Source organism: Marinobacter sp. C7 (assembly GCF_022343555.1).
Classification (GTDB): Bacteria; Pseudomonadota; Gammaproteobacteria; order Pseudomonadales; family Oleiphilaceae; genus Marinobacter.
Genome location: NZ_JAKQZH010000001.1, coordinates 1,149,091 through 1,264,433, shown reverse-complemented (window position 1 = coordinate 1,264,433; position 115,343 = coordinate 1,149,091). Strand labels below are relative to the sequence as shown.

99 protein-coding genes and 4 tRNA genes (2 of these 103 only partly in view) are annotated in these 115,343 nt (G+C 59.8%); 32 read left to right on the top strand and 71 right to left on the bottom strand.

Going from position 1 to position 115,343, the window contains the following annotated elements; translation table 11 throughout:
- Together MD273_RS05810 and MD273_RS05805 are read left to right on the top strand one after the other, a co-directional pair.
- Positions 1-754, top strand: partial view of a 3-deoxy-7-phosphoheptulonate synthase gene (locus tag MD273_RS05810; protein ID WP_239036811.1) — the 3' portion only. Its footprint begins 374 nt before the window's first position; only the last 754 of its 1,128 coding nucleotides appear in the window; its start codon lies off the left edge, out of view; its stop codon occupies positions 752-754.
- Positions 751-1,581 (top strand): glycerophosphodiester phosphodiesterase, encoded by an 831-nt coding sequence (locus MD273_RS05805; RefSeq protein WP_239036810.1) that lies wholly within the window; start codon positions 751-753, stop codon positions 1,579-1,581. Before MD273_RS05810 ends, MD273_RS05805 begins: the two co-directional genes overlap by 4 nt.
- A gap of 49 nt (positions 1,582-1,630) precedes the next feature.
- On the opposite strand, the gene sthA is transcribed toward MD273_RS05805, so the two are convergent.
- From sthA to MD273_RS05755, 10 genes are all read right to left on the bottom strand, one after another.
- On the bottom strand, positions 1,631-3,022 hold the full coding sequence (sthA, locus tag MD273_RS05800; protein WP_239036809.1) for a Si-specific NAD(P)(+) transhydrogenase: 1,392 nt from the start codon (positions 3,020-3,022) through the stop codon (positions 1,631-1,633).
- Positions 3,023-3,062: 40 nt separating this feature from the next.
- On the bottom strand, positions 3,063-3,311 hold the full coding sequence (gene nqrM, locus MD273_RS05795; RefSeq protein WP_239036808.1) for a (Na+)-NQR maturation NqrM: 249 nt from the start codon (positions 3,309-3,311) through the stop codon (positions 3,063-3,065).
- A 12-nt stretch (positions 3,312-3,323) separates the two neighbouring features.
- Positions 3,324-4,373 carry an FAD:protein FMN transferase gene (locus tag MD273_RS05790; RefSeq protein ID WP_239036807.1) on the bottom strand — a complete coding sequence of 350 codons (1,050 nt, stop codon included), beginning with the start codon at positions 4,371-4,373 and terminating at the stop codon, positions 3,324-3,326.
- A gap of 9 nt (positions 4,374-4,382) precedes the next feature.
- Positions 4,383-5,609 carry an NADH:ubiquinone reductase (Na(+)-transporting) subunit F gene (gene nqrF, locus MD273_RS05785; protein ID WP_239036806.1) on the bottom strand — a complete coding sequence of 409 codons (1,227 nt, stop codon included), beginning with the start codon at positions 5,607-5,609 and terminating at the stop codon, positions 4,383-4,385.
- A 37-nt stretch (positions 5,610-5,646) separates the two neighbouring features.
- Positions 5,647-6,255: an NADH:ubiquinone reductase (Na(+)-transporting) subunit E gene (gene nqrE, locus MD273_RS05780; RefSeq protein ID WP_239036805.1), complete on the bottom strand. Its 609-nt coding sequence runs from the start codon at positions 6,253-6,255 to the stop codon at positions 5,647-5,649.
- Entirely contained in the window at positions 6,255-6,920 is a 666-nt protein-coding gene (locus MD273_RS05775; protein WP_239036804.1) for an NADH:ubiquinone reductase (Na(+)-transporting) subunit D, read from the bottom strand. The genes nqrE and MD273_RS05775 overlap by 1 nt, the downstream gene beginning before the upstream one ends.
- Positions 6,921-6,922: 2 nt before the next feature.
- Positions 6,923-7,726, bottom strand: coding sequence for a Na(+)-translocating NADH-quinone reductase subunit C (locus MD273_RS05770; protein WP_239036803.1), 804 nt, complete (start codon positions 7,724-7,726; stop codon positions 6,923-6,925).
- Positions 7,719-8,927, bottom strand: coding sequence for an NADH:ubiquinone reductase (Na(+)-transporting) subunit B (locus MD273_RS05765; RefSeq protein WP_239036802.1), 1,209 nt, complete (start codon positions 8,925-8,927; stop codon positions 7,719-7,721). Before MD273_RS05765 ends, MD273_RS05770 begins: the two co-directional genes overlap by 8 nt.
- A 4-nt stretch (positions 8,928-8,931) precedes the next feature.
- Positions 8,932-10,278, bottom strand: a complete 1,347-nt coding sequence (locus tag MD273_RS05760; protein ID WP_239036801.1) for a Na(+)-translocating NADH-quinone reductase subunit A — start codon at positions 10,276-10,278, stop codon at positions 8,932-8,934.
- 322 nt (positions 10,279-10,600) lie between these two features.
- The gene (locus MD273_RS05755) at positions 10,601-12,070 is read right to left on the bottom strand and encodes a glyceraldehyde-3-phosphate dehydrogenase (RefSeq protein WP_239036800.1); all 1,470 of its coding nucleotides are present in this window, start codon (positions 12,068-12,070) and stop codon (positions 10,601-10,603) included.
- 214 nt (positions 12,071-12,284) lie between these two features.
- Between MD273_RS05755 and mfd the strand changes: the two genes are divergently transcribed.
- Both mfd and MD273_RS05745 read left to right on the top strand, forming a co-directional pair.
- Positions 12,285-15,806 (top strand): transcription-repair coupling factor, encoded by a 3,522-nt coding sequence (gene mfd, locus MD273_RS05750; RefSeq protein WP_239036799.1) that lies wholly within the window; start codon positions 12,285-12,287, stop codon positions 15,804-15,806.
- Positions 15,748-16,596: a CsiV family protein gene (locus MD273_RS05745; protein ID WP_239036798.1), complete on the top strand. Its 849-nt coding sequence runs from the start codon at positions 15,748-15,750 to the stop codon at positions 16,594-16,596. Before mfd ends, MD273_RS05745 begins: the two co-directional genes overlap by 59 nt.
- On the opposite strand, the gene MD273_RS05740 is transcribed toward MD273_RS05745, so the two are convergent.
- From MD273_RS05740 to MD273_RS05725, 4 genes are all read right to left on the bottom strand, one after another.
- Complete coding sequence (locus tag MD273_RS05740) at positions 16,571-17,359, bottom strand: S-methyl-5'-thioinosine phosphorylase (protein WP_239036797.1); 789 nt, start codon at positions 17,357-17,359, stop codon at positions 16,571-16,573. The two genes, MD273_RS05745 and MD273_RS05740, sit on opposite strands and share 26 nt — an antisense overlap.
- On the bottom strand, positions 17,356-18,555 hold the full coding sequence (locus MD273_RS05735; RefSeq protein ID WP_239036796.1) for a mechanosensitive ion channel family protein: 1,200 nt from the start codon (positions 18,553-18,555) through the stop codon (positions 17,356-17,358). Before MD273_RS05735 ends, MD273_RS05740 begins: the two co-directional genes overlap by 4 nt.
- A 23-nt stretch (positions 18,556-18,578) precedes the next feature.
- Positions 18,579-19,079 (bottom strand): L,D-transpeptidase, encoded by a 501-nt coding sequence (locus MD273_RS05730; protein ID WP_251068098.1) that lies wholly within the window; start codon positions 19,077-19,079, stop codon positions 18,579-18,581.
- Positions 19,080-19,140: 61 nt separating this feature from the next.
- A complete protein-coding gene (locus tag MD273_RS05725; protein WP_239036795.1) occupies positions 19,141-19,818 on the bottom strand; it encodes a TetR/AcrR family transcriptional regulator in 678 nt (225 codons plus the stop codon).
- A gap of 120 nt (positions 19,819-19,938) precedes the next feature.
- Here MD273_RS05725 and MD273_RS05720 point away from each other — a divergent pair, with 120 nt between their 5' ends.
- Complete coding sequence (locus MD273_RS05720) at positions 19,939-20,550, top strand: riboflavin synthase subunit alpha (protein WP_239036794.1); 612 nt, start codon at positions 19,939-19,941, stop codon at positions 20,548-20,550.
- On the opposite strand, the gene MD273_RS05715 is transcribed toward MD273_RS05720, so the two are convergent.
- From MD273_RS05715 to MD273_RS05700, 4 genes are all read right to left on the bottom strand, one after another.
- Positions 20,532-21,671 carry a class I SAM-dependent methyltransferase gene (locus MD273_RS05715; protein ID WP_239036793.1) on the bottom strand — a complete coding sequence of 380 codons (1,140 nt, stop codon included), beginning with the start codon at positions 21,669-21,671 and terminating at the stop codon, positions 20,532-20,534. The two genes, MD273_RS05720 and MD273_RS05715, sit on opposite strands and share 19 nt — an antisense overlap.
- 131 nt (positions 21,672-21,802) lie before the next feature.
- Positions 21,803-22,849, bottom strand: a complete 1,047-nt coding sequence (locus tag MD273_RS05710; RefSeq protein WP_239036792.1) for a class I SAM-dependent methyltransferase — start codon at positions 22,847-22,849, stop codon at positions 21,803-21,805.
- A gap of 7 nt (positions 22,850-22,856) precedes the next feature.
- Positions 22,857-23,537: a carbonate dehydratase gene (can, locus tag MD273_RS05705; RefSeq protein WP_239036791.1), complete on the bottom strand. Its 681-nt coding sequence runs from the start codon at positions 23,535-23,537 to the stop codon at positions 22,857-22,859.
- Positions 23,538-23,603: 66 nt separating this feature from the next.
- Positions 23,604-28,490 carry an NAD-glutamate dehydrogenase gene (locus MD273_RS05700; protein ID WP_239036790.1) on the bottom strand — a complete coding sequence of 1,629 codons (4,887 nt, stop codon included), beginning with the start codon at positions 28,488-28,490 and terminating at the stop codon, positions 23,604-23,606.
- Positions 28,491-28,650: 160 nt separating this feature from the next.
- Here MD273_RS05700 and MD273_RS05695 point away from each other — a divergent pair, with 160 nt between their 5' ends.
- The 6 genes from MD273_RS05695 to MD273_RS05670 are packed head-to-tail and all read left to right on the top strand — an operon-like array spanning position 28,651 to position 35,594.
- Entirely contained in the window at positions 28,651-29,613 is a 963-nt protein-coding gene (locus MD273_RS05695; protein ID WP_239036789.1) for an AAA family ATPase, read from the top strand.
- A 31-nt stretch (positions 29,614-29,644) separates the two neighbouring features.
- Complete coding sequence (locus MD273_RS05690) at positions 29,645-30,592, top strand: DUF58 domain-containing protein (RefSeq protein ID WP_239036788.1); 948 nt, start codon at positions 29,645-29,647, stop codon at positions 30,590-30,592.
- Positions 30,589-31,059: a DUF4381 domain-containing protein gene (locus MD273_RS05685; RefSeq protein WP_239036787.1), complete on the top strand. Its 471-nt coding sequence runs from the start codon at positions 30,589-30,591 to the stop codon at positions 31,057-31,059. The genes MD273_RS05690 and MD273_RS05685 overlap by 4 nt, the downstream gene beginning before the upstream one ends.
- Complete coding sequence (locus tag MD273_RS05680) at positions 31,053-32,078, top strand: vWA domain-containing protein (protein ID WP_239036786.1); 1,026 nt, start codon at positions 31,053-31,055, stop codon at positions 32,076-32,078. Before MD273_RS05685 ends, MD273_RS05680 begins: the two co-directional genes overlap by 7 nt.
- On the top strand, positions 32,071-33,861 hold the full coding sequence (locus tag MD273_RS05675) for a VWA domain-containing protein (RefSeq protein ID WP_239036785.1): 1,791 nt from the start codon (positions 32,071-32,073) through the stop codon (positions 33,859-33,861). Before MD273_RS05680 ends, MD273_RS05675 begins: the two co-directional genes overlap by 8 nt.
- Complete coding sequence (locus tag MD273_RS05670; protein WP_239036784.1) at positions 33,855-35,594, top strand: BatD family protein; 1,740 nt, start codon at positions 33,855-33,857, stop codon at positions 35,592-35,594. The genes MD273_RS05675 and MD273_RS05670 overlap by 7 nt, the downstream gene beginning before the upstream one ends.
- 19 nt (positions 35,595-35,613) lie before the next feature.
- On the opposite strand, the gene ccmI is transcribed toward MD273_RS05670, so the two are convergent.
- The 12 genes from ccmI to MD273_RS05605 form a co-directional block, all read right to left on the bottom strand.
- Positions 35,614-36,879 carry a c-type cytochrome biogenesis protein CcmI gene (ccmI, locus tag MD273_RS05665; RefSeq protein WP_239036783.1) on the bottom strand — a complete coding sequence of 422 codons (1,266 nt, stop codon included), beginning with the start codon at positions 36,877-36,879 and terminating at the stop codon, positions 35,614-35,616.
- Between the two features lie 51 nt (positions 36,880-36,930).
- Complete coding sequence (locus MD273_RS05660) at positions 36,931-37,410, bottom strand: cytochrome c-type biogenesis protein (protein ID WP_239036782.1); 480 nt, start codon at positions 37,408-37,410, stop codon at positions 36,931-36,933.
- Positions 37,410-37,946 carry a DsbE family thiol:disulfide interchange protein gene (locus MD273_RS05655; protein ID WP_239036781.1) on the bottom strand — a complete coding sequence of 179 codons (537 nt, stop codon included), beginning with the start codon at positions 37,944-37,946 and terminating at the stop codon, positions 37,410-37,412. The genes MD273_RS05660 and MD273_RS05655 overlap by 1 nt, the downstream gene beginning before the upstream one ends.
- Positions 37,943-39,946, bottom strand: coding sequence for a heme lyase CcmF/NrfE family subunit (locus MD273_RS05650; RefSeq protein WP_239036780.1), 2,004 nt, complete (start codon positions 39,944-39,946; stop codon positions 37,943-37,945). Before MD273_RS05650 ends, MD273_RS05655 begins: the two co-directional genes overlap by 4 nt.
- 31 nt (positions 39,947-39,977) lie before the next feature.
- Positions 39,978-40,448: a cytochrome c maturation protein CcmE gene (ccmE, locus tag MD273_RS05645; RefSeq protein ID WP_239036779.1), complete on the bottom strand. Its 471-nt coding sequence runs from the start codon at positions 40,446-40,448 to the stop codon at positions 39,978-39,980.
- A 14-nt stretch (positions 40,449-40,462) separates the two neighbouring features.
- Positions 40,463-40,696, bottom strand: coding sequence for a heme exporter protein CcmD (ccmD, locus tag MD273_RS05640; protein WP_239036778.1), 234 nt, complete (start codon positions 40,694-40,696; stop codon positions 40,463-40,465).
- Positions 40,697-40,699: 3 nt separating this feature from the next.
- On the bottom strand, positions 40,700-41,443 hold the full coding sequence (ccmC, locus tag MD273_RS05635; protein ID WP_239036777.1) for a heme ABC transporter permease CcmC: 744 nt from the start codon (positions 41,441-41,443) through the stop codon (positions 40,700-40,702).
- 21 nt (positions 41,444-41,464) lie between these two features.
- Positions 41,465-42,187 (bottom strand): heme exporter protein CcmB, encoded by a 723-nt coding sequence (ccmB, locus tag MD273_RS05630; RefSeq protein ID WP_239036776.1) that lies wholly within the window; start codon positions 42,185-42,187, stop codon positions 41,465-41,467.
- Positions 42,177-42,815 carry a cytochrome c biogenesis heme-transporting ATPase CcmA gene (gene ccmA / locus MD273_RS05625; protein ID WP_239036775.1) on the bottom strand — a complete coding sequence of 213 codons (639 nt, stop codon included), beginning with the start codon at positions 42,813-42,815 and terminating at the stop codon, positions 42,177-42,179. Before ccmA ends, ccmB begins: the two co-directional genes overlap by 11 nt.
- Positions 42,816-42,991: 176 nt before the next feature.
- Complete coding sequence (locus tag MD273_RS19055) at positions 42,992-44,101, bottom strand: ATP-binding protein (protein ID WP_285229115.1); 1,110 nt, start codon at positions 44,099-44,101, stop codon at positions 42,992-42,994.
- On the bottom strand, positions 44,098-46,380 hold the full coding sequence (locus MD273_RS05610; RefSeq protein WP_239036774.1) for an ATPase, T2SS/T4P/T4SS family: 2,283 nt from the start codon (positions 46,378-46,380) through the stop codon (positions 44,098-44,100). Before MD273_RS05610 ends, MD273_RS19055 begins: the two co-directional genes overlap by 4 nt.
- A gap of 34 nt (positions 46,381-46,414) precedes the next feature.
- Positions 46,415-47,221: a MinD/ParA family ATP-binding protein gene (locus tag MD273_RS05605; RefSeq protein ID WP_239036773.1), complete on the bottom strand. Its 807-nt coding sequence runs from the start codon at positions 47,219-47,221 to the stop codon at positions 46,415-46,417.
- 167 nt (positions 47,222-47,388) lie between these two features.
- Between MD273_RS05605 and upp the strand changes: the two genes are divergently transcribed.
- Positions 47,389-48,027 carry a uracil phosphoribosyltransferase gene (gene upp, locus MD273_RS05600; protein ID WP_239036772.1) on the top strand — a complete coding sequence of 213 codons (639 nt, stop codon included), beginning with the start codon at positions 47,389-47,391 and terminating at the stop codon, positions 48,025-48,027.
- A 2-nt stretch (positions 48,028-48,029) separates the two neighbouring features.
- Positions 48,030-49,286 carry a uracil-xanthine permease family protein gene (locus MD273_RS05595; RefSeq protein ID WP_239036771.1) on the top strand — a complete coding sequence of 419 codons (1,257 nt, stop codon included), beginning with the start codon at positions 48,030-48,032 and terminating at the stop codon, positions 49,284-49,286.
- Positions 49,287-49,337: 51 nt separating this feature from the next.
- On the opposite strand, the gene MD273_RS05590 is transcribed toward MD273_RS05595, so the two are convergent.
- From MD273_RS05590 to MD273_RS05570, 5 genes are all read right to left on the bottom strand, one after another.
- Positions 49,338-49,685 carry an Hpt domain-containing protein gene (locus MD273_RS05590; RefSeq protein ID WP_239036770.1) on the bottom strand — a complete coding sequence of 116 codons (348 nt, stop codon included), beginning with the start codon at positions 49,683-49,685 and terminating at the stop codon, positions 49,338-49,340.
- The gene (locus MD273_RS05585) at positions 49,675-51,417 is read right to left on the bottom strand and encodes a PP2C family protein-serine/threonine phosphatase (RefSeq protein ID WP_239036769.1); all 1,743 of its coding nucleotides are present in this window, start codon (positions 51,415-51,417) and stop codon (positions 49,675-49,677) included. The genes MD273_RS05590 and MD273_RS05585 overlap by 11 nt, the downstream gene beginning before the upstream one ends.
- A complete protein-coding gene (locus MD273_RS05580) occupies positions 51,414-51,719 on the bottom strand; it encodes an STAS domain-containing protein (RefSeq protein WP_239036768.1) in 306 nt (101 codons plus the stop codon). Before MD273_RS05580 ends, MD273_RS05585 begins: the two co-directional genes overlap by 4 nt.
- Before the next feature lie 123 nt (positions 51,720-51,842).
- Positions 51,843-53,294 carry a sigma-54 dependent transcriptional regulator gene (locus MD273_RS05575; protein ID WP_239036767.1) on the bottom strand — a complete coding sequence of 484 codons (1,452 nt, stop codon included), beginning with the start codon at positions 53,292-53,294 and terminating at the stop codon, positions 51,843-51,845.
- A gap of 336 nt (positions 53,295-53,630) precedes the next feature.
- Positions 53,631-54,989, bottom strand: a complete 1,359-nt coding sequence (locus MD273_RS05570) for a DUF1329 domain-containing protein (RefSeq protein ID WP_239036766.1) — start codon at positions 54,987-54,989, stop codon at positions 53,631-53,633.
- Positions 54,990-55,184: 195 nt separating this feature from the next.
- On the opposite strand from MD273_RS05570, the gene MD273_RS05565 reads away from it, so the two are divergent.
- Complete coding sequence (locus MD273_RS05565) at positions 55,185-55,697, top strand: DUF6586 family protein (protein WP_239036765.1); 513 nt, start codon at positions 55,185-55,187, stop codon at positions 55,695-55,697.
- A gap of 49 nt (positions 55,698-55,746) precedes the next feature.
- On the top strand, positions 55,747-56,007 hold the full coding sequence (locus MD273_RS05560) for a hypothetical protein (protein WP_239036764.1): 261 nt from the start codon (positions 55,747-55,749) through the stop codon (positions 56,005-56,007).
- Positions 56,008-56,041: 34 nt separating this feature from the next.
- On the opposite strand, the gene MD273_RS05555 is transcribed toward MD273_RS05560, so the two are convergent.
- Both MD273_RS05555 and lexA read right to left on the bottom strand, forming a co-directional pair.
- Positions 56,042-56,533: a cell division inhibitor SulA gene (locus MD273_RS05555; RefSeq protein WP_239036763.1), complete on the bottom strand. Its 492-nt coding sequence runs from the start codon at positions 56,531-56,533 to the stop codon at positions 56,042-56,044.
- Between the two features lie 46 nt (positions 56,534-56,579).
- Positions 56,580-57,188, bottom strand: a complete 609-nt coding sequence (gene lexA / locus MD273_RS05550; protein ID WP_239036762.1) for a transcriptional repressor LexA — start codon at positions 57,186-57,188, stop codon at positions 56,580-56,582.
- 197 nt (positions 57,189-57,385) lie between these two features.
- Here lexA and MD273_RS05545 point away from each other — a divergent pair, with 197 nt between their 5' ends.
- From MD273_RS05545 to MD273_RS05535, 3 genes are read left to right on the top strand one after another with little or no spacing between them, the layout of a single operon-like run.
- A complete protein-coding gene (locus MD273_RS05545) occupies positions 57,386-58,387 on the top strand; it encodes an amidoligase family protein (RefSeq protein ID WP_239036761.1) in 1,002 nt (333 codons plus the stop codon).
- Positions 58,380-59,129 carry a gamma-glutamyl-gamma-aminobutyrate hydrolase family protein gene (locus MD273_RS05540; protein ID WP_239036760.1) on the top strand — a complete coding sequence of 250 codons (750 nt, stop codon included), beginning with the start codon at positions 58,380-58,382 and terminating at the stop codon, positions 59,127-59,129. Before MD273_RS05545 ends, MD273_RS05540 begins: the two co-directional genes overlap by 8 nt.
- A gap of 15 nt (positions 59,130-59,144) precedes the next feature.
- Positions 59,145-59,828: an SIMPL domain-containing protein gene (locus MD273_RS05535; RefSeq protein ID WP_239036759.1), complete on the top strand. Its 684-nt coding sequence runs from the start codon at positions 59,145-59,147 to the stop codon at positions 59,826-59,828.
- Between the two features lie 7 nt (positions 59,829-59,835).
- Here MD273_RS05535 and MD273_RS05530 read toward each other — a convergent pair whose 3' ends face one another.
- Both MD273_RS05530 and MD273_RS05525 read right to left on the bottom strand, forming a co-directional pair.
- Positions 59,836-63,582, bottom strand: a complete 3,747-nt coding sequence (locus tag MD273_RS05530) for a translocation/assembly module TamB domain-containing protein (RefSeq protein ID WP_239036758.1) — start codon at positions 63,580-63,582, stop codon at positions 59,836-59,838.
- Positions 63,579-65,315: an autotransporter assembly complex protein TamA gene (locus MD273_RS05525; protein ID WP_502846046.1), complete on the bottom strand. Its 1,737-nt coding sequence runs from the start codon at positions 65,313-65,315 to the stop codon at positions 63,579-63,581. The genes MD273_RS05530 and MD273_RS05525 overlap by 4 nt, the downstream gene beginning before the upstream one ends.
- Before the next feature lie 180 nt (positions 65,316-65,495).
- On the opposite strand from MD273_RS05525, the gene MD273_RS05520 reads away from it, so the two are divergent.
- Both MD273_RS05520 and MD273_RS05515 read left to right on the top strand, forming a co-directional pair.
- Entirely contained in the window at positions 65,496-66,503 is a 1,008-nt protein-coding gene (locus tag MD273_RS05520) for a hypothetical protein (RefSeq protein ID WP_239036757.1), read from the top strand.
- Between the two features lie 39 nt (positions 66,504-66,542).
- Complete coding sequence (locus MD273_RS05515; protein ID WP_239036756.1) at positions 66,543-68,015, top strand: amidase; 1,473 nt, start codon at positions 66,543-66,545, stop codon at positions 68,013-68,015.
- Here MD273_RS05515 and nhaD read toward each other — a convergent pair.
- The 4 genes from nhaD to MD273_RS05495 all read right to left on the bottom strand — a co-directional run bounded on the left by nhaD (position 68,007) and on the right by MD273_RS05495 (position 75,065).
- Positions 68,007-69,398, bottom strand: coding sequence for a sodium:proton antiporter NhaD (gene nhaD / locus MD273_RS05510; RefSeq protein ID WP_239036755.1), 1,392 nt, complete (start codon positions 69,396-69,398; stop codon positions 68,007-68,009). The two genes, MD273_RS05515 and nhaD, sit on opposite strands and share 9 nt — an antisense overlap.
- A gap of 289 nt (positions 69,399-69,687) precedes the next feature.
- Complete coding sequence (locus MD273_RS05505) at positions 69,688-73,167, bottom strand: putative bifunctional diguanylate cyclase/phosphodiesterase (protein WP_239036754.1); 3,480 nt, start codon at positions 73,165-73,167, stop codon at positions 69,688-69,690.
- Between the two features lie 267 nt (positions 73,168-73,434).
- Positions 73,435-73,511: transfer RNA gene (locus MD273_RS05500), tRNA-Met, on the bottom strand.
- A gap of 228 nt (positions 73,512-73,739) precedes the next feature.
- Complete coding sequence (locus tag MD273_RS05495; protein WP_239036753.1) at positions 73,740-75,065, bottom strand: acetyl-CoA C-acetyltransferase; 1,326 nt, start codon at positions 75,063-75,065, stop codon at positions 73,740-73,742.
- 320 nt (positions 75,066-75,385) lie between these two features.
- Here MD273_RS05495 and MD273_RS05490 point away from each other — a divergent pair, with 320 nt between their 5' ends.
- Positions 75,386-76,792 (top strand): 3-oxoacyl-ACP reductase, encoded by a 1,407-nt coding sequence (locus tag MD273_RS05490; RefSeq protein WP_239036752.1) that lies wholly within the window; start codon positions 75,386-75,388, stop codon positions 76,790-76,792.
- Between the two features lie 257 nt (positions 76,793-77,049).
- Here the strand turns inward: MD273_RS05490 and MD273_RS05485 are convergent.
- The 6 genes from MD273_RS05485 to MD273_RS05460 form a co-directional block, all read right to left on the bottom strand.
- A tRNA-Val gene (locus MD273_RS05485) sits at positions 77,050-77,125 on the bottom strand.
- An 8-nt stretch (positions 77,126-77,133) separates the two neighbouring features.
- Positions 77,134-77,210, bottom strand: a tRNA-Asp gene (locus MD273_RS05480).
- A 76-nt stretch (positions 77,211-77,286) separates the two neighbouring features.
- Positions 77,287-77,362: transfer RNA gene (locus MD273_RS05475), tRNA-Val, on the bottom strand.
- Positions 77,363-77,528: 166 nt separating this feature from the next.
- Positions 77,529-77,771, bottom strand: coding sequence for a hypothetical protein (locus MD273_RS05470; RefSeq protein WP_239036751.1), 243 nt, complete (start codon positions 77,769-77,771; stop codon positions 77,529-77,531).
- Between the two features lie 102 nt (positions 77,772-77,873).
- On the bottom strand, positions 77,874-78,716 hold the full coding sequence (locus MD273_RS05465; protein ID WP_239036750.1) for a DUF2846 domain-containing protein: 843 nt from the start codon (positions 78,714-78,716) through the stop codon (positions 77,874-77,876).
- Between the two features lie 139 nt (positions 78,717-78,855).
- A complete protein-coding gene (locus tag MD273_RS05460) occupies positions 78,856-79,824 on the bottom strand; it encodes a coiled-coil domain-containing protein (protein WP_239036749.1) in 969 nt (322 codons plus the stop codon).
- Between the two features lie 312 nt (positions 79,825-80,136).
- Here MD273_RS05460 and purE point away from each other — a divergent pair, with 312 nt between their 5' ends.
- The 5 genes from purE (at position 80,137) to MD273_RS05435 (ending at position 85,547) form a co-directional block, all read left to right on the top strand.
- On the top strand, positions 80,137-80,628 hold the full coding sequence (purE, locus tag MD273_RS05455) for a 5-(carboxyamino)imidazole ribonucleotide mutase (protein WP_239036748.1): 492 nt from the start codon (positions 80,137-80,139) through the stop codon (positions 80,626-80,628).
- Positions 80,629-81,018: 390 nt separating this feature from the next.
- On the top strand, positions 81,019-82,137 hold the full coding sequence (locus MD273_RS05450) for a 5-(carboxyamino)imidazole ribonucleotide synthase (RefSeq protein WP_239036747.1): 1,119 nt from the start codon (positions 81,019-81,021) through the stop codon (positions 82,135-82,137).
- Positions 82,138-82,208: 71 nt separating this feature from the next.
- Positions 82,209-82,787 carry a superoxide dismutase [Fe] gene (gene sodB / locus MD273_RS05445; RefSeq protein ID WP_239036746.1) on the top strand — a complete coding sequence of 193 codons (579 nt, stop codon included), beginning with the start codon at positions 82,209-82,211 and terminating at the stop codon, positions 82,785-82,787.
- A gap of 188 nt (positions 82,788-82,975) precedes the next feature.
- Positions 82,976-83,563 (top strand): LemA family protein, encoded by a 588-nt coding sequence (locus tag MD273_RS05440; protein ID WP_239036745.1) that lies wholly within the window; start codon positions 82,976-82,978, stop codon positions 83,561-83,563.
- 10 nt (positions 83,564-83,573) lie between these two features.
- Complete coding sequence (locus tag MD273_RS05435) at positions 83,574-85,547, top strand: M48 family metallopeptidase (RefSeq protein WP_239036744.1); 1,974 nt, start codon at positions 83,574-83,576, stop codon at positions 85,545-85,547.
- A gap of 275 nt (positions 85,548-85,822) precedes the next feature.
- On the opposite strand, the gene gspD is transcribed toward MD273_RS05435, so the two are convergent.
- The 6 genes from gspD to MD273_RS05405 all read right to left on the bottom strand — a co-directional run bounded on the left by gspD (position 85,823) and on the right by MD273_RS05405 (position 92,374).
- Positions 85,823-87,778: a type II secretion system secretin GspD gene (gspD, locus tag MD273_RS05430; protein WP_239036743.1), complete on the bottom strand. Its 1,956-nt coding sequence runs from the start codon at positions 87,776-87,778 to the stop codon at positions 85,823-85,825.
- Positions 87,779-87,810: 32 nt separating this feature from the next.
- Positions 87,811-88,662, bottom strand: coding sequence for a type II secretion system protein N (locus tag MD273_RS05425; protein WP_239036742.1), 852 nt, complete (start codon positions 88,660-88,662; stop codon positions 87,811-87,813).
- Position 88,663: 1 nt separating this feature from the next.
- Complete coding sequence (gene gspN / locus MD273_RS05420; protein WP_239036741.1) at positions 88,664-89,455, bottom strand: type II secretion system protein N; 792 nt, start codon at positions 89,453-89,455, stop codon at positions 88,664-88,666.
- Positions 89,456-89,622: 167 nt separating this feature from the next.
- The gene (gene groL / locus MD273_RS05415) at positions 89,623-91,275 is read right to left on the bottom strand and encodes a chaperonin GroEL (protein ID WP_239036740.1); all 1,653 of its coding nucleotides are present in this window, start codon (positions 91,273-91,275) and stop codon (positions 89,623-89,625) included.
- Between the two features lie 75 nt (positions 91,276-91,350).
- Positions 91,351-91,638 carry a co-chaperone GroES gene (gene groES / locus MD273_RS05410; protein ID WP_011785505.1) on the bottom strand — a complete coding sequence of 96 codons (288 nt, stop codon included), beginning with the start codon at positions 91,636-91,638 and terminating at the stop codon, positions 91,351-91,353.
- A gap of 196 nt (positions 91,639-91,834) precedes the next feature.
- Complete coding sequence (locus MD273_RS05405) at positions 91,835-92,374, bottom strand: FxsA family protein (RefSeq protein ID WP_239036739.1); 540 nt, start codon at positions 92,372-92,374, stop codon at positions 91,835-91,837.
- A 243-nt stretch (positions 92,375-92,617) separates the two neighbouring features.
- Between MD273_RS05405 and MD273_RS05400 the strand changes: the two genes are divergently transcribed.
- Positions 92,618-93,379 carry an SDR family oxidoreductase gene (locus tag MD273_RS05400; RefSeq protein ID WP_239036738.1) on the top strand — a complete coding sequence of 254 codons (762 nt, stop codon included), beginning with the start codon at positions 92,618-92,620 and terminating at the stop codon, positions 93,377-93,379.
- Positions 93,380-93,588: 209 nt separating this feature from the next.
- Positions 93,589-93,897, top strand: coding sequence for an MGMT family protein (locus MD273_RS05395; RefSeq protein ID WP_239036737.1), 309 nt, complete (start codon positions 93,589-93,591; stop codon positions 93,895-93,897).
- A gap of 225 nt (positions 93,898-94,122) precedes the next feature.
- Here MD273_RS05395 and MD273_RS05390 read toward each other — a convergent pair whose 3' ends face one another.
- Entirely contained in the window at positions 94,123-95,493 is a 1,371-nt protein-coding gene (locus MD273_RS05390) for an AmpG family muropeptide MFS transporter (RefSeq protein ID WP_502846045.1), read from the bottom strand.
- Between the two features lie 42 nt (positions 95,494-95,535).
- On the bottom strand, positions 95,536-96,018 hold the full coding sequence (locus MD273_RS05385) for a YajQ family cyclic di-GMP-binding protein (RefSeq protein ID WP_239036735.1): 483 nt from the start codon (positions 96,016-96,018) through the stop codon (positions 95,536-95,538).
- A gap of 343 nt (positions 96,019-96,361) precedes the next feature.
- Here MD273_RS05385 and MD273_RS05380 point away from each other — a divergent pair, with 343 nt between their 5' ends.
- Complete coding sequence (locus tag MD273_RS05380) at positions 96,362-97,333, top strand: response regulator (RefSeq protein WP_239036734.1); 972 nt, start codon at positions 96,362-96,364, stop codon at positions 97,331-97,333.
- 485 nt (positions 97,334-97,818) lie between these two features.
- Positions 97,819-98,841 carry an AraC family transcriptional regulator gene (locus tag MD273_RS05375; protein WP_239036733.1) on the top strand — a complete coding sequence of 341 codons (1,023 nt, stop codon included), beginning with the start codon at positions 97,819-97,821 and terminating at the stop codon, positions 98,839-98,841.
- Between the two features lie 240 nt (positions 98,842-99,081).
- Here the strand turns inward: MD273_RS05375 and MD273_RS05370 are convergent, their stop codons facing one another.
- The 3 genes from MD273_RS05370 to MD273_RS05360 form a co-directional block, all read right to left on the bottom strand.
- The gene (locus tag MD273_RS05370; RefSeq protein ID WP_239036732.1) at positions 99,082-100,293 is read right to left on the bottom strand and encodes an argininosuccinate synthase; all 1,212 of its coding nucleotides are present in this window, start codon (positions 100,291-100,293) and stop codon (positions 99,082-99,084) included.
- Positions 100,294-100,539: 246 nt separating this feature from the next.
- Positions 100,540-101,988 carry an exodeoxyribonuclease I gene (gene sbcB, locus MD273_RS05365; protein WP_239036731.1) on the bottom strand — a complete coding sequence of 483 codons (1,449 nt, stop codon included), beginning with the start codon at positions 101,986-101,988 and terminating at the stop codon, positions 100,540-100,542.
- A gap of 228 nt (positions 101,989-102,216) precedes the next feature.
- A complete protein-coding gene (locus MD273_RS05360; protein ID WP_239036730.1) occupies positions 102,217-103,128 on the bottom strand; it encodes a hypothetical protein in 912 nt (303 codons plus the stop codon).
- A gap of 457 nt (positions 103,129-103,585) precedes the next feature.
- Here MD273_RS05360 and MD273_RS05355 point away from each other — a divergent pair, with 457 nt between their 5' ends.
- A complete protein-coding gene (locus MD273_RS05355; protein ID WP_239036729.1) occupies positions 103,586-103,882 on the top strand; it encodes a transposase in 297 nt (98 codons plus the stop codon).
- Positions 103,883-103,906: 24 nt separating this feature from the next.
- The gene (locus MD273_RS05350) at positions 103,907-104,239 is read left to right on the top strand and encodes a hypothetical protein (RefSeq protein ID WP_239036728.1); all 333 of its coding nucleotides are present in this window, start codon (positions 103,907-103,909) and stop codon (positions 104,237-104,239) included.
- Positions 104,240-104,356: 117 nt separating this feature from the next.
- Here MD273_RS05350 and MD273_RS05345 read toward each other — a convergent pair whose 3' ends face one another.
- From MD273_RS05345 to MD273_RS05295, 11 genes are all read right to left on the bottom strand, one after another.
- Entirely contained in the window at positions 104,357-104,725 is a 369-nt protein-coding gene (locus MD273_RS05345) for a histone-like nucleoid-structuring protein, MvaT/MvaU family (protein ID WP_239036727.1), read from the bottom strand.
- 166 nt (positions 104,726-104,891) lie between these two features.
- Positions 104,892-106,154, bottom strand: a complete 1,263-nt coding sequence (tviB, locus tag MD273_RS05340) for a Vi polysaccharide biosynthesis UDP-N-acetylglucosamine C-6 dehydrogenase TviB (RefSeq protein WP_239036726.1) — start codon at positions 106,152-106,154, stop codon at positions 104,892-104,894.
- Between the two features lie 155 nt (positions 106,155-106,309).
- Positions 106,310-107,374, bottom strand: coding sequence for a pseudaminic acid synthase (pseI, locus tag MD273_RS05335; protein ID WP_239036725.1), 1,065 nt, complete (start codon positions 107,372-107,374; stop codon positions 106,310-106,312).
- Positions 107,367-107,891, bottom strand: coding sequence for a UDP-4-amino-4,6-dideoxy-N-acetyl-beta-L-altrosamine N-acetyltransferase (pseH, locus tag MD273_RS05330; RefSeq protein WP_353050294.1), 525 nt, complete (start codon positions 107,889-107,891; stop codon positions 107,367-107,369). Before pseH ends, pseI begins: the two co-directional genes overlap by 8 nt.
- On the bottom strand, positions 107,888-108,997 hold the full coding sequence (gene pseG / locus MD273_RS05325; RefSeq protein WP_239036724.1) for a UDP-2,4-diacetamido-2,4,6-trideoxy-beta-L-altropyranose hydrolase: 1,110 nt from the start codon (positions 108,995-108,997) through the stop codon (positions 107,888-107,890). The genes pseH and pseG overlap by 4 nt, the downstream gene beginning before the upstream one ends.
- The gene (locus MD273_RS05320; RefSeq protein ID WP_239036723.1) at positions 108,988-109,788 is read right to left on the bottom strand and encodes an SDR family NAD(P)-dependent oxidoreductase; all 801 of its coding nucleotides are present in this window, start codon (positions 109,786-109,788) and stop codon (positions 108,988-108,990) included. The genes pseG and MD273_RS05320 overlap by 10 nt, the downstream gene beginning before the upstream one ends.
- Complete coding sequence (locus MD273_RS05315; protein WP_239036722.1) at positions 109,781-111,412, bottom strand: aldo/keto reductase; 1,632 nt, start codon at positions 111,410-111,412, stop codon at positions 109,781-109,783. The genes MD273_RS05320 and MD273_RS05315 overlap by 8 nt, the downstream gene beginning before the upstream one ends.
- Positions 111,409-112,566 (bottom strand): UDP-4-amino-4,6-dideoxy-N-acetyl-beta-L-altrosamine transaminase, encoded by a 1,158-nt coding sequence (gene pseC, locus MD273_RS05310; RefSeq protein ID WP_239036721.1) that lies wholly within the window; start codon positions 112,564-112,566, stop codon positions 111,409-111,411. Before pseC ends, MD273_RS05315 begins: the two co-directional genes overlap by 4 nt.
- Before the next feature lie 2 nt (positions 112,567-112,568).
- Positions 112,569-113,567 carry a UDP-N-acetylglucosamine 4,6-dehydratase (inverting) gene (gene pseB / locus MD273_RS05305; RefSeq protein WP_239036720.1) on the bottom strand — a complete coding sequence of 333 codons (999 nt, stop codon included), beginning with the start codon at positions 113,565-113,567 and terminating at the stop codon, positions 112,569-112,571.
- A 168-nt stretch (positions 113,568-113,735) separates the two neighbouring features.
- Positions 113,736-115,145: a mannose-1-phosphate guanylyltransferase/mannose-6-phosphate isomerase gene (locus tag MD273_RS05300; protein ID WP_239036719.1), complete on the bottom strand. Its 1,410-nt coding sequence runs from the start codon at positions 115,143-115,145 to the stop codon at positions 113,736-113,738.
- A gap of 70 nt (positions 115,146-115,215) precedes the next feature.
- Positions 115,216-115,343, bottom strand: the 3' end of a protein-coding gene (locus MD273_RS05295) for an MBL fold metallo-hydrolase RNA specificity domain-containing protein (protein ID WP_239036718.1). 1,408 nt of this gene lie beyond the right edge of the window; only the last 128 of its 1,536 coding nucleotides appear in the window; the start codon falls outside the window, past its right edge; its stop codon occupies positions 115,216-115,218.

Here is a 115,343-nt window from a genome sequence, read left to right as displayed (position 1 = left end):
CGAGGAGCATGGCGAGGTCTGCACCCGCATGGGCGCCTACAAGCCGCGGACCAACCCCTATTCCTTCCAGGGCCATGGCAAGGGCTGTCTGCCCTGGGTGTTCGAGAAGGCGGGCAAGCATGGCATCAAGGTGATCGCCATGGAGATTACCCACGAGAGCCACATCGAGGAAATCGATACCTGCCTTGAGAAACTGGGGCGCCCCACCGGCGTGATGCTTCAGGTGGGCACCCGGAATACCCAGAACTTCGAGCTGCTCAAAGCGATTGGCCGGCAGAGTACCTATCCTGTACTGCTCAAACGCGGTTTTGGTATCACCCTGAACGAATCGCTGAACGCCGCCGAATACCTGGCGAGCGAAGGGAACTCCAACGTGATTTTCTGCCTTCGCGGCATGAAAACCGAAGCGGGCAATCCACACCGTAACATGGTGGATTTTGCCCACGTTCCGGCCGTCAAGCGTCTGACCCGCATGCCAGTGTGTGTCGACCCTTCCCACTCGGTTGGCAGCCGCGATGCGTCACCCGATGGCATTCTGGATGTCATGCATGCTACTGCCCAGGGCGTCATTGCCGGCGCCAACATGGTGCTGGTGGACTTCCACCCGAAACCGGAAAAAGCACTGGTGGATGGGCCTCAGGCCTTGCTGATGAACGAACTTCCGGCCTATCTTGAAGATATCCGCCTCTGCCACGAAACCTGGAAGAAGCGGCAGGACATTTACCAGCGTCTGAGGGATTCAGCAGCAGAATGATCGTCTACGGACATCGGGGAGCCAAGGGCGAGGCCCCGGAGAATACCCTGCCCGGGTTCATTCACGCCTATCGCCATGGCATACGGCATTTCGAGCTGGATGTGGTTCTGTCAAAGGACGGCATCCCGGTGCTCGTCCATGACCTGACAGTGGACCGCACGACCGGCGCCAAGGGCGGAGTCTGTAACTACACAGCTGCCGAACTGGCTGATATGGATGCCCGCCGCAACACCAGCTCCTGGCCGAGGAAGGTGGGTATTCCCACTCTGGAACAACTGCTGGACGAATTCGACGACCTCGAGCACCTTCAGCTTGAGGTCAAGAAGGACGCCCGCCAGCGTCTGAACATCCTGTGCAACCGGCTCACCGAAGTCATCCAACGGCGGGACCTTTACCAGAGAGCCGCCGTTACCTCCAGCGATCCCTGGTTCCTGCGGGAAATCCGCCGTCGTGACAAGAACATCCGCACCGGGCTGGTGGCAGAGCGGAAATTTCCCCGGCCGCTGAACATTGCCACCCGACTGGGTTGCGAGTATTTCTGTGCGAACTGGAAAATCCTGAGCAGGGACATGGTCGACCTGGCCCACCGTCGGGGTATGCATGTATCCACCTGGACCGTGAACCGTATCCACGACATGTTGCAGCTTGAGGAATTGGGCGTGGACAGCATTATCACCGATTACCCGACGAGTACCCGGATGTTTTTCGATAATCGGGCTCGGGCGTTGTTGCAATTGCCGGCGCGGGAGGCCGTGCGCGGGGAAGCGGAGATGAAAATGGGGTCAGATCAAGGCTTTCATCTGAGCCCCGGGGAAGGTCCGGCCTGAAGCTGGGGTCAGATGAAAGCCTTCATCTGACCCCATGTTCACGCCAATCTCAGAAAATCCGGTTCAACCCATTCAACGCCGCCACCCGGTAGGCCTCGGCCATGGTCGGGTAGTTGAAGGTGGTGTTGATGAAGTAGTTCAGGGAGTTGGCCTCCCCTTCCTGATTCATGATCGCCTGGCCGATGTGGACGATCTCGGCGGCCTGGTCCCCAAAGCAGTGGATACCCAGGATCTGGCGGGTCTCCCGGTGGAACAGGATCTTCAGCATACCCACCGCTTCGCCGGTGATCTGGGCGCGGGCAAGGTCCTTGAAGAAAGCCTGCCCCACTTCATACGGCACCTTGGCTTCGGTCAGTTCCCGCTCGGTCTTGCCGACAGAACTGATCTCCGGAATGGTATAGATGCCGGTCGGCACGTCCGACACAAACCGGAAATACTCATCCTTGACGATATCCGAGGACGCGGAACGGCCCTGGTCGTAGGCTGCGCTGGCCAGGCTGGGCCAGCCGATCACGTCACCCACTGCGTAGATGTTTTCCACTTCGGTCCGGTAATGCTCGTCTACCGCGAGCTGACCACGGCCATTCGGTACCAGATCGATGTTCTCGAGGCTCAGGCTATCCGTGTTGCCGGTACGGCCGTTACACCACAGGAAGGCATCGGCGCGAATCTTCTTGCCGGACTGCAGTGACAGCACCACACCGTGATCGTCGCCCACCACGGACTCGTATTGCTCGTTGTGACGCACCAGAACACCATTGTTGCGCAGGTGGTAGCTCAGAGCATCGGAGATCTCGTCATCCAGGAACGACAACAACCGGCTGCCCGGGTTGATCAGGTCAACCTTCACGCCCAGACCGGCGAAGATGGAAGCATACTCGGAGCCGATGACGCCCGCACCATAGATGATCAGGGTGCGCGGCGTATGGGAGAGATTCAGGATGGTGTCGGAGTTATAGACCCGGTGGTGGCGAAAATCCACATCGGGCGGCAGGTACGGGCGTGACCCGGTGGCAATGATGGCCTGCTTGAAATGCAGGGTCTCGACCGATTTGTTGCCACGGACCTCGATGCGGTTCCGGTCCAGAAATGCTGCCCGGCCGTTGATCAGGTCCACCCGGTTGCGGGAATAGAACTGGGTCCGCAGTTTGACCTGTTTGCCAATCACCTTCTGCGCATTCTGCAGAACCCTCGGGAAGGAGAACCAGCGCGGTTCACCGATATCACGGAACATCTGGTTGGTGTTGAACGTGATGATCTGCTTGACCGAGTGACGCAGCGCCTTGGACGGGATGGTGCCCCAGTGGGTGCAGTTCCCGCCGACCGTCGGCTTGTCTTCGATGATCGCGACACGCTTGCCGTGTTTGGTCGCATTCATCGCCGCGCCTTCGCCGGACGGACCAGCGCCGATAACGACGACGTCGTAATGATGTTCTGCCATGCGCGCAGTGACTCCTTATCTACGTCGTGAAAATTTTTATTTAGTGACGATCAGCGCTGCTGGCGTCGTAGGCCAGATCTTCAGCGCCCTTGGCTTCGCTCTCCAGCCGCTCGTTCTCTTCCTTGCACTTCTGGGTATTGCCGCCACAGATATCGCAGGAAGAGCTGATACCCAGAGCGCCGATGCCGCCGCAGGTACCGCTGATCGGCTTACGGCCGAACATGACGCCGATGGACATTGCCGCCACCAGCAGGATCACGATGAACAAAACTAGAAGAAAGGTACCCATGTTGCCCTCCCTTTACTGGATCACGTAGGAGGAAAAGGCCGGCGTCTGATGCGTTTCAAAGCCGTTTTCCGTCCTGATAATGAAATAGGCGGGGATATTTTCCCGCGTTGCCAGCGCGTGAGCGCGCTCAAAGCCCATCACGTTGAATCCGGTCGCCAGTGCATCGGCGGTCATACAGTCCTCGGCCAATACCGTTACCGAGGCCAGATTGTGGGTGATGGGTTTTCCGGTTTCAGGATCAATTGTATGGGAATAGCGCCGTCCTTCCGATTCGTAATAGTTACGATAATCTCCGGAAGTCGCCATCGCCCTGTTCTCAAGCGCCACCACGCGGTTGACCTGCCGTCCTTCCGATACCGGCTGCTCGATAGCCAGACGCCAGGCATCGCCGCCGGGTTTGCGCCCCTGCACGCGGACTTCGCCGCCGATTTCTACAAGGTAAGCGTTCACCCCCTCACTGTCGAGGTAGCGGGCGACCACATCGACTCCGTAGCCTTTCGCAATGGCCGACAGATCAATGTATTGCGGCTGTGCCGCCCGCAGGGACGGCGGCTGGTTGCGAAGCTCAAGCTTTTCATATCCTGTCTCGGACAAGACCCGCGCCAGCTCTTGCTCTTCCGGAGCCTTCTCCGGTCGGGCCCGGGGTCCGAATCCCCAGAGATTGACCACTGGGCCCACGGTAACATCAAAGGCGCCACCCGTGAGTTCGGATACCTCTATAGCCTTGGCTAGAACCTCGTGGAGGGGCCCGGATATTCCGGTCCACTCACTCTGGTCCGGCATGCGGTTCAGCTGCGACAGCTCCGAATCCTCCCGCCAGGTCGACATCGCGGCATCGACCTTTTCCAGCTCCGCCTCAATGCCCTTGGCCAGATTCTCCAGACGTTGCTGGTCATCGGTCAATACGACATTGATGTGGTAGCTGGTCCCAAACACGCCACCGGAGATTTCCCAGACTTTTTCCTCGGCCTCAAACGAACAACCCGCCAGAGCGGCCAGGGCCAGCGCCAAAAAGGCGCTGACCACGGCCACCCTGACGGGTCGTAACATGCAGGATGTCATCTGAGTTGATTAACCCCCGAAGTCATCCAGCATGATGTTTTCGTCCTCAACACCAAGATCTTTCAGCATCTTGATGACCGAGGCATTCATGATGGGGGGTCCACACATGTAGTACTCACAATCCTCCGGAGCCGGGTGGTCCTTCAGGTAGTTTTCGTACAACACGTTGTGGATGAAGCCCGTCGGGCCTTCCCAGTTATCTTCCGGAAGTGCATCGGACAACGCCACGTGCCACTCGAAGTTGTCGTTCTCTTCCTGCAGCATGTCGAAGTCTTCCACGTAGAACATCTCGCGGACACTCCGGGCACCGTACCAGAAGCTGATCTTGCGCTTGGAGTTCAGGCGTTTGAGCTGGTCGAAGATGTGAGAACGCATCGGCGCCATGCCGGCACCCCCGCCGATGAACACCATCTCGGCGTCGGTCTTCTTGGCGAAGAACTCACCGAACGGTCCCATAACGGTGACCTTGTCACCCGGCTTCAGGTTGAACACGTAGCTGGACATGATGCCCGGCGGATGATCGGTACCCGGAGGCGGGGTGGCGATACGGATGTTGAACTTGAGGACACCCTTCTCTTCCGGATAGTTGGCCATGGAGTAGGCCCGGATGGTGTCTTCCTTGTTCACGGCCTTGTAACGCCAGATGTCGTGCTTGTCCCAGTCCTCGTGGAACTCTTCCTCAATATCGAAATCCTTGAAGTCGATTTCGTACGGAGGACACTCGAGCTGCACGTAACCGCCGGCCCGGAAGTCCACTTCCTCGCCTTCCGGCAGCTTCAGGACCAGTTCCTTGATGAAGGTGGCAACGTTGTGGTTGGAGACAACCTCACACTCCCACTTCTTCACGCCGAAGAACTCTTCGGGAACCTCGATCTTCATGTCCTGCTTCACCGGAACCTGACAGGACAGGCGCCAGCCTTCCTTCTCTTCCCGGTTGGTGAAGTGGGTCTTTTCCGTGGGCAGCATGGCGCCGCCGCCGTCCAGAACCTTGCACTTGCACTGGGCGCAGGTACCGCCGCCACCGCAGGCGGACGACAGGTAAATGCCGCTGTTCGCCAGTGTACCCAGCAGCTTGCCGCCGGCACTGGTCTTGAGCGTATGCTCAGGATCGTCGTTGATTTCGATGGTCACGTCACCGGTGCTTACCAGCTTGGAGCGGGCCGCGAGGATAACCGCGACCAGCGCCAGAACGATAACGGTGAACATGACCACGCCAAGAAGAATTTCTGTATTCATGGTCTCGCCTTTTCGTTAAACCGAATCACCGGGTGAGTTACAGGGAGATGCCGGAGAAGGACATGAAGCCCAGGGACATCAGACCAACGGTAATGAAGGTGATGCCCAGGCCACGCAGGCCTTCCGGTACGTCGCTGTACTTGAGTTTCTCACGGATACCCGCCAGTGCGATGATGGCCAGGGCCCAGCCGAGGCCAGCGCCGAAGCCGTACACCAGACTCTCACCGAAGGTGTAGTCACGCTCAACCATGAACAGTGACGCACCCAGGATGGCGCAGTTAACCGTGATCAACGGCAGGAACACACCCAGTGCGGCGTAAAGAGCCGGGATGTACTTGTCCAGTACCATCTCCATGATCTGTACGATCGCCGCGATAACACCGATGTATGTCAGCAGGCCCAGGAAGCTCAGGTCCACGTTGGGCAGACCGGCCCAGTCCAGGGCGCCTTCACGCAGGATGGTGTTATAGAGCAGGTTGTTAACCGGCACGGTGACGGTCAGTACCACAACAACGGCGATACCCAGACCGGTCGCTGCCTCGATCTTCTTGGAGATCGCCAGGAAGGTGCACATCCCCAGGAAGAAGGCCAGCGCCATGTTCTCAACGAAAATGGCCTTAACCAGAAGGCTGATATAGTGTTCCATCAGAAGGCCTCCTTGGCTTTGTGACGAGACATCTTGTAGTCAGGCTCTTCAACCTGCTCCGGCTTCCAGGCCCGCAGACCCCAGATCGCCAGACCGATGATGAAGAACGCGCTCGGCGGCAGCAGCAGAAGGCCGTTCGGCACGTACCAGCCACCTTCGTTCACGACCGGCAGCAGGCCAACACCGAACAGCGAACCGGCGCCCAGCAGTTCCCGGAAGAAAGCCACGAACAGCAGCATCACCGAGTAACCCAGGCCATTACCGATACCGTCCAGGAAGCTCAGCAGCGGCGGGTTGTTCATGGCAAAGCCTTCCGCGCGGCCCATAACGATACAGTTGGTGATGATCAGGCCAACGAATACCGACAGCTGCTTGGAAATCTCGTAGGCGTAGGCCTTCAGAATCTGGTCCACCACGATTACCAGGGAGGCAATGATGGTCATCTGTACGATGATCCGGATGCTGCCGGGAATCTGGGTACGGACCAGGGAAACCGCCAGGTTGGAGAAAGCGGTAACCGCGATAACCGCCAGACACATGACGATAGTCACGCTCATGCTGGTGGTTACCGCCAGCGCCGAACAAATACCGAGGATCTGCAGGGCGATGGGGTTATTACTGAAGATCGGTTCGAAGAGAACCTGTTTGGCTGATGAACCGGCCATGATCAGACCTCCCCTTCACGAAGTTTTTTCAGGAACGGAGCGAACCCGCGCTCACCCATCCAGTAGTTGACCAGCTGCTGAACACCGCGACTGGTGAGCGTTGCGCCCGACAGTGCGTCAACCTTATGCTCCTTGTCACGGGCATCAGCATTCACACCACCCTTGACCAGCTGGATCTGGGGCTCGCTGGGGCTGTCGGCATACACTTCCTTGCCGACCCACTGCTGTTTCCAGCGCGGGTTGTCCACTTCACCACCCAGACCCGGTGTCTCCGCGTGGGAGTAAAAGCCGAGACCTTCGATGGTGTTCAAGTCTCCCTCCAGGGAGATGAAACCATAAAGGGTGGACCACAGGCCATAGCCATGAATCGGTAGAACCACACGAACCAGCTCACCGTTCTCGCTCAGGGTATAGACCTTGGCGACGTTCGGACGGCGCTTGATACCGGCCTTGTCTTCGGACGACGGGATGTTGGTGGACATCTGGGGATCAGAGGCCGCCTTGTACATGTCGTACTTCATGGGGTCCTGCACGCCAACGGCGGAAGGCTCCACGAATTCGCCGCTATCCAGGTCAACCAGTCGCACGTCGAAACGCTCGAACTTTTCTTCGATCTCCTGGGCACTGGTGCCGGGCTCCAGCATGCCCGCGGCCGAGAGGATGTTGGTCTTGATATCCAGGTTCTGGTTCTGGATCTGCGCCGGCCGGAGCATGACGGCTGCGGTGGAAACCACAACCGAGAATACAATACTCAGCACCAGCGCAACCATCAGGGTTCTGGAGACAGTATCTTTAGCTTTAGCCACGAGCAAGCCTCCGTTTGATGTTGGCCTGAACCACGTAGTGGTCCATCAGCGGTGCGAACAGGTTGGCGAACAGGATCGCCAGCATGATGCCTTCGGGGAACGCCGGGTTGACCACGCGGATCAGCACAGTCATGACGCCCACCAGAATACCGAAGCACCAGCGACCGGTGTTGGTCATGGCGGCGGATACCGGATCGGTGGCCATGAACATCATGCCGAAGGCGAAACCACCCATGACCAGGTGCCAGTGAGCCGGCACACCGAACATCGGGTTGGTATCGGAACCGACCAGGTTCAGCAGCAGGGACATGCCGATCATGCCGATCAGCACACCACCGACGATGCGGTAAGAGGCGATCTTCATCACCAGCAAAATGAGCCCGCCGATGAGGATGGCCAGGGTGGAGGTCTCACCCATGGAACCCTGAATGGTGCCCATGAAGGCGTTCATCCAGCCGATCTGTTCCTTGAGCGCATCAAGGCCGCCGGAAGCCGCCCAGCTCAGGGCAGTCGCGCCGCTGAAACCGTCAACCGCAGTCCAGACGGTGTCGCCGGAGATCTGGGCCGGATAGGCAAAGTACAGGAACGCACGACCGGTCAGCGCCGGGTTCAGGAAGTTCTTGCCGGTACCGCCAAACACTTCCTTGCCGATCACCACACCGAAGGTGATACCCAGGGCCACCTGCCACAGCGGGATGGTGGGTGGGCAGATCAGGGCAAAGAGGACGGAGGTCACGAAGAACCCTTCGTTCACTTCGTGGCGACGCACAGTGGCGAACAACACTTCCCAGAAACCACCCACCACGAAGGTGACGAAGTAAATGGGCACGAAGTACGCCAGACCGTATACGAAGTTATCCCACATGCCGGCACCGGCACCGGTTACCGCCAGGGCCTGGATGAAGGCAGTCCGCAGGCCGCCGTCAGCCACCATGGCATCCGGATTGGCCGCCAGGAAGCTGTTGGCCTGGTAACCGATGTTCCACATGCCGAAGAACATGGCCGGGAAAGTACACAACCACACCGTGATCATGATGCGCTTGAGGTCAACGCCGTCACGCACATGGGAGGTGGTGGAGGTTACGCTCGAAGGCGAGTAGAAAATGGTATCGACGGCTTCATACAGCGCATACCAGCGCTCATACTTGCCGCCCTTTTCAAAGTGATGCTCGATTCCATCGAGAAACTGTCGGATTGCCATCGTATTAGCCCTCGATCTCGATTCGGGTCAGGTTCTCACGGAGAATCGGACCGTATTCATATTTGCCGGGGCACACGAAGGTGCACAGCGCCAGATCTTCTTCGTCCAGCTCCAGGGCACCCAGTTTCTGTGCCATTTCGGTATCACCGACAATCAGCGAACGCAGCAGCTGGGTCGGCAGGATATCCAGGGGCATGATCTGCTCATACGCACCGACCGGCACCATGGCCCGCTCACTGCCGTTGGTGGTGGTGGTGAAATTGAACAATTTGCCCGGGTTGAGCTTGGACAGATAGATGTTCAGCACAGAGAACTTGTTCGGGCCCGGAGACAACCAGCCCATAAACTCGCGCTTGGTCTGTTCTTCCAGCACGGAAACCTGGTTGGCAAAGCGACCGAGGTATGCACAGGGTCCGTCGCCACGACGACCACCGAACACCGAACCGGAGATGGCACGGACTTCACAGTCTGTGGCAACTTCACCGTCCAGAAGTTCCTGCAGGCTGGCACCCAGGCGGGTACGGACCAGGCGCGGTTTCAGGGCCTTCGGGCCTCCGATAGCAACGATGCGCTCGACCGGAACTTCACCAGTCTCAAACAGTTTGGCGATATCGATCACGTCCTGGTAATTGATCGACCAGACCGTCTTGCTGCCCGAAACAGGATCCAGGTAATGAATGTGGGTACCCACATTGCCGGCCGGGTGCACACCGTCAAACTGCTGGACTTCGATATTGTCCGCCTGAGGCACGGACACATCGGAACCGGGCTTGCCGGTAACGAAAACCTTGCCGCTGGTCAGCTTGGAGATGATGCGCAGGCCTTTCTCGAAAGCCGCAGCATTCTCGGCGATGATCACGGTCGGATCCGCAGCCAGCGGATTGGTGTCCATCACGGAGACAAAAATGGAGTGCGGAGCGGAATCGATTTCCGGCACCTTGCTGTACGGACGCGTCTTGAATGCTGTCCACAGGCCGGACTCAACCAGGTTATCGACAACCTGCTGACGTTCCAGACCACCAAGGTCGGCATCGTTGTAGCGGGCGTAGGTCTCAGCCTCATCGCCATCGATCTCGATAACGATTGACTGGAACACACGACGCTCACCGCGATTGATTTCTTTCACCACGCCGGCGGCAGGTGAGGTATAACGAACGCCTTCGGTCTTCTTGTCCGTGAACAGCAGCGACCCGCGCTTGACACGGTCTCCTTCTTTCACAGCCATCGTCGGCTTCATGCCGTTGTAGTCAAAACCGATCAATGCCACGTGGCGAATCGGCTTGCCGTCTGTAATGGTCTGTTCGGGAGCGCCGCTGATGGGAAGATCCAGGCCTTTTTTGATCTTGATCATTAGCCTCGTCCAATCATCAGAAACTATCTAAGGATTTCCAACGCCCGGCCCCTGCGGCCCAGATTTCCTGGCGGATTGCGCCAGTAGGCTGCACCATTTGGTTCAAATACCACAGCAATTGCTGCTGTCAGGCATTTGACGCAGGAAAAGATGAGAAACGGGGTGCCAGACATACCCAAAATCGCGCCAATTATAGAGATTAAGGAAACCTATTTCCACCAGAAACCGGAATGGTTTTGTAGTCCGAAAGCAGTAAAAAACCCCGGTAGCCGAGGCTGCCGGGGTTCTTCAAAGCACATCGCGCCGAACCGGCGCTAAGACTTTAGTCGCGTGCGCGCTTCGGGAAGATCGGGTAAGTCACACCCGCCATCTGGTTCACACAACGAACCACCTGGGCGCTGTAACCGAACTCGTTGTCGTACCACACGTACAGGATCAGGCGCTTGCCGCCGGCAATGGTTGCCTGGGCATCAACGATGCCGGCATGACGGGAGCCGACAAAGTCAGTGGACACAACCTCTGGAGAGTTCACGAAGTCGATCTGCTTCTGCAGCTCAGAGTGCAGCGCCATGTCACGCAGATACTCGTTCACGGCTTCCGCGCTCACTTCCTGGTCCAGGTTCAGGTTCAGGATGGCCATGGACACGTTCGGAGTCGGCACGCGGATCGCGTTGCCGGTCAGCTTGCCCTTCAGCTCCGGCAGAGCCTTGGCAACGGCCTTGGCCGCACCGGTCTCGGTGATGACCATGTTCAGCGGAGCGCTGCGACCACGACGGCTGCCCTTGTGGTAGTTGTCGATCAGGTTCTGGTCATTGGTGTAGGAGTGAACCGTTTCAACGTGACCGTCCTCGATACCATACTCGTCGTGGATGGCCTTCAGCACCGGTGTGATGGCATTGGTCGTGCAGGACGCCGCAGACAGAATCCTGTCTTCCTCGGTGATCCAGTCGTTGTTGATGCCATAAACGATGTTCTTGATGTCGCCCTTGCCCGGAGCGGTCAGGATAACGCGACTGACGCCCTTGGACTTCAGGTGCAGACCCAGGCCTTCTTCGTCACGCCACTTACCGGTGTTGTCGATCACGATGGCATTGTGGATGTCGTACTGGGTGTAATCCACCTTGTCCGGACCGTCGGAGTAGATCACCTTGATGTAGTTGCCATTGGCAATCAGGGCAGACTCTTTCTCATCCACGGTAATGGTGCCGTCAAACGGACCGTGGACAGAATCACGACGCAGCAGGCTGGCGCGCTTCTCGAGGTCGTTCTCGGCGCCGCCCTGGCGAACCACGATGGCACGCAGACGCAGGTTGTTGCCGCCACCGGCCTTTTCAATCAGGATCCGGGCCAGCAGTCGACCGATACGGCCGAAACCGTAGAGCACGACGTCCTTGGTGTCGTTGTGGGCATCTTCCTCGGACTGGGCCGCGTACTGGCCAACCACCGGGCCGATCTCCCGCTTCAGGAACTCGGTCAGATCACCGCCCTCTTCCTTGAATTTCACAGCCAGCTTGCCGATGTCGATGTGAGCGCGGCCAAGGTCCAGCTTGTCCATCGCCTCGAGGATCGGCAGGGTGTCATGAACGGACAGCTCGCTGTCTTCCACCTGGCGCACAAACCGGTGAGCGCGGATGATGTCGATCACCGACTGGTTGATGATGGCGCGGCCATAAACGGACGTAACCACGTTGTTCTTGCGGTACAGACGGCCAATCAGCGGAATCATGGCTTCCGCAGTGGATTCTCTTTCCGTCCAGTTAGACAGGTGCTGGTTGATCTGTTCGTGACTCACGGTTGGGACCTCTGTTAGCACTGGTAATAATTTCAGGGGCGCACATTATCCAACTTAAGCGAGCTAACGGCAAATACGATCGGCTCATCAATTCGTAAGGTTCCGGTCATACCCGGATACGGTGCCCTGGCCGCCATGACAGTGTCATTCCCGGGCGGTAGAATACGCCGCTCGCCATGCCCCGGATACCGACCTCAGGAGAATCCAACCGACCATGAGCCAAGGCCCCTCCAGTTCAGATAACCGGCTGATTGCACCGAAGTTTCCGACTCGCCCGGCGGACCACCGAACCTGGGGCGACCTGCACGGCAGCAGTAACGCGCTGGCCATCTGCGAGAGCGCCCGTAGCCATTCCGGGCTGACGCTGGTCATCACCCGAAGCACCAGCGAGGCCATTGAACTGGAGCAGGCTCTGCGATTCTTCCTCGGCCTTCCCGCCGAAGAAGATGCCCCGGCGATCACCGCGGAAGGCATGGAACTGCTGTCTCTGCCGGACTGGGAGACGCTCCCCTACGACCTGTTTTCGCCGCACCAGGATATTACCTCCCGCCGGATCCGGACATTACACCGCCTGCCCGCGACCCGACACGGCCTGCTGGTGGTGCCCGCCAGGACCCTGATGCATCGGCTGCCTCCGGTCAATTACCTGCAGGGGAACACCCTGATTCTCGAGGTCGGCCAGTCCCTGGATATAGACAAATGGCGCCTGCAGCTGGAAGCCGCCGGCTACCGGTATTCGGAAAATGTCTACGAGCATGGCGAATACGCCGTCCGGGGCGCCATCCTGGACATCTTCCCGATGGGTGCCAGCCAGCCCTACCGCATCGACCTGTTTGATGACGAAATCGAAACCCTGCGCACCTTCGACCCCGAGACCCAGCGCTCGATTGACCGCATAGACCGCATTGAACTGCTGCCGGCCTATGAATTCCCCTGGCACAAGGAAGCGCGGTCCGGATTCCGCAACCGCTGGTTCGAGCAGTTTCCGAATGCAGACCGGGATGCGCCCATCTATCAGGACGTGAGCCACGGCATCACCCCACCGGGCATTGAGTACTACCTGCCGCTGTTTTTCGACGAAACGGCAACGCTGTTCGACTACCTGCCCGGGGAAACCCTGGTCTTTACCGCCCAGGGCCTGAACGAGGCGGTCAGCCAGTTTGAGGCGGAAACCCGGAACCGTTACGAGGATCGCCGCCACGACCGCCTGCGGCCGATCATGCCGCCTGCCACCCTGTTTCTGCAGCAGGACGAACTCTTTGGCCACCTCAAGGCTTTCCCCCGGGTAACAACATCGGAAGAGGCCGTGGAGGGCAGCGGTGCGATTAATTGCCCAAGCCAGCCACTGCCCGACGTGGCCATGGACGGTCGGGCAGCGGACCCCGCAGCCCGACTCAAGCGGTTCCTCACGGAATTCGGTGGCCGGGTTCTGATCGGTGCGGAATCATCCGGTCGTCGCGAGGCCCTGATCGAGAATCTCTCCAGTCATGGCCTGAGCCCCCGCCACCTGGATGACTGGCAATCGTTTGTTTCCGGGCAGCACCCGCTGGCCATCACCATTGCCCCGATGGAACAGGGATTGGTGTTGCCCGAACAACATCTTGCCCTGGTCACCGAGACCGCGCTGTTTGGCGAGCGCGTCCTCCAGCGGCGGCGCCGGGAAAAACCCACCGAGGTGGACGACGGCGGCTACCGCGATCTTTCCGAGCTGCGCATCGGGGCCCCGGTCGTCCATATCGACCACGGTGTCGGCCGCTACCTTGGCCTGGAAACGATCACCGTGGGCGACGAGTCCAATGAATTTCTGATGCTCGAATACGCCGGCGGCTCGAAACTGTATGTGCCGGTTTCCAGCCTGCACCTGATTTCCCGCTACGCCGGCACCGATGTCGACAGCGCGCCACTGCACAAGCTGGGCACCGAGCGCTGGAGCCACGCCAAACAGAAAGCGCTCGAAAAAATCCGGGACACCGCCGCCGAGTTGCTGGATGTCTATGCCCGCCGTGAGGCCCGCAAAGGCTTCCAGTTCGAGGACCCGAAGGAGGCGTATCGCGCCTTTGCCGCCGGCTTTCCGTTCGAGGAAACCCCGGATCAGGAAGTCGCTATCCAGGCCGTATTCGAAGACATGACCGGTGAGCGCCCCATGGACCGACTGGTTTGCGGGGACGTCGGTTTTGGCAAGACAGAAGTAGCCATGCGGGCAGCCTTCCTGGCAACCTGGTCCGGCAAACAGGTGGCGGTACTGGTACCCACCACGCTGCTGGCCCAGCAGCACTACGAATCCTTCCGGGACCGCTTCTCTGACACGCCGGTCCAGGTGGAGCTGTTGAGCCGGTTCCGGACCGGCAGCCAGACCGGCAAGGCGCTCGACGCGATCGAGAACGGCAAGGCCGACATCGTCATTGGCACCCACAAGCTGCTGCAGGGTGACATCCGGTTCAAGAACCTCGGCCTGGTCATTATAGACGAGGAACATCGCTTCGGGGTTCAGCAGAAGGAAAAGCTCAAGGCCCTGAGGGCCGAGGTGGATATGCTGACACTGACCGCCACGCCCATTCCGCGCACGCTGAACATGGCCATGGGCCACCTGCGGGACCTGTCCATCATCGCCACTCCGCCTGCCCGACGGCTGTCAGTAAAAACCTTTGTCCGGCAGCGGGATGACGCCATGACCAAGGAGGCGATCCTGCGGGAGATTCTCCGGGGGGGTCAGGTGTACTACCTGCACAATGATGTGGCCACCATCGAGAAAACCGCGGAAGATCTGCGCCGCATGATTCCCGAGGCCCGGGTCGGCGTGGCCCACGGCCAGATGCGCGAGCGGGAGCTCGAGCAGATCATGTCCGATTTCTACCACAAACGCTTCAACGTGCTGGTGTGTACCACCATCATCGAGACCGGTATCGACATCCCCAGCGCCAACACCATTATCATCGAGCGCGCGGACAAATTCGGCCTCGCCCAGCTGCATCAGCTGCGTGGCCGCGTCGGCCGCTCTCACCACCAGGCCTACGCCTACCTTCTGACTCCGCCACCACGGGCCATGACGGCGGATGCCCGGAAACGGCTGGACGCCATCTCCGAATCCCAGGACCTGGGCGCCGGCTTCATGCTGGCCACCCACGATCTGGAAATCCGGGGCGCCGGCGAATTGCTTGGCGAGGAACAGAGCGGGCAGATCGAGTCCATCGGCTTCACCCTGTACATGCAACTGCTGGACGAGGCGGTGAAGGCCATCAAGGAAGGCCGGACGCCGAACGCCGACCTGCCGCTGAGCCACGGTACCGAGATGAACCTGCGGATCCCGGCCCTGATTCCCGAGGACTATCTGCCGGATGTCCATAACCGACTGATGCTCTATAAGCGCCTGGCCAGCGTGACCACCCAGGAAGCATTAAAAGAACTTCAGGTTGAAATGATTGACCGGTTCGGATTATTGCCGGAACCGGCGAAGAATCTGATTCGTCAGAGTGAACTGAGGCTGAAGGCCGAAGCCCTGGGCATAGTAAAAATCGACGCCGGAAAGGAATGGACACGCCTTGAGTTCGGCGGTTCAACCCCGGTCGACCCGCTGGTTCTGGTTAAAAAAGTGCAATCCGCACCGGACCAGTATCGGCTTGAGGGGGCGAACAGCTTCCGGTTCAGGCTGAAGGACGCCTCCACCGGTGGTAAACTCGATGGCATTTCGCAAATGCTGGATGAGCTGGCACCGGCTGATGGCAAATCCAGGCACTGACGCTCGCATGATTCGGGGAGAGAATCCGTTGCAACCGACCGCCCTTATTTGCAGTACCAAGGCAAGCCGCACCCTGGCCCTGTTCACGCTGGGACTGTTCAGCATGATGGCCCACGCCCAACAGCCAGACACCGGCAGTATTCCGGACGACTATTACCGCGCCGAGTTCGTCATTCTTGAACGCATCGTGGATCCCGCGGCCGTTGAAGAACGCATGGCCGACCAGCAAGTGGAACCACCCATCCAGACCGACGAGGCACTCTGGGTGGTTGACCGTAGCGGCAACGCCCAGACCACCCTCGACCTTGCGCCACGCCGTGACCTTTACCTTAATTCCGCAGCGCAACGACTGGAAAACAGTGGCAATTACCGGGTGCTCATGACGGCAGGCTGGTACGAGGCTTTCCCGCCCGACTATGAGGGCGCCCCCCTGAGAATCGAGATCGGCGACTGGATTGACAGCGCTCAACAGCGGGAGATCGAGGGCCACATTACCATTGATCGCCAGCGCTACCTGCACGTGAACGTCCACCTCAATCATTGGCAGCGGGGCACCAATTCGTTCACGGGACAGTCGGCTCCCGCCGGTGGCGAAGCGCAGCAGGCACAAGCCGAGGGCGGCGGCTTCGTCTCCCTGCAGCCGCAAGCGGCCCAGCCGGCTTCACGTCCGCTGGAGCTGGTAACCTGGATACGCGAGACCCGCCGTATGCGCAGCGAGGAAGTCCATTTCCTGGACTCCCCCACCATCGGGGTCCTGGTGTTCTTCAGGAAGGTCGAGGCAACGGACTGAGTTGCCCGAGCTGAGCCATCGAGCTGGCGAGAATGGTCTTGACCCCGGACATTCCCTGCTCGATGGCCTCTTCGATCTCTTCCATGGTGATGATGTGGTCGGATTTGCCTGCGGCCCAGTTCACAACCAACCCCAGACACACGTAACGCATCCCCAGTTCCGCCGCCAGTGCCGCTTCCGGCATACCGGTCATGCCAACCAGGTCACAGCCATCCCTCTCCATACGCCGGATCTCCGCGGCGGTTTCCAGTCTTGGTCCCTGCGTTGCGCCATACACGCCATAGTCCGAGAACGGTACCGATTCCCGTCGCGCGGCATCGATTAACGCCTGCCGGGCATCGGCGTCATATGGAAAGGTGAAATCGATGTGGGTGACGGACTCCAGGTCGCCCTCGAAAAAGGTGCTGCCCCGCCCCCAGGTGTAATCGATGATCTGGTCCGGAACGACAACGTGGGCGGGCCCCATGTCCCTGTGAATACCGCCCACCGCATTCACCCCGACAACCGTCCGGACACCGGCCTCGTAGAGGGCGAGGATATTGGCCCGGTAGTTGACCTGGTGAGGCGGAATCCGGTGCGGATTGCCATGGCGGGACAGGAAAATCACAGCCTGTTCCCCCAGCCTGCCTTCCACCAGGGGTGCGGAAGGCTCGCCCCAACCGGTTGAGACACTGGATTCCCCCGTGATGGTCAGGCCAGACAGCGTGGTCAGCCCGGTACCACCGATAATACCGACCGGCATGGCATTTGAGTCTTCGGTCATTCTGACTTTCCTTCCGATTGAGCTTTTTCCCCACCGTCGGCCGCTTCCTTCCCTGAGCGCTCGCCACTCTCCTGCTCACCATTGTCGGAGCTTGAGAGGCGAACCCCATCCGGAAGGTGCAGTGTGCGGGTCGGGAAGGCCACCTCGGCGCCATAGCCTTCGATGATCTCGCTGATCCGAAGCAGTACATCCTGCTTGATCTCGTGGAACCGGACCCATTCAGTGGTCTTGGTAAAGGTGTAAACCATGATATCCAGGGAAGAGCTGTTGAATGCCACAAAGTTCACGATCAGGGTCCGCTTGGTCTCGATCTCTTCGTGGTTCTCCAGCATGGACCGGATATCGGAGACGATGTCAGACATCTGACTGACATCCGCGTAACGGATCCCGATGGTCTCGTAGATACGGCGGTTGTACATACGCGACGGGTTTTCCACCGCGATGGTGGTGAACGCGGCATTGGGTACATAAAGCGGCCGCTGATCAAAGGTCCGGATCGTCGTTACCCGCCAGCCGATGTGCTCGACCGTGCCTTCAATGCTCCGGTCCGGAGATCTGATCCAGTCCCCCACCTTGAAGGGCCGGTCCAGATGCACAACCATGCCGCCGAAGAAGTTGGCCAGCAGGTCCTTGGCAGCAAAACCTACGGCAATACCACCCACGCCCCCGAAGGCCAGTACCCCGGACACGCTGTAGCCCAGGCTCTGCATGACAATGAGGACAGCGGTGATGATGACCACGGCCCGGGACAACTTGCTCACCGCGTTCACAGTGGTGTAGTCCATGGGCTGCTTCATCTTGATCGGAGACGCCAGGATCTTCTCGGCCTCTTTGATCATGCGCAGCAAGGCCCAGACCACAATCCAGATAAAGCCCAGTTCCAGCACTTTCTTGTTGGCTGTGAAGATCTCGGCTTTCGAGTAGTGATGAGCCACCTCCGCAGCCCAATAGACGCCCTGGAGCCAGACAAAGGCGACCAGCGGCCGCCGGGCAGCGTGCAGCAGGGCATCATCCCAGAGGTTGCGGGTATTGCTGAACTTGTTCTCGAGTGCCCGAATGATGTGGCTCACCACATACGCTACAAATGCGGTACCGAAAACCAGTGCAAACACGATGATGCCCGTGCGCCAGCCCTGGGACAGCAGCCCATAGCCCTTGATCCACTCGTTGATTGTTGCCAGCAGCTCTCCGATCATCGGCTCCCTCGGATGAAAAATGGTTAGCGGATTACAACCCGGAGCCCGGGTTCGACACGGCCAAACAGGGCTATCACATCCTGATTGCGCATGCGGATGCAGCCGTGTGACCTGGGGACCCCCATGGGCTCGGTATCCGGTGTGCCGTGAATGTATATGAAGCGGCGGAAAGTATCGACCCCGTGCCCGCGGTTTTTACCCGGCTCCAGCCCGCACAACCAGATGATGCGGCTCAGGATCCAGTCCCGTTCGGGGTGCTTCCGGGCCAGATCCGGACTGTAGGTTTCACCGGTGGGACGACGGGCCCTGAAAACCGTATTTTCAGGCAGACCCTCGCCCACCATCGCGCGGATGTAGTGTTCGCCGCGGGGGGTGCAGCCACTACCATCCCGCTCACCTGGCCCATTCAGGGCGGTGGACACCGGATAGCTGGCAATGGTATCTCCCTGACCGTCAATCAGGGACAGTGTCTGGGCAGCGATGGACACTGCCAGATGATCGATTTGCTTCGGGGATTGGTTCAAAACCGGTCGGGCTCCGTATCCGGACTATGCCAGAGACGAAGCCTAACCGAGGGAACTGAACTCAGGCAACCGAGATCTTGCTGCCCCTGGGTGGAACCAGCATCGTGTCTTCGGCCTGCATGCCGGCGGCAAGGAACGGCACCAGGCGCATGGCGATCTCCTGAACCGAAGTCTCGACACCGGTCTTGTTCTGCAGGATGTCACGCAGGGCATCGGAGCTGGACATGGTGAAGGCCGTGGCGCCAAGCATGAACTGGATACGCCAGTATCGGTCCACGGCTGACAGTTGGGGAGTTGCTGCCTTGAGCAAGCGCATGAAACGGCTGAACGGATCACCGTATTCCTGCTCAAGGAACTTTCTGAGGTGGCCCTGGGACTGGGTATAGGCCAGCCCGAGCAGCCGCATGAAAATGGAAATACCCTTCTCGTTGCGCTGAGGCATCCGTATGGCACTCTCGGTCAGGGCCCAGAGAGTCTGATTCAGCGTCGGCGGCTGGTCACCGCAGCTCTCCTCCAGCTCGTCGAAGGCTTTTTCCAGGGTGGCGGAAAACGGCGTGAGAAAGCGGGCAAAGACCGCATGGATAAGCGCGTTCTTTGAACCAAAGTGGTAATTGACAGCCGCGAGGTTTACTTTAGCCTTGCTGGTGATCATCCGAAGGGACGTTTCGGAGAACCCGCGCTCGGCAAACAGCTCCTCGGCTGCATCGAGAATCCGGTCTACGGTATCAGATTGCGCCATCTTGTTATCGGTGCCTCTAGCGTACGTCTGTTTTAAACATACGTTTGAAGCGAATTTATGTCAAGTTTGCTATCCTTCGACCTCCCGCCGGACGGCACAATCCAAGCCACGAGGTAGTTTATGTTCACAGGTATTGTCCAGGGCATCGCCACCATTGATGAGATCACGTCCCTTCCGGGCCTGAGCACACTGGCTGTTCGGTTTCCCGAGGAGAAAGTCGACGGTGTGACAATAGGTGCCTCCGTGGCCATCAATGGCACCTGCCTGACGGTAACCCGCCAGGAGGGCAGCACCCTGTACTTCGACGCAATGCAGGAAACCCTCCGACTGACCACCCTGGGGGACCTGGAATCCGGCGACACGGTGAACTTCGAACGGGCCGCCCGCATCGGCGACGAGATCGGTGGCCATCTCCTCTCCGGGCATGTACATACCACTGCCCGGATCGTGGAAATCGAGCGCCCGGAGAACAACGTCACGATCTGGTTTGAGGTGCCGGACGAATGGATCCGTTACATCTTTCCCAAGGGCTACATTGCCATCAATGGCGCCAGCCTGACCATCGGCGAGGTCCGGGATAACCGGTTCAACGTGCACCTTATTCCGGAAACCCTCAGGGCCACCACGTTCGGCACGGCGGAGACCGGGGACCGGGTCAATATCGAGATCGACAGCCAGACCCAGACCATTGTCGACACCCTGGCACGTCTGGGTTACGACCGCCCGGCCTGAAACACCACGAATTTCGGGTCGGCAGCGAGCTGATGCACCGTTGAGAAATCCCGGCGAAGAGAGCGGTGATAGCCCAGATGGCGGTTGCCCACCATCAGCAGGCGACCGCCGGGGGCAAGGTGGCGAGCAGTCTCTCGGAAAAGTCTCAGGGCGATATGATCCCCTACGACGCCGCCCTCATGAAACGGCGGATTGAGCAGGATCAGGTCAAACTGCGCGGCGGCCTCAGGAATACCATCTGCATGACGGAAGGCCGCTTTCGCCCCCGGGAATGCGCGACTGACATTGTGTTCGGCGCTCAGCACTGCCTGGCTGGAGACATCTGTGAAGGTCAGGGTCACCTCCGGTTGCGCAGACAGAGCCTGAAGTCCGAGCACACCATTGCCGCAGGCGAGGTCCAGTACCCGGGCGCCGGTCTCGAGCGACGCCACCGCCTCGGCGATGTACGGCAGCAGCAGACGGGTGCCGATATCCAGCTTCTCCCGCGCGAACACGGCTGGCAGGGCCTCCACCCGGATACCGTTGTCCAGCGTGTAGCCTCGCCATAGCCCGGACCAGTCCTCAATACCAGCCTCGCCCCGGCGACAGATCACGACCCGCGCCTTCTTGCGGGCGGGCAGGACCTGCTCGGTCACCACTGCCTCCGCAAAGACATCGACGCTGCGATCCGGGAGGTGTTTGATCATGCCACCAGCCAGAATCCTGCCTTTTTCGGACAGCACCCCGTTCACCCAGCGCAGTAGCCACGCCAGATAATCCGCCTGGCGGGGAATCCGCAGAACCACCAGGTCAAACGGCCCTTCCGGCGGGCGCTGCCAACTGGCAGGCCGGGGGATACTGGTAATCCGGGAATTCCCCCGGGCATTCAGGGACAGGGCGCCGTTCAGACCGGCATTGTCTGCCACGAGCTCCGGGCCGTATCTGGCGAGCCCCAGGGACAGGGCGCCGAACTGATCATCCACCACCAGCACTCTACCCTGTGGTTCTTCCTGCAGCACCGTGTCGGCCGTCTCCAGCAACAGCTCGTCGGCCGCATCCCAGGCCCTCAGTGACTTGTCTCCGCCGCCTGGGCGAACCAGCGAGAGCGGGCCGTCGGGTGTTTGAAGCATTGAGCTTGTCATTTCAGGCTTTCCGGGGGAGGCGTTTCATCAGGGCGCACATTCTAGGCTGTTTATTCTAGAAATTAACCCTAAAGTTCGGGGAGTACATGCAATTCACCTTTGCCCCTCACCCCAGGGGCTTTTTTTTGCCTTCAGCGGCGTAATGCCCGATAGACGGTAAACCGGCGGGTTTGCTCCAGCCGCTCGACACTGCCGACATGGCGGCGAATCAGCTCTTCATAGGGCAGGAAGGTGTTGGCAACCAGCCGCAACTCTCCGCCCGGTTCCAGATGGGCTGCCACCTCTCTGAGAAAGCGCTCGGTCATGGAGGTGTCGGTTCGGACACCGGTATGAAAGGGCGGATTGGTGATGATGGCGGGCCATTTTCCCTGTACACCCGACAGACCATCGGATGCCTGGATGCCTCCCGCACAGCCGTTGCGCTCGTAGGTTGCCCTGGCACAGATCACCGCCTGGGACTGCACATCCACGCCATCGACCCGGGCAGGCACCTGACCGGATTGTTGCTGCCAGCGCTGAAGCCAGCTGCCGATCACCCCGGCACCGCAGGCAAAATCCAGCACCCGCTCAGCGTTGACGGGGACCCGCGCCAAACTGTCCAGCAACAGGGCCGTCCCCTCATCCAGTTCACCGAGACTGAAAATTCCCGGCAAGCCGGCCACATCGATACTCACACCGGCATGGACCACGGACGTCCAGTCCAGCCAGTCCGCCAGGCGGAATTCCGTGGCCGGCTCTGCAACGTCTGCACTCCACACCTGGCAATGGCGTGCGCTGTCCACCTTGCCCGCATCCGGCAATCTGGCCCTGAGCTGCTTGACGGCGCCGGCGATGCCTTCCTTTTTCTCGCCAACCAGTACCAGCCTCGCTCCGGCCCTGGCGAGCCACAACGCCAGCGCCAGGCGCAGGTCCAGTTCAGCCCGCGCCTTGGGCAGGAAAACCACCAGAGTGTCACAGCTTTTGGCGTGAAGCCCCGGATCGTCATATCCGAAGCAAGCCTGCCAGCCAGGCATTCGACTCAAAGCGGCGTAAACGCCGGCATGCTCGCTCATAGCAAGACCACCTTCTCCCAGCATGGGAAGAAGACCGGGATCGGTTACCCCGATCAGGCCAACGGCGCCGTCCAGCAGGTCTCGATTACGAAGCAGTGCCTCGTGGGAATTGGGAAGAGCAGACATGAAGCGATCAGGCCAGCTTTTCGCGACCGGCGCGGACCGGGCGCTGCACCAGCTCCTCGACCGCATTCTGCCGGACTCGCTCCCGCTCCTCGTCATTGGAAATGGACAGGCCCATGTCCCGGAGCAGACCATCAGCCACGTCGTAGACAAAGCCGTGAACGGTCAGAGGCTGGCCTCGTCGCCAGGCTTCCTGGACGATGTTGTTCTGGCAGACGTGGCCGACCTGTTCCACCACATTCAGCTCACACAGACGATCAACCCGGTCCTGCTCGCTCGGGATGGCATCCAGGATGGCCTGATGACGGTCGCGCACGTCCTGGACATGGCGCAGCCAGTTACTGATCAGGCCAAAGCCCTCATTCAACAAGGCCGCACGCACACCACCGCAGCCGTAATGGCCGACCACGAGAACGTGCTTCACCTTGAGCACCTCGATGGCAAACTGCAGGACCGACAGGCAGTTGAAGTCGGTGTGCACCACCACGTTGGCCACATTCCGGTGAACGAAGAGCTCACCGGGCAGCAGATCCACGATCTGGTTTGCCGGCACCCGGCTGTCGGCACAGCCGATCCACAGGTATTCCGGCGCCTGCTGATTCGACAGGCGGTCGAAGAACTTGGGATCGACAGCCTTGATGCCGTTTGCCCAGGCCCGGTTCTTGTCCAGCAGATGGTCTAGCTGCCCCATTCAAACAACTCCCGTGTGTTCCAAAAGTGCCGGAATTGAAAGCGAATCACTGTCAAAACGCAATACTCAGTTGGTCTCAACACCCACTTCACCCTGGGGCTGGTGGATCGTACTCTGGGCAAGGTCCAGCAATTCCCGCAACGCAACGGAGAACATGGCGTACTCGGGCTCCCGGGCATTCTTGAGCTCGGACAGCATGGATTTCCACCGTGTGATCAGGTGCGAATGCTGCGCCAGCCAGTTTTCCACACATTCGGGGACATGTGCAGGGTTCTCCGCCAGTTTCAGCACCCCGGTCGTCAGGGCCCGCTGCTGCCAGTCCAGATCTTCCCGGAAGCTTTCACGGGCCAAGGCTTCCCAGTGGGACACGGGCTGAAGCCGGGCAATCGCCGTGGCAAACCAGGTGAGATCGAGCCGGTCACCAAGCTCGAAATAGAGGTTGGCCACAGTCTTCAGGGGCATGCCCGTCGCTTCCTTGGCCTCAATAATGCCCAGCGAAGAGTACAGATAACCGGTCCCGGAAACCACAGATGCCAGCTCCTTGGGCAAACCAGCATCGACCAGCTCCGAGTGGCGTTTCTCCCAGGACTGGCGCGCCTGCTCGCCAAGATAGTCCGGCAGGCCGGCGGTAATGGCCCAGACGCTGTCGGCAAAGCGCTCCATGTGACTCTGGATGCTAAGCTCCGCCCGGCGGTTGCGCAGCAGCCACCGCACCGACCGGCGCATCAGGCGCATCAGGTCCTGCATCAGCTCCATTTGCAGGCGGGCCGGAATGTGGAAGTCCAGCGCCTCGATCCTGTCCCACCAGTTGTCGATTCGGAACACATCCCGGGCGATGATCCATGCCAGGGCGATCGATGCCGCATCCGCACCGGTAGACTGGTTCAGGCGCTCCACAAAGGTGATGCCCATGTGATTGACCATGTCGTTGGCAATCTGCGTGGCGATGATTTCCCGCCGAAGCTGGTGCTCGCCCAGCTCGGAACGGAACTGCTGCGTCAACGCCCGCGGGAAGACCTTGTACATCTCGCCGGCCAATAAAGGTTCGTCGGGCAACGTGCTGTCGATCAGGATCTGCTTGAGATCCCCTTTCACATAGGAAATAAGCACCGACAATTCCGGGCGGGTCAGCCCCTTCTTGTCGAGTTTACGCTCGGACAGGGTCTCGTCATCCGGCAGGAACTCCAGAGCCCGGTTGAGCTTGCCTTCGCTCTCGAAGGTGTTCATCAGCCGGCGGTATTCCTCGAGGCGGGTGGCGGCGTCCTCGCTGGCGATACTGATGGCCTGGGTCTGACGATAGTTGTTTTTCAGTACCAGCTCGGCGACATCGTCGGTCATTTCCTCAAGCATCACATTCCGTTGCTTTTCGGTAAGATCGCCAACGGCCACGGCCCGGTTGAGCAGGATCTTCATGTTGACCTCGTGGTCCGAGCAATCCACGCCGCCAGAGTTGTCGATGAAGTCCGTATTCAACCGGCCGCCCTTGAGGGCGTACTCGATCCGTCCCAACTGGGTCAGGCCCAGGTTTCCACCCTCACCGACCACCTTGCAGCGCAGCTCGGAGCCGTTGATCCTCAGGCCGTCGTTGGCCTTGTCACCAACGTCCGCGTTGGATTCGGCGCTGCCCTTGACGTAGGTACCGATACCGCCCACCCAGAGCAGATCCACCTGGGCCTTGAGGATATGGGAAATCAGCATGTTGGGCGGCACCCGGTCGGCCTTGATGCCCAACAGTTTTTTCATTTCCGGGCTGACCGGAATGGACTTGGCGTTCCGGCTGAAAACGCCGCCGCCCTTGGAGATCAGCTTGGTATCGTAATCGGTCCAGGCTGACCTCGGCATTTCGAACAAACGTTTGCGCTCTCGATAACTGGCTTCCGGATCCGGATCGGGGTCGACGAAGATATGGATATGGTTAAAGGCGGCAACCAGCCGCGCTTTCTCCGAGCACAGCATGCCGTTGCCGAACACGTCGCCACCCATGTCGCCGATGCCGATGGCGGTGAACTCATCCAGCGCGGGGTTGATGCCCATCTCACGGAAGTGGCGCTCCACCGAAACCCAGGCGCCCCGGGCGGTGATGCCCATCTTCTTGTGGTCGTAACCGTTGCTGCCGCCGGAAGCGAAGGCATCGCCCATCCAGAAACCGTATTCCGCCGCCAGACCATTGGCGATATCGGAGAAGGTGGCGGTACCCTTGTCTGCGGCAACCACCAGGTAGTGATCATCGTCGTCGTGCCGGACCACCCGGTCCGGCGGCTGGATACCCGAGTCCACCAGGTTATCGGTGATGTCCAGCAGGCCGCGGATAAAGGTCTTGTAGGCCTCGATACCCTCGGCCTGGAAAGCCTCCCGGTCGGAGGGATCCGGCAGGCGCTTGGCCACGAACCCACCCTTCGCACCAACCGGCACGATTACCGCGTTCTTGACCTGTTGCGCCTTGACCAGTCCCAGGATCTCGGTGCGGTAGTCCTCGAACCGGTCGGACCAGCGCAGACCGCCCCTGGCAACCTTGCCACCGCGCAGATGCACACCCTCCACTCTCGGCGAGTACACGAAGATCTCGAACATCGGCAGCGGCAGCGGCATGTCCGGAATACGGGACGGGTCAAACTTCAAACTGATGTAGGACTTGGGCTCGGCGTCACCATCGAGCTGATAGTAGTTGGTGCGCAGGGTGGCCTGCATCAGTTCCATGTACAGGCGCAGGACGCGGTCCTCGCTCAGATTTTCGACTTCGTCCAGGCCAGCGTTGAACTCGATCTCCAGCTTTTGCTGGGCCGCCTCGCTCTTGCCCTTGCTCTGCTGGCGCTCCGGATTGAAGCGGGTATCGAACAGATCCAGCAGGGTCCGGGCCAACTGGACATGATTGACCAGCGTGTTGGAGATGAAGGTCTGACTGTTCGAGAACCGGATCTGGCGCATGTAACGGGCGTAGGTTCGCAGCAGTGCGATCTCCCGCCAGCTCATGTAGGACGACAGCAACAGCCGGTTGAACGCATCGTTCTCCGCCTCGCCGTGCCAGACGCGGCGGAACAGTTCCTCGAAGATCGGCCGGATGCGGTGGATATCCACCACATTCCCGGTGTACGCCTGCAGGGTGAAATCGTGAATCCAGACCGATTTGCCATGGCGGTCCTGGACTTCAAACGGATGTTCCCCGATGACCCGGAACCCAAGGTTATCGAAAATCGGCATTACGTCCGACAACGGCAGGGGTTCGTCCGGGTAGAACAGCTTGAAGTGCAGAGTGGTCTCGTCCTCCTCCAGCGCCCGGTAAAAACTCATGGCCAGGTCGTCGCGATCCGCGGCGGCGACGATATGTTCCAGATCGATGGCGGCCCGGCGCGGTGAGAACATATCGGTGTAGCTGGCCGGGAACCCGCCGGACCAGAGCCGGTAGAACTCGTTGCCGCGCTCCTCCCCGTACGCCTCGCTGAGTGCTTCGTAAAGACCGTCCCGCCAAGACTGGGCAAGGTCGATCACCTTTTCGCGGATCTCGGCTATTGGCAGCTGGCGGTTTTCCACCTGCGGCACCCGGATGGTGAACTGCACCCGCGCCAGGACCGACTCCGAGAAGTGGGTTACAAACTCGATGTCCTCGGCTTCCAGGGTCTCGAACAACACCCGCTCCACCTTCAGGCGAAGCTCGGTGTTGTAGATATCCCTTGGGAAGAACGCCAGGCAGGTGACGAACTGACCGTAGACATCCTCGCGCATGAACAGCTCGATGCGGCGACGCTCCTGGATATAGAGGATATTCTTGGCCACCCGGAGCAGCTCATCTGCCTCGATCTGGAACAGTTCGTCCCGGGGATAGAGCGTCAGGATCTGCTCCAGCTCCTTGCCGGCGTAATCGTCCCGCAGGAAACCGGAGCGCTTCATCACACTCTGGAACTTGCGGCGCAGCAGCGGGATCTCGTCGGGCCGCTCGTTGTAGACTCTGGCCGTGTACAGACCCAGGAAACGCCGCTCGCCGACCACCTCGCCCTTGTCATTGAATTTCTTGACCGCGATGTAGTCCGGGTACGCCGGGCGGTGTACCCGGGAGCGCTGGGCCGACTTGGCAAAAATGAAGATGTCGTCGGTTCGGGTCATCTCGTGCCGGGTACGCTGGGGCAACTCGTTAAGGCGCACCCTGTCCGGCCGTTCGTTGTTGACCCGGAGGATCCCCAGCTCGGAGTTGGCGACCCGACGGACGACGATGCCGCTCTTGTCCTTCACATAGTCGTATTCATCGTATCCGAGGAACGTGAAATGATCCCCCACCAGCCAGGTGAGGAACTCCCGGGCCTCGTTTTTTTCCTCATCGCTGATTCCGGCGGTGGTGTCATCAAGCTCACCGATAAGCCGGTTGACCTTGTCGGTCACCACCGAGAAATCCGACACCGCAATCCGCACTTCATGCAGCACCGTCTGCAACGTCTCTTCCAGATCCTTCAGGTCAGCCGGATCGCTGTGACGGTCGATTTCCAGAACGATAAACGCTTCGTACTCGGTGCCGGAGCCACCCTTCTTGGTCGAATGCAGCTTCTTGAGCTTGCCGTCCGTGCCCCTGTCCACCCGCAGAATCGAATGCTGAATGGAGTGGGTACCGATTTCCCGCTGGTTGATGGCTATGCGCAGGGAATCGATCAGGAACGGAATGTTCGGATGCAGAATGAAAATGACGGTATGGGTGGACTGCCAGCCATCACTTTCCAGATCCGGGTTAAAGACCGCCACCGGTGTCTCATCGGCACTGCGTTTCTGCAGGAACTGCCAGGCGGCAAGAATGGCACCGTAGGTATCGGAAAAGCGTCGACTCACCAACTCTTCGAGGGGAATGTGCGCGTAGTGCTGTTTTGCAAATTCGCTGATCTTTTTCGCTTCGGTTTTCGCGATCTTCTGGGAAAACGCCTCAGCGAGCTGCTCAAAAAACTGTTCCTTGCTGGCCACAGTCAGCGCGTTCATGATTTACCTCTGGTCAGTGTGAAATAAACGTAATCGACGTACTGTCACATAAGCATAGTCAAACCCTTGATTTTTGCCGTCCAGATGCGAAAACTGCGGCAACTACTTACGAACAATACGGTTCCTTGACGGGACATGGATAAGGGAGCAGTTACATCCAATGTCACTACAGCATACGTTCGGGGAGTTACGGTCTCAGTTAGCCAAAAGGATTATTGGCCAGGAAAAGCTGGTGGACCGGCTGCTCATTGCCTTGCTGGCCGATGGCCACCTGCTGGTGGAAGGCGCGCCCGGGTTGGCCAAGACCACTGCCATCAAGGCCCTGGCCGAGCACCTGGAGGGGGACTTCCACCGGATCCAGTTCACCCCGGACCTGCTACCGTCGGATGTAACCGGCAGTGAGATCTACCGGGCCGAAACCGGGCAGTTCGAATTCCAGAAGGGGCCCATTTTCCACAACCTGGTCCTGGCCGATGAAATCAACCGCGCCCCCGCCAAGGTTCAATCCGCCTTGCTCGAAGCCATGGGTGAGCGGCAGGTGAGCGTCGGCCTGAAAACCTTTCCGCTGGACAAGCTGTTCCTGGTGATGGCCACTCAGAATCCCATAGAACAGGAAGGCACCTACCCACTGCCGGAAGCCCAGCTGGACCGTTTCCTGATGCATGTGGTCATCGATTACCCTTCCGCCGAAGCCGAAAAAGAGATCCTTCACCTTGCCAGGAACGATTACCGCGAGGGGCTGCCCCGGGTGGAAACCCGGATCAGCGCAGAGCAGGTGTTTCAAGCCCGCGCCGAGGCGGCAGACATCTACATGGCAGAGCCCGTAGAGCAGTACCTGCTGGCGCTGGTGCTGGCAACACGGGATGCCGCCAGCCTGGATCCCGAACTGGCCCGGTGGACCGCTTTTGGCGCAAGCCCGAGGGGCACCATTGCCCTGGACCGCTGCGCCCGTGCCAATGCCTGGCTTGAGGGTCGCGACTATGTCACACCGGACGATGTCCGGGCCATGGCCTTTGATGTGCTCCGGCACAGGATCCTGCTGACGTTCGAGGCGGAAGCCGAGGGCATGACTCCTGACACCGTGATCGAACGACTGATCGACCGGGTTCCGGTGGCCGCTTGAGGTTTCATTATTCCCTGCAAGTCCTGACACCATGGTAAACAGCCAAGCCACAACCCACATCAGCCTGCCCGACCTGATCCGGCTGCAGGCCGATGCCCGGGCCCTCAAGCTGCCTTCGGCCCGCCCCGTGCGCTCCCGGCAGGCAGGACTGCAGCGCTCGCCCCAGCGAGGGCGCGGCATGGCCTTTGCCGAGGTGCGCCAGTACCAGCCAGGCGATGACATCCGCAGCATCGACTGGCGCGTGACCGCCCGGCGCCAGTCCCCGCACACCAAACTGTACGAAGAGGAGCGGGAGCGTCCGGTGCTGCTGCTGTGCGATCTGGGCCCCAGTCTGTTTTTTGCCAGTACCGGGGCATACAAGCAGGTCCGTTGTGCCGAGATCGCCGCGATCCTGTCCTGGCTCGCGCTCTGGGCCGGCGATCAGGTCGGCGGCATCGTCTTCAACGGCCAGCAACTGGAGGTCCTGCGTCCGGCCCGGCGCAAGAAATCGGTATTGCGTTTACTGGACACCCTCGCCGATCAACAACACAAACCCGATCGGCACGGCCGGCTCCCGGCGACAGGCATGGAGACCGGCCCCTGGCTGGATCAGGCCCTGACCGAAGCACGACGGGTGGTCCACACCGGCAGCCGCATTTTTATCCTGAGCGACTTTCTGCAGATCTCCGATGACACGTCGTCCCTGCTCGGCGCCCTCGCCCGTCACAACGTCGTCAACGCACTCCGGATCGTCGACCCGCTGGAGCAGCACTTACCACAGAGCGGGCGGTTTGCCGTCGCCGGCCCTGACGGCCCGATCTGGTTCGACGCCGGCAATCCGCGTTTCCAGAAGGCGTGGCGTGAGCGCATTGAAGCCCATGAGTCGCGCCTCGCCGACTGTTTCCGAACCGCCGGGGTGGTCTCTGCCACGGTCTCGACCGGCGATGATCCCGGGGCGATCCTGAAATCCCTGCTGGGTCCCAGGGGGCAGATCGGATGAACCCGCAGGATCCCCTGAGCCAGCTGCGCGATATCCATCTGCCCGACACCGGTGGTTTCTGGCCTCCGGCGCCGGGCTGGTGGGTACTCGCCACACTTGCCCTGATTGCCCTGGTCCTGCTGGTGGTGGCAATGCAGCGCAAACGGCGCCGAAACCGCTGGCGCAGGCTGGCAAACCGTGCCCTGGAAGATCTGGCACAAAATGCCGAAGCAACGCCGGCCTGGTTTGCGCGGCTGAACACCCTGCTCAAACAGGCTGCGAGAGAATGTCATCCGGACAGCCATCCCGAGGCGCTGAGTGGGAACGCGTGGGTGGACTTTCTGGTCGATACCGCCCCGGGTGACCAATATGACCGGCGGCAACTGCTTGAAAACATGGTCCGGGCAGCCTGGCAGCCCGATGTGCGGGCCAACCCCGATGCCGCCCTTCAGTTTGCCCGACACTGGCTGGGGGGACAGAAATGCTGAGTCTCGCCTATCCCTGGGTTCTCGTATTCGTCCTGATGCCGCTGTTGATGCAATGGCGCCGCCCTGCCCGCAGTCAGGTCGATGCACCGGTGCTGCCCACCGGCCATTGGCTATCGGGCTTGCCCGGCGTCAGTCACCAGGGCAACGCCACCCCCTGGTGGCGCAAAGTCCTGCTCGGCCTGCTATGGCTGTTGCTGGTCCTCGCGCTGGCGCGACCGCAATACGTCGGCGAACAGGTGCAACTGCCGGTCACCGGCCGGGATCTCATGCTGGTGGTGGATATTTCCCCGTCCATGGACGAACGGGACATGGTCATCCAGGGCCGCAGCATCAACCGGCTCCAGGCGGTCAAACACGTGCTGAACGATTTCATCTCCCGGCGCAAGGGCGACCGCCTCGGATTGATCCTGTTCGGAACCGAGCCCTACGTCCAGGCGCCACTGACCTTCGATCTGGAAACCGTACGCGCGCTGATGGTTGAGTCGGGACTGGGCATGGCCGGCCGGGCGACGGCTATCGGGGATGCCATCGGCCTGGCGGTCAAACGCCTCCGGGAGCGCCCCCAGGAGCAGCGGGTCGCCGTGTTGCTGACCGACGGTGCCAACACGGCGGGAGAAATCAGCCCGGACAAGGCCACCGAAATTGCTGCGGCCGCCGGGGTTCGCCTCTACACCATCGGAATCGGGGCAGACACCATGGTTCAGCGCGGCCTGCTCGGCTCGCGCCGGGTCAACCCGTCCCGGGACCTGGACGAGGGTCTGCTCACCCGGATGGCCCAGGCAACCGGTGGCCAGTATTTCCGGGCACGCAGCCTGCCGGAGCTGGAAATGATCTATGAAAGCATCAACCAGCTGGAATCCATCGAACTCGAGGGCAAGCACTACCGCCCGGTAACCGAACTGTTTGTCTGGCCGGCCGGCATCGCTGCAGGTATCTGGCTGATGCTCGTTGCGGTACAAACTGCCGCAAGACGACGCCAATCACGGGCTGAACCGCAGGGAGGGCAGTCCCATGGCTGATTTCCACTTCCTTCGCCCGCTCTGGTTACTGCTGCTCCTGACGCTACCACTGATCATTATGGCGGTTCGCAACGCGGGCCATGGGGAAAGCGGCTGGGCGCGGCTGATTCCCGCCCCCCTGCTGTCACCGCTGATCCGGTCGCCGGGGCAGCAGAGCGGCAGGGGCGGCTCTCCGGCGGGACCGATAAGCCTGGCCGTGGTCCTGCTGAGTCTCGCCCTCGCCGGCCCTGCCTGGCGGGAAGCGCCCACTCCCCTGAAACAACCGAGCGACAGCCTGGTCATGGCGCTGGACCTGTCACTGTCGATGCTGGCCGCGGATGTGGAACCGGACCGACTGACCCGTGCCAAACGCAAGATCCGGGATATCCTCGAGGCCCGGCAAGGCAGCCTGAATGCTTTGGTGGTCTACGCGGCCGATGCCCACGTGGTTACGCCGCTGACCGATGATATCCGCACCATCGAGGCCATGCTCAACGTGCTGGACCCGACCATCATGCCGGCCCAGGGCAACCGTGCCGACCTGGCAGTAAGCCGGGCACGGGATCTTCTGCAGCAGGGCGCCCCCGGCAAGGGCCGCATCCTGCTGATTACCGACGACATCCGAAAGCGTTACCAACCCGCCATTACCGAAGCACTGGGCAACACCCCGTACACCCTGAGTACCCTGATGGTTGGCACCGAAGGCGGCGGCCCCATCCCGCTGGCCAAGCGGGGTTTCATGCGGGAAAACGGAGATATTGTGATCACCCGTTCCGATCCCACTGCCCTGGCCACGGTGGCCCGGAACACTGGCGGCTCGTTTCACGCCCTGACCCTGGACAATACCGATATCGAGGCCCTGAAGCTGGAGCCGTCCGCCAGCGACGACTGGCAATCCGCCGAGCAGGAGTTTACGGTCAAGCGCTGGCAGGATGACGGTTACTGGCTGCTCTGGCTGGCGATTCCGCTTGTCCTGCTGGCCTGGCGCCGGGGAGCGTTCACCTTGTTGGTGCTACTCACCCTGCCCCTGATTCCGGAACCTGCCATGGCGATCAGCTGGGGCAACGTCTGGCAACGGGAGGATCAGCGGGCGCCTGAACTCATCCAGGAGGATCCGGAACAGGCCGCCCTCGAGTTGGACAGCCCCGCCTGGCGAGCCCCGGCCCTTTACCGCTCCGGCCAGTACCAACAGGCTGCAGAACTCTACGAAAGCCTCAGTGGGCCCGACGCAGACTACAACCGGGGCAATGCGCTGGCGCGGGCGGGGAAACTCAAACAGGCGCTGGAAGCCTACGAGGAGGCACTGGCACAGGCGCCCGAGATGGAGGATGCCCGCCACAACCGGGACCTGGTGAGGCAATTACTCGACCTGCAACAGCAGCAGAATCAGCAGGGCCAGGATGACAGCCAACAGCAGCAGAGTCCCGAATCCGAGGGCAACAGCCAGGACCAGTCCTCCCAGCAGGGCGGCGATTCCCAAAACGGACAACAGCCTTCACCTGCCGGAGATGATCCATCCGGCCAGTCAGACAGCCGTCGGGAGAACGGACAGGGCGAACAGGAATCCGATCCCGCCGGGTCTCGCCAGGAAGCGCCCTCCGGGCAGCCGGGCGAATCCGGGGGACAGCAGGACGGGCAGCAGGCGCAAGCTCCCGCAGCGATATCGGAAACACCCCTGACCCAGGGCCAGGAGCAATGGCTGCGGCGCATCCCCGACAACCCCGGCGGCCTGTTACGCCGGAAATTCCTGCAGCAGTACCAGGAACGGCAGACACCACCCGACGAGGGCGACACACCATGGTAAAACGGATATTGGCACCGCTGACCGGATTATGGCTTCTGCTGGCCGCGACCTTCCCGGCCGCCGCCGGAGAGCTGTCCGTGGAGCCGGACCGCAAGCAGCTGTATGAGGGCGAAGTCCTGACGGTTACGGTAAAGGGTACGATGGAGCTGGACATCAACCTGAGCAACCTCTTCGAGTTCGATCTCTCCCAGCTACCCGCGCCGGACATCGAAAAGGTCGAACCGGACTTCGAGATACTCGCCCGTAACCAGCAATACAGTATCCGTACGGTTAACAGCCAGATGATCGGAGAGATCACCTGGACCTACCAGCTGGCTCCCACCCGAACCGGCAAACTGACCATTCCCGAACTCACCTTCCGGGATACCACGTCCGAGCCCGTAACGATCGAAGTTCTGTCAGGCACCGCACCGGATCAGGGCCCGCAAGTAAGGGACAGTTTTGTCGAGCTGTCGGCCGACAAGGCGGAGGTCTATGTTCAGGAACAGCTGACCCTGACCGTTCGCCTGTTCTTCACCGGAAACCTCATCCGCGGGGAGCTGTCCGAACCGCAACATCCGGATGCCATTATCGAGAGCCTGGGTAAACAGCAGGAATATACCCGCTACCGGGACGGCGTGCGCTACCGGGTCGTGGAACGGCGTTATGCGGTGTTCCCGCAGAAGACCGGAGAGCTTGACCTACCGCCCATTCGGTTCGAGGGGCAGGCAAGAACCCAGGAAGGCAAGTTGCGGTTCCTGCGGGACAGCGAGGAGTTTTTTGCAGTACCGGTGAAAGAGGTTCCTGCCGGGTACACGGGGGACACCTGGCTCCCCGCCAGTGACCTTTCCCTGGAAGAGAGCGGCCTCCCTCCCTCGCTGGAGGTGGATATGGGCGAAAATCTCACCCGGCGAATCACGCTCAAGGCTCTTGATTTGCCCTCGGAAGCGCTGCCGCCCCTGCCCGGTAACACGCCCGAGGGAATCCGCGCCTATCCCGACCAGCCGGAAAGATCCACCCGGGTGACACCCGACGGCTTGACCTCCTCCCTGGAACAGACCGTCGCGCTGGTACCCGTGCAGGCCGGCGAAATGACCCTGCCGGAAATCCGGGTCACCTGGTGGGATACCGACACCGACCGCCAGCAGGTCGCGGTCATTCCCGCCCGGACCCTGTCGGTTCGAAACACCGGTGCAGCCTCGGAGCCACCCTCCACCGAACCTCCGGAGAACGCCACCTCCACCAACGCCGGTGCCTCCGGCCCCCTGACCGACAAGGCCCCGGAAACAACCGGCTCGGTCTGGCCCTGGGTCAGCCTGGGTCTCGCCATTGCCTGGGGACTCACACTTGCCGGCTGGTGGTGGTCCGGAAAACGTACCCGAAAGACCCGGAAACCGGCCGCACGGCAGCATGGTGAGATCAAAGAGCGCGCCCTGTTTGATGAGCTTGTCATTGCCGCGCGGAAGGGATCGGGAGAAACACCCCGCCAGCTCATTCGGTGGATGCAGCACCGTTATCCGGACCAGCACTTTCACAGCGCCGGGGATGTCGTGGACTTTCTTGGAGATGAAACGCTGAAGACGGAACTTGAACGCCTGCAGGCGGACCTTTTTGCGGCGGAGCGGAACGGCAAACCGGGAACGACAGACCGACAGGCGCTGGTCAGGGTGCTGGAGCAGATACGCCGCAACAAACCACGATCCGGCGACCGGGAGGGCTTACGCCCTCTTTATCCAGGCAATCTGTCCGCCTGACCGGCGCCATCTGTTCGGATCAGTTGGTCAGTTGCTGGTCAATAACGAGCGGGACCGGATCACCGTTTTCTCCGGATACAGCCACGGGCTCATCAACACTGCCCTGCCAGTCACCAGCTTTGGCGGCAACGCTACCGGAACGGCTCAGCCGTGCGGTGACCAGCACCTCGCCGACACCCGAGATCTTCATCTGCGGTGACATGGAGTCACCATCGTCCAGACGCAGCGTGGTCGGCAGGTCGCCGGCCGTCAGGCGAGCCACGGCAAGGGGCGGACCATCAGGATTGCCGGCTTCGCGGGCAAACACGAACAAGGTGGTATCGGCCGGCACCTGCCCCCGGAACGCATCCGCCAGGGACACTTCAACGGTAACACCAGGGCCTCCCGCACCGGCAGGTGCAGCCACTTCAGGCGGTGTTTCGCCCAACCGGCGATAGGCCTCGCTGATGCCACCCTGAATCGATGCGATCTGGGGATGGTCCGGCGCCACGGTCACAATCCGCTCCCAGTATTCGATGGCGTCCCGATACTTCTGCTGACTGAAGGCATTGATACCGAGCAGCCCCAGGGCGTTGACTTCATCCGGATTCAGGGCCCGCGCCTTGTCGATCGCCTCGGTAACCGCCTCGGTCATGGCACCCTGGCTGTCAAAGAACAGGGCCTGGGCGGACAGGCCCAGAGCCACCGCTTCTGCATTCTCGCTGCCTGCCACCTTTGCCAGCTGACGAAATGCCCAAGCTGCCTCCTGATACTGTTCCAGGCGCATATAACTCTGCCCCAGCATGGCCCAGCCCTCAGGGTTATCCGGCGCCGACTCCAGCCGGGCCCGCAACTGCGTCACCAGCTCAGCCATCTGTGCCTGGCGGCCTGAATCGGTCTGCTGCATCTGTTGCATGGCAATGTATTGTTCAACCCGGTCCATGGCGCCCCATTCCTGGTACAGCAGGTAAGCGGCACCGGGCAAGACCAGAATCGAGACCAGTGCCACCGCAATCGCACTCTTGCGCCCGGGCATCGCAACACGGGGCTGTTCCGACTCGGGCACATCGTCGAGCATGGAACCCGCCAGCTCCTCTTTGAGCTGCCGGTAGTTGTCTTCATCAAGAATACCGGCCTCGAACTCGTCATCCAGTTCCTTCATCCGGCTTCGGTAAGCCATCAGGTTCTGGTTACGGATGTCCGCACGGGCACGGGTCCCGGAACGTTGGAACAATACCGGAAAGAAAACGAAAGCCAGGGCGACAATGATCAGTACCGTCGCGGCAATCCAGAAAGTATCGGTCATGGAGTTGTCTTCACTGCGTTGGAAATGGGTTCGCTCGGTTCAGGCCTTTGCTCAGCGGTCACTGGTCTTGTTCTGACCCGCCAGGATCCGTTCTGCACGGGCACGTTCCTCAGGGCTCAGACCCTGGGCCTGCCGCTCGCTACGCCGGGCGCGGATGACCACGCCGGCCACTACCAGCAAGCCGCCAAGGACAGCAATGGCCGGTGTCGCCCACAGCAGGAAGGTCCGGCTGTCCAGCTCCGGCTTGTACCGGACGAATTCCCCGAAACGGGCCACCAGTGCATCCACGATCTCCTCATTACTGGCCCCGGCCTGCATCATCCGATATACCTCGTTCCGCATGTCCTCCGAAATCGGGGCATTGGAATCGGCAATGTTCTGATTCTGACACTTGGGACAACGCAGCTCGGAGATCAGGTTCTGGTAACGCAGCTCCTGCTCGCGACTGTCAAAGTCGTAGACGTCCGCCACTTCCGCCTGGCTGAGGCCCGCGAACAGGGCCAGCAGGGTTGCCAGCACAATACGAGTCATCAGCTGTTACCCCGCGCTTCCCGGATCACCGGCAACAGGGTTTCTTCCCAGACCTTGGGATTGATCACACCAACATGCCGATAACGAACCACTCCGTCGGCATCAATCACGAAGGTTTCCGGTGCTCCATATACTCCGAGATCAAAGCCCAGCGTGCCTTTCGGATCATAGATGGTCGCCCGGTAAGGGTCGCCCAGGCGATCCAGCCAGACCAGGGCATCCTCGCGCTTGTCCTTGTAGTTCAGGCCGAAGATGGGCACGCCCTTTTCCTCCGCCAGCCACATCAGATCATCGTGTTCATCCCGGCAGGACGGACACCAGGTCCCCCAGACATTGAGCAGGGACACCTCCCCACGGAACAGACTGCGGTCCAGCGTAGCCCCGGGATTGTGCAGGTCCGCCAGGGTAAACTCGGGCACCGTCTTGCCGATCAGGGCCGATTCCAGTTTGGTCGGGTCCTTGCCGATTCCGGCAAACAGCACGACACCCAGGACCACAGCCACCAGCAAGGGCAGGAACAACAGGAACCGCTTCATGACAGAGCCTCCGCTTCAACTTTCACAGGCCCTGCGGGAGCTGCATTGCCGGGAACCCGCTCATCTGCGCGATCCCGGATGCGGTAACGCTTGTCGGATATGGCGAGGAAACCGCCGATCGCCATCACCAGGGCACCGAGCCACAGCCAGCGGACCAGGGGCTTGTACTGAAGGCGAATGGCCCAGGCATCATCGGAAATACGCTCACCGATCGCCACGAAGATATCCCGGAAGAGGCCGGCATCAATATCCGCCTCGGTCATCACACTCATGCCGACACTGTACTGACGCTTTTCCGGATGCAGTTCGGCGACCTTCTCGCCGTCGAGCATCACGTCAAAGCCCCCATACTGCGCGGTGAAGTTCTGGCCACGACGCTCACCGATGTCGGTGAACACGAACTGGTAGTCACCCACGGTAGCAACGTCACCAGGGGTCATACGGACATCCCGTTCGATGCCGTAGTTGGACACCACCGTGGCGCCCGCCATGACCATGGCGAGCCCGAGGTGACCGAGCACCATGCCCCAGTAGCTCCGGGACTGGCGCTTCAATCCGTGCAGGCGGCCCTTGCGGGAAGCTGACTTGTCCCACAGGTCCCACAGGGTGGCGACAGTAACCCACATGGCCGTAAACACCCCGGCAAAGGCCCAGGGCCTGAAACCACCGTAGCCGATCATCACGACCGTGCTGGCGACCACGCTGACAGCCAGGGGCCAAAGCAGCTTGCGGCCGAGCCAGCCACCATCGGTCTTCTTCCAGCGGGAGAAGATACCGGCGCCAAGCAACAGACCGGCGGCGACGGCCAACGGGCTGAAGGTCAGGTTGAAGAACGGCTCGCCAATGGAGAGCTTGCCCAGCTCCAGATAATCCAGCACCAGCGGATACAGGGTGCCGATCGCCACCAGCAAGGTCGCCGACACCAGCAGCACGTTATTCAGCAGCAGGAAGATCTCCCGGGACAATGAACCGTAACGGGCGCGGACGTGCACCACGGGAGCCCGGAACGCATACAGCGCCAGACTGGCAATCATGGTGACGGCGAGCAGCATCAGCAGGAACTTGCCCCGCTCCGGATCCGAAGCGAAGGCGTGCACGGAAGTCAGTACGCCGGAACGCACCAGGAAGGTACCAAGCAGACTCAGGGCAAAGGTGACGATGGCCAGCAGTACGGTCCAGCTCTTGAACACACCCCGCTTCTCGGTGACTGCCAGCGAGTGCATCAGTGCCGTGCCGGACAACCATGGGAGCAGTGACGCATTCTCCACCGGATCCCAGAACCACCAGCCGCCCCAACCGAGCTCATAATAGGCCCACCAGCTACCCAGGGCGATGCCGATGGACAGGAACGCCCACGCCACCGTGGTCCAGGGCCTCGACCAGCGCGCCCAAGCGGCATCGAGGCGGCCATTGATCAGGGCAGCGATGGCAAAAGCAAATGCCACGGAGAAACCGACGTATCCCATGTATAGCATCGGAGGATGCATGATCAGACCGATGTCCTGAAGCAGCGGATTGAGGTCGGCACCATCGGCGGGCACATTCGGGAGCAGCCGGTCGAAGGGGTTGGAGGTCACGATGATGAACAAGAGGAAGCCGACACTGACCATACCCAGCACCGACAGCACCTGGGAAATCATGACCGAAGGCAGTCGGCGGCTGAAAATTGCCACCGCCAGGGTCCAGCCCGTCAGCATCAGAATCCACAGCAGCAACGAGCCCTCGTGCCCGCCCCAGACCGCGCTGAACTTGTAGAACCAGGGCAGCATGCTATTGCTGTTATTGGCCACGTAGGCGACGGAAAAATCGTCGGTAAGGAAGGCGTGCGTGAGCAGACCAAAGGCCAGTGCAATAAACACAAACATGCCCGAGGCCAGCGGCCGGGCGAATGCCTGGAGGTTGTCCCGGCCGGTCACAGAGCCGACCAGGGGGACAACGGAAAGGAGCACTGCCAGCAACAGCGCGAGAATCAGTGCAAACTGTCCGAGTTCCGGAAACATCAGAATCCCCTATTCAGGCTGGGAGTTTCGATCAATAAGATTCTGGCTGGGCCGTCTCGCCCGCCTTGTTCTGTCCCTTGGAGGCTTTCTCCAGGGCGTCAGCCACCTCCGGCGGCATGTAATTCTCATCGTGCTTTGCCAGCACCTGGTCCGCCACGAACCGGCCCCGACCGTTGATCTTGCCCATGGCGACCACACCCTGCCCCTCGGCAAACAGGTCCGGCAGGATACCGACATATTCCACCGGCACCGAGGCGTTGAAATCGGTGACCCGGAAGACAACCTTCAGACTTTCCGGATCACGAACCACGGAGCCTTCCTCCACCATTCCGCCCGCGCGGATCCGCACATCAACGGGGGCCTCACCCGCGGCAATCTGCGACGGATCATAGAACAGGTTGATGTTCTGGCGCAGGGCGTAGGTGGTCAGCCCCACCGCAACACCAATTCCAACGAGGAGAAAGAGAACAATGGTCAGCCGTTTTTTACGGATCGGGTTCATGCGAAACCTGCTTGTCAGTCCTGGGAAACTTCAACTCGGGTGAACGTGGCCGCGGGCCGGGCTGCCCGCTGCTGGCCACGCTCCTGCCGTTCATAATTCCTGCGACAGGCCGCCATCGTTGCGCTGCGCCGACGCCGCGACCAGGCCATCAGCCCGACCATCAATACGAAAAACACGCCGTAACAGGTCCACACATAGGGGCCATGGCCTTCCATGGCGATAAAAGCGGAGAAAGAATCAAAAGCCATGGATCAGAACCTCCCCGCCATCACGAGATCTTTTACCCACCGGGTTCGCTGTTCGCGCACGAGGATTTCCGTCTGCATCCGGAGGCAGGCCAGCCAGCCGAAAATCAGGTACAGGCCGAGGACTGCGAGCAGAAGCGGGACCCACATCTCCGCGGGCATGGAGGGCTTTTCTGTCAGTTTGAAGGTGGCGGGCTGGTGCAGTGTGTTCCACCATTCCACCGAGTATTTGATGATGGGAATATTGACCACGCCTACGAGAACCAGCACGGCCACGGCACGGGCGGCAGACTTTTCATCATTGATAGCCCGATCCAGGGCGATCACCCCGCCATAGAGGAACAGCAGGATCAACATGGACGTCAGCCGGGCATCCCAGATCCACCAGGTGCCCCAAGTGGGCTTGCCCCAGACCGCGCCGGTAAACAGGGCCAGGAATGTCAGCACCAGTCCCACGGGAGCGACTGCCTTCACGAACACATCTGCCAGTTTCATGCGCCAGACCAGGGTAACAACGGCAGCCACCGCCATCATGATGTACACGGACTGGGCCAGGAACGCCGTTGGTACGTGAATAAAGATAATCCGGTAGCTGTTGCCTTGCAGATAGTCCTTCGGAGCGAAGGCCAGCCCCCAGACGATGCCTGCCAGCAACAGCAGCACACCTGCGACCAGCAGCCAGGGCATCAGACGGGTCGCAATCCCGTAGAACCATTTTGGGGAGCCCAGCTTATGAAAAAATTGCCACATCGATTGGTACCCGTTAACCCGTTAGCTATTGGACATACTGATTTTCAACGCTGATGCCGAAGCAAACGGAGCCAGCGTCAGTGCCAGCACCAGGAATGCACCCATCAGTGCCAGGTAAGCCCCCACCGGGGCACCTTCCGAAGCCGCAGCCACTGTGCCGGTGCCGAAAATCAGCACCGGAATGTACAGCGGAATGATCAGCAGGGACAAGAGCACGCCCGCCGATCGCAATCCCAGTGTCAACGCCGCACCGATGGAACCGATCAGACTCAGCACAGGCGTACCGATCAGCAGCGTTAGACACAGAATGCCGATAGAGTTCCCCGGCTGATGCACCATAACCCCGAGAACCGGCGTCAGAATCACCAGCGGCAGGCCGGTGAGCATCCAGTGCGCAAGCGTCTTGGCCAGCACCAGCAGGAACAGCGGCTGCGGCTGCAGTACCAGCTGTTCCAGGGTTCCGTCATCAAAGTCGTGGCGGAACAGGTGATCCAGGGACAACAATACCGACAACAATGCTGCCACCCACAGGATACCCGCACCCGACTCTCGCAGGAATGACACTTCCGGGCTAACCCCGAGTGGGAACAGGGTTACCACCATCACAAAAAACAACAGAGGGTTGAGGAGATCCTGGCGCTGCCGGAAAGCGACCTTGATATCACGCATGAACACTGCCTTCATGGCAGCGGCCACGCCGATACTCTCGTTAACCGGCTGCACCCGGACAGGGTTACTCGTCATCGACCTGCCCTCCCCCGAGCACGATCCGCTGCATACCGGGCAGCTGCAGGTTATGGTGGGTCGTGACGACCACCGCGCCACCTTCCGCCGCCCGTTGCTGCAGGAGTGCCTCGATCGCCTTGACGCCATCGGAATCGATCGCCGTGAACACCTCGTCCAGGAGCCAGAGGGGCTCGTCGGCAACCAGCAGCCGAGCCAGCGCCACTCGCCTCTGCTGGCCCGCCGACAGGTTACGGCAGGGCACCTTCTGGAAACCCGCCAGCCCGGTGCCCTCGAGCGCCCGGGACAGAACCTCATCGGATACCGGCCGGCGACCGGCCATCAGCGCCCGGAGGTTTTCCAGGGGCGTGAGCAGCGGCTTGATCCCGGGCCGGTGACCGAGGTAGAGCATGTTACGCAAAAAACTCTCCCGCTGCCCGGCCCTGGGCTGGCCACACCAGTAAAGATCGCCGGACCAGGCGTCGTTGAGGCCGGCGAGGATGCGCAGGAGGGTCGTCTTGCCCGAGCCATTGGGCCCCTCGACACGGGTCACAGTACCGGGCATTACGGAAAAGGAAAGGTCGCGGAACAGTATCCGCTCGTCCCGTTCACACTGGAGATTGACAGCCTGTAGTAACGGCTCAGACATCAGGGCCCCGAATCCAGGCGATGCGCGTTGTTGCGGCACCGGGTGTATTCATGACTGACACGGCGGGTGCAGACATCATTGGCGGCAGGGATTGCCGGCGGCGCGTATTATAACCAAAGCTTTAACGGATTACTCTTGCCCAGTATCAATTTGCCACCCACCGCCGGCACGGCAGATTACTGGATCAGCGAGCGCAACGCCCACGCCTGTTTCCAGTTGTCTCCGTCCCTGGTGGCGACGGCAGTCTCGAAGTAATGCCGCAGGCGACGACGATCCTCCGGCTGGTCCTTGAGCGCGGAACCGATGATATGGTGCATCAGTTGTTCCACCGTCATCGCTTCGCCACCGTAATACCAGGCGTTGAGACTCGCCGCATGGGCCACGGCAACCGCTTCCGCCGTGGACAGGGCGGCACCGGCGAGACGGTCCGTGCTCCGGCCGTCGAGAGTCTGGCCATTGCGCAACTCATGGAACATGGTAACCAGCACCTCCAGCACCCGGGGATCCGGCTCCACCGAGACACCCGCACCGGCATTGGCCTTGCGGACCTCCCTGACCACCACATCCAGCTCGTCGGCCAGGTTGCGGATCGGCCGGATCTCCTCGAAATCCATCCTGCGCTTGAGGGCAGCACTCATGGCATGCACGCCTTCGTCAATGCTGTTGGAAGTGGCAACGACATTGAACCCTTCCTTGGCCAGGATGACCCCCTCATCTCCCGCCAGCTCCGGAATGATGACCACCCGGTCGGACAACACCGACAGCAGCGCATCCTGCAGTGCCTGGGGGCAGCGGGCAATTTCCTCGAACCGGACCAGCCGCCCTTCCATCATCCCGCGCAGCAACGGGCTGGGCACCAGGGCCTTGAGGCAGGGTCCTTCATTCTTGATGATCGCCTCGTTCCAGCTGTACAGCAGCTGGCTGACCTGGCTGACAGCGCCGCCCTGCAACGTCAGGGTGGAACCACCCGAAATCGCAGCGGCGAGGAGCTCGGACAACCAGGACTTGGCAGTGCCGGGCTCCCCGACCAGCAGGCACCCGCGGCTGGTACACAGGGAAATGATGATACGGACGACCATGGCCCGGTCTGCCACGAACTTACGCTCGATGCCCAGTTCGTCGTCGCCCATGACAAACTTTTCCACTGCCCGGGGGGACATTCGCCAGCCCGGTGGTACCGGCCCCTCGTCGAGGGCCGCGAGCTTCTCCAGTTCCGCGGCGTAGGTGACCTCGGCCGGCTCACGCTGGGCGGCCTTGTGCTTGTGTGTTGTTTTGCTGGCTGTCATCGGGAACTCCTGCGGCCGCCACGAACTTCCGGTGCCATGCGCTCCCTTGGCAGGATACGCGGCAGTTCAGACAAGGGAATCACCCCTTCGATTACATGATCCAGGGCACTGTCACGCATGGTGACCAGGCCGGCATCGAGGGCCCGCCAGCGTAGCTCTCCGATGGGCGGCTGGCTGGAGATGGCATTACGAATGTCCGAATCCACCTCCATGTATTCGACAATGGCCACCCGCCCGTGGGTGCCACGGCCATTGCACTTATCGCAGCCCTCCCCTTCAAAGCAGCGGAAATCCGTCGGCGCCCCATCCGGGAACAACTCGGCCAGGATGGCAGGATCGGCCTCGGCCGGCTGGCGACAATGCCGGCAGATGCGTTTGGCCAGTCGCTGAGCAATCACCGCCAGCAATTCGCCGGCGATAGAGTTGGGATGGACACCAAGGTCGTAAAGGCGCTGCAACGAATCCACCGCATCGTTGCAATGGAGCGTGGATAACACCACGTGACCGGTCTGGGAAGCCCGAATGGCCTCGAGCGCGGTTTCCTGGTCCCGGATCTCCCCTACCAGAATGACATCCGGGTCTTCGCGGACAAAGGCCCGCATGGCATCGGCAAAGCCGAAACCGATCTCGCCACGGACCCGGGTCTGCTGGATGTTGTCGATGGAATACTCGATCGGATCCTCGACAGTGATGACCTTGCGCCGTCCATCGTCCGCCAGGGTCTGCAGGCCGGCATACAGGGTCGTGGACTTGCCCGAACCCGTCGGGCCAACCACCAGTACCAGCCCCGCTGGGTTATCCAGCAGGCGCTGGTAACGGGCGCCGATAGCCCTGGACATTCCCAGTTCTGCAATGGTCATCGCGCGCCCGGTCTGGGGCAGTAATCGGATGACCGCGTGTTCTCCATGCAGAGACGGCTGGGTCTGGATCCGGAGGTCGTAGGAAGCCTCGCCCAACCGAAGCTGGGATCGGCCACCCTGGGGCAGCCGGTGCTCGGCAATATTCAACTCGGCGCGCAGCTTGATCACATTGATCACACCGCGCAGCTCCCGGGGCGTGAGCTGGTACTGGGGCAGGTCATGCAATTCGCCGTCTACCCGAAGACGGATGCGCACCCGTTCGCCGTATTGCTCGATATGGATATCGCTGGCCTTCTCGCTGACCGCATCCAGCAGAATTGCTTCGTAGACCGAGACCAGATAGGGGCTCACGTGCTTGTTACCACCATGCTCCCCCAGGGTGCCGGAGGTATCGGCGCGCGCGTCCGGATGCTCCTCATGATCCGGCCCGTGATCCGCCACGAACTGCTTGCCCTGGGCGGTCAGGTCCAGTGCAGACCAGATCCTGCGGAAATCCGTGGGGGTGACCAACAGGCATTCAATCACGGACTTCTGGGTCAGCCGCTCCAGCTGGTCGGTGCGGGCATCGGGATCATCGGTGACCACGGTGATCTTGCCATCGGCTTCGGCCACCGGCAGCAATCGCGAAAGGTCGAGGAAGGTGCGGGAGAAACGGCGGAACAGCGCCGGGTGCAGGTCGGGCAACAGCTCGTCCGCCTCCTTGAACACCATACCCCGCTGCTGGGCCAGGGTCCGGAACAGGTCAATCTCTTCCAGGTTCAGCTTGCGCCGGACCAGATCGAGCACCCGGCAATTGGTCCGGGCGGCTTCGGCCTTGGCCTCCGCGAGGACCTTTTCGTCGATGACCCCGAGGTCAATCAGGATCTGCTCCGCGTTGCGATTGAAATCCACCCAGCCGAGGGTGCGCGACCGGACCAGACCAAAACCCTGCTTCTCGAACATTGCCAGACTCGGAACCGGCCCCGCCCTGCCCTCCAGACAGATCAACCGGCCCTGGTTCCGCAAAAACGGCAACACCACATCACGCCGGGGCAGAAACGTGGTGCAAAGCACCAGATCGCATAACACATCCTGCTCCGGGGCGTTCTCGATATCCGCAACCACCACATCGACATTGTGTTTGCCAAGCCGGAAGAAGCGCTCCCGGGCGGCCTCTGCCACCACCGGATTACGTTCCACATAAATGACCCGGTGCGCGAGTTCCGACAACACTGCTGTGAGATAACCCGAGCCACCACCGACGTGCATCACCGTCTGGTCCGGGGCAATTTCAGGCATCAGGGACAACAGATGCCGGACCGTTTCCTCCCGGGGGATGGAGTGGCCGGTGATAGAGGGTGCAAGATCCGAGCAGGCAACAAACTCGTGGCGGGAAACAGCTAGCAGGGCCTCATTGGCCCTGGGGTACAATTTATTCATTACCAGCATCCATCAGAACAGATCTCGTTCGGGCTCAGACAAGTCGCTCAACAAAGAACTCCACGTGGCCACGGGGAGAAGACGGCAGAGGCCAGCCGTCCACTTTCTCAGCCAGCGCCTTGATGGCCAGTGAGGCCCTCGCACGGGGATACGCCTCCACCACAGCCCGCTGGCGCTGCACCGCTTTTTTGAAGGTCTCGTCATAAGGCACCATACCTGCATACTCTAACGCCACGTCCAGGAAACGCTCGGTGACCCGGATCAGTTTTTCGTAGAGCTGGCGCCCCTCCTGCTCGTTGCGGACCTGGTTGGCTATGACACGGAAGCGGTTGATGCCGTAGTCCCGGTTCATCAATTTGACCAGAGCGTAGGTGTCGGTAATGGAGGTGGGTTCGTCACAGACCACCAGCAACAACTCCTGGGCGGCCCGAAGGAAGTTCACCACCGCATCGGAAATCCCCGAGGCGGTATCAATGACCAGAACATCGATCTCGTCCCCCAACTCACTGAAGGCATTGATCAGACCGGCGTATTCCTGGTCACCGAGACGGGTCATTCTCAGGCTGCCGGACGGAGCCGGGACAATACGGATGCCGCCCGGCCCCTCCATCAGTACGTCCCTGAGTTCACAGTCGCCCCGCAGAACGTCCTCCAGGGTGTGACTGGCAGTGATGCCCAACGAAACATCGATATTGCCGAGCCCCAGGTCGCCGTCCAGAACCACAACCCGCCGACCTCTTTGCGCCAGGGCGATGGCCAGGTTCACCGAAAGACTGGTTTTACCCGTGCCACCCTTTCCCCCGGATACCGCGATGACCTGAACCGGATTTGCTGTTGTCATAGTCTTCCTGGTCTATTGCCACGCAACCCGTAGAAAGTGCCATCTTATAGCATCACTCAGGGGATTTCATGATACCTGACGTGCCTTTTCATATACGGTATCCTTGCGCCATTTACGCCCAAACCCGTCAAACTTGATCCGATAATCCCAGACACACAGGTGACCGAATGCCAATCCACGAGGTACGACACCCCCTGATCCGCCACAAACTTGGCCTGATGCGCCGCGCAGACATCAGCACCAAGAATTTTCGTGAACTGGCACAGGAAGTCGGCGCCCTGCTGACTTACGAAGCCACCAAGGATTTCAACCTGCAGGAAAAAACCATCGATGGCTGGGCCGGCCCGGTGAACGTGGAGCAGATCCACGGCAAGAAGGTCACCATCGTCCCCATCCTCCGCGCGGGCCTTGGCATGCTGGACGGCGTGCTCAGCCTGATTCCCGTTGCCCGGGTCAGCGTGGTTGGCCAGATCCGCAACGAGGAAACCCTCGAAGCCAGTACCTACCTGGAAAAACTCGTGGGCGAACTGGACCAGCGAATGGCCCTGATCGTTGACCCCATGCTTGCCACCGGTGGCTCAATGATCTCCACCATCGACCTGCTCAAGAAAGCCGGCAGTACCGAGATCCGCGCCCTGGTGCTGGTAGCGGCTCCCGAAGGCATCGAAAAGGTCCTGGAGAAGCATCCGGACGTCTCCATCTACACGGCTTCCGTGGATGAGCGCCTGAACGACAAGGGCTACATCCTGCCGGGCCTCGGCGATGCCGGCGACAAGATCTTTGGCACCAAGCAGAAGGACGTCTGAGCATGCAGGATCACACCAACGACCCGGTCTGGAAACAGGCCATCGCCGGTTCCCAGATGCTGCTGGTGGCCTTCGGCGCCCTGGTGCTGATGCCATTGATTACCGGCCTGGATCCTAACGTCGCGCTGTTCACCGCCGGGATCGGCACCCTGATCTTCCACGTCGTGACCGGCGGACAGATACCCATTTTCCTGGCCTCCTCCTTCGCCTTCATTGCTCCGATCATTGCCGCCAAGGGCAAGTTCGGGCTGGAGCAGACCATGGGCGGCCTGATGGCAGCGGGTATCCTCTATATCCTCCTGAGTGCCGCAGTGAAACTGCGAGGCACCGGCTTTGTCACCCGGCTGCTGCCGCCGGTGGTCATCGCGCCGGTGATTATGACCATCGGCCTGGGCCTGGCGCCCATCGCCGTGAACATGGCATCCGGACAGACCGGTGACGGCTCTGCCGAACTGGTGCCCTATGACACGGCCATCTGGATTGCCATGATCTCCCTGGCGGTCACCATCATCATGACGCTCTGGGCCAAGGGCATCTTCCGCCTGATCCCCATCATGTTCGGTGTGGCGGCCGGCTACATCCTTTCCCTGTTCGCCGGAATCGTGGACATGACCCCGGTACGGGAAGCCCCCTGGTTCGCCATGCCCGACTTCGTGGCTCCGGAGTTCGGTTGGAGCGCCATTCTGTTCATGATCCCGGTGGCCATTGCCCCCGCCATTGAACACATCGGTGATGTCCTGGCCATCGGTAACGTCACCCGCAAGAACTATCTGGAAAAGCCAGGCCTGCACCGGACCCTGCTCGGGGATGGCCTCGCCACCAGCACGGCCTCCATGCTGGGTGGACCACCCAACACCACCTATTCCGAGGTGACTGGCGCGGTCATGCTGACCCGGAACTTCAATCCGAAGGTGATGTGGTGGGCTGCCGTGGTGGCCATCGTGCTGGCGTTTGTTGGCAAGTTCGGCGCGGCCTTGCAGACCATTCCGGTACCGGTCATGGGCGGTATCCTGTGCCTGCTGTTCGGCTCCATCGCGGTCGTGGGCCTGAACACCCTGATCCGCCATCAGGTGGACCTGTCCGAGTCACGTAACCTGGTGATTGTCGGCGTAACCCTGGTGTTCGGCATCGGCAACATGGCGCTCGGTCAACTGGAGGGTATCGCCTTGTGCGCCGTTGTGGCGGTTGTCCTCAACCTGATTCTGCCCGGCAGCAAAGAGGCCTGGGGCAAGGCGATCTACGAGCAGAAAGCCGACTAAGGCCATCTGAGCGGAAACCGGCGCCCCGGGGTGCCGGTTTCCGGATCTTGCTCAACGCACCAACAGCCCCTCCAGCAGGCTTATTACAGCGGCAAACTCTTCCTCGATTTCCCCGACCAGGCGCGAGGCCTCAGTGAGGTCCGAGACCTTACCCGCCTGCTCCGCTTCCATACACAGCTCCCCGAGCCGGGGCGCGCCTATGTTGATACAACTGCCTTTCAGACTGTGGGCCGTCTTGGCGAAAGCATCCGCGTCCCCTGCCGACAACGCGGACTTCAGGCTGGCGATTCGATCCCGGGAGTCAATGATGTACGTCTGGATCAGGACATCGAATTCATCCTCCATGACATCCTGAAGTTCCGCCAGAGCTTCTTCATCAAGGTGCTGTTTATCTGTCATCACCATCCCCCTGGTGCGCTGAGAAATTCCAATCATAAATGATTTCGACGTGGTTACCCTTGCCCCGGAATTTGATGCTTCTGCTCAAACGTTTCAAGAGTAACAGGCCTCGGCCGGCATACCGGGGGGCCCTTGATTCATCATCCCGACCTGAAACCAGGGGATGATTGCTGAAATCAAAGCCGGCACCGCTGTCTTCACAGACAACACGCAGGCGCCCGCCACCGGGTTTCCTGGTGTGGTGCAAACTGAACCGGATGTAATGACCGTCGACCCGAGCCAGCCGGGCTTGTCGCTCGGAATAATACTTTCCGAATCCATCCGCACTGTGTTTCCACTCTGACGGCAGCTGAAGGACACCATGCTCCAGGGCATTGTTGTAAAGTTCCGACAACAGGGTATAGATCTCGCCACTTCGTGTGCGCAAACCGGGTACTTCGAGGCAGATATGCAACAACAGGGGCAGCGGACTGAAATCCCCCAGGGTCCGCTCCCGGATCTCATATTCGCACCGCCACTCCGTAGGTCCGGCCAAGGCGGACAGGGATGGCTGCTCCGGCTCTGCGGGCAGGTCGGGCTGATCCGTGATATCCAGACCAACCAGGGTAAGGTCGTCAGACTCGTCAGCCCTGTCACTGAACTGGCGTACAGCCTCAAGAACCGCATCGAATGGATGCGTATGTGGCTGACGATGCTCAAGGCACTGCCGGATTCCGGGCAGGCCGAACAGCTCTCCACGGTCATTCGCAGCCTCCAGCACGCCATCAGTCATCACCAACAACCTGTCGCCGGGGCGAACCTGCACGACCTCCATGACACACTCGAACTGCTTCGGCGGCAAAATTCCAAGGGGCAGATGCCGGGACGGGAGTAGCAAGGACTCACCCTCCCCGCGGATGATCCAGGCCTCAGGCAGCGCCCCGTTCCATACCCGGAGCTGTCCCAATTTGAAGTCCGCTTCCACCATGGCCCCACAACAGAACATGCCAGTAGGAAGGATGCGCTTGAGTTTCTGGTTGATTTCCCGGAGCACATCGGCGCCGCTGAATCCCTTGCGGGCCATTCCGTAGAAAATCTCGGCAACCGGCATCGCACCAATGGCGGCCGGTAATCCGTGACCGGTGAAATCCCCGAGAAAAATCAGCATGCCTCCCGCCGGCCGCGGGGAGGCAAACAACACATCGCCATTGAATACCGATAGTGGCGAGGCGTGGTAACGAATATTGGGCGAGTCCAGGCAACCGGTATGGGCCACATTATCAAATACCCGGCGGGCAATGGCCTGTTCTTCAAGCAGTTGCCGATTACGCTCGCATATCTGCTCGTGCTGACTCGATAGGGTATCGTGCATTCGCCGCATACGGTCGAACGCCTTGATCTTGGCCTCGATGATCACTCGATTGTAGGGCTTGGTCAGGAAATCATCACCGCCCGCCTCCAGGCACCGGGCCAGGTCTTCGGCATCGGACAATGAGGTCAGGAAAATCAGGGGCACCAGGCGTTCACCGGCCAGGGCCTTGATGTGCCGGGCAGCCTCCATTCCGTCCATCCTGGGCATCAGGGCATCGAGAAGGACAATATCCGGGCACTCGTCGCGGAATTTCTGCACCGCTTCGAGCCCATCCGCCGCTTCGATCACCTGATGTCCCAGCCGTTTGATGATGGCCTGAAGAATCAGACGGTCCGTGTCGCTGTCATCTGCAATCAGAATTCGCAGGTTGCGCTGGGTCACTTGATAGCGAAAAGCTGCTCGAAATTTGAAATGGAGAGGATCCGGCGAACGTCACTGTTGCAGTTCTCTATCGAGATCCGGGCGCTGTCTCCCCCGGCGTGGTCCCGTAGCAAAAGCAACATACCCAGGGCGGAACTGTCGAGGTACGTCGTGTCTGACAGGTCCACAACATAATGGGTGACCCTGGGACCGGCACGCTCGTAGGAATCCCGGAACGCCTGGTGTGTACTGAAGTCAAACCGGCCTTCAATCCGGATGACCAGCGTTTTGCCGTCCTCGGCGAGGCTCGTCTGTATGGACATTCACAAAACCTCCAGAAGCAGTCCGTGTAGCGATAGTGACCAATCCGACCAGAGCAAAGTTGGCCTCGCTCTTCTGTGGTTCAGGATAGCTGACAACAGAGTTTTTGTCGCCGGCCCGGCGACTCAGGATTCGGTGGATTCTTCCCTCAGGCCGTATTTTCGCACCTTCTCCACCAGGGTCGTCCGGCGAATACGGAGTTTTTCGGCGGCCCGGGCCACCACGCCCCCGGCCTCATCCAGAGCCTGCTGAATCAGCTGTTTTTCGAGGTTGGAGAGGTATTCCTTGAGATCGATACCGTTCACCGGCAGCAGGGCCGGGGCATCCAGGCCGACGAGACCGGGCACGCCCGATGGCAGACCGGAATCCTCCACGGACCGGTTCTCGTCGTAATCGTCCACATAACGGAATTTTTTCGGCAGCTCCTGCACCCCGATCACGCCGTAGGGATGCATGATCGCCAGTCTCTCGATGAGGTTGGCCAGTTCCCGGATGTTCCCGGACCAGTCGTGCCGGCACAGGCTCATGATCGCCGCCGAGTTGAGACGCAATGAGCCCCGCTTCTCCTTCTCCATGCGGGAGATCAATTCATTGATCAGCAGGGGAATATCCTCGACCCGCTCCCGGAGAGCCGGCATCTCGATCGGAAACACATTCAGGCTGTAATAGAGATCCTCCCGGAAGTCACCGGCCTCGATCATGTCCTCAAGATTACGATCGGTGGCAGCAATGATACGGACATCGACGCTCTCGCTACGATGGCTGCCCATACGCTCGAATGTGCGGTCCTGCAGGACCCGGAGCAGCTTAACTTGCAGAGGCAGGGGCAGAGCATCAATCTCATCCAGGTACAGGGTACCGCCATCGGCCAGTTCAAGGCGCCCCGCCCTCGCGGAAATCGCCCCCGGGAACGCCCCTTTTTCATGGCCGAACAGCTCGCTTTCCAGCAGCTCGGGCGGAACCGCCCCACAACTGAGCGGTACAAAGGGATGGTCCCGTCGGGAAGAATGATAATGGAGATTCCGGGCAACCACTTCCTTGCCGGTGCCGGATTCGCCCGTAATCAGCACCGTCACATCCATATCCGCCACCTGCTCCATCAACTGGTGGACATGCTGGATCTTGCGACTGGTGCCAACCAGGCTACGGAACAACTGCAATCCCCGTAAATGGCCGCGTTCCTGCTGACTACGGTCCGACTGATCCCGGTAAATCTGCGCCCGGTACAGCGAATCAACAAACTTGGCGTAATTCAGGGGCCACTCCAGGCGGGCAATGATGCGGTTGGCGTACTGATCTGACAGAGCGGAGGGATCGGCACTATCCACCAACAGTACCGGCACCCCCGGCAAGGTGTCGCACACGCGCCTCAGGGTCTCGGCCACCTGGCCGCCCTCGCCGCTTACCAGAGCCACGCCGACTTCCCCTTGGTGCTGGTCATCGTCGCTGGCCAACAGCGCCAAAGCTTCGTCGCCGGCAATGACTTGCCCTTCTCCGACAAATTCGAGAATCGTGACCAGATCGTGCCGCCTCAGTTCGTCCTCACTGAGCACCAGCACCTTGTTATTCTTGGACATTTTGACCTTCCGTTGCCATTGATACCTCTATCTTATTTAAGCCGGCTTGGGGAGGACTGTCAATTTTATGACGGTATTAAAGTGGGGTCAGAAGAAGGCTTTCTTCTGACCCCGGTGCTGGAGCGAACATCTGAGGATTACGCCAAGTCGGGGTGAACGTGGGGTCAGAAGAAAGCGTTCTTCTGACCCCGGTGTTGGGGCGAAGATCTGAGGATTACGCTAAGTCGGGGTGAACTTGGGGTCAGAAGAAAGCGTTCTTCTGACCCCGGAGTTGGGATGAAATCCGTGGATGGCGCCAGATTGGGGTCAGATGAAAGCCTTCATCTGATCCCTTTTTCACCGCCGGGCTGCCCGGCGGGCGGCGGAGGCGGTGAACTCGTTGCCACGGAAGCCGGGCGCGAAGTCATAGGGTTTGAATCCGTCATCCAGACCATCGATGTAATAACGCCCGGCCTTGAGGTCGTAGGTCATTTCCATGGTGGTCCAGAACACCGGTTCGCTGTAGTACGTGATGTTATGGGCCTCGGACACCCGCCAGAGGTTCCCCTCCTCGTCATACTCTTCGGACGCCAGAATCTGCCAGCTGTCCTCATCCACATAGAAAACCCGGCGGGCATATATATGGCTGATACCCGTGCGCAGCGTCGCCTCGACTACCCAGACACGATGCAACTCATAACGCGTCAGCTTCTGGTTGATGTGCCTGGGACGAATCACATCGTCCGCATCCACCGCATCGCCATGCAACTTGTAGGCATTGTAGGGCACGTAGAGCTCACGCTTGCCTTTCAGGGTCCAGTCGTACTGATTGGGCGCGCCGTTGTACATGTCTTTCTGATCAACGGAACGCAGGGAGGACGAATTCGGCAAATCGGTCTCGTACGCAAGATTCGGGGAGCGGCGCAGTCGACGGGAACCGGCATCATAGCGCCAGGCCAGACGTGGCGAGCGGATCTGGTCCAGTGTTTCATGAACCAGGGTTATGGTGCCGGCCAGTGAAGACGGCGACACCGTATTGGTCTTGAGGTAAAAGATCTTGTTGTCAATCTCTTCCAGTTCGGCTTGCTTCTGGCTATAGGCGAAGAAATAGTCGTATTCGTTGACGACCGGATTGTAAGAACCGTCAGTCTGGGGCGTCGCCGAGGCACTGCGGAAGGAGATCTCTTCCCCGCGATAGCGAAGAATATGATTCCAGATCACCTCAAGCCCGTTCTCGGGAATGGGGAACGGACTCGTCATGATGGTATTGCGAACGCCATTGCCATTATCCAGCAGCTCTGCGCTAGTGGCATTCGCGATCGATTTCTCATAGACATGTTCCGGGAACGCGGCCGTACGCCGGGTCTGGTACACCGGCATGAAAAACTCCGGACCATACTGCTCGATCATCCGGATGTGGCCATCGGATAATTTGTCCCGGTATAAATCCAGATTGTCTCCGGTAATGACAAACAGCGGCCTGTCACCCGGGAAGGGGTTGATCTCGATCTCTCCCCGACTCCAACCTGCCGGCGGAGTGCTCAGCCCACCGGCCCACTCGGGAATGGTCCCTGAGGCATTGGCCCCACGTTCGGCACCAACCGGCGTCAACTCGTTTCCGAGCCTCGCGGCCTCCGCAGCACTCACCTTGGCGAGCGCCTGCCCGGACAATCCGAACAGTACCGCCGCTGCACCCGCGACAATGTGGCTTCGCATACCTGACATCTCCAGCTGTTCCATAAGACGGGCTGCTTTTTGCCAAATTCAAACGATCGTTTCAAGTGAATGTTTGTATTTTCTTGTGACGGCACGGCGATTCCTGAGACAGATGCAGAAATTGTTGCGCACAAATGGTACAATCCCCGGTTTACACAATCTGCCAGATCATCCAATTGAAATCGCAGGTATTGCATGGCCTCGCAATGGCATTCGCTGGTCTCACAAAAACTGTTTCTGGCCAAGACGCTGCTGGGCCAGCTCGATGTGCCGGCATTGGCCGCCAATGGGCAACCGGCACCGGAAGCGGAGCAGGCACTCCGTCGGGAAGCTGCCATTCAGGGCGCTGTGGAGCTGATGTTGCGTGGCCGGAAACTGTTACTGGTCATGATCGCCCGGCTCTACCAGGAGCGGAATGCGGAGCCGGAAACCCTGGATGAGCTGGCAGCGCTCGTTGGTGCTGATGCCAGCGAAGTCGACCGCCTGCGACACCTCGCCCTGGAGAATGGCAGCTGGTGGAATCACCTGGAGCAGCTGGAACAGGGCCAAAGCCGCCCGCCGGCAACCCGTAAAACAGTGACGGACGACAACATCATTGCCGTCGCCGCGGAAACGGGGCCAGACAGGTCAGCTTCCGGTTTACGGAAAACTCTGGGTGCGCTCAAACATTTTGCCGACGATCTGGAAGAACAGCACAGCGAGTGGTGATGCATCACCAGGCGCAATTCCGGATTTCAACAACAGACAGGTTTACCGAATGTCACCATCGTTTTTTGAAATAGTACAACTGAGTAACGGCGACTACGCACTGCGCCGGATCGACGACGACAGTGCTCCGCTGGTACGGATCTCCTTCTCCCAGGAAGCCCGGGAAATGATGGAAGATCGCGACATGAATGTTGCCAAGGCCATGATTGCTGCCGGCATTGAAGCGGTAGGCGACATTGCTCACGACATTGACTGGGAAGAGGACGAAGCCGAGGCCGTCGACCCACAGCCCTCCTACACCCTGCACTGAACAGGTGGCAGGCACCCCGGCCTGCCCCTGACACTCAACGCTGGCGAAGCACTACCCCGTGACTGCTACCCTCGGCTGACGCCTGCTGAAGCGATTCCAGCGCCGAGCGACCGAGTTTACGGGTCCACATCACCACTGCATGGCAGGTGCCGGCCCGCAGCGCACGCTCGGCCAACTGCAATGCCGGCAACTCCGGCGTTGAGCGCAGCACCAGCAATTCCCCAGTGACGATGCCGTGCATCTTCTGCCATTTGCTCACCAGCTCCTGGGGCGGATCGATCCAGGCCAGCCAGCGTTTTTCCTGATTGAGCTGCGTCAGCATTGGCAGTAACAACTGGAAGTTCTCGACCTGGCCCTGTGGCAGGATGATCTCGGTCACATTGCCGGCAACCTCTGCCGGGCGAGGCTCGGAGTTACGACGGGCGCGGATGACGGCACGTCGCCCGGGAACACCCGATGACGGCTCGGAATGGGACAGGATGCCTTGCTGATAGGCCAGATTCTGGTTGAAGCTAAGTTGTTCCATAAGTCACCCGCTTGTTCTTTTATCGATTATGTTCGGCTGGCCCGGCTCAGTGGAGGTCGGAGCGGCGTATCACGCCCACGCCCAGGCCTTCGATAAACAGTTCCTGCTCGGCCAGGTCCACCTCGATCGGCTCGAACTCCTCGTTCTCGGCAATCAGATACACCTTGCTCCCATCCTTGCGGAAACGTTTCACCGTAACCTCCTCTCCGACCCGGGCTACAACGACCTGGCCGTTGTGCACATCCTGGGTACGGTGGACCGCCAACAGATCCCCATCGAGAATGCCGATGTCCTTCATACTCATACCGCGCACCCGTAGCAGGTAGTCCGCGGATGGTGAGAAAAAGTCCGGCTGGAGCGTGCAGTGATCCTCGATGTGTTCCTGGGCAAGAATCGGACTACCGGCTGCCACCTGACCGATCACCGGCAGCCCCAGATCCTCCTCGGCTTCCGGCAGGCGGATACCGCGGCTGGCACCGGGCACCATCTCGATCGCCCCCTTACGGGCCAACGCCCTCAAATGCTCTTCCGCGGCGTTGGCAGAGCGAAAGCCCAGCTCAGCTGCAATTTCCGCCCGGGTGGGTGGGTAGCCGGTCTCCTCGACATAGCGCCGGATGATATCCAGTACCTGTTGTTGCCTGGCAGTCAGTTTCATTCCGTTACTCCGGTCAGTCCTGATGACAGGCCCGCCGGCATTGGCGAGGCCTGTTTTTTTATACAGTAAATTGACTATATACAGTGTTTTATCCAGTGTAAAGCCCGATCCCCGATTTTCTGTCGCCTGCGTAACCCGTGGACAACAAAGGGATGTGTTATGGTGGCGGAACCATGCTTGCCGACTCAGGGAACCCGATGTCACGGACCAGCTCCTGCGCGTTACCGGACGTGCGACTCAACAGTGAAGGAAACGAACGCCGCGTTGGCGTCGAGGTGGAACTTTCCGGCCTGGGCTATGACGTTCTCGTGGACCATGCTGCACGCCTGCTGGATGCGCCGGCAGAGGCCGTTTCCCGTTATGTCACACGGATCGAAACCGGTCTGGGCCCGTTCACCATCGAGCTTGACTCCGACCCGATCAAGGACCTGGATCTCGCGGACTCACGCCTGCCAGAGAGCATTCGGGAACTGGGAGGCCAGGCCATGGAGGTGATTGACGCCGCCGCCGAGCGGATCGTCCCGCTGGAAATCGTGACCCCGCCGATTCCGTTTTCCCACCTGCAAGAGGTGGATAGACTCGTTGACGAACTGCACCTGCTTGGCGCCCTTGGCAGCCGCGAGGCGATCTACTTTGCCTTTGGCCTGCAGCTCAACCCGGAGTTGCCGGATCTGGAGCCTGCGACGGTCGTCCGCTACCTGCAGGCGTTTGCCGCGCTGTATGACTGGCTGAAGGCCCGGCACCAGCTGGACATCAGCCGCAAGTTCACCACCTACATCGAGCCCTGGGCAAACCGCTACACAGACCAGTTGATTGAAGATGATTACGCGCCGGATCTGGAGCAGCTCATGCGCGATTACCTGGAATGGAACCCAACCCGGAACCGGGCCCTGGATCTGTTGCCGTTGTTCTCATATCTGAACGCCGATCTGCTCGACCGGTATGTGCGGGACCCGCGTATCAAGAGCCGCCCCACCCTGCATTACCGCCTGCCGGACTGCGACATCGACAACCCCGAATGGCACTTTTCCTCAGTCTGGAATGACTGGGTGGTCGTCGAACAGATTGCCAACCGGGCGGAGGATCTGGCTGAACTCAGAGCGCTGTTCAGGGATAGCCGGAAGTTCAGTTTCCATAACCTCACCCACAGTTGGCAGGAAACCACTGACCAGTGGCTGCGTACCAAAGGTTATGTCTGAACTTGCCAACGAAGCCCCGGAAATTCCGGGGGTCACCATCGGGATCAGCGGACCGGCCCGGCGCAGCCTCGCCCACCGGCTGATCAGTCTGGGTCTGCGGATGCACGGCGCGCGTACCCACTACATTCGTCCCGGCTCCCGTGTGGACGTGTCCTTGCTTGATGGCCTGGTCCTTTCCGGGGGCACCCACGTGCATCCCGAGAACTTCGGCCAGGAGCCACAGGTCACCGCCCGTTACGACCGCCGACGGGATGCAACGGACCGGCGGCTCCTTGAAGAAGCCGAGGCTATCGGTATCCCGGTACTGGGGATCTGCCGGGGGGCGCAGTTTATCAACGTATTTCACGGGGGATCTCTGTGCCAGAATGTCACGCCCCTGCGGGTGCATACCCGGCACCGCCCGCTGCTGCTCCCCCTGCAGACCGTCCGGCTCGTCACCGACAGCCGGCTGGGGCAGTTGATGCATGGGCCGGTGATCGGCGCCAACCGTATCCACAGTCAGGCCATCAAACACCTGGGACGGAACCTCCGGGTCGTCGCCGTGGATAACGATCTGTTCGTCCAGGCGATCGAAAATACCCGCGGCCAGTGGCTGATGGGTGTGCAGTGGCATCCGGAGTACCTGCTTTATCACGGCGGGCATCGTCGCATTTTCGGCCACTTTGTCGACGCTGCCCGCCGGTTCAAACTGGCCCGGCTGGAACCCGAATCCGGTCCGGTTCAACAGAAAACCGCACCCTGAAGGAGTACTGCACACATGAACGGACGGAACCGCTTTCTGCTCCCCGCCCTCTCTCTGGCCCTGGTGCCGGGCCTGGCCCTGTCTGGCGAGCTAACCCTCTCCGGCGAGGGGTCGGTTCGTTATGAACCGGACAGCGCCCGCCTGCAATTTACCGCCAGTGCCGAGGATCCGCTCGCGAACAAGGCCAGCGAGCAGGTCGGCGAACAGATGGAAAAGTGGCGGGACAGCATCAAGCCCTGGCGGGATCAGCTGGAGGATTACAGCGATGCCCGTTTGAACCTCTACACCCGGACCATTCCGCCGGTGGAACGCGGTGGCCAGTCGACCCAACAGGCGGTGGCTTCCCAGACCGTGAGCTTCAGCATCAGCGACCTGACCCTGCTCAACCCCTTGCTGGAGCAGGCCCAGGCGCTAGGCATGGAGTACAATCTCGGCCCGCATCAGTTCTACCATTCCCGGGAGCAGCAACTGGAACGTGAGGCCCTCGCCGCCGCCATCGCCGACGCCCGCGCCCGATGCGAATTTGTGGCCAGGGAGCTGAGCCAGTCCTGCGGCGAGGTGGTCACCATGAACATCAATGGTGGTTACCGTCCGGCCCCGGTGATGATGGCCGAGGCGCGAGCCGCCAAGGACGTGGTCAGCAGCGTTGGAATCCGTGAGATTACCGCATCGGTTTCCGCCACATTCACTCTCGAGTAACCCCGACTCAGAAATCCCGGGTGTAAAAGATGTCCAGGGAGGCCGCCAGACCACTGGCGGCCTCCAGGTAGAAATACTTCCCGAGGTCATACCTGAGTGCCACAGTGGTGATGGGCTCGAAGATCCCCACGCCATAGCGCACACTGAGATCGTCGGTCAGATATCCGCTGGCCACCACCGAGGTTTGTTCCCCGGCCCCCTCTGCTTCCAGGGTCAACTGCCGGATACCCAGCTCTTCGCCGAGTTCCCCGGTAACCTTGCTGGCCTGGGTCAATCCGAGTGACAACGCCGCCCGGCTCATCTGTCCCTCGTCGCCCTGGCTCTGGGGCGCGCGGCCGAGGATAAGATAGGACAGGGCATCGGACTGCGGCATGTCCGGATTGGAGAAAACTTCCGTGGACGGTGACTGGACCGGTCCACTCAGCCGCAGGCCCGCCACAACCGTACCCACCTCGCGCACCGCCTCGATTTCCAGGTACGGCTGGGTGAGGTTACCCACAAACAGCAGTCTTGCCGTGCGCAGTTCCAGCTCCTGGCCATAGGCTTCATAATGCCCCTCCACCAATTGCAGGGTCCCCCGGGTGTCCATGTCGTTACCGATACGCAGCGTCCCCTCGAGGTTGCCCGTGACGCCAAAGGCGGCGAACGTGACTTCATCCTCACCGACCCGGACGGTCACATCCATATTCATCGACCGGATGGTCCGCTCCTCCTGCTCCACGCCCACGATAACCTCATCCTCGGACACCTGGACCGCCTGGGCCGGCAGGGACTTGATCTCTATACTTCCCCGGGGCACCGCCACCTCGCCGGTCACGGCCAGATCCCCCTGACTGAACGTCACCTCCAGATCCGGTGCGACCTCCAGCCGGGCATAGGGCTCGATGTTAAGCGGAATCCGGTTACCCCGGATGGCCAGGCTGCCCCGGGGCGCACCGGACCAGTCGAAACTGCCATCGAGGATCGTTTGACTGCGTTCGTTGGAGCGAACGCGGCCGGCGAGATCGGCGGAGTAACCGTTCAGGTCAACCTGCAGCAGAATGTCTGCGAGAGGCACGGGCAATGTCGGGTCCATGACCCGACCGTCCACCAGTGTCAGTTGCCCCGTCACCTCAGGCTTCATCAGGGGGCCGGACAAACGTCCCTGGCCGCTGATGTCGCCGGCCACCTCCTGCAGCCCGCTGAACACCCCGGCCAGGGCCAGATCAAGGCCCTGTAAACTGAACTCCCCTTCAACCCGGCGTTCGGGACTGGCAGGGTCCACCGCAAGATCCAGGCGGAAATTGCCGAGTGAATCGCCATCGAGACGCACATCCACATTGGCCACGTCGGGCTGCAGAGCCAGTTCGGCTGTCAGCGCCGAGTAACCGAGCGCCTCCCATTCGCCATCGACGAGAACCTCGAATTCACCGCTGCCGGCATCGACATAGACTCTTCCGGTGGGACCGGCCTCATCCCGGGTAAAAGAAACCTCGGCGTTCAGCTCCGAATCCCACCGGAGGGTTTCCGGCAATAGCGGTGCCAGGGCCTGTGTCGGAAAACGGCTGATCCGGTAGGCAATCTCCTGGCGTGGATACAACAACTGATCCTGAGCGCACACCGAGCTTTGCTGCCAGGCCCAGCAATGGGCGCCAAACCGCACCCGGCGATCCTGCTCCCAGGCCAGCTCCGCCGGGGCCTGCAATCGCCAGCGCTGGTCCTGTTCCGGAATGGCGATATCCCCGTCGGCGAGGCGCCCCAGCCAGCTTTGCCAGTCTTCGCCAAACCCTCCGGCAAAACCCAGCGACACCAAAGCTTCCGGATGTTGCGCATCCACCGTCAGCGAATGGTCCTGCCGTGTGCCGGTGGCACTCAGTTCCAGCAATTCCAGTTCCTGCCCGGCCGCCTCGATCGCGTCGGCTGTCACCCTGGCCTCCAGCACCTGGCCTCTGGACAGGGAGGCGGCCACGGACAGGCTTCCGATGGACACCCGGTCCTGCCAGGCCAGGGACTGACCACGGGCGGTCAGGTCCGCCACCGGATCATCCGGACTGCCGGAAAGGTTCAGTGTCGCCTCAAGCCTGCCGCCCAGGCCGGCAAAAAGCTGACCCGGCTTCGAAAGCAACAGGGTCAGATCCGCGGCCAGCTCAGGGCCCCAGGTGCCCTCGCCCGCAACCCGGTTATCACCCACCTCCACTTCTAGTCCGGACACCACCCAGCTGCCGGTCGCGGTATCCAGGGCACCGGTCGCCAGGGTTTCGTGAGAGCGCCAGGTGCCCTCAAGGTCCCAGTTCGCTGTCATTACCGGCAACCCACCCTGTCCCAGGGAGCCCTCGCTTCTGACGTCCCCGTTGAGCGAAGCCTCCAGCGCCGGCACCCAGAATCCGGGGTTGAAATTATCCAGCGTCAGAGCCGCCTCCCAGGACAGCGGCCCGTCAAAGCCAACCCGGCCCTGGCCGGCAGCCGAGCCGGCGCCGGTCTCCAACGCAAGTTCGCGGATATTGACGGCCTTGAGATCCCCATCCAGGGAAGCGGCAACCGTTGCCTCACCCATCGGCCCCCGGGTCTCCGCCCGCAGGGATCCCTGATACCGGTTGTCGGCCCAGGTGACGTTGCCCGTCAGCGTGTCGAGCTCAACCGGCGGTTCGGACAGACCTGGAACCAGTGAGTACCAGGGAAACTGCTCCAGACTCAGCTCAGCCCCGGCACTGAAACCGCCCACCCAGCTCAGGTCACCCCGGACACTGGCTTTCCCGGGCGCTTCGCCTGCCGTGGACAGAACCAGCTCGATATCTTCTGCGCCGGACGTGGAAACCTGGCCCGCCAGCGCCAATCCCACCGGCCCTGCGGTACCCGGGAGCGTGGCCTTGCCGTCGGTGCGAAAGCCCCGCTCCAGCGATCCGTTTGCCTCCACGACCAGATCCTGGAAAACAAGGGTTTCAGGCAGTGCATCCAAAGCCCTGAACTGATCCGACACCACTTTCAGGCGGGCGGGCAACGCCGGGTCAAGCGGAGCGACCTGCCCCGTGAGACGGGCGTCCAGGTAGCCGCTGCTGGTGCCCACAAGGCGCAGATCTTCAACGCTGCCCAGGAGGTTTACCGAAATCTCCCATTGATCCCCCCGTGGTGGTGGCAGGGTCGCAACGACTTCAAGATCGACCGGCCAGTCTCCCCGTGTCTCCAGTCGCCCCCGGGTAGTGACGGCGTACTCGTCCAGCCGGTAATGCACCCGCTCCAGTTGCCAGCTCGCGCCGGACCCACCGGCATCCAGTTCCAATCGGTCCCAGATTTCGGTTCCATTGGTCGTGAGTGTCCCGAGACGTACATCCGCGATTTCGAGCGAGAGCGGAATGCTGACCGTTGGCAAGGTGATGCCTGAAGCCCGGTCCGCCTGTTCAGACGGTGACGTCTCAACGTCTATGGCCCCGGCATGCAGGGTGCCGACACACAACCGTTTCTGCAGCAGGCAGGAGGGCGACCAGTCCAGCACGGGCTCCTGCACCTCCAGGTTAACGCCATAGCCCTGCCACCGTAGCCGGGTCGCGCGCCACTGCCCCAGCAGCGTTCCCCGGCCGTCGACGACCGTCAGGCCCGGAATCTGCTCAATGATCCACGCTGTACCGGTTTCGGACCGTACGACCAGCAAGGCAGCAGCAATCAGCAGCAGCGGCACCAGAATGATGATGGCAAGGACCACGACCAGCCAGCGCAGCGGATGCCATCTGCGCGTCTGCTTTCGGTCGGCTGTTGCCGGTGGCTGATGTTCGCCCGTCACAGTTCAGGCCCCATGGAAAAGTGGATTCGCCAGTCTCCGCCGAATTCCGGATCCAGGCCCTTGGCAATATCAAGACGCAAGGGCCCGACCGGACTGACCCAGCGCAGACCAATTCCGGCACCGGTGGCCAGGGGATCAAACGGGTCGTTTATCGCGTTGCCGTGGTCCACGAAGACCGCAGCCCGCCAACGGTCTGCAAATTCGTACTGGTATTCGGCACTGCCCGCCATCAGAAAACGCCCGCCCACCGGAACACCATTCTCGTTCTCCGGGGACAGGGTCTCATAACCATAGCCCCGGACACTCTGGTCACCACCGGCAAAGAAACGCAGGGAAGGCGGCACGTCCTCAAAGCGGTTGGTGCCGACCGCGCCAATCTGGAACCGGCCCAGGAACCGGTGATTGCCGAACAACGTGTACAGCCCCCTGGCCTGGGCATAGACATGGAGGATATCGACTTTCGACAGCACCGCGCGGTGGGAACCGGTCACATCCAGCTGCAATCGATAGCCCCGGGAAGGGTCGAGCGGGGAGTCCTGTCGGAGCCTGGAATAACCGACCCCGGGCAACAGCAGGCTACTGGTGCCCTTTTCATCATTTCCGATGTTGAAACGCTCACCCTCCCAGCGGAGGGACAAGACCTGCAACCAGCCACTGTCCAGCTGATGCTGCCACTGCTGTCCAAGGGTCAGCAGTTCCGACTCCACGTTCTCGATATCCTCGCGCTGGTACCCCGCCGTCAGGCGAATCAGATCGGTCATTGGAGGATCCAGAGGCAATTCATACCAGGTGCTGAGATTCTGCCGCGGCTGGGAAATCTCGGTTTCGGCACCCCGCTTGTGCCCCATCGGATTGATCCAGTGCTCGCGCCAGGTACCCCGGAGACGCGGGCCGACGTCCGTGGAAAAGCCGACACCGGCGGCCACTGAACGGGGCGCCCGACGGGTCACGGCAACGCTCACAGGAATGACTCCATCAACTGCATTCCCCGGGACGGCATCTACATCCACTCCGGAAAAATACCCGCTGCTGGACAGGTCCCGGTTCAGCTGGGCAATAAGATCCGTGTGATAGGGAGTGCCCGGTTCGAAGGTGACGAAATCTTCCAGCAGGGATGTCTCGAACCAGTGTCCCTCCTCAAAGGTCACCTCACCCAACCGGTACCGTTCACCGGACTCGAACACCAACTTGATCGCGGCGCTGCGCTCCTCCGGGTTGACCTTCAGCGTCCGGGTCACAAACTGGCCCCCGAAGTAGCCACGCTGCCGGGCCCGGGTCTGAATGGCACTCCTGAGACTGGAATACTCACCGTGATCCAGAACATCGCCCACCGCCGGCGTATCGGGCAGCCCATCCATGAATTCCGGATCCTCCGCCGCGGCACCGCGGATATCGACTTCCCGGGAGGTCACTCTCACCGGCTCCCCCGGTTCAATCTCCAGAATCAGCACAGCCAGTTCCTCATCGTCGCCTGACTCCAGGCGCCAGTCTATCCGGGGATCGTAGTAACCCAGGGCGCGCAGCGCCTCGCTGGCCTGACGAACAGCCGTTGCAGCGTAGCGCTTCAGGTTTGCCTCGCTGCGCCCGTCCACCTCACCAATGAACGCCTCGGCATTGGCCTGCAGTTCCGGGTAATCGCCCTCGACCCGAACCTCAACCTGCCCGGCAAAAGCTGCAACCGGCCAGAACCCGACCAGCAGCGCCAGGAGACATAGGGGGGACGTTCTCAGAATGGCTTTAATAGACTGACTCCGGCTGCTGATAGTGATTCCATGGGGTCGGGGATACGTTCCATCTAAGGTTGGAAGTTTACTCTCAGGTGGTCAAGTTGAGGAGCCTGTCGTGCTCGGGGTTCAAATAAGCTAACCTGTCAGTGACTTACACAGCCTAAAGATCGGATGAATGGCCATCGCATGCTGCATATCAACCGGGAAAATCTGAAGTCCAGCCACCAGCTCATCTGGTTCATCATCGATTTCCTGATGCTCGGGCTGCTGATCCTGAACCTGGCCTTCATCATCTGGGACTCGATCTACAATTTTGTTGCCATACAGAATCTGCTGAAAGAGCATGCTCCGGCGCTGCAGTCCGCTTACCACCCTATCCACGAGCGCTTCATCTTCTACGACCTGATCTTTGTGGCCATCTTCCTTACGGAGTTTTTCGTGCGCTGGGCCTATGCCATCAAGGCCAGCGTCTATGACCGGTGGTATTTCTACCCGTTCATCCACTGGTACGACCTGGTGGGCTGCATTCCGGTGGGCAGCCTGCGCTTCCTCCGGATTCTGCGGGTGATCTCGATCATCTACCGGCTGCACCAGTACCAGATCATCGACATTACCAGCACGAGGATCTACCGGTTCCTGAATTTCTACTATGAAGCCTTCATGGAGGAGCTGTCGGACCGTATCGTGCTCAAGGTTCTCAGCGGCGTCCAGGAGGAGGTACGGCGTGGCTCTCCCCTGTTCGACCGAATCCAGAAAGACATCCTGTATCCCCGGCGGGACATGCTCTCGGAATGGATTTCCAGTCGTGTGGCGGAGGCCGCACAGGAAGGCTATGTTCCCAACCGTGGCGCCTTGCGCAATTACCTCGAAGGCCGCGTCGACCAGGCCCTGAAACAGAATCTGGAATTATCCCGCCTGAAATACCTGCCGGTTGTCGGCCCAACCATCCAGGAAACCCTGGAAGACGCGGTTGGTGACATCGTCGCCAACGTGATTCACCAGATCCTCGAGGACCTCGCCTCCAGCTCGAACCACGCCTTCATCGAGGACATCGTAAACGTGTTCCTGCCCAGTCCGGAGCAGGTGGCGGCCGACGAAACCCAGAACCAGGCCCTGATTGACCTGATCATTGAAATTATAGATGCCATAAAAGGCCAGGTCAGGGTCAAGCACTGGCGCGCGCAGCTGCCGTAACGTATAAGAAAGACTCGAAAAAACAACAAGAGAGTCAACATGGAACCCCTGCATTACCAGTCAGCTCACGAACTTCTCCGCCAGCTCGACGCCGGAACCCTGACCAGCGAGCAGCTCACCCAGGCGCTGCTGGCCCGGATCAGGGACCTTAACCCGGATATCAACGCAGTCGTCACACTGGATGAGAATCGCGCACTGGAACAGGCGCGGGAGGCCGACCGGCAGCGCGCCGAACAGCAGGAGCTTGGCCCCCTCCATGGCATCCCGCTGACGATCAAGGACACGTGGGAAGTGGCCGGGATGGCCTGTACCGCAGGCGCACCGGCCCTGCAGAACCACCAACCCGGGCGCCATGCGGATGTAATCCAGCGGCTGGAAGCGGCCGGCGCGATCATCCTTGGCAAAACCAACATTCCGCTCTATGCCACCGACCTGCAGAGCTACAACAAGCTGTTTGGCGTTACCAACAACCCCTTTGACCGGGCTCGCACACCCGGCGGCTCCTCCGGAGGGGCGGCAGCAGCACTGGCCTCGGGCTTCACGCCGCTCGAGGTGGGCAGTGATCTGGCTGGTTCCATCCGCATACCCGCCCATTTCTGCGGTATATTCGGCCACAAACCCAGCCGTTCACTGGTCTCGTTCCGCGGCCACATACCGGGGCCGCCAGGCACCGAATCCCAACCGGACCTCGCCGAAGGCGGGCCCATGGCCCGAAATGCGCAGGACCTCGAATTACTCCTAAAGGTGATTGCCGGCCCACGTCCGGCGGAGAGCCGGAGCTGGGCCCTGGCCATGAAGCCTGCAGGGCTGGAACGGCTGGATCAGGCCCGGGTCGGCCTCTGGCTCGAAGACCCTCTGTGTCCGGTGGAAGACGAACTCGTACAGGGTTACCGTTCCCTGGCCGAAAATCTGGAAGACAAAGGCGCCCTGGTGGCCGAGGCAGACCACCCCCTGCTCAGTCTGGATCACATCCTGCCGGTTTATTTCAATCTGTTGGGCAGTCTCATCGGCACGTCCCTGAAACCGGCCCAGCGCCGCCAGATGAAATGGATCGCACGGCTGGAGCGCTGGCTGCACCTGTTCGGCCCCACCACACCGTTCATCGGCGAATACGCGCGCGGGGTGAACCAGAAGATCTACGAATGGATGCAGTGGAGCGAGGTCCGCGAAAAAATGCGGGCAGAAATCGAGTCCCTGTTCAGGGACTTCGACGTCCTGCTCACACCGATCACCCCGACGGCGGCCATTGAGCACGACCACAGCCAGCCGGTATTCAAGCGCCGTATCACCGTGGCAGGAAAGCCCCGGGCCTATATGGACCAGTTCTGCTGGATCGCGCTGGCCACGCTGCTGGGGCTGCCGGCCACCTCAGTGCCAATCGGCCGCACGAAAGAGGGACTGCCCTATAACGTTCAGGTTATCGGCGCTCCGGGAAAGGACCTGACAACAATCGGCTTTGCCTCGCTACTGGAACACTCAGGGCTGGCCGGATTCAGGCCACCCTCAGAATAACTCTGCGTTCATCCAGAGGTGAACCAGGATCGAGGCCGCGTACCCCAGCATGATGACCGGTGTCCAGCGCAGGTGAACCGTCATTGTGTAATATCCGCGGGCCTGCCCCATCAGCGCAACACCGGCCGCCGATCCGATCGACAGCATGGAGCCACCCACACCGGCCGTCAGGGTAACCAGAAGCCATTGCCCGTGGGACATGTCCGGCTCCATCGAAAGTACTGCGAACATCACCGGGATGTTGTCGACGATGGCAGACAGGATACCGACCATGGTGTTGGCCGCGGTCTGATTCCAATCGGTGTACATCAGATCCGAAATTTCGGCCAGATAACCGAGAAAACCCAGACCGCCGACGCACAGAACAACGCCATAAAAGAACAACAGGGTATCCCACTCCGCCCTGGCCATCGGATTGAATACATCGAACGGCACAGCGGTATCCAGGCGCTGGAGCAGCCTCTTGTTCTGATGATTGATAGCCCAGAGCCGCTCTCTTTCAACGCCCTTCTGAAAGCTCATCCTGAGGTAATAACCAAGAAATTGAAGATACGCGAGCCCCATCATCATGCCGACAGCAGCCGGAAGATGCAGGTAATTGTGGCCCAGCACGGCGGTCAGAATCGTGAGCAGGAAAAACGCAACGGTCCGTCGTGCACCGCGCTTCATGATGACGGCTTCGGTTGTCTGTCTGGGCGGCTCTTTGGGAATGAAGACATGCATGATGGCTGCAGGTACCAGGAAATTCACCAGTGACGGTACAAACAGATCAAAGAACTCTACGAACTCGACGACGCCCTTCTGCCAGACCATCAGGGTGGTGATATCACCGAACGGCGAAAACGCGCCGCCCGCATTGGCGGCCACCACAATGTTGACGCACCCCATGCCGATGAACCTTGGGCTATCTTCCCCCACTTTGACCAGTACTGCGCACATCAATAAGGCCGTGGTCAGGTTGTCCGCGACCGGAGAAATGAAGAAAGCCAGAATACCTGTGATCCAGAACAGTGAACGGTAACTGAAACCTCGGTTGACCAGCCAGGCTCGCAGCGCGTCAAAGAGTTGCCGTTCCTCCATGGCATTTATGTACGTCATCGCCACCAGCAGAAAAAGCAGCAGCTGGGAATACTCCAGAAGATTATGGGCAAGCGCTTCATTGGCAGCCTCGGTTTCCCCATTCATGGCGGCAATGCCCGCCACCAGGAACCAGATCAAACCGGCCGCCAGCAGAACCGGCTTGGATTTGCGCATATGCAGCTTTTCTTCCAGCATCACGAACGCATAGGCCACGACGAACAGGAACACTGAAAGAATTGCCAAAGGATGGCTGATATAACTCTGCACCTGATCCGTTGCGGCATAGGCCCCGGGGCTCGTCAAGAGCCCTATCGAAAGCATCACCGCAGGGAAATAATGGCGTCTGCCTGAATAATGCTGGAAAAGCGATCCTGAATTCGATGCCATGTCCAAGCCCCCTGTCAAAAGTTTCAATACTCCGTTGATCAATGAAACCAGAAAACCGGGGGCAAACGCATTGACGCATATCGGGTTAGCTGCGTGCACGGTCATTTGCGACAGCTCGGGAGCCGAGTATCACATGGAAGCCGTGTCCCACTCACCCGCGCCGACAATGCTCGAAGGCAAACAACCCCGGCAATAACTGGCGGCCTCAGGTCACCAGGCTTTCACTGCACCATTCAACCAGGTCATCAAACGGCATGGGCCGGGCAAAATAATATCCCTGGAAGGCCCTGCAACCGTTTTCGCTCAGGAACCTGACCTGCTCTTCGGTTTCAACGCCTTCGGCGATCACTCTAAGGTCCATTTCCCTGGCCAGAGTGATGACGCCTTTGCACACAGCCGCGTTTTTCTCATTAGTGGTGACTCGATCCACAAAGCTCTGGTCAATCTTGATCTTGTCCACCGGGAGATCCCGAAGGTAACTGAAGCTCGAAAACCCGGTCCCGAAATCATCAATGGCGGTGGCAATGCCCATCCCGGACAGGGCATGCAGGATATTGACTGCCCCCTCTGTATCTTTCATCAGAATACCCTCTGTCAGTTCCAGCTCCAGACACTCAGCCGGAAGCCCCGTGCTTTCCAGCACTCCCCGTACCGTGCTCAGAAAGCTCGGGCGGTGGAACTGCAACGGTGACAGGTTGACCGCCATGCGCCCCTTGAGCAGCCCCATTTCCCGGAGTCTCAGCGCATCCCGGCAAGCCTGGGTCGTTACCCATTTGCCCAGCTGAACAATCTGTCCGGTCTCTTCGGCAACGGGTATAAAATCAGCCGGCGAGATGAACCCTTTCTGCGGATGCTTCCAGCGCACAAGCGCCTCCAATCCACAAAGATTGCCGGCTTCGTCCACTTGAGGCTGGTAATACAGGAACAGCTGGTGGAACTTGATGGCCTCCTGAAGTTCGTTCCTAAGGACCACCCGTTTGGACAGTTTGTTATTCAGGTCCGGGGAAAAAATCTCGTAGGTGTCACGCCCTTGCTGTTTGGCTTTGTACATGGCCATATCAGCCCGCTGAAGCAGCTTTTCGGGCTGGTCAACGTCACCAGATAGCTCACTGATGCCAATGCTTGCCGAAATATAAAGCTCGTGGGCACCAATCATATGAGGTTGGGCCAACTCTTCCAGAATCCGTTCTGCTACCTGCTCTGCTTCACGTATTTCACCGAGGTCGGGCAGTATCAGTACAAATTCATCACCACCGAACCGGGCAAGAGTATCGCTTGGGCGGATGGTGGTCCCAAGCCTTCGGGCCACACTGATGAGCAGCTCGTCCCCGACCTTATGGCCCAGCGTATCGTTGATTGGCTTGAACTCATCCAGATCAATGAACAACACCGCCAGCAACTGTCCGCTCCGCTTGGCCAGGGAAAAATCGTGCTCGAGATGGTCTTCGAAGAGCGCCCGGTTCCCCAGCCCGGTAAGAGCATCATGAGTTGCCTGGAAAGCGAGCCGTTTTTCCTGTTTCTTCTTGTCCGAAATGTCACGCATGATGGCGGTGTAATGCGTCACAACCTGATGATTGTCTCGAACCGGGGCAAGAGAAACCTGGTTCCAGAACGGTGTTCCACCCCGGCGGTAGCTCTTCATCGTCAGACTGAGGGGCTCGCCCGCTTTGACTGCATCCCTGATCAGCTCAATATCCGCTTCGTCCGTTTCTGGCCCGATGAGCATGTAAACTGGGGCACCCAGGACCTCAGACTCCGGGTAGCCGGTCATTTGTGAAAAAGCGGGGTTCACGAAAACCACCGGGAGATTCTCAGCACGCCGATCCACAACCACCACGCCGTTATCACTGGATTCCAGGCTGCGTTTGAGGATTCGTTCGCTCTCCTGGGCCTGCTGTCGCTCGGTAATGTCCTTGCCGATTATGAATACGCCCGTGACGGTTCCGTCCACCACAATTGGTAAAAGATCACACTCATAGTCTCGCGGCTCCGTGCCGTCCGGAGAGGTATAGCGGACCTCAAAGGACTGGGTATGGCCCGCGGCAGCATTGCCGAACGCCGTCACAAACGTCCGTTGGTCATCCTCTGACATGACCCCGGCTTGCAGCACCGACTGGTAATGCGTCACACCGATATCGGAATCGTCCAGACCGACGATTCCCATGGCCACGGAGTTCAGTGCCCGGTAATAGCCGTACTTGTCGAAAGCGAAAACCGCGTCAGGCGACTGGGAAAACAGGGAGCGGAATTCCTGCTCGGCCGCATCCAGCACCCTGGTTTGATCTTTATAGGCTCCGAGCAGGTTACGCCCCATGATCAGCAGGTAACTCATCCATAACCCGAAGACCAGGACCGCGACCGGGAAAAGCCCGCGCAACGAGCTCAGGTCCGGCGGACCGGCTCTGGCACTGAGTACCACGCTGGACGCTTCATTGAACTTCACCGCCAGCGTTTCATAGATCTCGGGGTCTCGCTTCGGAACGCCCGATCTGCCCAATGGCGCTTCGCTATCAGCAGGCATGAGAGCAAGATCAAACTCATGACTTCTATGGGGTGCTTCGTACAACAGCATGACTTCGATATCGAACACCGCCAGGACCTGGCCTTCCGCCCGAGGAGTGGTGCTGAGGCTCAGAACCTTCAACGGATTTTCCCGGTCCGGGAAGAACCAGGCGTGGGCTTTTTCCTGTTCACGGGTCTGGCGCATCCAGGACTGCACTTCAGGCTTGCCGACCTGAGCCATGAGCCACAACAGCTCACCGATCGACCGGGACGATCGCCACAAAGGCTGCTCGTCACCCGTGACAACCATCAGTGCATCGAGGGCAGGTACATCAGAGAAGTAGCTATCGACTTCTGCCCGCCTGAATGCAAGTGGAAGGTCATAATCCAGCGCCGCCCAGCGCCCTGCCAGACGATTGGTCAGTTTGAGGTGGGACTCGAGCCCATGCTCGAGGGTCTCTCCGTAATGCTGGAGGATTGTCCGGGCGCCCTGATGACGTTCCGTGTGAATACCCCAACTCGCCAACAGTGACAGAGCAAAAGTGCCTGCCACGCCCAACAATCCGAAGGCTACGCCCTCACGCCTCAGCGTGAACCTCAGGCCGGGCTTTCGCTCTGAAAGGAGGACGAGAGCCACGCCAAACGCGACGCAGTACAGGCCCGCCATTGCCGAAAAGCCCGCCACAATGCCATCCGCATCGGCATCCAGCCCCTGCTGTAAATGACTGACAAGGACGATGGCGCCGGTGCCAACGCCGATGCAGCCCGCGATGAACCCGAACAGACCGCCTCTGGCACTCTGTACCCCGAGGAGACTCACACCGGCCATTATCAGGACGCCCAGCGAAGGCAAAAGGCTCAATGCAGACGAAAAGGTTACCGCAGACAGCCCCGATTCTGACAACAGCGACAGTACCGACTGCCCGAGCCCATATCCCCCGAACAGAGACAGCAGAATCCCCACCAGTATCCGCCACACGGGCCTTTGAAAAGTGAGTGCCAGGATGGCAAACCCCGACAACATCACGGCGGGCGCACCTTCCCTGGTCAGGATCAGTCGTTCCGGCACAGTCAGATAGGGTATGGCATCCACAGTCAGACTGACCAAACCGGTGAGAATGCTGCAGCCAAAAAGGATCAGCAAAGCGGCCTGCAGTCGAAATTCGTTGGGAGTCGGGAACATTGGATATTGATGCCGGATATCGGATGAACGATTAAAGGGATCTCGGCGACCAGGCATTCGATCGCAACGACAGTCGGGCGGGCATTTCGCCTCAAAACGACAACCGCTTCAATAGTATTTTTTTTAAACAGGCCCGAATTAGGTAAACTTTTGCAAAAGGTGGTTTTAAAAGGTACGGAACAGGTAGGACGGGTGAGGGAAACTCAGGAAGAGAGAGTGCTGACTCAAAAACAAAAAAAGCCCGCATGCGCGGGCTTTTTTTAATAGTGGTAGCGGGGGCTGGATTCGAACCAACGACCTTCGGGTTATGAGCCCGACGAGCTACCAGACTGCTCCACCCCGCATCAAACTTTCAATCTCGATTTAACTACTGAGTCCGCCGATGGGTCGGGCTCATAAGCCGAAGGTCGAGACTCCCTTCGGCTCTTGCGGAATTGGGAGCCCAACGAGCTACCAGACTGCTTCACCCCGCATCAAAACTGGTTGTTTACCGGGGAACCCCCGATCAACGTGGCGCGCATGATACGGTCTGGAATGCATCCTGTCAAAGGATATTACGGCGCCTCTGTAACTTATCGCTCGAGGATCGCTGTAACCCCCTGTCCGCCAGCGGCGCAGATCGAAATCAGGCCCCTGCCACTGCCTTTTTCCTCCAGCAGCTTAGCCAGAGTTGCCACGATACGGCCTCCGGTCGCCGCAAACGGATGGCCCGTCGCCAGGCTGCTGCCCTTCACGTTGAGTTTGTCACGGTCGATACTGCCCAGCGGCTTGTCCAGGCCCAGACGCTCCTTACAGAAGGCGGGATCCTCCCAGGCCTTGAGCGTGGAGAGAACCTGCGCGGCAAACGCCTCGTGGATCTCGTAGAAATCGAAATCCTGCAGCGTCAGACCGGCCTTTTCCAGCATCCGGGGCACCGCATACGTCGGCGCCATCAGCAAACCTTCCTTCTTGTCGACAAAGTCCACCGCAGCGACTTCCGAGAACGTCAGCCAGGCCTTCACCTCCAGATTGTTCTCCTTCGCCCACTCCTCGCTGGCCAACAAAACGCAGGATGCACCGTCGGTCAGCGCAGTACTGTTCGCAGCCGTCATGGTGCCGTTCTCCCGGTCAAACACCGGCTTGAGCGTGGCGAGCTTCTCCAGAGTCGTATCCGGACGCAGGATATTGTCCTTCTCCAGCCCCGCCAGCGGCGTCATCAGGTCATTGAAGAACCCTTCCTCATAGGCCTTGGCCAATTTCTGGTGACTCTCCCACGCCAGCTGATCCTGATCTTCCCGGGCAATGTCCCACTCCTTCGCCGTCACCTGGGCATGCTCACCCATGGACATCCCGGTACGCGGCTCACCATTTTCCGGAACCTCCGGCACCAGGTGTCCCGGCCGGAACCGGGCCAGAATCTTCAGACGCTCCTTGGCGGTCTTCGCCCGGTTGAGATCCAGCAGAATCTCGCGCAGCCCCTCGCCCACGCCAATCGGCGCATCGGAGGTCGTGTCAGTACCACCCGCAATCCCGCACTCGATCTGCCCCAGGGCAATCTTGTTCGCCACCAGAATCGCCGCCTCCAGCCCGGTGCCACAGGCCTGCTGAATATCATAAGCCGACGTCTCCGGCGCCAGCCCACAACTGAGCACCGATTCCCGCGTCAGATTGAAATCCCGCGAGTGCTTGATCACCGCTCCGGCAACCACCTCACCCATGCGCTTGCCCTGAAGATCAAAACGGTCGACCAGGCCACGGAGAGCCGAGGTAAGCAGTTCCTGATTACTGATCTTGCTGTAGGCCGTGTTGGATCTGGCGAAGGGGATGCGGTTGCCGCCGATCACCGCAACGCGGCGGATTCCGTTATCAGTTTTCTTCGCAGAGGACTTGGTTTGTGTACGTTTTGGAGCCTGTGCCATGATCATTCCTTGTGTTGAAGTACGTTAATTGGCGGACGAAGAAGAATGTACGGGATGACTGGGTGTGACTTTCCAAAACTGTGCGGAGCCATGGATGGCGGAGCTCAAGCGTCACATGGACGTGCTTGAGCGGGTTTTGGAAAGTCACACCCAGTCATCCTCCCCCGAGGTCCGTAATTTCCAGACAGTCTAGCGACAGGTCGAGAAGGCTCATTGGCGCCCCTGACAACCAACCAAAAGCATTGAGTCAATCCAAAAACTAAAGGATTCTTTACCCTGTAGGTCAAATTGCATCCAACCGCAAATACAAGGAAGACCAAATGTCTGACCTCTACCTCAAAATCGTCAACACCCCCGTGGGCAAAACCGCTGCCCAATCCCTGGGCCTGCCGTCACCCGTACCCCTGAAACGCCTCAAGCGCACGGACGAGCCCTTCATCGAAGGCGATGTCCTGGTCGGCGCAGCCTCCGGCGCCCGGGCCATCGCCACGGTCGGCAGCATCCTCGGCGCCAGCGCGGCCACCCAACACCACGCCTCCGGTCCGGACACCCTCACTGACTCCGCGAAAGCCGGCAACAAGGCCAGGCCCCTCGAAATTGGTGGCGATTTGGAGCAGAAATTCTCGGCCCTGGTGTTCGACGGCACCGGCATCAAAAGCCCCGAGGAACTGCGTGCTGTCTACGACTTCTTCCACCCGACGATCAAAAAACTTGCCGGAAACGGCCGGGTACTGGTGATCGGCCTGGATCCCGCCAGCAGCCGCAAAGCCCCGCAGGCAGCGGCCCAACAAGCATTAGAGGGTTTCGTACGCGCCGTGGGCAAGGAAATCGGCAAGAAAGGTGCCACCGCCAACCTGATCCGCATGGCATCAGGGGCAGAAAAACAGCTGGACTCCAGCATCCGCTTCTTCCTTTCCTCCCGCTCTGCGTATGTGGATGGCCAGGTGGTGCGCATCGGCAAGAGCACCGAGGCCCCGGTCACGAACCCGGTAGCGCCCCTCACCGGCAAAGTGGCACTGGTTACCGGCGCCTCACGCGGCATCGGCGAAGCCATCGCGCGCACCCTGGCCCGGGACGGCGCCACCGTGATCGGCCTCGATATCCCGCCGGCCATGGAGGACCTTCAGAAGGTAACCGATTCCATCAAAGGCAAGGCCCTCGCCTGTGACATCACCGACGCAAGCGCACCCAAACTGATTGCCGACTTTGTGGAGCAACACTTCGGTGGCGTCGACCTGGTCATCCACAACGCCGGCATCACCCGGGACAAGACCCTGGGTAACATGCCCGAACACTTCTGGGACATGACCATTGCCGTGAACCTCTCGGCCGAAGAGCATATTGACGAAGAACTGATGAAACGGGAACTGCTGCGCGAGAACGGCCGCATCGTGTGCATCTCCTCCATCAGCGGCATCGCGGGAAACTTCGGCCAGACCAACTACTCCACCGCCAAGTCCGGCGTGATCGGCTACGTTCAAGCGATGGCGAGACAACTGAAGAACGGCATCACCATCAACGCCATCGCACCCGGCTTTATCGAGACCCAGATGACCGCCGCCATGCCCATCACCATCCGCGAAGCCGGCCGGCGCATGAACAGCCTGTCCCAGGGTGGACAGCCCGTGGATGTGGCCGAGGCGATCGCCTGGTACTGCAATCCGGCATCGAACGGCGTGAACGGGAACGTTGTGCGGGTGTGCGGGCAGTCGCTGATCGGGAAGTGACGTTTAGGGTGGGGCTGGTTGCCCCAGGGGTCAGATGAAAGCTTTCATCTGACCCCAGCTTGGCGGCAGATTCGGAAGTTGGCCCCTCCCCAGGGGTCTGAAGAACGCGTTCTTCTGACCCCAGGTTACCGACAAGCTCGGAGCTTGACCTGAAAATGGGGTCAGATGGAAAGCCGGAGGCTTTTCATCAGACCCCTGAGTGACCCCTGAAACAAAAAAAGAGCCAATCCTCTCGGACTGGCTCTTTTTCGGAATTCTGGTGGGTGGTGCAGGGATCGAACCTGCGACCCTCGCCTTGTAAGGGCGATGCTCTCCCAGCTGAGCTAACCACCCGGGAAAAATGGCGGAGCGGACGGGACTCGAACCCGCGACCCCCGGCGTGACAGGCCGGTATTCTAACCAACTGAACTACCGCTCCGCATCAATTCAGCCCGTAGGCTTGAACCTGAAACCGGATGGGGTGATCCGGTGATGCCTTTGAAAGACTCTGAAAGTGGTGGGTGGTGCAGGGATCGAACCTGCGACCCTCGCCTTGTAAGGGCGATGCTCTCCCAGCTGAGCTAACCACCCACTTCCAACCTCGAGAGGCTTTCAAGTCCTTGCTGTCTCAAGCAAGTGAGACGCGCATTTTAAGCATTTCTCTGACGGTGTCAAACCTTTTACGGGAATTTTCTGAAAAAATCTGCAAGCCATTCAAAATCGGGCAGTTTTTAACCAAACCCTGGTCGAAAACCGGTCACTTCCCGGAGCCCTTTCCAGCCCCCTTCTCGACCATCCGCTGGCCTGCCTGCTCGGCCTTTTGTCGGAGCGACAATTCACTCACCCGCGAGCGCCTGTCATCGGGAATCGAGCGGCTCGCCAACGAGGAATTCAACTCATCGAGACGCCTCCGGACATCCTCCCATCCCTGCATGGCACGGGGCACTACGTCATCGGCCAACCTCTCCAGCCGGCCCTGCAAACGATCCTTCCAAGACATCTTCCTGCTTTCCTGATTCATTTCACTGCATGCAGTGTAGTAACCAGTTTCGACATTCACAATTGTGAAACTGCTAGGGAGCCTCGTCGATTCAGCCAATGCTCAGAAGAACCACCAGCCCCCGGATTCCGCTGCCTCCCGACGTTCCCTTTCGTCCTCCAATGCAGCGTAGTCCCGCTCCAGCTTCCGAATCTTGCGCTCCGCCTCCACCGGGACCGTCGGCCCGCCACCAAACGGCCAGTACCAGGGCGCCGACTCAAATTTTCCCTCTTCCCTGAGCCGCTCGATCTCCTGCTCCCGCTCCTCCTCCAGGGTGGCCAGCGTGCGCTCGTAATCCATATCCTCGTTCACCTCCACGATCGAAGTGGCGGCATGATTGGGCGCCAGCAGGTCACTGTTCAGGAACTGGGTCGAGACGATTTCTCCCGCCTGCATGGCATAGCTGCGGGTAACCAGCTGAAGATCCCCCTCGGTGAGAGGATGCTCCGGATCCAGCTCCGGGTGAGGCTGATTCGGTTCCGAGAGTTCGTTGTAACGCAGGTAATAGATACGGCCCGGCTCTACCCGGAGCGTGGCATCGGCGATCAGGCTCAGACTAAACGAATTGAGCCCCTCCAACCCGAGCAACGGCCGGCGCATGGCGATGTGACGCTCACCGGGACTCACTTCAAGCCAGGTGTAACTGTCATTGCGGATATTGAAATAATGATGGTCATCGATATAGACGCTCGGCGCCTCGATTTCGTCCGCCGCCCACTGGGAATCGGTGCGATAAAAATAAAGAAGGGCGTTATCACGATCCCACTGGTCATCCGGAATATGAACGAAATCGGGGCCGGACACCGGATGCAGGAAGGAACCGACGCTCTTGCCAATTGACTGGTAGACCGTACAACCGGAACCAAAGACCAGAAGCGACAGCACCAGGAGTGTTCGTTTGCTCATTGTTCTTGCTCTTCATCCCGTTGCGAGTTGCCTGATCATAACAACTGGCCCGCGCCAGAAATGAGAGCTACCGCAAGGGATGAATACAAACTGTTACAAAGAGCCGAACACCCAGTTCAAAGAATGGTGAGCGCTCCGGTCACTGGCCGGATATCCGCGCCTCCAGCCGATCCACTTCATCGGACAAGCGCACCAGACGCGACGTCAGCTGCGACCGCGACGCATCAATGGAATTCACCGTCTGTTTGAGCGACGCCAACTGATTGCGCAGAGACCGGACCTCTGAACTGCCCGCGACCCCATCCGTCTTCTTCTCCAGGGCAGTAATCCGGCTCTCCATGCCACTGATGCCCAGTTTCTGCTCCTGCTCGAACCGGCGAATGCGTTGCTCGATCACCTGATCCACATCCGCCATCTGCTGACTCAGCTTCGTAATCTGTTCCGTGGCCTGCGCGGTGTTCTCTTTCAGGGCAACAACCGATGTCTGCGTCTGCTCCTCGAGTTCAGCAATCTCGGAACCCAACGACGCCCGGGCTTCTTCCAGGGAGCTTTCCAGACTTGCGACCGCCTTCTTCTCTTCCTCCAGCGCCGACTTCAACGTCGCCAACTGCTCCTCGTGCTCATCCAGCCGCGCCTTGTTGCGTTCGTTGGCTACCACCCAAAGCTTTCGAATCTCACTGGAAGCTTCCTCAAGCCCCTTCTTGTTCGAAGCAATCTGCTCCTCCAGCGACTGCCCCCGCTCCTGCAGATTCTCCCCGGTCTCCGACAACTCACCTTCAAACCGGGCCAGTGCCAGCTTACTCTGGCGCGCCCAGTAATCCGCCTCCTCCAGCTGTGCCTCCAGGGCCTGGATCCGCTGATTTTGGCTGTACCAGCCGGCCACCGCAGCCACCGCAAGCGCTATCAACAACAACCAGACCGCCGCCAGACCGCCCTTTCCGTTCCCACCGTTTCCATTGTCAGCCGGTGCTTTCCCGGCGCCACCGGAACCCCCGGCGCCTGCCGCCGGAGGCGTGGCAGATTTCCTGGGCGTGGACCGCTTCCGTTCACTACTACCGATTGGGGCGTCTGCTCGGAGTTCGTCATCATCTGGGCGGATAGGATCCATTACTGCTCCTGGCTGTGAGTCTGGTTGTTCGTTCTGTGACTGGCCGAATCATCAACAAGGTGCATCTGAACGGCTCTGTCTGAATTATGGACGCGTTTATCGCCAATACTCGATAATACATGCACTTATGAACGGGGTGAAATGAAGCTCTGCTAATGTGACATGGAGGTAGCGGGCCCGGGGTCAGAAGAAAGCTTTCTTCTGACCCCACCTTCACCGCCCCCCCACAAGGCGGCGCCTCTCACCCAAGTTGCATGGTAAGTAGCCAAAACATACAATGGCCGGCTTTCCAATTATCTCAGGATGTTGCATATGCAGCCGCTTGTAGGACTCATCATGGGCTCCAAATCCGACTGGCCCACCATGGAACACGCCGCCAACATGCTCGAAAAACTCGGCGTACCCTACGAAACCAAAGTCGTCTCCGCCCACCGCACCCCGGACCTGCTCTTTGACTACGCCAAAACTGCCGCCGACCGCGGCCTGAAAGTCATCATCGCAGGCGCTGGCGGAGCCGCGCATCTGCCGGGCATGGTCGCCTCCCAGACCGCGCTGCCCGTGCTCGGTGTACCGGTCCAGTCCAAGACCCTGAACGGCCTCGACTCCCTGCTCTCCATCGTCCAGATGCCGGGCGGCATTGCCGTAGGCACCCTGGCCATCGGCAAAGCGGGAGCCACCAACGCCGGGCTGCTGGCAGCACAGATTATCGGCACCTTCGACGACAGTGTCCGTAAGGCGGTCGAAGAGTTCCGTTCGACTCAGACCCAGACGGTCCTCGATAATCCGGATCCAGCTGATCAGTAGCGCTGGATTCGGAGCAAGAAGCACGCGGGGCCTTGCGTCCAAAACACGCTACAAGCACGTCCCTGTGCGCTTGTTTCGGGCCGTCCCTGGCCCTCAACAGTTTTGGACACAAGGCCCCGCGCACTTCCCGGACTTTTGAACCATGCCGTTCAATGGCAAGATCATATATCTGAACGGCCTTCACCAAATTCCTGGCGTGAAAACCATTCACGGTTTAGCACCAAAGTTTGGTGATCGGTTTGGGGAGAGCTTTCCAAAACTGTGCGGAGCCATGGATGGCGGAGCCCAAGCGTCACATGGATGTGCCGCCAGGAGCGTGTTTTGGAAAGCTCTCCCCAAACCGATCAAACTACCCAATTTAGATGCCGAACACGAGGCAGGAGAACACAAATGAGAATTGGTGTACTAGGCGCCGGCCAACTCGGGCGCATGCTGGCCCTCGCCGGATACCCGCTGGCCAAGACCTTTGTATTCTACGACATGTCCGGCAGCCCCAGCGCCGGACTCGGTGAAGTCATCATCGACCGCGAAGGCCAATACCTGGACGACTTCCTGTCCCGGGTTGACCGCGTCACCTACGAATTCGAACACCTGCCGGTCGACGTGGCCGAGAAACTGGCCAAAGAAAAGCCGGTCCACCCCTGCCCCCGCGCGCTGCAGGTTTGCCAGAACCGCGAAGCCGAGAAAACCCTGTTCGGCCAGCTGGGCATCCCCACCCCCGAGTGGAAGATCGCCGACAGTGCCGAATCCCTCAAGTCCGCAGCCGAAGAGCTGGGCTGCCCGGTGGTCGCCAAGTCCATCACCGAGGGCTATGACGGCAAGGGCCAGGCAGTCCTGAAAGACCCGGCAGACGCCGAAAGCGCCTGGGAGGCTATCGGCCACCGACGGCTGATTGTCGAGAAATTCGTCAACTTCAAGCGCGAAGTCTCCATCATTGCCGTGCGCGGCGAAGATGGCGAACTGGCCTTCTACCCGATGGCGGAGAACACCCACCACGAGGGCATCCTGCGCTACTCCATCGCGCCGGCGCCGGGGCTCGAGAGGCACGTTCAGGAAGACGCCGAACGGTACATCAAGGCCTTGCTGAACGAATTGGACTACGTTGGCGTATTGACTCTTGAGCTGTTCGAAACCGACGATGGTCTGGTGGCGAACGAGATGGCGCCCCGGGTACACAATTCCGGACACTGGACCATCGAAGGCGCCATGACCAGCCAGTTCGAGAACCACATCCGCGCCGTCAGCGGGCATCCGCTGGGAAATGTCGCGCCCCGTGGTCTAAGCTGTATGATCAATATCATCGGCGAGCACGGCGACATCGAGCGGATCCTGGAACTGCCCTACGCGCACGTTCACCTCTACAATAAGGGGGAGCGCCCGGGCCGCAAGCTGGGTCACGTCAATATCCTCGCGGACAGCTACGAGGAGCTGATCTGGCGGGTCCGGAACTGCGCGCAGTTCCTGCCGGGCTGTCCGGAGTTTAAAAGTTCTTTGACACCAAAGGGTTGATATAGCTCAAATCGCCCTTATATTGCAGCAACGTACACACACATAAACAGAGAGACAGGGAGAACGACCTCATGGCATTTGAACTTCCCGCACTGCCTTACGAAAAGAACGCACTGGAACCGCACATCTCTCAGGAAACCCTCGAGTACCATTACGGCAAGCACCACAACACCTACGTCACCAAGCTGAACGGCCTGGTTGAAGGCACCGACAACGCCAACAAGTCCCTGGAAGACATCATCAAGAGCTCCAGCGGCCCGCTGTTCAACAACGCAGCCCAGGTGTGGAACCACACCTTCTACTGGCACTGCCTGAGCCCGAACGGTGGTGGTGAGCCGACTGGCGCAGCCAAGGACGCCATCGAGAAGGCCTTCGGTTCTTTCGAAGACTTCAAGAAAGAGTTCAACGACAAGGCCGCCAACAACTTCGGTTCCGGCTGGACCTGGCTGGTGAAGAAGGCTGACGGCAGCGTGGCTATCGTCAACACCAGCAACGCGGAAACCCCGCTGACTGGCGCGGACAAGCCGGTACTGACCGTAGACGTGTGGGAGCACGCCTACTACATCGACTACCGGAACTCCCGTCCGAACTACCTGGAAGCGTTCTGGAACCTGGTTAACTGGGATTTCGTTAACGAAAACCTGGCATAATCAGCCGATTCCGGCTTTCAGATGGCGGCCCATCCGGGCCGCTGACAAACGCCCGCCTCCGTGCGGGCGTTTTTGTATCCGCTCAGCACCAAAAATGAACAAATTGATACAACCCTGCCGGGAAATCTCTGAAAAAATCATGGATACTCAAGGAAGTAGATTCAGACCAACCATTCAGAGGAGTTGAAATGGGAACCACCCTTATCGGCCTGGCAGTCATTGCCGTTGTCGTCATCTACCTGGTGTTCATCTACAACCAGCTGGTGTCCCTGCGCAACCAGTTCAAGAACGGCTTTGCCCAGATTGACGTGCAGCTGCAAAGACGCCACGACCTGATCCCCAACCTGGTGGAAGCCGCCAAGGCCTACCTGACCCACGAGAAATCCACCCTCACCCAGGTCATGGAAGCCCGCAACAACGCGGTCAGTGCCCAGAAGGACGCGGCCACCGATCCCGGCGACAGCACCAAGATCCAGCGTCTGGGTAGCGCGGAGAACCTGCTCACCAAGGCACTGGCCAATTTCTATGCCGTCGCCGAGAACTATCCGGAGCTGAAAGCCAACGAAACCATCCAGCAGTTGATGGAAGAGCTTTCCAGCACCGAAAACCGGGTTGCCTTTGCCCGCCAGGCCTATAACGATGGCGTGATGAACTACAACATCTTCCGCGAGAAGTTCCCCAACAACATTATTGCGGGCATGTTCGCGTTCAAGGAAACCGCCCAGCTGCAGCTTGAGTCTCCGGAAGCCCGTCAGGCCCCGAAAGTCGCTTTCTGAGGCCCGAGCCATGGCTCATCCCGGATTTTTCCAGCGCCAGGCCCATGCCCGGCGCAACACCGGCCTGCTGGTGTTCCTGTTCCTGACCGCGGTGGTGCTGATCACCCTCGCGGTCTGTGTCGTTGGCTACCTGGTCACCCGCAGTGAAACCTCCAGTCTTGCCTTCCATCACTGGCTGCTGTCCAGCCATGGCCTGATCACCGCTTCGGCAGTGGTCGCACTCATCGGCATCGGCTCGCTGGTGCGCTGGGTGGACCTGGCCGGCGGCGGAGAGCGGGTGGCCCGCATGGTCGGGGCGCGCGCCATCGACCCGGACACCCGGGATCCGGACGAACGCAAGCTGCGCAACATCGTCGAAGAGATGGCCATTGCCAGCGGCGTCACGGTGCCGGAACTGTATGTGATGGACCAGGAGACCGGCATCAATGCCTTTGTCGCGGGCTACACCCCCGGAGAGGCGGTGATGGTGGTCACCCACGGTGCCCTCACCCAGCTTACCCGGGACGAGCTCCAGGGGGTTGTGGGCCATGAGTTCAGCCACATCCTCAATGGCGATATGCGGATCAACGTCCGCCTGATCGCATTGCTGGCCGGCATCCTGATGATCGGGCAGATCGGCCAGTTCCTGCTGCGCGCCGGATTCTACAGCAGCCATGGGGTCCGGTCCCGCAACCGCGACGGCCGCGCCCAGGCCGCCATGGCGCTGGTCGGCCTGGCCCTGCTGATCATCGGTTACGTGGGCGTGTTCTTCGGCCGACTGATCCAGTCAGCCGTCTCCCGCCAGCGGGAAATGCTGGCCGATGCCTCCTCTGTGCAGTTCACCCGCAACCCCGAGGGGATTGGCGGTGCCCTCTTCAAGATCGGCATGAAGGGCGGTTACCTGGACACCACCAGCCACGCGAGCGACATGAACCACATGTGCTTTGGCGAAGCCGCGCGCATGAAATTTACTTCGCTGCTGGCGTCGCACCCGCCCATTGAGGTGCGCATCAACACCATCCAGCCTGGCCTGCTCGCCCGCCTGCGCAGCAGACTGCGGGATACCCGCCCCAGCGCCGACCTTCGCGCCGGGGCGCAAGCGCCAGCCGGTGCCGCGGGCATTGCCGATGTCGCCCGGGAGATCTACCAACCGGTGCGCTCCGGTCGCACCTCGCCCATTGCCCGTGCCGCTCCCATGCCGGCAAAAGACCTGTCCAGCCAGGTGGGCACCGTCACCGAACGGGGTGAAGACTTCGCCATCGGTTTCCTGGAGCAGCTGCCGGCCACCTTCCGCACCCTGCTCTACACCCGGGCCGGCGCCATTCAACTGTGCTATGCCATGCTGGTGTGTGAACTCTCGCGGGAACAACAGAAGGAACACCTGGCCCTGCTTCCGGAACACCCCGTGCTTGGTTGCCAGCCGGAGATCATGGCCAAGATCCTGCCGGCCCTGAAACGCATCGGTGAGGGCGTTCGCTTCCCCGCCCTGGAACTGGCCATGCCGGCACTGCGCAAGCTCGACCCGGAAGAACGGGAGGGACTGATCAACAACGTGCGGAAACTGGCAGCCGCGGACGAGAAGATCAGCCTGTTCGAACTGACGCTGACCAGCTTCCTGTCCCGTCACCTGGGCGCTCACGCCGGTCGGCCGGTCCCCGTTCGCCACAAGAGCTACAAACCACTGGTGCCGGCCATCCAGAGACTGCTGAGCCTGATGGCCCGGGCCGGCACCGCCGACAACACCGAGGCCCAGAAGCTCTATCAGGAGGCCATGGCCGGCTTTGTCGATGCCCGCAAGGGAGACCTGCCACCGCTGGAGAAGGTCACCATGCGGCAGTTACAGGAGGCCCTGAAAGCACTCAACAGCCTGTCGCCCCTCCTCAAGCCGGCCATCATCGACGCCTGCGCCCACTGCGTGAGCCATGACGGCAAGGTGGAAGTGCGGGAGTATGAGCTGATGCGGCTGATAGCGGACCAGATGGATTGCCCGATGCCGCCGCTATAGGTGAGCGGCTTGGAGGGGGAGTCAAGGTGAAGGTGGGGTCAGAAGAAAGCCTTCTTCTGAACCCGTTTTCAAGGCAAACCGCGGAGCCGGAGGCCCAGGTTGGGGTCTGATGAACGCTTTCATCAGACCCCGATTTCAGATCAGCCCCGGAGCCGGATTTCTAAGGTGGGGTCAGATGAAAGCGTTCATCTGACCCCGTTTTCAGACGGAAGCCCGAGGTACAGGGTCTAAGCCGGGGTCAGAAGAAGGTTTTCTTCTGACCCCACGTTCAAACGCTACTGCGCCCGCGCCTCATTGTTACCGTCAAACAAATCATCGATCGCCGGCCGCTCTTCCTCGTTGGGCAGGCCCAGCTTCTCGCGCACGTTCAGGTTCACTTCCCACAGCGCCTTGTACTTATCGTCAGTCACCGCGACGGCGTCGGCCTTGCCCAGCATGATTTTCGGGCGCAAGAACACCAGCAGGTTACGCTTGATCCGGCTCTGGGACTCGGAGGAGAACAGGCGGCCGAGGACCGGGATATCACCCAGCAGGGGGACCTTGCTCTTGGTCACCTGAAGATCGTCCCGGGTCAGGCCGCCGAGGACGATGGTCTCGCCGTCGTCCGCCAGCACGGTGGTCTTGATCTCCCGCTTGTTGGTAACGATGTCGGAGGCGTTCTCGATGCTGTCGGCCACGCTTTCGGTGGTCTGCTCCACCACCAGGCGCACCAGGCCATCAGCGCTGATCGTTGGCGTAACCTTGAGGGTCAGGCCCACGTCCCGGCGCTCGATGGTGGTGAACGGGTTGCTCAGGCCGTCGCCGGTAACCGCGGTCTGCCCGGTTCTGAAGGGCACGTTCTGGCCGACGGTAATTTCGGACTCCTGGTTGTCCAGGGTAATGATGCTGGGCGTGGACAGCAGGTTGGCTGCGCTGGAAGTGGACAACGCCTGGAGCAGGATGCCCCAGCTCAGGCCGTTCTCATCCCGCTCGCCGGCACCGAGGGTGATGCCGCCCGTCGCCGGTGTGATTACCGATTCGGTCAGGATAGCGCTGAGCACGTCGCCGAGGCTGCGGCCGACATTGCCGAAGTTGGTGCCAACCACCGGCGTGGATTCACCAGACTCATCGCCCGCCGCAAACTGCACGCCCAGATCCTGCCCCAACTCGTCGCTGATTTCCACGATAGCGGCCTCGATCATTACCTGTGCCCGGCGAAGATCCAGCTGCGCGACAATCTGCTCGGCTTCCTGCATCAGGGAGGGGGCACCGCGAACCACCAGGGCGTTCAGCCCCTCGTCCGCGAACACCGAAAAGTTGTTGTCGGGTTTGCCGGAAGCCCCGTTGCCGCCAGAGCCGGTGCTGCCTTCCTTGACCACTTCCCCCATCACCCCTTTCAGGATCTCGGTCAGGTTCTTGGCGTCGGCGTGCTTGAGGCGAATCACCTTGGTGGTGCCACCAGTGGCAGACGGCTGGTCCAGTTTCCGGATCAACTCGCGCATTTTGTCCCGGAAGGTCTCGTCGCCACGGAGGATAAGCCGGTTGCTGCGCTCATCGGCAGTCACGCTGTATTTGCGGGCGGCATTCTCGCCACCGGCCTTGCCCAGCTCATCCGGCGCGAGTTCCTGCAGCAGGGTGACCATGTCACCGACCCAGGCTTCGCGCAGCTGAATCACTTCCACCTCGTACTTGGAGGGGCTGTCCAGCTCCCGGACGATCTGTTCGATCCGCTCGATGTTGGAGCGGTGATCACTGACGATCAGGGCATTGGCGGCCGCCACCCCGGCCAGGTGGCCATACTTGGCCACCAGCGGGCGCAGGATGGGCACCAGTTCCAGGGCGTTGGCGTTATCAATCTGGATGACCCGGGTGATCAATTGCTCGGAGGGCGTTTCGGGAAATCGTTCCAGTATCTCGGCGGACTGTTTGGCATCCACCTGCTGCACGATCTTGATCACCTCTTCCCCGGGAATGGCGGTAAAGCCGTGCACATTCAGTACCGCCAGGAACAGATCGTAGATTTCGTCCTTGTTCATGGGGGCGCTGGAAAGCACCGTCACCTTGCCCTTGACCCGGGGATCCACCACAAAACTGTAGCCGGTGATGTCCGCCACCTGGGTCACGAAGGCACGGATGTCCGCATCCTTGAGGTTCAGCCTCCAGGTCTCCTCCTGTCCGTATGCCAGGGACATCATCGGGAGAAGGATCAGCAGCGCAATGGCCCTTAGAAGATTCGTCTTGTGGTTATACATCTGGCGATTTCGTCCTGTATCGTTGTTCCCGGTCAGCGCCACTGCTCGGGTATGGCATAACTTACGGTGAGGATGCTTCCGTCACGCTCGATTTCGATTTCCAGCTGGGACTGGCCACGCCAGCTTTCCAGCAGGGATTTGTCCTGTTCCAGATCACCCAGCCGCTGGCCGTTGATGGCGGTGATCACATCGCCGGCCTGCAGATTCACGGCATTGAGCATGGCATTGGAGCCGTCGTACACATAACCGGACATGCCGCTGTCGTCCACCGGGCTCAGGCCATATTGCGCCAGCGCCGCCGCACCCTGGCTGTCCAGTTGTTCCCGGGCACTGGCCAGGAAGGCATCCGGTGACGATTCTGCCGGCTCATCCTCCACTTCTGCAACCATGCCGGAATCGACGGATTCCTCATAGGTCAGCGATTCGTAGCGCCCTCCACGACGCAACAGGATCCGGTCCGGTTCCACCTCCGCCAGCTCGGCATTGCCCGGCAGCATATCCCCTACCCGATAGTACGCGGTTTCGCCGTTACTTCCTGCAACTATAGCACCGGAGTCCTCGGGGCGTTCGCCAACCAGCACACCTTCGAGACGGAGGCGCAAACCGGTTTCCGGCGCCGAACGTTTGACGGACTCTGCCACGCCCTCCCGGACACTGGGGCGCCCGAAGAAATCATAACCGGCGATGGGAAAATCCTGACCACCCGAAGCAGCCTTTCCCAGGGTCTCCTGCGAGGGTCCCACAGGCACCGGGCGATCATCCCAGGCCACCAGCCAGGTCACCCGGGCGAGGACAAGAGCGAGGTAAAGCGTCAGGCCAAGCAGCAGCAGGTTGGCAAGAATCCGGGAGACACGGGCCTGGGCCTGGCGGGGAAATACCATCATGTTACAGGCCTCCGGGAATCAACGGTTGCCGGACCCGGAACACCACATCGTCCGGACTCGCCGAATCCGACCAGGGCTGGCCGGCCAGATCCACCATACGCTTGTAGACCCGGATTTCCATCATTCCGTTCCACAGCAGATTGGCCTGGGCCGCGGGCCCATCGCCCCCCTGCTCGGCAATCTTCAGTTCCACACCTCCCTGGACCGTATCCAGGTTGGCCTGCATGGGCGGGAAATCCGCCGATCCGGTCTGCGCCCCCATGGGCCAGGTCACCCGGCCGCCCGGCCAGCGAGCCAGGCCGTCGGCCCGGGTAACGCGATTGTCCTCCCAGGCCAACTGCAACCGCTCGATGGTGACATCACCCTCGATCATGGCACCACCGCTCTTGCGGATCAGATCCCGGAACTCGGCCACACCGACATGGCCCGAGGCATCCAGTTCGGCACTCAGTGGCCAGCCCAGGGTCAGAGCACCATCCAGTGAAGACCGGGACGTATCCAGCCTCACGTTCACCGGCAGCGTCATGCCCCCAATGGAGGGCCAGCCCAAAGCCCAGTCAACCCGCACCGGATAACCGGCAATGACAACCCCGGCGGCACCGTCCCAGAGCTTGCCCGATACTTGCTGTACCTGAACCTGGGGCGGCAACTGCACCCGGCCGGATGCCTGCTGCCACACCCAGCCGGCCGGCACCAGCACCACGAGTGCCACCACATAGACCAGCGCGCCGAGCAGGAACAGCAACAGCAGCTTGCCCGGGCGGAAAAAGGATTTGGTTTCGGCGTCACTCATTCATCGGTACACACAAGGAAGTCTGGAATCCGAGTCTAGCAAAGGCCTTGGGCAAGTTCATGACAAAAAACGAAAAAACCCCGCACCAGTGTGACCCGGTACGGGGTTTTTCAGGGTAGATCGGGCCAGATCCCGGAATTCGGGACCCGGTCGGGATCAGGCCGGCATTACATCATGCCGCCCATGCCTCCCATTCCGCCCATGCCACCCATGTCCGGCATGCCGCCGCCGGCACCTTCTTCCTGCGGCTCATCCGCAACCATCGCCTCGGTGGTGATGATCAGGGAAGCCACGGAAGCAGCGGCCTGCAGCGCGGAACGGGTCACCTTGGCAGGATCCAGGATACCCATTTCCAGCATGTCGCCGTATTGCTCGGTGGCCGCGTTGTAGCCGAAGGCACCTTCGCCGTCACGAACCTTGGCGACCACTACGGAAGACTCACCACCAGCGTTGAATACGATCTGGCGCAGCGGAGCTTCCATGGCGCGGCGCAGGATGTTGACACCGGCCTTCTGCTCTTCGTTGATGGCATCAACCTTGTCCAGCGCAGCGATGGCGCGGATCAGGGTGACACCACCGCCGGCCACGATGCCCTCTTCAACGGCAGCGCGGGTGGAGTGCAGCGCGTCTTCCACGCGGGCCTTCTTCTCTTTCATCTCCACTTCGGAGCCGGCGCCAACCTTGATGACGGCAACACCGCCAGCCAGCTTGGCTACGCGCTCCTGCAGCTTCTCCTTGTCGTAGTCGGAGGTGCTGTCTTCGATCTGCTTGCGGATCTGCTCCACACGCGCCTCGATGTCCGCCTGGGAACCGACACCGCCGATGATGGTGGTGTTTTCCTTGGTGACGTTGACACGCTTGGCAGTGCCCAGGTCATCCAGGGTGGTGTTTTCCAGGGTCAGGCCGACCTCTTCGGAAATCACGGTACCACCGGTCAGGATGGCGATGTCCTGGAGCATTTCCTTGCGACGGTCACCGAAGCCAGGCGCCTTCACGGCGTTGACCTTCACGATGCCACGCATGTTGTTCACAACGAGAGTGGCCAGGGCTTCGCCTTCGATGTCCTCGGCGATGATCTGCAGCGGCTTGCCAGCCTTGGCTACAGCTTCCAGCACCGGCAGCAGCTCGCGGATGTTGGAGATCTTCTTGTCGACCAGCAGGATGTACGGGTCATCCAGCTCGGCAGACATGTTGTCCTGGTTGTTGATGAAGTACGGGCTCAGGTAACCGCGGTCGAACTGCATACCTTCAACCACGTCCAGCTCGTCTTCCAGGCTGCGGCCTTCCTCAACAGTGATGACGCCTTCCTGACCAACACGCTCCATCGCATCCGCGATCAGCTTGCCGATGGTCTCGTCGCCGTTGGCGGAGATGGTGCCAACCTGGGCAATGTTGCGGCTGTCGTTGCAGGGAGTCGCCATTTCGCGAATCGCCTTAACGGCCTCAGTCGTGGCCTTGTCGATGCCGCGCTTCAGGTCCATCGGGTTCATGCCGGCAGTAACGGCCTTGATACCCTCGTTAACGATGGACTGGGCCAGAACGGTCGCAGTGGTGGTACCGTCACCGGCGTTCTCGTTGGCCTGGGAAGCGACTTCCTTGACCATCTGGGCGCCCATGTTCTCGAACTTGTCGGCAAGCTCGATTTCCTTGGCCACGGACACGCCGTCCTTGGTGACGTTCGGAGCGCCGAAGGACTTCTCCAGAACCACGTTACGGCCCTTGGGACCCAGGGTTACCTTCACTGCGTCCGCCAGGATGTTGACACCTGCGACCATGCGCTTGCGAGCGCTATCACCGAATTTAACTTCTTTTGCTGCCATGTCTTCTATTCCTGTTCGTTAAACCGAAATTGAACCAATCGGATTAATGAGCGTTCGTGCCTGTCGCCTCAGCGATCACTCAAGCACGCCGTAGATGTCGTTCTCGCTCATGATGAGCAGCTCTTCACCGTCAACCTTGACGGTGTTACCGGCGTACTGGCCGAAAACCACGGTGTCACCCACCTTGACCGCCAGGGCGCGGGTTTCGCCGTTGTCCAGGATGCGGCCGTTACCGACGGCAATCACTTCACCCTGGGAAGGCTTCTCTTTGGCGTTACCCGGCAGCACGATGCCACCCGCAGTTTTCTCTTCTTCTTCCTTACGGCGCACGACAACACGATCGTGTAGCGGACGAATTTTCATTGCTCGGTTTCTCCAATAGTCAGATTAATGTGGCAATGACAGTTGTTTATAAGGTCGGACGGAGACAAGCCCTGTCCAGCCAAATTGCCCGGCTGCATAACCGGCTGATTTACAGCCGATATCAGCCCGCAGCGAACTTGTGAGACCTAAATGGGGTTGGCGTAGGTATTTTCAACACCCCGGATGAAAAAATTTTTCACTTTTTTTCGATGCGATCGTGGTCCCGCTCGGTCTGGTCCTGGTACTCACCTTCAATGATGTCACCGTTGCCGTCGCGATCGAACGGACGCTGCCGGCCGAAGGGATTGTCCCGGCCACCAAACGGATCCTGACCGAACGGGTCGCCGCCGCCCGCCCGGAAATAGAAGCTGCTGCTCTGCCCGGAAATCACAAGTCGCTTGAGCGCCTGAGCCGCCAGGAAATGCCGACTGCCCGGGAGCAGACAGAGAAAGCCGATGGTGTCTGTGATAAAGCCCGGCGTCAGCAATAGCGCACCGCCCACCGCCAGGATCAGCCCTTCCGCCACCTCCCTGGCTGGCAGTTCGCCACTGTTCATCCGCTGTCGCGCCTTCAAAAGCGTCGCCAGCCCTTGCTGGCGCAACAGCCAGGCACCGATCACCGCCGTCAGCAGCACCAGCCCGACGGTATTGAGCACCCCGATCATGCCGCCCACCTGAATCAACACCGCCATCTCGGCGATCGGCATGACGATAAATAAGAAAAGAAAGATGGCCAAAGTGCCTCCTCTTGATTTGTATATGCACAGGGGTCTGAAGAACTCGTTCTTCTGACCCCGAGTTGGGTCTGATCCCGAAGTCCCGGTCTAAGCAGGGGTCAGATGAAAGCTTTCATCAGACCCCAAGTGCTGGCCCCCAAGTTCATCTCACCCCATGTTCACGGTTATACTCCCCACCACAAAAACGACTCATCGCGGCACACAGAAACGTAAAACCACCTGATAACTCAATTAGGGCAAACCATGAAACTTCAAGATTCAGTGATTGCAATCACCGGCAGTGGCCAGGGCCTGGGCCGTGCCATGGCCGAATACCTGGCGGGCAAAGGCGCCAAAGTCGCACTGATCGATCTGATGCCGGAGAAACTGGCCGAAGCAGCCGAGGCCTGCAACCAGGCCGGCGGCGAGGCCAAAACCTACGTTTGCAACGTGGCGAAGGAAGACGAGGTGGAGGCCACCTTCAAAGCCATCGTCGAGGACTTCGGCCAGCTCAACGGCCTGGTCAACAACGCCGGCATCCTGCGCGACGGCCTGATGATCAAGGTCAAAGACGGCAAGGTCGAGAAACGCATGGAACTGTCCCAGTGGCAATCCGTCATCGACGTCAACCTTACCGGCGTGTTCCTCTGCGGCCGCGAAGCCGCCACCCGCATGATCGAGAACGGCGATCAGGGCGTGATCGTCAACATCGCCTCCATCTCCCGCGCCGGCAACATGGGCCAGAGCAACTACTCCGCCGCCAAGGCCGGCGTCTCCGCGCTGGTCCCGGTGTGGGCCAAGGAACTCGCCCGCTACGGCATCCGCTGCATGGGCATCGCCCCCGGCTTCATCGAAACCGAAATGACCGGCTCCATGAAGCCCGAAGCCCTTGAAAAAATGACCGCCGGCATCCCGCTCAAGCGCATGGGCAAACCGGCGGAGATCGCCTCCACCGTCGCCTTCATCTTCGAAAATGACTACGCCTCCGGCCGCGTCATCGAAATCGACGGCGGCCTGCGGCTCTGAGGTCCAGCACAGGGGTCTGAAGAACGTGTTCTTCTGACCCCAATCTGGATCCGGCCCAGAAGCTGACGTCCAAGTCGGGGTCTGAAGAAAGCCTTCTTCAGACCCCTGAGTAAGGACCGAAGCCCCAAAGCCAAAAACGGGGTCAGATGAAGGCCTTCATCTGACCCCGCCTTCACCGCCAACTCCACCCAACCCCGAACCTCCAAACCATGGAACCCACCAAGGAACAAAAAATCTGGCAAGTCGTCCACGCCATCCCTCCGGGCAGCGTCGCCAGCTACGGCCAGGTCGCCGACATGGCCGGCCTCGGCCGCCAGGCCCGCTTCGTCGGCCGCGCCCTGGGGCGGTTGCCGGACGGCCACGACGTACCCTGGTTCCGGGTAATCCGCAGTTCCGGCGAGATTGCCTTTCCAAAGGACTCGGAGATGTTCCGGGTTCAGGTGGAACGGTTGGAGACGGAGGGCGTAGCCGTGGTCAACGGACGGGTGTCCATGCGGCGATATCAGTGGCAACCGTGAAAGGGAGGGGTCAGAAGAACGCTTTCTTCTGACCCCGGTTCAAGCCCAACAGCAGAGTCTCGCCCCAGCCAAAGGGGTCTGAAGAACTCGTTCTTCTGACCCCAGTTCGGATATGCCCCCAGAAGTTAAAGTCAAAATCGGGGTCTGAAGAAAGCCTTCTTCTGACCCCATTTTTAGTCTAGCCCGGGAGCTGCTGTCCAAGTTGGGGTCAGAAGAACAAGTTCTTCAGACCCCTGTGCCGACCCCACGTTCGGCCTCCACCCCCGGCGCCAACGAATCCAGCCGCTCGCCCCGACTCATCAGGAACAACACCAGCATAATCGCCGGGATCCCCATGATCGCGGAGAGGGTAAAGAACTCGGCGTACCCGAAGTCCGCCACGACAATCCCGGAAAACCCGCCAAGAAACTTCCCGGGCAACGTCATCAGCGAGCTGAACAGCGCATACTGGGTTGCAGTAAACGAAGCACTGGTCATGCTCGACAACCAGGCAATCAACGCCACATTGGCAATCCCGCCACTGAGGTTGTCGGCACTGACCACGACCGCCAGAGTCACAATATCCGGCGGATACTGCGCCAGCAGCACAAACAGCAGGTTGGTCACCGCCGTCATGATCGCGCCAGCCAGCAGGATCTTGCGCACGCCGTACCGCACCACCAGCACACCACCGACCAGCGAGCCGGCAATGGTCATGAAGAAACCGAAGATCTTGGTCACATCCGCAACCTGGGTCTTGGAGAAGCCCATGAAATCCAGGTAGAACGGATTCGCCATCACGCCCATGGCGATGTCCGAGATCCGGTAGACCGCCACCAGCACCAGAATGGCGACGGCCAGCTCCCGGTACCGGCGGAAAAAGTCCAGGAAGGGACCGGCCACCGCTGCATAGAACCAGCCGGCCAACCGGGCCAGGCGGGGAGAAAGGTGGCTGCGCTTCGCGGCTTCGTTTTCAATCTGGTGGGCAATGTCCGCCGCGGCGGCAAAGTGATTGACCTGCGGCTCCCGGGCGATCAGCACGGTCAGCGCCCCGACGCCCACCAGCGCCGCCATCACCTCATAGGACACCTGCCAGGACCAGAACTCCGCCAGGTACAGGGCCCCCGCCCCGGCCACCAGCAACGCCAGTCGGTAACCGAAAATGTAAGTCGCCGCCAGCGCCGCCTGCAGCCGTTCCTCGGCAATCTCGATCCGGTAGGCGTCGATGCCGATGTCCTGGGTCGCCGAGGAAAACGCTACCAGCAGGCCGCACCAGGCCATCAGTTCGGGATTGACCGTCGCATCCACCTGCGCCATCAGGTAGAGCCCCGTGGCAATACCCGCCTGTGCCAGCAGGATCCAGCTGCGGCGCTTGCCAAACACCCGGTCCAGTATTGGCAGCTTCAGGCGATCCACCACCGGCGCCCAGAACACCTTGATCGAATAGGTAATTCCGAGCCAGCTGAAGAACCCGATGGTAGCGGTCTCCACGCCCACATCCGCCAGCCGGGCATTCAGGGTGGAGAACACCAGCAGGAACGGCAGGCCCGCCGAAAAGCCCAGGAACAACAGGGCAATGACCTGCCATCGGGTGTAGGTATAGAGCGTGTCCCGGATCAGGGCCCAGCGGGTGTCGGAAAGGATAGGAATGCCTCCGGATCAGTCGCGGAAATTGTTGAACTGCAGCGGAATATCCAGCTCGGCTTCCTTGAGCATAGCGATCGCCACCTGCAGATCATCCCGTTTCTTGCCAGTCACCCGCACCTTGTCGCCCTGGATACTGGCCTGGACCTTCATTTTCTGGTCCTTGATCATCTTGACGATCTTCTTGGCCTTGTCGGTTTCAATCCCCTGCTTGAGGGTAAAGTGCTGCTTCACCAGCTTGCCGGCCTTGCTGTCACCGTCCTCCGCCAGCGCACGGGTATCGATGTTGCGCTTGGCAAACGCCATCCGCAGCATGTCCTTCAACTGCTCCAGCTGGAAGTCCTGCTCCGCACTGATGGTAATGCGCTCGCCCTCCAGCTCGATATCCGCTTCCACATTCTTGAAGTCCCAGCGATTGCCCAGCTCTCGCCTGGCCTGGTCCACCGCATTTGTGACTTCGTGCATATCTATTTCAGAAACTATGTCAAAAGAGGGCATGGTCGTCATTCTCCAAAAACAGGCAGAGGTATACTGGCAAAAACATAGGGGTATGTCGGGGTCTGATGAAAACCTTCTTCTGACCCCAGCTTAGCGGATCACGCCAAAATGGGGTCAGAAGAAAGCATTCTTCAGACCCCACGTGCAAACCCGCAGGCTCAAGGCCAACTCCGGGGTCTGATGAAAGCCTTCATCCGACCCCAGCTTGGCGGCAGAGTCGAAACCGGGGTCAGAAGAAGGTTTTCTTCAGACCCCTGGGCACAAGCCCCCTATTTATGCCGAGGATCATACCAAGCCCCGGCCAGCACCGCATCTGACAATGGACTGACAAGAAGTAGACGATATGCCAAATCTGGATCTGCCCATTCTCGTAGTCGATGACGCCAAGTTCAGCAGCATGGTGGTTGGGCGCACCCTCCGAAATGCCGGTTACCGGGACATACGGGTGGCCAACGACGCGCCCGCGGCGCTCGAGATGATCGAGCAGCGCCCGGTGAGCGTACTGATCGCCGACTGGCTGATGCCGGAAATGGACGGGCTGGCGCTGACGGACCGGGTGCGGCAACAGGATGAGCAGGCCAACCATTACACCTACGTGATCCTGCTCACGGCCCGGGAAGGCGTGGAGGCGCTGTCGGAAGCCTTTGACCGGGGCGTCGACGACTTCATCTGCAAATCGGACATGACCAAGCAGCTGATCCCCCGGATCTTTGCCGCCGACCGCATGGCCGACCGTCAAAACACCTTGCTGAAGGCCAACGCCCTGCTGCTTGAGAACAACCGGGCACTGGAATCCACGAACATCATCGACCTGGAAACCGGCCTGTGTAATCACAAATATGCCCGGGACCGCCTGGATAAGACCCTGCGCCACGCCGAAGCCCGGGGCGGTGCCGCCGCGTATGTGCTGTGCGGCATCCGCAACTGGCAGGACCTGAGCCGCAAGCACCCGCCCTCGGTCATGCGCGAACTGGCCACCGGCATCGCCCGCCGCCTGAAATCCCTGGTCCGCCCCATCGATGTGCTGTGCCGAATGGGGGACAGCCAGTATGCGCTGATCGCCTACGTCCCGAACCGCGAGCACTGCACCGCCGCCACCTTCCGGCGCATCTTCGACGGCATCAACCACAAGGCCCTGAAAACCTCCGTCGGCTACATCTCGGTGGAAGCCGGCATGGTCCTCTGCCGCGCCGACAGCACCACCGGCTCCGCATCCGTGCATGAAATGGAACGATCCGCCCTGGAAGGACTGATGACGGCCTACGAGACCAGCCGCCTCACCGAAGTCTCGCCAAGGGCGCTGCAGGCAGGTTGAGCAGGCTCCGGGGTCTGATAAAAACCTTCATCTGACCCCAATTTCACCCCTCACTCCCGGCGCCATACTCCGGGGTCAGAAGAAGGCTTTCTTCTGACCCCAACTTAGACCCCGAACTCCCAGGCCGGCCCGAACCCCGGGGTCAGAAGAACGCCTTCTTCTGACCCCACCTTCACATCCCCCTACCCAAACCCCGAAAAACAATCCGTAACACTGAGACACAACTCACAAACAGACATGTCGATCTCAAAGACGTACTCTAAAACCGTGGATTCAAGCAGTATCCCCCATGGCGGAGGAGCCGTGCAGTACCTCCGCCGCCATATGGGAGATGAGTTCACAGGATTAACGAATTTTTCAGGCACTTTCGTTCTTTCCTTTGTTTTCAGGCCAGCTTTTTAGCTGGCCTTTTTATTTGACCTGAGCCCCTCCCTGCTTCTCCTGTATACTCGGCATCAAACGACAACAAAGCCGTGCCGTATACCATGACTACTCCCGGAACCGTTTCTGTCGCTGCCCTGCGCCAATACGTTCGTGCCGCCGAAGCCGCCGGCATCGATACCCGGCCTATCCTCGCCCTTACCGGCCTGGACCCGGCCATCCTGGACACCGATGACGGTCGCATCAACGGCGAACAGTTCCAGCATTTCATCCACCAGCTGGTGGAACAGGCCGACAACCCCATCCTTGGCCTGGAGACCGGCGATTTCGTGCAGCCCGGCTCCTACAGCGTGCTCGGCTATATCACCATGAGCTGCTCCACCCTGGGTGAAGCCGTTGCCCGGATCGCGCCGTTTGAGCGGCTGGTTGGCGACATGGGCACTACCCGCCTCTCCGTGCAGGGCGATACCCTCACGCTGACGTGGAACTGCAACTACGAGGATCCACTGGTCCGCCCGCACCTGGTGGACAACGTGTTTGCCTCCTGGATCAACTACGCCCGCTGGCTGGCAGACGACACAACGACCTCACCAACCGCCGTCCATCTGCGCCGGCAATCCCCGGGGCCCGAACTGGAGGCTGCCTACCAGGAGCGTTGGCACTGCCCCGTCACATTCGGGGCCCACGAGGATTGCATCACCCTGCCCAAAGCCCTGCTGGAAATCCGCCTGCGCCAGCCCGATCCCTTGCTCCGCAAAACCCTGGAAGCCCACGCCCTCACCCAGCTGGCCTCCCTCGAGACCGACAGCGACCTGACCACCCGGGTTAAGCACAGCATCCAGAAACAACTCAACCACGGCATCACCCGCCAGGACCTCGTGGCTGAAGATCTGGGCCTGACCAGCCGAACCCTGCAACGAAAACTGAGCCAGGAAGGCGTCTCTTACCAGCGCCTGCTGGATGACGTGCGGCAACAGATGGCCGAGGATTACCTGAAGAACACCGATATGGCGATACCGGATATTGCCTTGCGGCTGGGATATAGCGAAACGACGTCGTTTCACCGGAAGTTCAAGGCGGTGGCGGGGAAGACGCCAGGGGAGTTCCGGCGGGAGGGCGGGGTCTGACCCCGAATGGGGTCAGACCCCATCTTTAACTCAGGGGTCAGAAGTAAATAAGGGGTCAGAAGAAAGCGTTCTTCTGACCCCTGGGGAAAGAGCCAAGCCCAGTGCCAAGGCATAAAAAAGGGGTCAGATGAACGCTTTCATCTGACCCCGGTGCCGCGGGCTAACCCCCGGCATTGGGCGCATAACTCAGGGGTCTGATGAACGCCGTTCATCTGACCCCAATTTCAAATCACCCCAACCTCAGAGCTTCCGCCCCTTGGATGCCGCAATCCGCAACCGCAGCGCATTCAGCTTGATAAAGCCTTCCGCATCCTTCTGGTCATAAGCACCCTGGTCTTCCTCGAAGGTCGCGATCTTCTCGTCGAACAGGGAATCGTCGGACTTCCGGCCAACAACCTCAACGTTACCCTTGTACAGCTTCAGGCGAACCACGCCGTTCACGTATTCCTGGGTGTTGTCGATCAGCGCCTGCAGGGCCTCGCGCTCCGGGGACCACCAGTAACCGTTGTAGATCACCTCGGCATAGCGCGGCATGATGCTGTCTTTCAGGTGCGCCACTTCACGGTCCAGGGTGATGGACTCGATGGCACGGTGGGCGCGCAGCATGATGGTGCCGCCCGGGGTCTCGTAGCAGCCACGGGACTTCATGCCCACGTAACGGTTCTCGACGATGTCGATCCGGCCGATACCGTTGGCGCCAGCCACCTTGTTCAGGTGCTCCAGAACCTCGTGCGGCTTCATCTCCTGGCCGTCGATGGCGACGATGTCACCCTTGCGGTAGGTCAGCTCGATGTAGGTCGGCTTGTCCGGGGCATTCTCCGGGGCCACGCTCCAGCGCCACATGTCTTCCTCGGCTTCCGCCCAGGGATCTTCCAGGTTGATGCCTTCGTAGGAGATGTGCAGCAGGTTGGCATCCATGGAGTACGGGCTCTTGCCCTTCTTCTTCTCCACCGGAATGTTGCGCTCGTCGCAGTAGGCCATCAGCTTCTCGCGGGAATTCAGATCCCACTCACGCCACGGGGCGATCACCTTCACACCCGGCTTCAGCGCGTAGGCACCCAGCTCGAACCGCACCTGGTCGTTGCCCTTGCCGGTCGCGCCGTGTGAGATGGCATCCGCGCCGGTCTCATTGGCAATCTCGATCAGACGACGGGAAATCAGCGGGCGGGCAATGGAAGTACCCAGCAGGTACTCACCTTCATACACGGTGTTGGCGCGGAACATCGGGAACACGTAATCGCGCACAAACTCCTCGCGCAGATCCTCGATGTAGATTTCCTTCACGCCCAGCGCTTCTGCCTTCGCGCGCGCCGGCTCCACTTCCTCGCCCTGGCCGATGTCGGCAGTGAACGTCACCACCTCACAATTGTAGGTATCCTGCAACCACCGCACGATCACGGAAGTATCCAGGCCACCGGAATAGGCCAGAACCACCTTTTTAATATCAGACATGCCCTTGCTCCAGACTGAACAGAATGGATGTGTTGAAAAGAAGAGCGATATTGTACGGAAGTGCGGGAGGAAAGGCTATTGGGCGAATGGCGGGGGCTTGGCAAAGGAGCCTGGCGCGGCACCGGGGTCTGATCGGGCTAAGGGGTCTGAAGAATGCCTTCTTCAGACCCCAACTTGATGCCAACTCAGAGATAGAGTGCAGGATGGGGTCAGAAGAAAGTTTTCTTCAGACCCCCTTTGCCCCCATCACACATAAGGAATCAGCGACTCCCCATAAAAATGCAACTCCTCCAGCACATGCCGCTTCTCCGGCGTCAGTCCGGGATCCGCGGCCAGCCGCTGCAGCTCCTGGGCATAGGCCTCCAGCGACCGCCAGCCCTTCTTCGGGTGCATCAAGCGCTCGGAACGAAACTGCTCCCAGCGCTCCATCTCCTCGCCAATCAGGGTGCTCGGGTAATTCCGGGCGCGGTAGCGGAACAGCATCTCCTGCAGCCGGTCATCCTCAAAGCGGATTTCCTGCTCACCCAGGGTCTCCACCGGCTGGGTCAGCAGCCAGTTCAGTTTCTCCCGGTCGGTCTTGCTGATAAACCCGCCGGCATAGAGTTGCTCGTCCGGGTCGGTCAGGTCACTGCCCTCAAAACCTTGGTCGAACGCCTCGGCAATGCGGGCCGGAAGATCCAGTGCCTTACGCAGCTTGGCGAGGTTGGCACGCAACACATCCCCATCCAGCTCCAGCTCTTCGAGACGCTCCGCCGAGAGCGTGGAAAGCATATTCGCCGGCGCCAGCACCGGGCACTTGTTCAGCTGCACACCCTTGAGCGGGAACCGGCTCACACCCTCTCCCAGTTCCGCCTGGGAAGTAAACACCCGCTCACGGATCTGTTCCGGCGAAGCCGCGATCAGCTCGTCCGGATCCTCCCGCAGGTCATAGACAATCACCAGGTTCTTGTTGGAAGGATGCTCCGCCACCGGCGCCACCAGCGCGCAACAGCCCCGGCTGGCCGGATACTTGGCGGAAATATGGAACACCGGCTTCATGGTGCCCGTGTCCAACATCTGGCGAGCCGAATGCTTGTCCTTATGCTGCAGCACGAAGTCGAACAATTTCGGCTGCTTCTCCTTGATCAGCTTGGCAACGGCAATCGTCGCCTCCACATCCGACATGGCATCGTGGGCACTCTCGTGGGCGATGCCATTGGCCACCGTCAGCTCCTCCAGCTTGAAGCTGGGACTGCCGTCTTCCTTCTTCGGCCAGTTGATACCCTCCGGGCGCAGGGCGTAGGTCAGCCGCACCATGTCGATGATGTCCCAGCGGGAATTCCCGTTCTGCCATTCCCGGGCATAGGGATCGCGAAGGTTCCGGTACAGCGTATGCCGGGTCACCTCGTCATCAAACCGCAGGCTGTTGTACCCCACCACACAGGTGCCGGGCTGGCTGAACGCCTCGTTGATCTGGGCGATGAATTCCGCTTCGGGATAACCCTCTTCCACCGCTTTCTGGGGCGTAATCCCGGTGATCAGACAGGCTTCGGGGGAAGGCAGGTAATCGTCTGCCGGCTTGCAGTAGATAACCAGCGGATCCTCAATGATATTCAGATCCGCATCCGTCCGAACCCCGGCAAACTGTGCCGGCCGGTCATGCACCGGATCGACACCGAAGGTTTCGTAATCGTGCCAGTAGAACGAACGGATCAAGGGGAGACTCCTGCTGATATGAACGATGCACGGAGTTTAAGATGAACTTGGGGTCAGATGAAAGTTTTCATCTGACCCCAAGTTGGAAACCGAACGCCGAGGCAGCGCCTTGAACCAGGGGTCAGATGAAGGCTTTCATCTGACCCCGCTTTGGAAACCAAACTCCGAGGCGAACCCAGACTCCGGGGTCAGAAGAAAGCCTTCTTCTGACCCCATCTTCAACCACCCCTAAAACAGGCCATCCCCGATATCCGCCTGATGCGTCCTTAACCTAGGCAGGCCCTGCCCCGTCAATGTAATCATATCCACCGTCATATTGGTCGGCAGGTTGATAAACACCCCCTGCCCGGCCTGAATCACATTCGCCCCGTCCGGACTCTGCCATTCAACCCCTTCCCGCTGAAAGCCGATAAAGAAATCGTCCGTGAAACCGGTACCTCCGGCACCGTCATCGGCGCCAACAATCAGCGAACGCAGCTGGGAAAGAGGAGCGCATGTTTCACCAGGTACGCAAGCACCGTTGGCATCGGCAATACCAACCTGCGTTGCGCGTTTTGAGGTTTCGAGATTATCGGAACCAAACAGTGTGGCCTGCTGCGGGTTCCCCGAAGAGTCATTAATCGTCAGGCCAATATCGCCACTGAAAGAGGTGGTATTTGACGACACGGAACCCCGGGCCTGCTTGAACCCCATCCGGAAGCCCGAAAGCCGCCCGACCGAGTTGTCCGGATTCAGTGCATCCGGATCCACCGCCAGCTCGATGTACGGATCATAGGCCTCGAAAGGAACAGCCTCACCAGCCTGATAGGTCACTCCATCATACTGCGCACCATCCCCGTCACGGGCGATGTGCCCCAGAGCCACATCGGAAGCCGCGAAGTCCGCCCCACCATCGATCTGACCGACGACGACATCATCGATATTGACCCGCGTTTCAACGTCCATATTCACGGTCATCCGCGTGAACTCATGTCCCGTGGCCGTGGTGCCCACCGGTAAGTTCTCAATGTTCATGAAAGCCTGCCCTGTCACCTCACCCATCCTTTGCTCGGAAATGGGCTCAAGCTCTGCATAGGCAACGGGCGCCACACCCAGGCAGAACACGGTAAGGGCAGCGTATCCATACGCTCGCTGTCTCATAGGTTGTATCTCTGATTAAAGGTTCAAGAGCCAGTTTCGACGCCCGACTCCACTGCCACCGCGGCTTATTCTTCTTTTTACCAGCGATCGCAGGCGGCCACTTTGGATTCTTTTTGATCAGCCACGGGAGAACTATATCCGAGAAGCGATAGCAGCTTGTGTGCGGTTATTCACAATCGCAGGCACAGGGGTCTGAAGAAGGCCTTCTTCAGACCCCGATTTCAGCCCCAACCAGGAGTCAGATTCAACGACGGGGTCTGAAGAAAACGTTCTTCAGACCCCAATTTCAGGCCAAGTCCGGAGTCAGACTCAAAGACGGGGTCAGAAGAACGCTTTCTTCTGACCCCAACTTCGCACCACCAATCCCCCACTCCGTGACCGGGTTCACAGTTCCGGCCCTCCTAACCCCCTAAAGTCCCCCACCAAATGAACCCAGCAGTCACAAGGATGTGATGAAATGCCCCGCACCCAGCGCTTCTGCCCTGCCGGAATCCCTCAACACATCATCCAGCGCGGCAACAACCGCCAGGTCATATTCCACGGAAACAGCGACCAGGCTTTCTACACAAACCTGATGAAAAACTACGCCAAAGAACACGGCGTATCCCTGCACGCGTGGGTCCTGATGGACAACCACGTTCATTTCCTCGCCACCCCGGATACCGACAAAAGCATTTCATTATTCATGCAGGCCATTGGCCGGCGATATGTCCGTTATTTCAACAGACGGTATGACCGAACCGGCGGATTATAGGAAGGCCGCTTTCGCTCCTGCCTGGTGGATTCAGAAAACTACCTGCTTACCTGCCAGCGCTATATCGAAATGAATCCGGTCAATGCGGGAATGGTCAATAATCCCGAAGATCACTGGTGGTCCAGTTACCAATGCCACGGCCTCGGAAAAACCAGCGCCATGCATCAGCCTCACCCGCTTTATCTGGGTCTGGACAAAAACCCGCAAGAAAGACTGCGACAATACCGGCAACTATTTGCCCGGCCGATGGCAGAAAATACAAAAGAAGCCATTCGAAAAACGGTAAATAATGGGAAGGTTTTGGGGTCTGAAAACTTCAGGAAAGAGATTGCGCGGAAATATGGGATTTGGGCTTAAACAGGGAGATTTGATTTAAGACGGGGTCAGATGAAAACTTTCATCTGACCCCATTTTCAAATTCGACTCCAACCCTGGGGTCTGAAGAATTCATTCTTCTGACCCCTTTCTTAAAAATCAATCCTGCTGCCAACTCTGCACAGCTTCCTTACCATACTTCTCCCGCCACTCATTCAGAGTCTTGTGGTTACCACCACGGGTTTTAACCACTTCACCGGTATGCGGGTTCTTGTAGGTCTTCATCGGGCGCTTCGGACGGCTGCCGGCGCCGGAATCTGCTTTGGTACCACCAATCGAAGGATCAATAGCAGAAAGAATCTGAAGTACATCCTTCGGCGACTTGTCATATTCCTTCATCAAATCACGAACCTTGTTTTCAAAGTCCAGTTCCTTTTTCAGGGCCTGGTCTTTTTCGAGCTGCTCCAGCTCGGCCGCGAGCTTTTCCATAAGCTGTTTTTTCTGGTAGTAGTCGTTAATCTTTGCCATGGAATTAAAAACCTTATTTGAAGAAGGGTTTTAAAAAAAGGGAATTGACTCGAAGTCGAAAAGAATAATAGTCAAACAAAATTTATTTGGCAAAGATATTTGATGAAGATACTGAAATAAAAAAGCCGCCAAGAGGCGGCTTCGTTGAATATACTTATAATTGAAATCAAAGCCGGAGGTCGGCCTCTCCCAATGCAAGCACACCCTTCAAATCAAAAAGCACGCCGTCACCCTTCATATATGCCCGCAATTCAGAACTGGCCTTTTCTGCATATTCACGATGAGGAACCGCAAGGAAAACGGCATCGTATTGTGATTGTTCAGGCTCATCAATCAGAGAAATACCATACTCATGCCGGGCTTCGTCATTATCAGCCCAACAATCGGTCACATCCACCTGACAACCAAAATCTTCCAATTCCCGAATCACATCAATTACCCGGGTATTTCGCAAATCCGGACAGTTCTCTTTAAAGGTCAGGCCCATCACCAAGACTTTGGAACCAGCAATTGTCATCCCCTTCTTGATCATGGCCTTGACCAACTCGGCCGCTGCATACGGCCCCATATTATCGTTAACCCGACGACCAGCCAGAATGATTTCCGGGTGATAGCCAATGGCCTGCGCCTTATGGGTCAGATAATACGGGTCTACCCCGATACAATGGCCACCCACCAGCCCCGGCTTGAACGGGAGGAAATTCCACTTGGTACCGGCCGCCGCCAGTACTTCATGGGTGTCAATCTTCATCCGGGAGAAGATCATGGAAAGCTCATTCATCAAAGCAATATTGAGGTCCCGCTGGGTGTTCTCGATGACCTTCGCGGCTTCCGCCACTTTGATGGAGCTGGCCTTGTGCGTACCCGCAGTAATCACCTCTGCGTAGAGCGCATCCACTTCCTCTGCAATCTCGGGTGTGGAGCCGGAGGTCACTTTCATGATGGAGGCTACCCGGTGCTCCTTATCCCCCGGGTTGATCCGCTCCGGACTGTAACCGGCAAAGAAGTCCTGATTGAACACCAAGCCTGAAAACTTCTCCAGCACCGGGACGCAGACCTCCTCCGTCGCTCCCGGGAACACTGTAGACTCATAGATCACAATGTCGCCACGCTTGAGCACCTTGCCCACGCTCTCGCTGGCCTTGATCAACGGCGTCAGATCCGGCGACTTGTACTCATCAATCGGCGTCGGCACCGTCACGATGAAGATCTGGCAATCGGCGATATCGTCCAGCTGATCGGTAAACGACAGCCCCTTGGCCGCCGCCAGCTCCTCCCGGGACACCTCCCGGGTGAAATCCACACCGTCCTTCAGCTCGGCAATGCGCTTGCCGTTGATATCAAAGCCCACGACCTCACGCTTCTCACCAAACGCAGCCGCCAGCGGCAAGCCTACGTAACCCAGGCCGATTACCGCGATTTTTTTCATTATTCCTCCTTGGATCTGGTAAGGGGTCTGATGAACTTGTTCATCTGACCCCGTTTTTAAATCGAACTCGGGGTCAGAAGAAAGTGTTCTTCAGACCCCTTGGGTAACTTCAACTCCGCACTGGGATCTGATGAAAGCCTTCATCTGACCCCATTCTAGGGCGTCCACCCCCGAATCACTTCAGCCCTGACCGGCGTATTCTTCCGAACGTCCTGATTAACAACTTTGCCAATCACCTCGTCCATAAATTTCGGCGCCAGCCCAAAGCCCGGACGCACACTTCTCACAGACTCTGCGGTGATAACGGCTCCGGCGTCCATGTCTTCGACAAAATACAAAGAGCGCCGGAACTGCGCATTGCCCTGCTCACTGGACTTGCGACCGTAATCCACTTTGCCCAGGGCTTTCCACGCCGTTTTACTGTCCCGGCACAGATTGGCAAGATCCTCTGGTTCCAAAGAGAAGCTATCATCCGGGCCGCCGCCATTGCGGTCGAGAGTGAAGTGTTTCTCGATAATCGAGGCACCCAGTACCACGCTGGCAATCGCGGTGGTGTTATCCAATGTGTGGTCTGATAGCCCGGTCACGAGACCGAAGCGCTCAATCATGTCGCCAATTGTCCGCAGGTTATAGTCTTCCGCCGGAGCCGGGTAACCACTGACACAATGCAGGATGGCCAATTCCTTGCAGCCACCCTCCCTTGCCGCAGCGATGGCCTCTTCAATTTCCTCCGCGTCGGCCATGCCAGTGGAAATAATCATCGGTTTCCCGGTCGCCGCCACATAGCGAATCAACGGCAGGTCCACTGCCTCGAAAGATGCAATCTTGTACGCCGGAGCATTCAGATCCTCCAGCAGATCCACCGCGGTGGTGTCGAAGGGAGAGCTGAATATGGGGATACCCACCTTCCGAGCATGCTCGAACAATGGCTTATGCCACTCCCATGGCATATGGGCTTCTTCGTAGAGTTCATACAGTGTCCGGCCGTCCCACAGGCCACCTTTGATCCGGAAATCTTCGGCATCGGAATCAAGGGTGATGGTGTCCGGACGATAGGTCTGCAGCTTCACGGCATCCGCACCGGCTTTGGCGGCCTCATCGATGATCCGTAACGCTGTTTCCAGCTTGCCGTTATGATTGGCAGAAAGCTCGGCGATAATGTAGGGAGGCTGATTGCGGGAGATTTCGCGCCCTGCAATTGCGATTTTCGGTTCACTCATTATTCAGCTCCTTAACCTTTACCCGCCATTCATGATCCAGCAGCCCGAAACAGACCACATCGTGGTACTCGGCCCCATCAAAATGCTGATCCCGTAAACGCCCCTCTTCGGTAAAACCCAGGGCTGTATGAAACGCGATGGAGCGCTCATTGAACCCGAGAGCCTGACCACAAACCTTGTGAAGGCAAAGCTCTTCGAAGGCATATGTTAGCGCTTCTTTCCCCAGTGACCGGCCGGTGCCGCGCTCCGCATCCGGTGAGAGATAAAAACCCCAGTCCGCCACCGTCGGGCTGCGACCAAGGGTAATATTCACAAAGCCACTGGCCTGGCCTCGGTGTTCGTAAATGAGCAAGTGGACAGCGGGATTCTCGCTCGCCCTTGCGAACCAGGCCCGATGCTCTTCAAGCCCGATTTCATGGGTGGTGTACATGTACCGACGTACATCCGGATGGTTGCGCCAGGCCAGGACCTGCTCAAGATCTGCCTCCATCATTGGCCTGAGCTTATGGTCTGTCATTGTCCGCCCCCGGCGATGGTCACCATGGAATCCACAACAAGACGAGCCCCTTCGCCGGCGGTGACCTGAGCGGCGGCGTGACTCATCCTCATGAGTGTCGCCGGCTCGCTCATTCCGGCCAATGCGGAAGGCAGTTCCGCCTGAAGCGAATCCGGCCCAGCAATGACGCGGGCAGCCCCGGCTCTCTCAAGTGCAGCAGCGCCGGACACCTGGTTATCGGCAAGCACTACCAGCAATGCCGGTAACCCCAGACAACACCGTTCCCAGGAAGTCCCCCCGGCTGCCCCGATGGACAAATCCGCGAGGCACATGCGTTCTGCCATATCGCTGACGTTGACCTGAACAGTTGCCCTGAAGGGCATTTCAGCGGCTTGTACCTGCACCTCTGCCAGGTGAGGTGCCGAGGCGCCCATAATGATATCCAGCTCCGTTTCCGGCGGTAGCGACGTCTCCTTCAGCGCATCCAGGACACGCCCGGTAACATTGTCCCGATCCACGCCACCCAGAGAAACCAGGATGCGCCTGACCTCGGGATCTTGGCGCCGCTCCAGACTTTGTCCGCGAAGCCGCGCAAACTCCGGGCGCAAGAGGGAGAACGTTGGGCCGATCAGACGGAGGCAGTCAGCCGACACTCTCTGATCATAATCGGAGGCCACACGCCCCAGATTCTGATCCAGCAACACGCTGCATTCATGATCGCGGTCAGCAAGGTCATCAATCACCAAAATCCGGTCAACCGACTCTGCAACGCACCGTTCCCAATCGGCATCCAGGGCGTAATGGTCCACCACCTGCCAATCGGCCTCCATGGCAGACAGCACCTCCAGGGTCTGTTCTGCATCCTGCTGCCAGGAAACACCCAGCCATGCGGCGTGGGGATTGTTCGCCGCCTCTTCAGGCTGGTCACCGGCGCGCCTGGAACCGGGCAGCAAATGGAGCTCATAGCCCTTGCGAACGATCAGCTCCCCCAAATGCCCTTCGTGGTCCCGGCAAATAAAACAGCACTGATGCCCCTGATGCCGGAGTTCATCTGCAAGGGTCAGGCACCGCATCATATGCCCCGTTCCGATCTCAACAGAGGCGTCGGCCCGGAACACTACCAGCACGTCCAGCCCCCATCGACCACGAGGTTGGCACCGTTGACAAAACTGGAGGCATCCGACATCAAAAAGGACAACGGCCCCTGAAGCTCATCAGCCTGACCAATCCTGCCCATGGGCACTTTGCCGGCCAGAGTCTCTACGAATTCAGGATTGGCAGTCTGTACCGATTCGGAAGGAAATGGCCCCGGTGAGATGGCATTGACCCGAATCCCCTCAGCCCCGAACTCACAGGCCGCATAGCGGGTCCACTGCAAAAGCGCTGCCTTGGCAGCACCATAAAAGGGTGGATTGGCCGCCCCCTTGCCCGGATAAACTCGCTGATCGGGACTGACCATTCCGTACATGGAGCCGACATTGACCACAGACGCACTGCCACACGCGCTAACCGCAGCCCGCAAGGAAGGAAGTGCCAGCTGTAGCAGCCGGTGGGCGGCAACTACCGACACTTCATAACTGTCCCGGTAGTCCCCTTCCGTCGCCGTCTCAATCGCACCCGCCCCGCCGGCATAGGCGTTATTGACCAATCCATGCAGGGCATGTTCGCCGTACCCGGCAAACCAGTTACGGACGGCCTCATCATCATTGAGATCGAAAACAGCTGGCAACGCATCCAGTTGCCTTTCCCTTAGAGACGCCACAGCTTCCTCTACCCGCCGCGCATCCCTGCCATGGACAAACACCGTCGCCCCCATCTCTGCCAGGCCTCGGGCCATTGCCGTGCCCAGATACCCGGTCGCACCGGTGACCAGAATGCGACGCCGCTCCAGTGAAAATCGCTGCGACAGTTCAATCATTTGCTTTCTCCCAGGTCGCGGGATCAAGGGTATCCAGTGGTACGGTGGGCCTATCTCTCATGATCGAGGCCAACTCCTTTTCAGACCAGCGCCTGGCACCCGCTCTCACAAGGTTATCCACCAACTGTTGTCTGGTGTCGACACCCACCACGACGCCATCAATCCAGGGCTGGGACAGCGCGAAGCGAAGGCACAACTCAACCTTATCACCCCTGGCGTATTCGTCAGTCCGGGTCCTGAGCCAGGCATTAACCTCCGAAGCATTCGCGCACCGGGCCCTCCGCCACAACGCTTCTGCCTCCGTGGTCAACAGTCCCTGCAGCAAGGCACTGCGGGCATGAACCACCAGGGCACGATGCCGACGAACTTCCACAATACGCGGCACAACCTCATCCCAGCGGTAATCCAGGAGATTGAAGGGCAACTGGATGAACGTCACCTCCTCATGGTCGAGTGCCGCCAACGCCTCCTGCGGGGACTGGACAGACACCCCCAATTCACCAATCACACCTTGCTGCTGCAATCCGAGGAGGGCATCCCAGACCTCGCCGCCATGTGCCGTCAGATGACTGGCCCGGTGCAGCATCAGTACATCCAGACTCGACAGCCCCAGAGCGTGACAGGACTGATACACACTGCGTTCGGCAAAAACCCTGGCCACCTCGCGAGATGCATCAGCGGGGCAGTCATCCAACGGGGACAACTTGGTAATAACCTTCACCCTGGAACCCCAGCCTCCAGCAAGGGCTTTGCCAAGAGCCCTCTCGCTGTTGCCATAGGCCCGGGCGGTATCCAGGTACTGCACCCCGTTCGAGATAGCCGTTCGTACCAACGAATCCACCACATCCCGCCCGGGGCGCCCAACCCGGTTTGCTATGCCATAGTCCAACCCGAACTGGGCGGTGCCCAGCACCAGACGGCGTGCGGGTTCGGGGGTTACCACGTCACCGGAATACCGCTTCAGTCGGTCCAACAACTCGTTCAGCGGAACATCGGCGGGATCCTCAATTCCCGCAAATACCCTCGAAACCCGCAGATAATCGTCCAGCGTATCAACCGTGCAGCGATACTGGCCCATGCCACGGGCCTGGTATCGGTCAAACGTATTCCGGCCATAGTGCCGGATAACCCAGGGAGTAACGTGTTCGCGGTCTGCCGCAGAGTCCGTATTACGGTGAGCTTCACGCAGAAGCCCGGCCCGGGTGATTTCGGCGCTGACACCGTAAGGAAGACCTGACGCCTCGCCTCCGCAGCAAAGGTAGGCAACATCCCGCCTTTCGAAGTCTTCGAGCATCTCGTCGATGAACCTGCCATCGGGAAACACATTGTCTCCGGTCAGGCGGACCACCACGTGCTCATCGGGTACGCCCTGAAGTGCGTCAACAAATCGCTTCAGGGTATTCTCCAGATCGCCCCGAAAACAGTCGGTGCCCCAGTCCTCCAGGACACCACAAAGCACATCGTCCGACGTTTCACGGGAAGTAACGACAAGGACCCGATGCCCGGTATTTCCGGCACGACGGGCCGCCAGCACCGCCAAAGGCATTCCGCCAACCGGCAGCAGCACCTTCGCCGGCAGCCGGGAAGAACTGGTCCTGGCCTGCAGCAACAACGTGGCCGTCATGCCAGGGCCCGCTCCAGCGCCCGGACAACCTCATCCTGCTGCCCTTCTTCCAGACCATGGAACATGGGCAGGCTGATGGCTTCGCGATAATAGGCCATGGCCTCCGGGAAATCCTCGGGGGCAAAGCCCATAGCCTCGTAATAGGGTTGGGTATGGACGGGGATGTAATGCAGGTTCACACCAATGCCCTGCTCTCTCAGGGATTCGAATACCTCTCGGTGCGTCCTGTTGATCGTGTCCAACTGAAGACGAATCACATAAAGGTGCAGCCCGGAATAGGTGTCCGGATGCTGCCAGGGCGTAGTCACCGGCAAATCAGCCAGCAAATCGTCATAACGCTTTGCAAGTTCATGACGACGGGCAACGAAATCGTCCAGTCGGTCCATCTGGCTGACGCCCAGAGCCGCCTGCAATTCGGTCATCCGATAATTAAAGCCCAGTTCCACCTGCTGGTAATACCAGGGGCCATCCGGCTCTCGGGTCATCAGATTCTGATCGCGGGTCACTCCGTGACTGCGCAGCAGGTTCATACGAGAGGCCAGATGATCGTCGTTGGTCAGGGCCATACCGCCTTCAGCCGTGGTGACGATCTTCACCGGATGAAAACTGAATACCGTGATATCGCTGTAGCGACCGCTACCGATGAACTCGCCCTTGTACTTGCCGCCAATCGCATGGGACGCGTCCTCGATGATCCGGAAACCATAGCGCTGCCCCAGCTCATGAATGGCCGCCATATCGCATGACTGACCACTGAGATGGACCGCCACCAGAACCTTCGGCAACCGCCCTTCCCGCTCGGCTTGCTCGAGTTTGGCCGCCAGTGCCTTGGGGCAGAGGTTGTAGGTTCGTGGATCAATATCAACAAAATCCACCCGGGCCCCGCAATAAAGACCACAGTTCGCCGAGGCCACAAAGGTAACGGGCGAGGTCCACAGCCAATCATCCGGGCCTAACCCGAGCGCCAGACAGGCAATGTGCAAAGCCGATGTAGCACTGTTCGCCGCCAGGGCATGCTTCGCGCCCACATGGCCCGCTACCTTTGCCTCGAATTCGGGCACCTTGGGCCCCTGGGTCAGGAAGTCCGAGTGCAGCACGTCCAGCACGGCGTCAATGTCGGCCTGGGTGATCTCCTGCTTGCCGTAAGGAATCATGCTCAGATCTTTCCGATTTCACTGAAATGGCCTTCGATCCAGGCCTGTAGCGCTTCGTCCGTCATCCACTCCGAATTGTTGTCGCTGGAGTAGACGAAGCCTTCCTCAACCTTCTTACCGTCCTTGATCCGCTCCTCGCAGGATCCCCAATTGTTGATGTTCGGAAGGATCTTGAAGTGCTCTTCATATTCGTAGGTGAAATAGGAATCCTCGGCGCCAATCATCTGCTCATGTAGCTTCTCGCCGGGACGAATGCCGACCACCTCCTGTTTTGCCTCCGGGGCGACCACCCGGGCAAGATCCTTCACCTTCATGGACGGAATTTTCTTCACATAGATCTCACCACCGACCATGTCCTCAAAGGCATGCCAGACCAGCTCTACACCCTGCTCCAGGGAAATCATGAAGCGGGTCATGCGCGGATCGGTGATCGGCAGAACGCCCTGGTCCCTGATGGACATGAAAAACGGGATAACGGATCCCCGCGAGCCCATCACGTTGCCATAACGCACCACGGAAAACTTGGTCTCATGGCCACCGGAATAGGAGTTGCCGGCCACAAAGAGCTTGTCGGAGGCCAGCTTGGTCGCCCCGTACAGGTTGATCGGGCTGCTTGCCTTATCGGTGGAGAGCGCGACAACGCCCTTTACGCCCTTATCGATACAGGCATCAATCAGGTTCATCGCCCCGTTGATGTTGGTTTTGATACACTCGAAGGGGTTGTATTCGGCAGTCGGCACAATCTTGGTAGCCGCAGCGTGGACCACATAATCCACGCCATCCAATGCCCGGTACAGGCGATCCTTGTCCCGAACATCGCCAATGAAGAAACGCATCCTGTCGTCGCCCTGAAACAGCTTGGCCATTTCCCACTGTTTCATCTCGTCCCGGGAAAAAACGATGATTTTCCGCGGGTTGTACTTCTCCAGCGTCATCGGAATGAACTTGTGGCCAAAAGAGCCCGTTCCGCCGGTGACCAGGATGGTCTTGTCTCTGAACATATGTTTTTAATCCGAAGCTGATATTGCCCTGTTGAAGGCAACCATTCTCAGAGATTGCCCCGAGGATTTCAAAGCGACGAAGTCAAAATCTTCGACGGTAGTCGCTTCGGGAAGCATCGGGCTCGCTTTCAACAAAAGACCGGAACTTTCGGAGGGTGGACGCTTAATTCATTCCCGTCCGTACCTATCCTCAAATCGAACGATATCATCCTCGCCCAAATACGACCCTGACTGGACCTCAATCAATTCAAGATTGATCACGCCGGGATTTTCCAGTGTATGGACCTGCCCGATAGGAATATAGGTGGACTGGTTCTCTGTCACCAGATAGGACTTCTCGCCGTTCGTCACTTTTGCCGTACCACTCACCACAATCCAGTGTTCTGCACGATGATGATGCATCTGCAAAGACAATTTCTGCCCGGGTTTCACCGTAATTCTCTTGACCTGGTAACGGTGGCCGTTATCAATCGAGTCGTATATCCCCCAGGGACGATAGACCTCCCGATGATTGATGTGCTCATGACGGGCATCTGACTTCAGGCGCTCCACAACTTTCTTGACGTTCTGGACTTTATCTTTATGCGCCACGAGCACGGCATCCTTGGTTTCCACCACGACAAGGTCCCTCACCCCAAGCGTGGCAACAAGCCGATTATCAGCTCGCACCAGCGTATCTTCTGTCTCCTCAGCGATAACATCTCCGGATAACGCATTTCCCTCAGCATCCCTGTCGCTCACAGACCACAGAGACGACCAGGAGCCAATATCGCTCCATCCGGCATCCAGAGGAACAACCACAGCGTCTTTTGTTTGCTCCATGACGGCGTAGTCAACAGAATCCTCCGGGCAAGCCTCAAAGGCATCAACATCGACTCGCACAAAGTCCATATCTTTCGCTGTGGCCACCATAGCTGCGCGACAGGCTTCCAGGATATCGGGGCGGAACTTTCCCAACTCCTCGAGATAACGGCTCGCTCGGAACATGAACATTCCACTGTTCCAGAGATATTCCTCAGAAGCCACGTACCGCTCGGCTGTCGCCAAATCCGGCTTTTCCACAAACCGGGACACTTCATACGCACCCTCAGCAGCGTCAGAGCCCCGCTGAATATAGCCATAACCGGTTTCAGGGCTCGTCGGCACGATTCCAAAGGTAATCAACTTGCCCTGTTCCGCCCGGGGAAGCGCTACCGCCACTTGCTGCTGAAAGGCACCAACATCAGCGATCAAATGATCCGCGGCCAAAACCAAGAGAACCGGGTCCTGACCTCCGGCGGTCGCTTCCAATGCAGCAAGCGCTATCGCCGGTGCGGTATTACGTCCTACCGGCTCCAGAATGATCCGAGCCTCATTACATCCTGCCTGGCGCATCTGCTCTGCCGCCAAAAAACGGTGTTCATCGTTGCAGATGATTGTTGGGTCAGAAGCCTTTACCCCGCTGAGTCGGCCCAATGTGGCCTGGAGCATCGACTGGTCCCGATCGACCAGAGCCAGGAACTGCTTGGGATTCAACTGCCTGGATAGGGGCCAAAGTCGAGAGCCGGTGCCACCGGCAAGAATAACTGGATGCAACATAGATAAACCTTTAAACCATTAAGACGGGGTCAGAAGAAAACTTTCTTCTGACCCCATTTTCGTTTCTAGCTCAGGGGATAAGGACTCCAGAGAAGCCATGGCCCTCTAATAAACTCTTAAATGCGTTCTTCGCCTGAGAATCCCCATGCACCACCCGTATCTCGCGAGGTGCTATGGGAATCCCTTTAACAAACCGCA

Excerpts from the sequence above, each read along its gene's own strand:
- purE (WP_239036748.1), top strand. The coding sequence starts at position 80,137 with ATGCAGCCGCTTGTAGGACTCATCATGGGCTCCAAATCCGACTGGCCC.
- groES (WP_011785505.1), bottom strand. The coding sequence starts at position 91,638 with ATGAAAATTCGTCCGCTACACGATCGTGTTGTCGTGCGCCGTAAGGAA.
- MD273_RS05545 (WP_239036761.1), top strand. The coding sequence starts at position 57,386 with ATGTCACGGACCAGCTCCTGCGCGTTACCGGACGTGCGACTCAACAGT.
- MD273_RS05375 (WP_239036733.1), top strand. The coding sequence starts at position 97,819 with ATGACTACTCCCGGAACCGTTTCTGTCGCTGCCCTGCGCCAATACGTT.
- MD273_RS05675 (WP_239036785.1), top strand. The coding sequence starts at position 32,071 with ATGGCTGATTTCCACTTCCTTCGCCCGCTCTGGTTACTGCTGCTCCTG.
- MD273_RS05315 (WP_239036722.1), bottom strand. The coding sequence starts at position 111,412 with ATGACGGCCACGTTGTTGCTGCAGGCCAGGACCAGTTCTTCCCGGCTG.
- MD273_RS05805 (WP_239036810.1), top strand. The coding sequence starts at position 751 with ATGATCGTCTACGGACATCGGGGAGCCAAGGGCGAGGCCCCGGAGAAT.
- MD273_RS05505 (WP_239036754.1), bottom strand. The coding sequence starts at position 73,167 with ATGTTCCCGACTCCCAACGAATTTCGACTGCAGGCCGCTTTGCTGATC.
- tviB (WP_239036726.1), bottom strand. The coding sequence starts at position 106,154 with ATGAAAAAAATCGCGGTAATCGGCCTGGGTTACGTAGGCTTGCCGCTG.
- pseB (WP_239036720.1), bottom strand. The coding sequence starts at position 113,567 with ATGTTCAGAGACAAGACCATCCTGGTCACCGGCGGAACGGGCTCTTTT.
- nqrE (WP_239036805.1), bottom strand. The coding sequence starts at position 6,255 with ATGGAACACTATATCAGCCTTCTGGTTAAGGCCATTTTCGTTGAGAAC.
- MD273_RS05355 (WP_239036729.1), top strand. The coding sequence starts at position 103,586 with ATGCCCCGCACCCAGCGCTTCTGCCCTGCCGGAATCCCTCAACACATC.
- MD273_RS05650 (WP_239036780.1), bottom strand. The coding sequence starts at position 39,946 with ATGTTTCCGGAACTCGGACAGTTTGCACTGATTCTCGCGCTGTTGCTG.
- MD273_RS05695 (WP_239036789.1), top strand. The coding sequence starts at position 28,651 with ATGTCACTACAGCATACGTTCGGGGAGTTACGGTCTCAGTTAGCCAAA.
- lexA (WP_239036762.1), bottom strand. The coding sequence starts at position 57,188 with ATGAAACTGACTGCCAGGCAACAACAGGTACTGGATATCATCCGGCGC.
- MD273_RS05465 (WP_239036750.1), bottom strand. The coding sequence starts at position 78,716 with ATGAGCAAACGAACACTCCTGGTGCTGTCGCTTCTGGTCTTTGGTTCC.
- ccmC (WP_239036777.1), bottom strand. The coding sequence starts at position 41,443 with ATGTGGCAATTTTTTCATAAGCTGGGCTCCCCAAAATGGTTCTACGGG.
- MD273_RS05575 (WP_239036767.1), bottom strand. The coding sequence starts at position 53,294 with ATGTCCAAGAATAACAAGGTGCTGGTGCTCAGTGAGGACGAACTGAGG.
- MD273_RS05470 (WP_239036751.1), bottom strand. The coding sequence starts at position 77,771 with ATGTCTTGGAAGGATCGTTTGCAGGGCCGGCTGGAGAGGTTGGCCGAT.
- MD273_RS05725 (WP_239036795.1), bottom strand. The coding sequence starts at position 19,818 with ATGGCGCAATCTGATACCGTAGACCGGATTCTCGATGCAGCCGAGGAG.
- MD273_RS05345 (WP_239036727.1), bottom strand. The coding sequence starts at position 104,725 with ATGGCAAAGATTAACGACTACTACCAGAAAAAACAGCTTATGGAAAAG.
- MD273_RS05595 (WP_239036771.1), top strand. The coding sequence starts at position 48,030 with ATGCAGGATCACACCAACGACCCGGTCTGGAAACAGGCCATCGCCGGT.
- MD273_RS05655 (WP_239036781.1), bottom strand. The coding sequence starts at position 37,946 with ATGAAGCGGTTCCTGTTGTTCCTGCCCTTGCTGGTGGCTGTGGTCCTG.
- MD273_RS05515 (WP_239036756.1), top strand. The coding sequence starts at position 66,543 with ATGGAACCCCTGCATTACCAGTCAGCTCACGAACTTCTCCGCCAGCTC.
- MD273_RS19055 (WP_285229115.1), bottom strand. The coding sequence starts at position 44,101 with ATGACAGCCAGCAAAACAACACACAAGCACAAGGCCGCCCAGCGTGAG.
- MD273_RS05555 (WP_239036763.1), bottom strand. The coding sequence starts at position 56,533 with ATGGAACAACTTAGCTTCAACCAGAATCTGGCCTATCAGCAAGGCATC.
- MD273_RS05740 (WP_239036797.1), bottom strand. The coding sequence starts at position 17,359 with ATGACCGAAGACTCAAATGCCATGCCGGTCGGTATTATCGGTGGTACC.
- MD273_RS05400 (WP_239036738.1), top strand. The coding sequence starts at position 92,618 with ATGAAACTTCAAGATTCAGTGATTGCAATCACCGGCAGTGGCCAGGGC.
- MD273_RS05760 (WP_239036801.1), bottom strand. The coding sequence starts at position 10,278 with ATGATCAAGATCAAAAAAGGCCTGGATCTTCCCATCAGCGGCGCTCCC.
- ccmB (WP_239036776.1), bottom strand. The coding sequence starts at position 42,187 with ATGACGAGTAACCCTGTCCGGGTGCAGCCGGTTAACGAGAGTATCGGC.
- MD273_RS05320 (WP_239036723.1), bottom strand. The coding sequence starts at position 109,788 with ATGATTGAACTGTCGCAGCGATTTTCACTGGAGCGGCGTCGCATTCTG.
- MD273_RS05660 (WP_239036782.1), bottom strand. The coding sequence starts at position 37,410 with ATGACTCGTATTGTGCTGGCAACCCTGCTGGCCCTGTTCGCGGGCCTC.
- MD273_RS05720 (WP_239036794.1), top strand. The coding sequence starts at position 19,939 with ATGTTCACAGGTATTGTCCAGGGCATCGCCACCATTGATGAGATCACG.
- mfd (WP_239036799.1), top strand. The coding sequence starts at position 12,285 with ATGAGCCAAGGCCCCTCCAGTTCAGATAACCGGCTGATTGCACCGAAG.
- MD273_RS05775 (WP_239036804.1), bottom strand. The coding sequence starts at position 6,920 with ATGGCCGGTTCATCAGCCAAACAGGTTCTCTTCGAACCGATCTTCAGT.
- ccmA (WP_239036775.1), bottom strand. The coding sequence starts at position 42,815 with ATGTCTGAGCCGTTACTACAGGCTGTCAATCTCCAGTGTGAACGGGAC.
- MD273_RS05570 (WP_239036766.1), bottom strand. The coding sequence starts at position 54,989 with ATGCGAAGCCACATTGTCGCGGGTGCAGCGGCGGTACTGTTCGGATTG.
- MD273_RS05670 (WP_239036784.1), top strand. The coding sequence starts at position 33,855 with ATGGTAAAACGGATATTGGCACCGCTGACCGGATTATGGCTTCTGCTG.
- MD273_RS05790 (WP_239036807.1), bottom strand. The coding sequence starts at position 4,373 with ATGACATCCTGCATGTTACGACCCGTCAGGGTGGCCGTGGTCAGCGCC.
- MD273_RS05700 (WP_239036790.1), bottom strand. The coding sequence starts at position 28,490 with ATGAACGCGCTGACTGTGGCCAGCAAGGAACAGTTTTTTGAGCAGCTC.
- MD273_RS05590 (WP_239036770.1), bottom strand. The coding sequence starts at position 49,685 with ATGACAGATAAACAGCACCTTGATGAAGAAGCTCTGGCGGAACTTCAG.
- ccmD (WP_239036778.1), bottom strand. The coding sequence starts at position 40,696 with ATGGCTTTTGATTCTTTCTCCGCTTTTATCGCCATGGAAGGCCATGGC.
- ccmE (WP_239036779.1), bottom strand. The coding sequence starts at position 40,448 with ATGAACCCGATCCGTAAAAAACGGCTGACCATTGTTCTCTTTCTCCTC.
- MD273_RS05435 (WP_239036744.1), top strand. The coding sequence starts at position 83,574 with ATGGCTCATCCCGGATTTTTCCAGCGCCAGGCCCATGCCCGGCGCAAC.
- MD273_RS05535 (WP_239036759.1), top strand. The coding sequence starts at position 59,145 with ATGAACGGACGGAACCGCTTTCTGCTCCCCGCCCTCTCTCTGGCCCTG.
- MD273_RS05300 (WP_239036719.1), bottom strand. The coding sequence starts at position 115,145 with ATGTTGCATCCAGTTATTCTTGCCGGTGGCACCGGCTCTCGACTTTGG.
- nqrM (WP_239036808.1), bottom strand. The coding sequence starts at position 3,311 with ATGGGTACCTTTCTTCTAGTTTTGTTCATCGTGATCCTGCTGGTGGCG.
- MD273_RS05690 (WP_239036788.1), top strand. The coding sequence starts at position 29,645 with ATGGTAAACAGCCAAGCCACAACCCACATCAGCCTGCCCGACCTGATC.
- ccmI (WP_239036783.1), bottom strand. The coding sequence starts at position 36,879 with ATGACCGATACTTTCTGGATTGCCGCGACGGTACTGATCATTGTCGCC.
- MD273_RS05425 (WP_239036742.1), bottom strand. The coding sequence starts at position 88,662 with ATGATGGTATTTCCCCGCCAGGCCCAGGCCCGTGTCTCCCGGATTCTT.
- sthA (WP_239036809.1), bottom strand. The coding sequence starts at position 3,022 with ATGGCAGAACATCATTACGACGTCGTCGTTATCGGCGCTGGTCCGTCC.
- MD273_RS05765 (WP_239036802.1), bottom strand. The coding sequence starts at position 8,927 with ATGGCAATCCGACAGTTTCTCGATGGAATCGAGCATCACTTTGAAAAG.
- MD273_RS05385 (WP_239036735.1), bottom strand. The coding sequence starts at position 96,018 with ATGCCCTCTTTTGACATAGTTTCTGAAATAGATATGCACGAAGTCACA.
- gspN (WP_239036741.1), bottom strand. The coding sequence starts at position 89,455 with ATGAGTGACGCCGAAACCAAATCCTTTTTCCGCCCGGGCAAGCTGCTG.
- MD273_RS05495 (WP_239036753.1), bottom strand. The coding sequence starts at position 75,065 with ATGGCACAGGCTCCAAAACGTACACAAACCAAGTCCTCTGCGAAGAAA.
- MD273_RS05540 (WP_239036760.1), top strand. The coding sequence starts at position 58,380 with ATGTCTGAACTTGCCAACGAAGCCCCGGAAATTCCGGGGGTCACCATC.
- MD273_RS05715 (WP_239036793.1), bottom strand. The coding sequence starts at position 21,671 with ATGACAAGCTCAATGCTTCAAACACCCGACGGCCCGCTCTCGCTGGTT.
- can (WP_239036791.1), bottom strand. The coding sequence starts at position 23,537 with ATGGGGCAGCTAGACCATCTGCTGGACAAGAACCGGGCCTGGGCAAAC.
- sodB (WP_239036746.1), top strand. The coding sequence starts at position 82,209 with ATGGCATTTGAACTTCCCGCACTGCCTTACGAAAAGAACGCACTGGAA.
- MD273_RS05450 (WP_239036747.1), top strand. The coding sequence starts at position 81,019 with ATGAGAATTGGTGTACTAGGCGCCGGCCAACTCGGGCGCATGCTGGCC.
- pseH (WP_353050294.1), bottom strand. The coding sequence starts at position 107,891 with ATGACAGACCATAAGCTCAGGCCAATGATGGAGGCAGATCTTGAGCAG.
- MD273_RS05460 (WP_239036749.1), bottom strand. The coding sequence starts at position 79,824 with ATGGATCCTATCCGCCCAGATGATGACGAACTCCGAGCAGACGCCCCA.
- MD273_RS05395 (WP_239036737.1), top strand. The coding sequence starts at position 93,589 with ATGGAACCCACCAAGGAACAAAAAATCTGGCAAGTCGTCCACGCCATC.
- nqrF (WP_239036806.1), bottom strand. The coding sequence starts at position 5,609 with ATGAATACAGAAATTCTTCTTGGCGTGGTCATGTTCACCGTTATCGTT.
- MD273_RS05745 (WP_239036798.1), top strand. The coding sequence starts at position 15,748 with ATGGCATTTCGCAAATGCTGGATGAGCTGGCACCGGCTGATGGCAAAT.
- MD273_RS05520 (WP_239036757.1), top strand. The coding sequence starts at position 65,496 with ATGCTGCATATCAACCGGGAAAATCTGAAGTCCAGCCACCAGCTCATC.
- MD273_RS05685 (WP_239036787.1), top strand. The coding sequence starts at position 30,589 with ATGAACCCGCAGGATCCCCTGAGCCAGCTGCGCGATATCCATCTGCCC.
- MD273_RS05380 (WP_239036734.1), top strand. The coding sequence starts at position 96,362 with ATGCCAAATCTGGATCTGCCCATTCTCGTAGTCGATGACGCCAAGTTC.
- pseI (WP_239036725.1), bottom strand. The coding sequence starts at position 107,374 with ATGAGTGAACCGAAAATCGCAATTGCAGGGCGCGAAATCTCCCGCAAT.
- MD273_RS05440 (WP_239036745.1), top strand. The coding sequence starts at position 82,976 with ATGGGAACCACCCTTATCGGCCTGGCAGTCATTGCCGTTGTCGTCATC.
- groL (WP_239036740.1), bottom strand. The coding sequence starts at position 91,275 with ATGGCAGCAAAAGAAGTTAAATTCGGTGATAGCGCTCGCAAGCGCATG.
- MD273_RS05610 (WP_239036774.1), bottom strand. The coding sequence starts at position 46,380 with ATGAATAAATTGTACCCCAGGGCCAATGAGGCCCTGCTAGCTGTTTCC.
- MD273_RS05565 (WP_239036765.1), top strand. The coding sequence starts at position 55,185 with ATGGCCTCGCAATGGCATTCGCTGGTCTCACAAAAACTGTTTCTGGCC.
- MD273_RS05580 (WP_239036768.1), bottom strand. The coding sequence starts at position 51,719 with ATGTCCATACAGACGAGCCTCGCCGAGGACGGCAAAACGCTGGTCATC.
- gspD (WP_239036743.1), bottom strand. The coding sequence starts at position 87,778 with ATGTATAACCACAAGACGAATCTTCTAAGGGCCATTGCGCTGCTGATC.
- MD273_RS05490 (WP_239036752.1), top strand. The coding sequence starts at position 75,386 with ATGTCTGACCTCTACCTCAAAATCGTCAACACCCCCGTGGGCAAAACC.
- MD273_RS05605 (WP_239036773.1), bottom strand. The coding sequence starts at position 47,221 with ATGACAACAGCAAATCCGGTTCAGGTCATCGCGGTATCCGGGGGAAAG.
- pseC (WP_239036721.1), bottom strand. The coding sequence starts at position 112,566 with ATGATTCCTTACGGCAAGCAGGAGATCACCCAGGCCGACATTGACGCC.
- MD273_RS05560 (WP_239036764.1), top strand. The coding sequence starts at position 55,747 with ATGTCACCATCGTTTTTTGAAATAGTACAACTGAGTAACGGCGACTAC.
- upp (WP_239036772.1), top strand. The coding sequence starts at position 47,389 with ATGCCAATCCACGAGGTACGACACCCCCTGATCCGCCACAAACTTGGC.
- MD273_RS05710 (WP_239036792.1), bottom strand. The coding sequence starts at position 22,849 with ATGTCTGCTCTTCCCAATTCCCACGAGGCACTGCTTCGTAATCGAGAC.
- MD273_RS05735 (WP_239036796.1), bottom strand. The coding sequence starts at position 18,555 with ATGATCGGAGAGCTGCTGGCAACAATCAACGAGTGGATCAAGGGCTAT.
- MD273_RS05680 (WP_239036786.1), top strand. The coding sequence starts at position 31,053 with ATGCTGAGTCTCGCCTATCCCTGGGTTCTCGTATTCGTCCTGATGCCG.
- MD273_RS05360 (WP_239036730.1), bottom strand. The coding sequence starts at position 103,128 with ATGAGACAGCGAGCGTATGGATACGCTGCCCTTACCGTGTTCTGCCTG.
- MD273_RS05370 (WP_239036732.1), bottom strand. The coding sequence starts at position 100,293 with ATGTCTGATATTAAAAAGGTGGTTCTGGCCTATTCCGGTGGCCTGGAT.